This window comes from Larkinella insperata (assembly GCF_026248825.1).
Lineage (GTDB): Bacteria > Bacteroidota > Bacteroidia > Cytophagales > Spirosomataceae > Larkinella > Larkinella insperata.
Window position 1 is genome coordinate 5,714,046 of record NZ_CP110973.1, and the last position, 115,343, is coordinate 5,829,388.

Sequence of the window (115,343 nt, forward strand, 5' to 3'; positions counted from 1 at the left end):
TTGGCGAAAAGAAATCCAGCAGGTTGAACCCCTTCCATTTGGGCAGTTTGTTTTTGGCCGCTGGAGCCGGAGTAGACGCCAAAACCGCGGGACCGGACGCACTAACGGCAGCCGCCAGCAGGCCGGTATGTTGGATAAATGTTCTGCGTTGCATACAGGGACGGGAATTATGAATTCACAAACTTACTCAAAAACCACTTTAGTCCTGTTTTTGCGCAATTGATTCCGGGCCTTTCGCAATTGGCGCATAAGGGGCTCCGATTCTACCCGCCAAGCCCGCAATTTTGCAGGACCCGATCACCGTTTCGGGCTTAAAACAACAAATACGCAAGAACCAAGATGAAGTCCGTACACCGTTTGCTGTCGAAAGCAGCCTTGCTGGCCCTGGTGGTCAGTGCATTGACCAGTTGCAACAAAGAACCCGTAACGCCCGAACCCGGCGAAGGGGGCGAATCACCGGTAGAGGTTCCCAACACACCGTTTTCCTCCATCCCCGACGAACTGGTTGGCACCTGGTACGCCAGCCACAACGAAGGTCCGCTGACGGAAAACTGGAAAAACGGGACGTTTCAGGGGGAGCAGGGTTTCCGCGAATTCCGCACCATGATTTTTACCAAAGACGGCAGAAACGCGGTTGAGTACACGTCGGAGGTGTATAACCTGAGTGCTGGGGAAGAAAAGCGGTATCTCTACAAAATAACGGGGACGCTCGAATACAAGTCCAATCCGGCGCAGTTGACCTTTCACGCCCAGTCTGGCGTCATGCGGGTTTACAGCAACCTGACAACGGGTTACAAGGAATCGCCCATCAAGGCAGACGATCTGAAAAGCTACTACAGTGTTTTGCGGAATCCGCACGGCACCACGTTTCCCAACGAAACCAACTATCTGAAAGCCCAGCGGTTTGACGGCGGCAACCAGTTTTCGGTGGAATACACCAAAGTAGGCAACGACGTTCCTACCACGCCGGGCGGTGACGGAAGCTACTCCAAGCCACCGACCTCCGGCACCTACGTTCAGATTGGCAAACAATATTACCCGACCGTCACCATCGGCTCCCAGGAATGGATGTCGGTCAATTACGATGGGGGCGCGGGCGGCCTGAAAGACAACAACAAACCGCAGTACGGCACTTATTATAAATACGCGGATCTCCCCAATGTAATCAAGATTCCGGCGGGCTGGCGGCTGCCCTCGCGGGAAGATTTTGTTCAACTGCTCAAATCGCAGGGTCTGGAACTAAACGAATGGGGCTCAACCGACGGTGAAGATCTGGCTTCAAAGAAAAAGCTGGGTCAGCTGATGGCGGCAAAGGGCTGGACCAAACAGGATGGCTACGCCAACAACCGGTCGGGTTTTAACGCCGTTCCCGGCAACCTCCGGGTGTTGAACGGCAACCCCCACGGCGAAGGCACCAATTGCCTGCTCTGGACCTCGGACCTGAACGAAGAAGAGATTCCGCTTGCCTTCCAACTCATCCAGTTGCCGAGTGATACCTACGCTAAATTTGGCGGTTATCCGGTCGGCTACAACCCGCCCTACCTTCCCATCCGGCTGGTACGCGATAAGTAACCTAACCGCAGAAACGGTTTTGCCAGGACGGCTTTCGGGATCATACGCCCGAAAACCGTCCTGCTCTTTTATTCCGGGTTATGCCCCCAATTTTTGAGGGAGTATTCCCAGTTGCTGCCTTTCACTTCTTTGGGCCGCTGGGCGCTGTGGCGTTTGATGTAGCCCACCACTTTGCGCATGTGTTCAAAATCGCGGTCGGTCAGGTCAGCCTGTTTCTTGCGCTTGATATCAATGATTTTCTCGCCCGACTTGTGGCCGACAGATTCGCCATCGCCACTGTCCCAGCCCACAGACTTCGACTCTTCCGTGTCCAGCCATTTTTCCAGTTCCGACGGGCTCATGTTCACCAGGTCGTTAAATTCGTTGAGCACGTCTTTTTTTTCTTCCTCGTTCATAACGTTTGCTTATTTTCCTACTTTTTCTACTTCACTTTCCAGTTTCAAAACCAGATCCTTGTCCTCCTGCTCAATCACCAGCGCCGGATCTTCCTTTGAACCGTTTCGTTTTATCTTGGACCCTTTGATGGTCTTTTCCACTTCTTCCTTGTGCACTTCTATCACCTTTCCTTCAGCGTGACCGCTGGCGTATTTCCAGCGCACCGAATCTCCTTTCTTAACCATAACGTTGTGTGATTTAGTTGAAAAGCGCTTAACGGCGTGTGGAGAAAAAATGTTTTCAAAGCCGTCCCTCTCACGGTATTAGCCGGTTTCCCGGCGGACCGTCTTTATCCCGTAGCCTAAGACGGGCAAACCTCTCCCCCGGCTAACCGGTTTATCCAAAAGGCGATGCCCCACCGGGGTGTTGATTCGTACGAGACCGTTAAACAACGCAACGTTATGTCATCAAAAAACTTCTCGTTTCCCCTGCGCATCGGGAAACAACGCATCGGCAAGGCCGCCGTCGGGCAACTCGCTGTGGGCGGATTGGCCCTGGGTCGGCTGGGTCTGGGCGCACTGGCCATTGGTGCCTTTGCTGCGGGTGCGCTGGCGGTGGGTGCCCTCGCCATCGGGCGGCTGAGCGTCGGACGGGGATCGATCCGGAAGTTACACATCGGCGAACTGGAAGTAGATCGACTTATTATCCGGAATAGCGAACCAGCCGGGACGAAATGAAAACAAACGCAACGCCAAACCATGCCCGTTCCGCCTATTGCAGCCGGCCGGTTCCCATTTTTTCGGCTCTCGCGCAACTCACTTCATGCTGAAACCTATTTACTAAAACACTCATCTTATGAAAGCTGCCATTATTCATCAATACGGCTCAAGTCACGAATTACACGCAGAAGAAGTGCCCAAACCACTCGTCGACCGCATCGACGACCCGCACAAAGTCCTGATCCGCGTCTACGCGGCTGGTATCAATCCAATGGACACCAAAGTCCGCAGTGGTGCCATGAACCCCCTGTTATCGGATAATTTTCCGAAGATTCTGGGGGGCGAGTGCGCGGGAATCGTGGAAGAAGTGGGCCTGATGGTGAAAGACATACAACCCGGCGACCGTGTGGTGGCTTCTCTGGGAGCCGAAGGGGGCGGTTATGCCGAATACGCCGTTGCCAAAGACACCAACATAGTTAAACTGCCCGATGGCGTAACGTTCGTTCAGGCGGCCGCCCTGCCCATTGCGGCCGGAACCGCGTTGCAGGCCCTGCTCAACAAAGGCCAGCTCCGGCCGAATGATCGCGTGCTCATCAACGGAGCTACGGGGGGCGTCGGTACGTTTGCCATCCAGATTGCCAAAATTCTGGGCGCCTACGTGACGGCAGTTTGCAGCGCGGAAGGAGCCGCCCTGGCTCGCCAGTTGGGCGCCGATCAGGTGATCGATTACACGACCAGCGACTTTACCAACGGACTTGAGAAATACGACGTGGTTTTCGACGCCATCGGCAACAGCTCGTTCGACGATTCGCAGAACATCCTCAAAGAAGACGGGGTGTACATCACGACCCTGCCGTCGGCCAAACAGGTTTTGAACCAGGCCATCACCACGTTTACCGGCAAAAAAGCGGAGTCGCTGATTTTCACGTTCAACCATGATGACATGAACTGGTTGCTGAAGCAGGTCACGGACGGCAACCTGGTTCCGGTCATTGAACGGACCTACCGCCTGGAGGAACTGGCCCTGGCCCATGCCGCCAGCGAAGCCGAACACGTTAAGGGCAAACTGGTGGTGGAAGTCCAGAGCGAACCCGTTGCCGAAAAATCATGAAAGCGCTCGTTGTTGGCTTGCTGCTGGCAGGACTGTCAGCAGCGGCCCAGACCAAACCCGCAGCAACCACACCTCCGGCGGTGGTCTCGGCCATTGAGGGCATTACAAACAAAAATTTTCAGCCGGATACGGTCTACGCGGCTTTGTCGGCGGAAGATCAGCGGGTGCTGGCCAAAGAGCCAATTGCCAACTGGGGGGTGGCGCAGGCATCCGGCGCGATGACGTATTACAATCTGGTTGTAGGCACGCGTTCGTACCAGTTGCTGATCACCAAAGCCCCCAAAGACGAATTTTCAACGGCGACGCTGCTCCGGTATGCGGACCCGAAAGCCAAACCGGAACCCATTGCCCGCGGCATGCTCAAACCCAAAGAAGACAAACCCAAATGATCCTGTCTGCCCATCTTAGACAGGCACCCGGTTAGGGTTAATTTTCTTCAAAATACCGCAAGCTCTGGTGGAGCGTCCTGGATGATTTTCGAGGACACTCCGCCGGAGCTTGCGTCTTTTTCGGCCCTTCCCGGGCCAGGCTTCGGTTTATTCTATTAATTTACGTCCCGATTTTCACCTTTGCGTTCCTAATGAACCTGGTTTTCCGTTTTACCCTGATTTTAACGTTCCTGAGCCTGTATACCGTATGCGGCTTTTCCAAACCGGGTCGTCCCGGCAAGAAACGGGTCGATCCCAATGCCACGGAAGAGACCGTTGCACTTCACAAGAATTTAAGGAAACTCGCCAGAAAACACACCCTGTTCGGCCACCAGCACGCAACGGAGTACGGCCACGGCTGGGCGGGTGACGCCGACCGCTCGGACGTTAAATCCGTAACGGGTTCGCATCCGGCCGTCATTGGCGTCGATTTCAGCGGTTTGTCGGGTCGCCCACAGGAAGCCATCGAGAAAACCAAGATTGCACTCCGCCAAAACCTTGCCGACACCTACAACCGGGGCGGGGTGACAACGGTGGCCTGGCATTTTTCGAACCCGGTTTCAAAAGGCGGTTTTTACTGGGTGGATTCGGTCTCGGCGCCGGCGGTTTCGATGATTATTCCGGGCGGTTCGCACCACGAAACCTACAAGCAGATTCTGCGCACGGTGGGCGAGTTTGCCCAGTCCGTCCGCGGCAACGACGGCAAACTGGTACCGATGATTTTCCGGCCCTACCACGAGTTCGACGGCGGCTGGTTCTGGTGGGGCAAACCGCACTGCACCCGCGAAGAGTTCATTCAGCTCTGGCAGTTTACGGTGTCGTACCTGCGCGACAGTGTGGGCGTTCACAATTTCCTCTACGCTTACTCGCCCGACTGTTTATTTAAAACCGAAGCCGAGTTTCTGGAACGGTATCCGGGCGACGAATGGGTGGATCTGGTTGGCATGGACAATTACGCCGATTTTGGCCGCAACGGTCGGTACAACGTCGAAGCCGGAATTCAGAAGCTCAAAATCGTTTCCGATTACGCCAAAAAAGCCGGGAAGCTGGCGGCCTTTACGGAAACCGGTCTGGAATCCATTCCCGATACCACCTGGTGGACCGCCACGCTGCTGCGGGCCCTGCGGGCCGAAAAAATGCGACTCTGCTACGTGCTCGTCTGGCGCAACGACACCCGCTCCCCGACGCATTACTACGCGCCGTTTCCGGGCCAGGCCAGCGCCCCCGACTTTCTGAAATTCTACCAGGACCCGTACACGCTCTTCGAAAACGATCTGCCAAAACTGTATCGGTAATGCCCAAAAAGTTATCATTCTGTTAAATTGAGCGGCATTTTGTAGCATCGGGCTGAAAAACGGAGTAACTTTACTAAGTACTCCCTATTCAGCCCGACATGTTAGATACCCGCAGAGAATTCCTCAAGAAAGCCGCCCTGCTCGCCGGTGGCACGAGCCTTTTTCAGGTCTTTCCTGAATCGATCCAGAAAGCCCTCGCCATTGACCCCCAGCCGGGCAGTACGGTTTTTGACGCCGAGCACGTGGTGATTCTGATGCAGGAAAACCGGTCCTTCGACCACTGCTACGGGATGCTACAGGGCGTTCGGGGTTTCAACGATCCACGGGCTATGACGCTGCCCAACCAGCATCCGGTCTGGCTCCAGACCAACGGCCTTGGCGAAACCTACGCGCCGTTTCGGCTGAATCTGAAAGATACCAAAGCGACCTGGATGAGTTCGCTGCCCCACTCCTGGACCAACCAGGTGGACGCCCGCAACAACGGTAAGTACGACAAATGGCTGGACTCCAAGCGCTCCGGCAACAAAGAGTACGCCAAAATGCCCTTGACGATGGGCTATTACAACCGCGACGACATTCCGTTTTACTACGCCCTGGCCGACGCCTTTACGGTTTGCGACCAGAATTTCTGTTCCTCGCTGACCGGTACGACGCCCAACCGGCTCTACCTCTGGACCGGCACCATCCGGGAAAAACCTGACCGCTCGGCCAAGGCCAACGTCCGCAACGAAGACGTGGATTACGGCGATACGGCCCGCTGGACCACCTTCCCCGAACGGCTGGAAGACCACGGTATTTCGTGGAAAATTTACCAGAACGAACTGAGCCTGCCCGTTGGCTTTGAGGGCGAACAGGAAGGCTGGCTGGCCAATTTTACGGACAACCCGATTGAATGGTTTGAGCAATACAACGTCGGTTTTTCGGAAGCCTACCAGAAGCACCTGGTCAAACGCATCGATGCCCTGCCGGGTGAAATTCAGGCGCTGACCGATAAACTCAAAACCCTGCCCGAAACCGGCGCAGAAACCGAAAAGATCAAAAAAGACCTGGCTCGCAAGGAAGCGGAGCTGAAAATGGGCCGCGAACACCGGGAGAAATACAGCCGCGAGAAGTTCGAGCAACTCCCGCAGCGGGGGAAAAACCTGCACGAAAAAGCATTTACGACGAACAAAAACGACCCGGATTATCACGCCCTGACGAAGCTGACCTACCACGACGGCAGCACGGAGCGGGAAGTTGAAATTCCGAAAGGTGACGTGCTGCACCAGTTTCGGGCGGACGTAAAAAACAAAACCCTGCCGACGGTTTCGTGGGTCGTAGCGCCCGAAAACTTCTCGGATCACCCCAGCGCAGCCTGGTACGGCGCGTGGTACATCTCGGAAATGCTCGACATTCTGACGCAGAACCCGGACGTCTGGAAGAAAACGGTTTTCATTCTGTGCTACGACGAAAACGACGGTTATTTCGATCACGTGCCGCCTTTCGTGGCCCCGCATCCCGACAAACCCGAAACTGGTCTGGTGTCCAAAGGCATCGACACGAGCGTGGAGCACGTTTATATGGAGCACGAATTGCAGCGCAAGAGCTCCAATGCCCAAAAGGAAGCCCGCGCAAGCGCGATTGGGCTGGGGTACCGCGTGCCACTCGTCATTGCCTCGCCCTGGAGCCGGGGCGGTATGGTATCGTCGGAGGTGTTTGATCACACGTCCATCCTGCAATTTCTGGAGGTATTTCTGAGCCAGAAAACCGGCAAAAAAGTGGAAGAGCCCAACATCACCGCCTGGCGCCGGACGGTTTGCGGGGACCTCACCTCGGTCTTCCGGCCCTATAACGGCGAAAAAATACCGCTGCCCGCGTTTGTAGCCAAAAATGAATTTGTCGAGAGCATCCACAAAGCGCAGTTTAAAGATCTGCCGTCGGGCTACAAAAAACTAACGACAGACGACATTGAACAGGCAAAACGGGGCGCTTCAGCGGTGGTTCCGCGGCAGGAAAAAGGCATTCGGGCGGCTTGTGCGCTTCCCTATCAGTTGTACGCCGATGGCCAACTGAGCGCCGACAAAAAATCGTTTGGCATCACCATGCAGGCTAAAAACGAGGTTTTTGGCAACCAGTCCGCCGGTTCGCCGTTCACGGTTTACGCCCTTGACAACTACGCATCGGCGGCTGAAAAACCGGAGCGCGGCCTCGCTGTCCGGGATTATGCCGTATCCGCCGGGGACAGCCTGACCGACCGCTGGAACCTCACCGATTTTGAAAAGGGAACCTACCAGTTCCGGGTCAACGGTCCCAACGGTTTTTTCCGGGAATTCATCGGTAACGCCAACGATCCCCACCTCGACATCCAGTGCGACTACCAGCGCAAAACGTCCCAGTCGAAAACGCTGACCGGTTCGGTGGAGCTGAAAATCACCAATCTGGACAAAGCCAATCCGATCACCATCGAAGTCAAAGACAATGCGTACAAAGCCCCGACCAGAACCAAAACCGTTCCGAAGGGCGGACAGGCGAGTCTGGTGCTGGAGTTGAATAAGAGCTTCGGCTGGTATGATTTCAGCGTCCGGGTGGCCGGAAATTCGGTGTTTGAGAAGCGATACGCCGGACGCGTCGAAACCGGCAAAGCGAGCTTCACCGATCCGGCGATGGGCGGAGAAATCGTATAATTGCCATTATTTCGTCGAATCTATGGTTAAAACCGTGGCCCGAACTGCTTATTTACCCAACACGGTTCTATACCGTCAACGGTCGATAAGTATATGAGAATGGAGCATTCCGGTTCTTCGAAAAGCCTGACGTCGCTGAAAAGAACGGCGTTGGGCATTCTTTTTCTTTTCATCACCCAGTCCGTCGGGGCCGTCTCTCCCCCGGCGGACGATCCCGGTGCCCAGGAACGACAGTATCTGGTCCAGACGCTGGTGCGCATCGCCGACCCGGTTCTGGTTTCGCTCAGCCAGAACAAGCTGCACCAGAACATGCCCGTGGAAGGCAAAACGGCCGACCGCAAGGACTACTCCCACCTGGAAGCGTTTGGCCGACTGCTGGCCGGTATCGCCCCCTGGCTTGAACTGGGTCCGGATGAAACGCCCGAAGGTAAGCTGCGCAAAAAATACATTGACCTGACGGTATTGTCGCTGCGCAACGCCACCGATCCGAAGTCACCTGATTTTATGAATTTCAACAAGGGTGGTCAGACGCTGGTTGATGCGGCTTTTCTGGCACAGGGCCTGCTGCGGGCGCCCACTCAGCTCTGGAACCGGCTGGATGCCGTCACCAAGGCCAACATCATAACCGCCCTCAAATCGACCCGGGTGGTTACGCCCGGCTACAACAACTGGCTGCTTTTCAGCGCCGAAGTGGAAGCCGCTCTGCTGAAATTCGACGGTTCCTGTGACCGGATGCGGATTGATTACGCCCTGAAATCCCACCAGCTTTGGTATAAAGGCGACGGCACCTACGGCGATGGCCCGAGCTACCACTGGGATTACTACAACAGCTTTGTTATTCAGCCGATGATGCTCGACGTACTGAAAACGCTGGTCGAAGCCGCTCCAAGCCAATACCTAAAAAAGGAATACGAGACGGTTTTGGGGCGAGCCCAGCGGTACGCGGAAGTGCAGGAAACGCTCATTTCTCCGGAGGGCACTTATCCGCCCATCGGCCGATCGCTGGCCTACCGCTTCGGGGCGTTTCAACTGCTCTCGCAGATTGCTTACCTGAAGGCGTTGCCCGAGGGTCTGGAACCGCAGCAGGTTCGGGCGGCCCTGTACACGCTCATCAAACGGCAGGTGGAAGCGCCCGGCACCTTCGACAAAAATGGCTGGTTGCAGATCGGGCTGTACGGTCACCAGCCGCTGATCGGCGAAAATTACATCTCTACGGGCAGCCTGTACCTCTGCGCGGAAGCGTTTCTGATGCTGGGTTTACCGCCCAACGACGCCTTCTGGACCGGGCCGGACAAAGCCTGGACGACCAAACGAATCTGGCAGGGAGAAAACATGCCGGTGAAACACGCCCGCGATTGACACCCGCCGGTTTCAGGCCGGTTTTTGTTCGCTGGCCCTCAGCGCCCGGACCAGCGCGGGCAAACTCAGGCCCTGGACCACCAGCGTGATCAGCACCACCACGACGGAGACAAAAATCAGCGTATTGCGCTGCGGAAAAGCCCCTTCGTCGGCCAGTGTGAGCGGCAGCGCCAGGGCCGTTGCCAGCGAGACGATCCCCCGCATGCCCGCCCAACCAATGACCAGCGCATCGCGCCAATCAATTTTCTCGTCTGAATAAAACTGAAACCGTCGTTGGTTCGGAAACAGGTTGCGCCGGGCGATGGCTTTTTCCAGGTTGTTGTTGTGCCCAAAAATCCAGAGAATTCGAATGACCAGCATGATCAAGCTGATCAGGAAGCTGTAGCCAATCAGCGGCAGAATTTCGGTTCGATCAATGCTTTTGACGACTTGTGGAAACTGCAAGCCGATCAGGATAAACACCAGACCGTTGAGCAGGAAAATAAAGACTTCCCAAAACGCCTTGTTTTGATTTTTAACGGTTGTTGGAAAAAGCCTGCTGGTGTATTTCGACAAGCCAATACCCAGCACCACCACCGCCAGAACGCCCGAAACGTGCAGTTCTTCGGCCAGCAGGTACACCACAAACGGAGCCAGCACCATTGCGCTGATCGCCAACGCACTGTTGCCGTAGACCCGCTTCAGAAAATAGATCAGCACCTTGCCGAACAGGATTCCAACCCCAACTCCACCGGCCGCTACGATCAGAAATTGTCCGTAGGCATTAAAGAATTTAAACCCATCACCGGCAATGGCCGCCACCGCCAGCCGGTAGGCAATGAGCCCGGAGGCATCGTTGACCAGGCTCTCCCCTTCCAGAATCGTCAGAGTCCGGTGCGACAGGCCCAGCCCTTTCGTCACGTTGGTAGCCGCAACGGCATCGGGCGGGGAAAGGATGGCCCCTAGTGCAAACGCCATTGGCCAGTTCAGGCCGGGAATCAGAAAATAAGTGGTTACGGCAATGGCTGTCGTGGTCAGAAAAACCAGCGAAATCGCCAGGGAACTGACCGTGGCCCAGTTGCTTTTCAGTTCCCGAAACGAAATATTGAACGATGCATCGTAAAGCAGGGGCGGCAGAAAAATCAGGAAAATCACCTCCGGACTCAGCGTAATGGACGGAATGCCGGGCAGGTAGCCAATGCCGATTCCCGCCAGCACCAGCAGAATGGGATACGGTAATTTGATGCGGTTGGCGACGGCCGATAGCACGAGCATGATCGCCATGATGAATAAAACAATACTGTAATGTTCCACGCCAGATTGCCGGTTAATGCACAAATTGGATCGCAACAGATCCCCAAATATACCAATGGCCCGTATTCCCATACGAGCCATTGGTACCTTAAAAATTAAAAACCGTCTTATCTCAGGCTTTTTTCGTCACGGTTGCAACCGCTTTTTTAGCCGGAATCGACTTCTTGGTGCCCGAGCCGGCCGGTTTACTTTTCGTAGCGCCGGGGTTCTTTTGGGTCATCGTCACCGGGTCCCAATGCACCACTTTGTTTTCGAAGTAGCTTTCGTTGCAGGCCAGTACCGGAGCAGCCGCGCGGAACCCGAACACGGGGTCTTCGATGGTGCCCTGGCTGCCGTTCCGAACATTTGTGAAGAAGTCGCCAAAATGTTTGGCGTGTGCATCATCGTCTTTCGACGCTTCAAACTTCACTTCCTTCACCGGTTCCGCCGTGCGGGTTTCGGGCGGATATTTGGCGTCGTACTCTTCCACAAACTTCTTCTGAACGTCTTCCGTAAACGTAAAGAAGCTATCGTAGTTGCCGTAACCCGGGGCGATGGGCAGTTTTTTCTTGGTCAGAATCAGGTTATTTTCCGAGAACTCGACGGTTCCTTCGTTGCCGATGATCCGGGTGACGTTGCTGATTTTACCGGCATTGGCGAAGTTCACCCGCAACACCATCTGGAAGGCGTCGTGCTGCTCGGTTTTGGGGTAATCCATGATGCTGGTCATCACGTCGGGCACATCGCGGTGCTCTTTCCAGTAAGCCAGGTTGCCCGACGAATAAATCCGGGTTGGGCCCAGCGTATTGGTGACGAAATGCACGCCCGTAATCAGGTGGACGAACAAGTCACCGGCCACGCCCGTACCGTAGTCTTTAAAGTTCCGCCAGCGGAAAAACCGGACCGGATCGAAGGGGCGCTTGGGCGCATCGCCCAGGAAGCGGTCCCAGTCAACGGTTTGGGGCGTGGCATCCGGTGGCACGGAATAGTTCCAGGCCCCGATGGCATTGAACCGGTCGTTGTTGGACTCAATGTAATTGATGGCGCCGATTTCACCGGCCTGAATCAGCCGTTTGGCCTCCTGGAAAGCCGCGCTGCTGATGCGCTGGCTACCCACCTGCATGGTTTTTCCCGACTTTTTCCAGGCATCGATCACGGCTTTGCCTTCGTTCAGGTGCTGCACCATCGGTTTTTCGCAGTACACGTGCTTACCGGCTTTCAGGGCCGCAATGGTGATGTGGTCGTGCCAGTGGTCGGGTGTTACCACCAGCACGGCATCCACGTCCGAACGGTTCAGAATTTCACGGTAATCGCGGGTTGTAAACAGTTGCTGTCCGAAAGCCGTCCGGGCGTGTTCCAAACGACCGGAATACAGATCGGCCACGGCCACCAGTTCCACATCAGGGTTGCGCAGGGCCGCCTGGGTGTCGTAGTTCCCCTGAATCCCCATCCCGATGGTGGCAATCCGGATTTTGTCGTTGGGGCTAATTTTCTTCAGATCCTTAATAATATTGAAAGGTCGGGCCACGAAAGGCTCGGCGACGCTCTGGGTAGCCACCAGCGCCGAAGCGGCTGTCAGTCCCTTGATAAAGTCGCGACGATTGGAATGCATAAGGTTAATTTTGGGTAAGTTAAAACGGAAGATTAAGTCTGTAAAGTTAGAATTTTACGGGATAAATCCCACCTCCTGCCGCGCATGTTATTTGGCGAATGCCGGGGTTGACCTGGCAAAAATTAGGCAGAGCCGTGCAGAATAAACACTTTACGCTCTCTTAAACCCACCCGGCATTTTTCATATATTTTATACTATTCCGGTGTAGCGGCTTTTCTCCGCCCTCAACCCACCTCCTTGATTGACGAGGCCGGATTTGCGTTTTCTGCATCACGCAAAAGCGCTGAAACAAAAAGCTCCTTTACACCACTTGGTGTAAAGGAGCCGCCTATTCAAACCTGGATTTACCCTTACCGTGTATATAACGCTCCCTTGGCAATGGTCGATTCGTATTCTCCGCTAATGGTTTCCAGAAACTTGCCCGTCACCCAGCCGATGTCGGAGTTACGGATAAACACGAACCGTTTCGGCGCAGTAGGGGTCGAGTATGTTTTCATGATGGCTTCCAGCCACAACGCCCCGGCAATCAATTGTTTTTCGCTCACCTGATCACGCACCGTGCGAATCTCCTGCTCGGCTTTTGCCCGGATAGCCGCATCCGCAATGCCCTTTACGTCCGGATGAGTCAGCGTCTGGTACTCATCCATCACTAGTTTCTTGAACCGTTCGACATCGTCCATCGAGATGGCAACGGCTGTGGTACCGCTTTTTTCGGGGTGCAGGTACGTGACGAGCGCCCAGGCCACATCGCCCCCCAGCCCGACCGTCCGACGGTTTTGCAGCCCCGTACTGCTGGTTTTGAAACGAGGAGTCAGCGCCGTATCAGCGACGGTTTTGACGACCCGCTGCGCTTCCCGTTTGAACGCTTCGGTATTCAGCGACCGCTTGCTTTCAATCTGACTCACCAGCGATTGAACGCCCACGGGTAACTCAACGGGGTGGAAAGTCTTGTTTGATTCAAAATACCCCCCGACGGTTGCATCGCTACCGATGTTGAGCGAAGAAGTTGTCGGCCAGACTTTGCGGGGAATTGAGCCAACGGTAAAAAGTTCGGCTTCGCGGTCAGTCGAGAGCGTGGTATCGATGCGCAGGTTGCTGCTCGGCAAAGCCCGCGAAAGCTGGTCATACAGCATTTTTTTGGTCGCCGGGGTTTTGGCGAGCCCTTCCTTCATCTCGTTGCTGAACACGATGAAAATCCGTTCGGCCGGGATGTTGTAATGACTGATCGAATCCAGACATACCTTCAGCGCATCCTGCCCGGCTTTCAGTGAGTTGGAGGCATCAGCCACAAAGCTAACGTTTGGAACCTGAATGCGGGTTTTTATATCTTTTTCGTAGAAATCACTTTCGTAGCGGGTTTTGAAAATCGCCAGTTTAACATCCGACGCGCCAAACTGAATCCCGGCGTACAGGTTCTTACCGGACAGCTCCCGAATCAACTCGTTAACGCCCCAGGCACTGGCAACGTACCGCAACTTCTCGTACCGGCCCCGGGCCAGTTTCAGGTAATAATCGGCGTTGTCGTTGCTGTTGTTTTCGTAGTAGGCCAGTCCCAGCAGTTCGTACGTCACGGCTTCCCAGTACCGGTCTTTTCCCCTCACCGCCGGCAGGGCCCGTTCCAGCAGGTTGATGGCATCCTGCGGTTTATCCAGTGCCCGTAAGGTGTTGGCCAGTTTGATGTACTGAATTGCCTGGGCCGTGCTGGTCGCTTTCTGAGCCAGCACGGGACCAAGCACTAAGAGTAAAAGAACGGACAGAGATAAAAAGCGTTTCATTCGGATGGGGAGGACAGTGTCACCGATGCCATCGCTTCGGTGACCATACATACGAGCAAAGACACGCTTGAGATTTCGGCTTATCGAGAAAATCGAATTTTTTTGGGGACTCGCCTACCCCAGCACCCAACTCAGGGCCAGCACACCCAGCAACCCCGTCACCGAAACCAGCGTTTCCATTACCGACCAGGTTTTGAGCGTATCGACCATGGATAACTGGAAGTACTCCCGAAACAGCCAGAAACCCGTGTCATTAACGTGCGAGAACATCATGCTGCCGGCGCCGATGCTCAGCACCATCAGGTTGGGCTCCACGCCCGTCGTGGCCAGCATCGGTGCAACAAACCCGGCGGTGGTGATTCCCGAAACCGTTGATGAGCCCGTGCAGACCCGAATGAGCGCGGCCATGCCCCAGGCCAGCACGTAGGGATGCAAGGTCGAATCCTCCATCATCCCGGCAATGGACTCGCTGACCCCGCCATCGGTCAGCACCTGCTTCAGCGCCCCGGCCCCGCCGAAAATCAGAAACAGCATGGCCACATCCTTGACCGCGTCGCCGAACAGGACCGTTACCTCGGGCACGGTTTTTCCCCGCCGGATGCCCAGCGTGTAGGTAGCAACCAGAACCGACAGAAACATGCTCACCACGGGTTCCCCCGCAAAAACAAGGATCTGCTGCCCGGTTGATCCAGCCGGTAAAAACGGCCCCAGAAAGGTGCTGAGACCGATGAGCAGAATGGGGAGCAAAACCGTCAGGAAACTGTTGACCGCGGAGGGCATCTGGTCTTCGCGCAGATCGGGCGCAATAAACGCCGGATTTGCCAGCGTTGTGTAGCGTTTCACGGTTGCGCCAAACAGGGCCCCGGAAATCAGGATGGCCGGAATGGAAACGATGATTCCGTAGAAGAGCGTCAGTCCCATGTTGGCGTTAAACTGCTTCAGAATCGCCAGCGGAGCCGGGTGGGGCGGCAAATAGCCCTGCGTAACCGACAGCGACGCCAGCATGGGCAGCCCTAAATACAAGGCAGGTAGTTTGTACCGGTAGGAAACCGTAATGACCAGCGGAGCCAGCAGCAGAAAACCAACTGAATAAAACAGCGGCAAACCGACGATGAATCCGGTTACCAGAAATGCCCATCGGGCGTGGTGTGTACCCACCAAATCCATGAGTTGGGTAGCGATGCGCTGAGCGGCTCCGCTCTGGGCCACGAGTTTACCGAGCATGGCCCCCAGCGCAATGATGGCCGTAATGGACCCGAGCGTTCCTCCGATACCCTTCTGAATCGAATCCAGGATCGCCAGCGGCTGAAGACCCAGGGCCAGCCCCGCCCCGAGGGAGACCGCCAGAAAAGCCAGGAAGGTGTGTAAACGAACAACGGAAATTAACCCGATCAGGGCCAGAATAGCGAGGAAGGTGATGGTTAGGAGCATCACCAAACATAAAAATTATTACAATTTAATCGAAGAATCAGAACAAAGATTTGACGCTGCGGCCACCCGTTGCGCCTGCAGAATATGCCGCTGCTCGTGGGCAATCAAAAACCGCAAGGTGTCGCCCACCGACAACCGGATGAACCTGGCGATGGAAATGGGCACCCGAAGCTTTTGCATATCCACCCGCCGGGCTCGTTCCAGCAGACTCAACAGTTCGCGCTGCTGGCCCTGAAAGACGGCCATTACCGCTTTCGCATCCAGTTCGGCAGCGGGGGTATGTTCTTTCACGGCCTTGGCTTTCAGCCCGATGGAACCGTCGGCTTTGGGGCGCATGGAATTGGCGAAGTAGTTGCCCAGCCAGCCGCTGCGGAACCTTTCGGTCGCCGGGATAGGCTCCTGCTCACCCCGCTCAATCGCCCTTTTGAGCTTTGGAAGGTAATACTGTCCGTAGCTGTTCAGGTGTTCCAGACACTGCGCGATGCTCCAGCGCTCGGGGGCGGGCGGCCAGTTCAAGGCATCGTTTGGCAACGTACTAAACTCGTTCTCAACAATCTGGATTAACGCATGGGTCTCGGCGGTCAATTGATCGAGCAGGGCGCTGGGGGTGAACGTTGGCATGGCGGTAGCGATTGGGTCAGCAAACCTAAGGCGGTTTTTGAAAAACAATCTTGGTCTGGCCCAAGATTTTAGCAAGCGCTACAACCGGACGGACGCCAGCAGTTTGCTAAAGGTTGTCGGGTCCAGCCCCAGGTACGACGCCAGGTATTTGTGCGGAATCAGTTGCAAAACGTGCGGACTGCGCGTTAGCAAAATCCGAAATTTCTCTTCGGCGCTGAACGTCATCAGTTCAATGTACCGCTCCATCAGGCCCGACAGGGCGGCCGCCGTGCCGATGCGTCCCCAGCGCTCCAGTGCCGGATAGGTAGCCAGCAACCGGTCGAAGTCGGTAAACGAAAGGCGGAGTAACTGGCTGGCGGTCAGCGTTTCGAGGTAGTATCGCGAAGGCTGCTGCAACTGAAACGAGTCGATAATGCCCGACATCGAGCCGGCGTACGAAAAGATCAGCGTGGCATCCCGTTTTTTTTCGCCCAGGTAATACGCCCGCTGAACCCCGTCGACGACAAAGTAGAGGTAGCGCTCCACTTCACCCGCCGACGTCAGAATGGTTTTGCGTTTGTACTCGACCAGATGCCAGCAGGCCGCGAACGCGTTCCACTCCCCTTCGGTGAGGTCGGCGACCGGCAATACGACCTGCTTGAGCCGCTCCAGCGCCGTTGCCCGTTTATTCATACCCGTGTCCAACCGGCCGAGCCGTCTGCGTTTGTGGTAGGTTGATTAAGACCAGGATCACCTGAAACCAGCCGTCGGCTTCGCCAACCAGGGGCGTGGGCTGGTTCAGCAACCGGTATTTTGTGTCGATGTTGGAGAGCCCTACCCCGTTGGATTCAATCCGCAGGTTTTTGCGTTGCAGGTTATTTTCAACAATCAACAAATCCTGGCTGCTGGTGCGAATCCGGATTCGGAGCGGCTGATCGGGCAACACCACGTTGTGTTTGACGGCATTCTCGACCAGCAGTTGCAGCGTCAGCGGAGGAAGCAGGGCCTTTTGGTACTCCTCGGTTACCGACACCTGCAAGTCGACGCTTGTACCGAAACGGGTTTGCAGCAGGTGGAAATACGAACGGATAAAGCGCAGTTCGTCGCTGAGCGTCACCAGTTCGTTTTCGTTACTTCGCAGCAGATACCGGTACACATTGGAAAGTTCATCCACAAACTTGCTGGCCTGCCCGGGGCTTTCGTCGATCAGTGAGGAGAGGGTGTTCAGGCCGTTGAACAGAAAATGCGGGTTCACCTGGCTCTGCAACGCCCGCATCTGCACTTCGGTTTTTTCGTGCTGCATCCGCTGGATCGCCAGGTCGGCTTCCAGGTTTTCGCGGTGGCGCTGCTCGCGTTCGCGCTCCAGGTCTTTTTCTACCACGGCTTTCCGAACGGCCTCCCGCCGGTGCCGGTACGAAATTCCCAGCGAAAAAAAGATCAGGTCCAGCACCACGCCAACCTGGAGAAACAAATCCGGGTGTTGCCAGAAGGGCAGCGACAGGCTAAGGTTCGGTGAGTGAATCAGCAGGGCCGCCGTAATGGCGTGGTTGATGAGCAGCGAAGCCGTTCCGGCCACAAAAAACCGGGCCACCACGTCCTTGGACCGAAAAAAAGAAAAGACAATGTAACCGCCCACGGCCAGCATGGCAAACCGGATGGGTTGCAGCAAAATGGTGTGCATCGTCGACTGCCAGAAATCCGTGAACAGGTAAACGTAGGTTTTAACGGCACAATAGAAAACGAGCATCCACTGCACGACCACCACCGAGCGCAAAAACCGGGGCCGCTCGCGCAGGTTCAGGAAAATCTTGGCCAGCTCCAGGTAAAAGATGTAACCGAGGTAGGAAGAGAGCTTAAAAAAACTACCCAGATTGGTCGGTAAACCCAGGTGGTTGATGACAAAATAGAAAGCCCAGATCAGGGTGTAAATCGTGTACAGCCCATAGATCCGCTCACGGTACATAAACCACTGGATGGAATTGGCCAGAAACATGGCCACCACCATACCCCAGAAGAACGGCGACAGGGCTTCGTACGTCATTTGAATGGGAAAAATCAACTACGCGCTAACGATCAATGCTACGCTGTAAATGTACAAAAAAGCATTCAAAGACGTGAGTTTCTGATCGCCAGACTCAAAAACGAAGCGTTAAGTGGACCGGGTGGAAGCCCGAATGACCAGTTCGCCGTCCAGATTGGTTTGGGTGATGGCGTTGTTTTTGGGGATGCTTTCCAGCAGAATCCGGGTGGCCAGCTGCCCCATCTCGGGTAACGGTTGACGGATGTACGTCACTGGGGTGTGAAACAGGTCATAAGCGTCGGCCTGATCGAGGGTGATGATGGCAACGTCGTCCGGCACGCGCTTCTGGAGTTCTTTGATGGGCTTCAAGCCGAAGAGGGCCAGGGTGTTGGAAGCAAACAGAATGGCCTCAACGGGATTTTTGCCCCCCAACAACTCCCGGACGGCTTTTTCAATATCGGTTTTGTAGGTAGCGCGCCGGACTTCTTTCAGCCAGCTTTTCGAGAAAGTAATGTTGTTGGCTTTCAGAGCCTCCAGATACCCCCGCTTCCGCTCGGTGATGGTATACAGCGTGGTTTGAAATGTGATCATTCCAATGCGCCGGTAGCCCGAGTCGATCAGGTGCTGGGTGGCTTTGTAAATGGCGCCGTAATTGTCCAGCGCAACGTAATTGGTTTTCAGATCGGGAAAATACCGGTCGATCAGGACAAACGGAACGCCTTGCTTTTGCAGGTCGGCCAGTTGTTTTTCCATGCCCTCCGTGGGTACAATCAGCAGCCCGTCGACCTGCCGGTTCAGGAGCGTCTCGATGAGTTTTCGGGCTTTCTGCGGCTGCTCGTCCGAGCTGCCCACCAGAACCGTATACTGCTGCTGATCGGCTTCGTCTTCGATGATGCGGGTGAGCGAGGAAGAAAAAGGATTGGAGATATCCGCAACGACCAGCCCGAGGGTGAACGTCTTGTTGGTCTTCAGGCTTTTGGCGATCTGGTTGGGCCGGTAATTCAGTGCTTTGGCCACCGCCCTGATCTTCTGAGCGACCTGCTTACTGATCTTGTTTTCCTTTTTATTATTCAGCACGTAGGATACCAACGCCGTTGAAACCCCCACTTCCTGCGCAATATCCTTTAACGAAGTCTTCTTTGCCATACCGGGCAAATATAGGAAAAAGTCAATTATTGATTTAAACGTTTAAATTAATTAGTTCCGGTATTTAATTTTTCAAATAGCACACTTCGACATTTCTATATAAATAATACTATTTACATGGTACTATTTGAACATTAATAAGATAATTTCTAAAGAAATTCAACTTAATTGCACTTTTTTAATTTAAACGTTTAAACCAATTTCTGTACTTTTGTGTTCGAATAGAACAGCTACTGGCGTGGTAAAATGCCGTAGCTAACCGGAGAGCAGGCTAACCGCCCCACCAGGCTCTTTGGAAATTCAAAAAATAACAACAGACAATGACACAGAATCTGAATACTAAAAACAAGTCATCCAAAACGCCCTTTTTCGCTTCGCTGCTGTCCTTCATCGACCGGCACGACGGGGTGTTTGAATCGCTGAGCCGGCAGGCAACGCCTTTTGGCGGCAACTGGCTACCGGAAAACCGCCGGGCACTCAATGCCCAGGCGACGCAGGAACAACTGACTACACTGCAACAGCAGGTTGACGGACTAACCAAGGAAATTACCCGGCTGAGAGCCCAGAACAACGCGCTTGCTGCGCAATCCGAAAATCGCAAAACCGAGATTGGCATCAACCGCTTCCGGGCGTTGCGGGCAAATTCTTAACGATTTATCTGGCGTATCAACCACTCTAAAAGCATCAAATTATGAACCGTTTTTCAGTTTTATATCAATTCAAAGGTCAGTATCACCACATCGGGCGGGACACCCAGGCCGAAGCCCGCACCACCTTGCAGATCCTGGCCAACGACGCGCGCCGGACGCCCATCGGTATTTTTGACTCCAAAACCGAATTATTCGAGTGGACGCCCAGCTACCAGCAGCACATGGACCAGGCTTCGATCAGCGAACAGGGCAGTCAGGGGAACGAAATCATCTCGATTGCCCAGGCCCTGCGCCGTCGTGACGCCAGCTGGCACCCAGCCGACCGTTTTCGGCGCCCCAGCTTTTTTGCCTGACAACCCGAAAGTCAGCCAACGGCCTGAACCAAATCAGAATTCAAATCCTTATGGAAGTACCAACACGAACGCGGCAAACGGACGACGTTTGTCCGTTGGTTGGGCTGAATCCCGATTTTTGGAAAAAGACCGTACAAAAATGAAAGTTGAAATCTGGTCGGACGTGATGTGTCCGTTTTGCTACATCGGCAAGCGTAAATTCGAAGCTGCCTTGGAGCAGTTTCCCCACAAAGACGCCATCGAGGTCGTCTGGAAAAGCTTCCAGCTCAATCCGGCCATGGAAACGCAGCCGGACAAGAATATTTCTGAATACTTGGCTGAAACCAAAGGCTGGACCATTGGCTACGCCCGGCAGATGAACGACTATGTGACGAACATGGCCGCGGAAGTGGGCCTGCACTACGACTTCGACAAAGCCGTGGTGGCCAATTCGTTCAACGCCCACCGGCTCGTGCAGCTGGCCAAAAAGCACGGTAAAGGCGACGCGATGGAAGAGCAGCTTTTTAAAGCCTATTTCACGGAAGGGCTCAACACCGCCGACCACCAAACGCTGCTGAAGCTGGGTACCGACATTGGCCTGGATGCCGACGACGTGCAGCAGGTGCTCGCCAGCGATCAGTACACCGCCGACGTGAAACGGGACATCAGCGAATCCCGCCAGATCGGGGTTACGGGCGTGCCGTTTTTTGTATTCAACCAGAAGTATGCCGTTTCCGGGGCGCAGGCACCCGAAACCTTCCTCGGTGCGCTGAACAAATCCTTCGGCGAATGGGAAGATGCCGCCGTACCCGTCACGAATGAGGGACCGGCCTGCACACCGGACGGCGATTGCGCGTAATTTTGGACTGTAAAAGAAGAAAGAAGCGAGACTATTGACAAGAGAGAAAGATTGCTCACGAGCGTATCTAAGCACCTCTTTTCTATTGCCTCTTGTCCCTTGTCTCCCTTCTTTACTCTCGAAAAACTTGAACGTTCGACTGACTACCTCCACCAAGTCACCCGGAAAAACCCGGCTGTCAGTGGCCGGATTTTTCTTTATTTCCGGCTTTGGCTTTGCCACCTGGGCTTCGCGCATTCCGTCGCTGCAACACCAGTTACGGCTGAACGAGGCCGAATTGGGTGCGGTTTTGTTTGCCCTGCCGATGGGCCTCATCCTAACGCTCCCGCTGACCGGTGCGCTCATTGGCCGGTTCAGCAGCCGCATCATGATGCTGGTCGGGGCGGTGTTGCTGAACGTGATTCTGGTGGTACTGGGGCAGGTCCATCAAACCTGGCAACTGGCGGTGGTGTTGTTCTGCTTTGGGGCCGCCCGCAACCAGCTGAGCATTTCCGTCAATGCCCAGTCGATTGGCGTGCAGGCGCTGTACGAGCGGTCGATTCTCACTTCATTTCACGGCATCTGGAGCATCGCGGGCTTTGCGGGGGCGGCTCTGGGATCGGTAATGATTTCGGCCAACATTTTACCAGCCTGGCATTTTGTCATCGTCAGCGTTGCCCTGACGGCCCTCGCCCTCGTCTTGTTTCCCAACTCCATTGCCGAACCTGCCACGCCATCAACGGCCCGCACCGGCTTCGTGCTGCCGGACCGGTCGCTGCTCAAATTCGGGATGATGTCGTTTACGTCGATGGCTTTTGAGGGCATTCTATACGACTGGAGCGGTATTTACTTTCAGAAAGTGGTCCACGCTCCCAAAGAACTCATTGCCGCCGGTTTTGTGGTTTTCATGGTCGCCATGACCCTCGGACGGTTTTCCGGCGACTGGCTGGTCAACCGGTTCAGCAAGAAAACGGTTCTGACTTTCAGCGGCCTTTTCATGACCACCGGCCTTTTGCTGGCGGTCGGGGTGCCGACGGTTTTCGGGGCCGGTTTGGGCTTTGTTCTGGTCGGCCTGGGTTCGTCCTGCGTCGTTCCGCTCGTGATGAGTCTGGCCAGTCAGTCAAAGTTGGCGGGCACGGGCTCGGTCATTGCCGCCGTTTCTACGATTGCCTATTTCGGTTTTCTGATTGTGCCGCCGGTGGTGGGCTTCATTGCCGAATCGTTCAACCTGCGGTGGTCGTTCGGCCTGATGTCGCTGCTGGGCGTGATGATGGTCTGGCTCGTCAGCCGCCTGCCCGACGAGCCAAACTAACTCCTTAAAACCGTTAGCGCAACGGCTGAGCCTTCACGCCTTCCACGGTTATTTTCACCGGCTTGATCAAGCCTTTTTCGTCGAATTCCATCCGGTCGATGCAGGTTTCGCGGTGGTTGCCGTCGGTTTCTGTCAACGGACGGCGGTGGTACACAATGTACCACTGATCTTTGCCCGGCACCTGGATAACCGAATGGTGGCCCGCGCCCCTTGCTACGGTGGGGTCCTGCTGCAGAATTTTATCGATGCGCTTAAACGGTCCAAACGGCGAGTCGGCCACGGCGTAGGCGACGGAGTAATTCGGGCCGGTCCAGCCCCCCTCCGACCACATGAAGTAATATTTGCCGTTGCGGATAAACATAATTGGCCCTTCAACGTAGCCCTCGGGCGTTATTTCCTTGAAGGTCGTTCCGTCCGGAAACGGCACAAAACCCGTAAAGTCATCCTTCAGTTTGGCGATGTTGCAGTGCCGCCAGCCGCCGTAGATCAGGTAATACTGGCCGTCTTTGTCCTTGAAAACATACTGGTCGATGGGCTGCGCACCGTTGATGATCTTGTCCACCAGCGGCTTGCCCAGGTAATCTTTGAACGGTCCGGCGGGGCTGTCGGCCACGCCGATGCCGATGCCGCCCACGTCTTTTTTATCGTCCTGAATGTCATTAGCGCCGAAGAACAGGTAATACTTGCCCTCTTTCTCGACGATGGCCGGTGCCCACATGGCCCGCCAGGCCCACTTGATCGCCGTCGTGTCGATGATGCGCGGGTGTTTGGTCCAGTTCACCAGGTCGGGCGACGAAAAGGCGTCCATAAACACCTGTTGGTTGTAAGGAGCGGAATAGGTTGGGTAAATCCAGTATTTCTTGTCGAAAATCACGGCCTCAGGGTCGGCGTACCAGCCCGGAAAAACGGGGTTACCGGATAGGGTTTTCTGGCTCGATTTTTTAGTCGTTTGTGAAAAAGCCGTTAGCGTTGAACTCAGCAGCACTGCAATCAGAAGCGTTTTTTTCATGAAGGTCGTTTTTACTACGATTAACACCGCTAAGTTAGGCATTGATCCCTTATTTCACGCTTACGGGCACTTTCCACAAACTCGAAAATCAGAAGCCTCATCCAGCGCCCACCGATTTGTCTCTCTCCCGCAGGAACCCTACTCAGGTAACGCGGATTGGTTTAGACTGACCGACAGGTTGTTGTAAGACAAGATGCCTATCCATTTGCCTTTCAGGGAATACCGCTGACCCGTAGTTTTGTTTACTATAATTCCGGTGAAGGAACAATTCAGGTGGTGCGCATCAATTTGCCGGTCAATAACAATTTTAGATTTAGGCGGAATTTTAATATCCATTACCTCCTTTTTATACACCCCGTACGGTTTTTGCTGCTCGCCGGAACTGAGAGAAAACGGTTCGGAAAAATACCCGTAGGTGTCATCCGGATACCATCGTTCCGGTACGCGTACCTCTATTTTGTCCAGCTTTACGTCTTGGGGAAGCGTGCTCCGGTCCACCTCAAACCGGGAGGTTTTCACCAGTTCATCATACTGACCCTCAAACGGCTGGGTCGTGAGCGTAGGCGTGGGATTCTGAAGACTAACGCCTTTCAACTGCACAATCACCGTATCCAACCGATCGCCAGCTTCCAGAAAATACCGTACGTCTTTCAGCTCGTATTCGGCAGGAGGCACAACAACTTCGGGTTCAACTTTTGCTGGTTTGGAGCAGGAAAAAAAGATCGCTACGGACAGGCCCAGACCGAACAGATTGGCCAGACCAACTTTAGTGAACTGGTGCAGCATTTTTCTCAAGTTTAAGAGCAACACAAGATCCTACGGCAACTGATAATATGAACATGAATATAACCCTTAAAGCCGACAAACTCCTTTTACTACTCTGCTTTACGTTAGGCCCGTTATGCTCTTCTTTTCCCAGCCCGGCCGAACCTCAGTGGGCCGGCTGCCCCGCCGGCAGAAACACCTTCACCTCCGGGTGCATGGTGTAGAGACGGTATTGGCCGCCGTCCGGCACCACAACTCCGCTCGACGTATTATTGCCCAGGATGGGGTTGTTTTCGTACTTCTTCCAGTGAATCAGGTCGTTGGAAACCGCAATGTTGGTCGACCATTCCCGCCAGTCCTTGAATGCCGATGCGTGGTAATACATATAATACCGCCCCTTGTGCCGGATGATCTGGTTGGTGGCAACGGCAAACTGGTCGTACGTTTCCGGACCGCATTTCAGCACGGGTTCATCCTGCACGTTTGTCCAGGTTTTGAGGTCTTTTGACGTTGCCAGCCAGACGGCGGCATCGTTCCGTTCGTAAAACAGGTACCAGGTTGCGCCTTCTTTCCAGATCGCCGGGGTGCCGTACGGTCCCTGGCTAAGCGGTTTGCCGTTGGTGTAGTGAATGACAATTGGCCCCTGCTCCTGCCAGTTGACGCGGTCGGTCGAGGTGAGCAGGTGGGCGATATCGTCTTTGCCTTCCGCAAACATGTAGTACGTTTTGCCGACCTTCAGCACCGATACATCCTCCACCCAGTGCGCTTTGTGAATCGGGTTGTGTTCGTACCGTTTCCAGGTTAAGCCGTCCGTTGAGGTGGCGTATCCGAGGTATTTGGTGTTGTCCTCGCCCTTCTGATACCCCGTATACCACATAAACCACTCTTTCCCTTCCTTCAGAATATAGCCCCGCTCCCGAATGCGCTGGTCCCAGGTGGCGGCTCCGGTTCCCGCAAAAACCGGGTTGCCTGCGTACGGTTTGAACTGGGTGAGTTCCGCCGGAAACTCCGGATCAGAATCGTTTTTCCCGGAGCCTGTTCCGGCGAAAAAAAAGGGGATACTCAAGAGGGTTAGGAGGGCTTTTTTCATAAGGGTTTTTGTTCGGACTTTTATCGTTCTGAACCACCAGTCAGGGCGTTATTTTGCGATGGTTCGTAGGTACAGTTCTTCCACTTTCTGACGTGCCCAGGGCGTTTTTCGCAGGAACGTCAGGCTCGACTTGATGCTCGGATCGTAGGTAAAACAGCGGATAGGAATGCGTTGCCCGAGCTTTTCCCATCCGTATCGGTCCACCAGTTCCGTCAGGATGTTCTCCAGGGTTTTCCCGTGCAGCGGGTTATTGGGCTGGGGTGTGTTCATGGCTATGGTCTTGATCGGGCATAAATAGAATAGGTCGCGTTGCGGGCGGGGCCGTTTCTGCCAAGACCCTACTTTTAATGCCAGGTTTTATTCTTTATCTCATTTATAAGCGGTAACTTACTTCCTAACCATAACCCGTATTATCATGGCTCAGCAGAAAGCACCCACAAAAGGCAGCGCAAAAAAAGAGGCAGCGAAGACGCTGAAGGAGAAACGGGCCGATAAGCAGGCCAAACGCGACAGTAAAAAAGATTACTGATTTTAGACGATCAGCAGCCCGTTCTGCCGCAAACTGTGCCAGGTTGCCGACTGCATAAACGTTCCGAAACTCCCCAAACCGGCGGCTTCGAAGTCCTCTTTGAAGCTGCCGAGGGAGTACGGTTCGTGCCTGCCGATGATCAGTTTCGGCATTACGTTTTCCAGCCACTCCCCCACCGGCAAACTGGTTTCCAGCGCCCATTCGCTTTTTTTCGAATAAAAAACCAGCTCGGCTACCTCACTAACTTTTTTACCCTTCCTCACTTCCAGCACCGAAACCGTCGGCCGGCTTCCCAGCCAGATCGCAACGGCGTTGGGTCGAAAGTCAGCCTCCGATGTTTGGCGGATGCTTTTCTCGATGTAGTTCGGTGGAATGCTCGTCGGGGGCGTCCGGAAATTAAACCAGCTTTTGAGCGGAAACTCAAACCCCACCCCGTGCATGTAATTAAACAGCGACTTGCGCAAGCCTTCCGAAAACTGCCCGTGATCGCAGCCCAGCGGATCGTCGTGATCCAGGTCATTGTCGGCAAACAAGCCCGTTTCGGGACCAATGCGCATGACATCAAAACCCGCCGGATGCATTCCTACGGGGCTGTGGGCGGTCATGGCAAACCGGTGCCAGAAACCCGACTGCACCACCCCGGTTTCAAACAGTTGCCGCACCATTTCCAGCGAATCAATCGTTTCCTGGGCCGTCTGGGTCGGAAAACCGTACATCAGGTAGGCATGAACCATGATACCGGCCTGCGTAAATCCGTCGGCCACGCGGGCCACCTGCGCCACGGTCACTCCTTTTTTCATGCGCTCGAGCAGCCGGTCCGATGCCACCTCCAGACCGCCCGACACCGCAATGCAACCCGATGCCTTCAACAACTGGCAGAGGTCGGGCGTAAAGTTTTTCTCAAACCGGATGTTGGTCCACCAGGTCACCGTCAGCTTCCGCCGGATGATTTCCAGCGCCAGATCGCGCATCAGGGCGGGCGGGGCCGCTTCGTCCACGAAATGGAAACCGTTCTGGCCGGTCTGCTCAATGATTTCCTCGATGCGGTCGCAGAGCAGAGCCGCCGTCAGCGGTTCGTAACGCTTGATGTAATCCAGCGAAATATCGCAAAACGAGCATTTCCCCCAATAGCAGCCGTGCGCCAGGGTCAGCTTGTTCCAGCGGCCGTCGCTCCAAAGCCGGTGCATCGGATTGACCAGCTCAATTACCGACAAATACTCGTCCAGCCGCAGATCGCGGTAGTCGGGCGTGCCGGTATCGCGTTGGGCAATATCGCGCTCGCGGTTCTGGTTATGGTACGTCACCACACCTTCAATACGGGAATAAACCCGTTTGAGGCCATCGCGCCCGCGCTTTCCGGCTAAAAAATCCAGCAGCGACAGCAAAGGCGCTTCGCCGTCGTCGAGGCAAATGTAATCGACGTAGTCAAACACCCGGGGTTCTTTCAGGGAACGCAGCTCCGTATTGGCGTAACCTCCGCCCATGATGATGGCCACGTCCGGATGGTGTTTTTTCAGGTATTGCCCGCACTTGAGCGCCCCGTACAGGTTGCCCGGGAAGGGCACCGTCAGGCACACGACCGACGGTTTCCACTGCTGAATCCGTTGTTCAAGCTGGCGGGTCAAAATCCGCGAAATTCGGGTGTCGGGGACCAGCAGAGCCGCGTGCAGCTCGTCGAAGTGCGTGGCCGAGCGCCCCAGCCGTTCGGCGTAACGGCTGAATCCAAAATGCGGATCGACGGCTTCGGTGATCAGGTCGCCCAGGTCTTCGAGGTACAGCGTGGCCAGGTGCCGGGCTTTATCGTGGATGCCCATCGTGCCGAATGCCCACTCCAGGTCGTCGAGTTCGGCAAAACGACCGGCTTCGGGCAGATACGAACGGTCGCAAATGCTGTGGGCCAGTGTCGGGTTCTTGTTTTGGAGAAACCGGATGACCGGGTCGATGGTGCTGCTATACTCGTCACGGAGCGAGAAAATCCGGAAACTGTTTTCGGTCAATTCAGCATCGGAAGCGTCGAGTTCGGCAAACAGCTCGCGCAGCCCCTTCCGGGAAAACAGCTCCAGAATCACGTCAATGCCCAGGTCGGCCTGGTACGAGCGGAATCCCTTCGTATTGAGGAACCCTTTCAGGTAAGCCGTGGCCGGATACGGCGTGTTGAGCTGCGTGAAAGGCGGAGTAATAAAAAGAATCGTTGGTTCCAAAAGTCGGCCGGAGCTTTGTTTTCTACAAAGGTACTTCTTGTTTGGCAGAAATAGCTCTTTTCAGAAATGCGCTCTATTTTAGCGTAACTGAATACAGCCATGAAGAAACCTCTCCTACCCCTCGCCCTCCTTCTTGCCCTGGCGGCCCACGGTCAGCCCAAACCCGCAGCGGACGACCGCCTGCCGGTGACCTACTCGACAACTTACCAAGCCCCGGCTTTTACCGACCCGCAGCGGCCGGAAAAAATCAGGCAGGTTTTCCCGATCATCGACAGCCTGTACCGCAACCACGCCCTCAAAAACAACTTTCCGGGCCTGGCGTTTGGCGTGGTGGTCGACGGGCAACTAGTTCATGCCGGCGGGTTTGGCTACACGGATGTCGCCAAGAAAACCGCCGTGACGCCGAAATCAGGGTTCCGGATTGCGTCGATGACCAAGAGTGTAACGACGATGGCCGTTCTGAAACTGCGCGACGAAGGCAAACTGCGGCTCGATGACCCGGCACACCTCTACATCCCGGAACTCAAAAAACTTCGGTACCTGACGGCCGATTCCCCGCTCATCACCGTTCGTCACCTGATGACGCATTCCGCCGGATTTCCGGAAGACAACCCCTGGGGTGACCGGCAACTGGCCGACAGCCCCGCCGACCTGACGAAGCTCATCGCGGGCGGTCTTTCGCTGTCCAACGCTCCGGGCGTAACGTACGAATACAGCAACCTGGCTTTTGCGATGCTCGGTGCCATCATTACCAAAGTTTCCGGAAAACCGTACCAGCAATACATCAACGAAGCCATTTTCAAACCGCTGGGCATGACGCACACGGTTTGGGAGTACACCAAGGTTCCGGCCAACGAGCTGGCGCACGGGTACCGGTGGCTGGACAACAGCTGGGTGGAAGAACCGCTGCTGCACGACGGTTCGCACGGTGCGATGGGCGGATTGATTACGTCGATTGAAGATTTTAGCAAGTACATGGCTTTTCACGAGTCGGCCTGGCCACCCCGCAGCGACGCCGAAACCGGGCCGGTTAAACGGAGCTCGGTCCGCGAGATGCAACAACCCTGGACGTTTCACAACCTGACGGCCAGCTTCAAATACCCGAGTGGCCGGGCCTGTCCGACGGCCAGCGGTTACGGCTACGGCCTGCGCTGGACCCGCGATTGTGAAGGTCGGGTGTATGTCGGGCATACCGGTGGATTGCCCGGTTTTGGCAGCCAGTGGTGGATCATGCCCGAATACGGAATTGGGGTGGTGGCCTACGGCAACCTGACCTACGCGGGCATGGCGCCGGTCAACTGGGCGGTGCTCGACACCCTGATTCGTACGGCAGGCTTAAAACCGCGCGCCCTGCCCGTTTCCGGCATCCTGGCGCAACGCAAGGCGGAGCTGGTCCAATTGCTGCCGAACTGGACGAACGCGGAACAAAGCACGATTTTTGCGGAGAACTTCTTCCCGGATCAATCCCTCGAAAACCGCCGGAAAGGGATCCAGGCCCTGTACGCCAAGGCCGGAACCATTGTGCGCATTGGCGAACTGGTACCCGAGAATCAGTTGCGGGGTCATTTTCTGCTGGAAGGCGAAAAAGCCAACATCGACGTGTTCTTTACGCTGACGCCCGAGGTGCCGGCGCTGATTCAGCAACTCGATTTTAAAGAAATCAGTAAATAAGTCGGGGGACGTTTTCGCCAGCAGGGTTCGATCATTTAATTACAATTCCATAGCGCGTATACGTACATGAGTTTCCTGGATCGAGCAGTACCTGTCTTTCTTTCCGGTGGCGGTGAAGTCGGCAAATTGATGCGGGCCTACGACTGGTCATCGACCCCGCTTGGTCCGCCCGAGCAATGGCCCCAAAGTTTAAAAACCGCCGTCAGCATCGTGCTTCGGTCCAGCTATCCCATGTTTATCTGGTGGGGTCCGGAGTTGATTACCGTCTACAACGACGCCTACGTACCGCTGATGGGCAACAAACACCCGGCGTTTCTGGGCAAACCGGCCAACGAGCTCTGGTCTGAAATCTGGGAGAGCAGTTTGTTACCCATGAAGAATCAGGTTTTTGATCAGCAGGAATCGATTTACGGCCAGGATTTGATGCTGCTGCTGGAACGCAAAGCATTTCCGGAAGAAGGCTATTTCAATTTTTCGTACAGCCCGATTATCGACGAAAATGGTCAGGTCGGCGGCTTGTTCTGCGCCTGTCACGAAGAAACCGCCCGGGTTTTGCAGCAACGGCGTTTGCAAACGATCAACGAACTCAACAGTGGTTTACTGCTTGAAAATACGGTTCAGATGGCGGGTCAGGTAGCTGTCGATCTTCTGGGTAAAAACTTTAAAGATATCCCTTTTGCGGCTTTTTATCTGCTTGATTCCACGGGGGAAAAAGCCCATTTGATCAACCAGTCGGGCATTGTGCCGGGCGATCAGCCGTTTGAAAAAACCGTTCCGTTGGCCCACGACACCGCCGGAAATTTCTGGCAACTGCACACCGTTACCGAAACCCGGCAGCCGCTGGTCGTGGAAGGCGTGGCAAAACGGATTACGGGTTTAGTTCAATCGCTGACCAACCGGCTGCCCGACCGGGCGTATGTTCTGCCGGTCCAGAAAACCGGACCGGATAAACCCGTGGGAATCTTGATCGTCGGCCTGAGTCCGCACCGGGACTTTGACGACGCCTACCGCAATTTTCTGGACCTGGCCGGTGTTCAGATTGGCACTGCGATTGGCACCCTTGACGCCTACGAATCCGAGCTCAAACGGGCCATCGAGGTGGCAGAGATTGACCGGAAGGCCCAGCTTCAGGTTGCCCAAAGCCGGCAGCAGGCCGAAGAGCACGTTCGCAGCATCATCGAACAGGCTCCCGTCGGTATTGCCGTTTTGCAGGGGGAGCAGTTTGTTTTCGAAGCCGCCAACGCAACTTACCTGTTGTTGGTTGATAAAAGTCAGCAGGAGGTAGTTGGGAAGCCCATTCTGGAGGCTTTGCCGGAGTTACAGAATCAGGGTATTTTTGAGCTCCTGAAGCATGTCGTGGAAACCAACGAAGCTTTTTCCGGCAATGAATTTCCGGTTACCCTCCACCGGTTCGGCAAAGAAGAGATTGTTTATTTCAATTTTGTTTACCAGCCGCTTCGGGAAGCCGATCAATCAGTCAGCGGCATTATCGTGATCGCCACCGAAGTCACTTCCCTGGTAAAATCCCGACACGCTATTGAGGAAAGCGAACGTCAGTTCCGAAATCTGGTTATTAAGTCGCCCATTTCAATGGCTATTTTCCGGGGGCCGGAGCACATCATTGAAGTTGCCAATGAGACGCTGCTTAAAACAATCTGGAAGCGCGAATTATCTGAAGTACAGGGCAAAAAGCTGCTGACCATTTTTCCGGAACTGAACGATCAGCAATACCCCAAACTGCTGGCTTCTGTTCTGCAGACAGGTATTGCCTACAGCGAAAAAGAGGCACTGGCCTACGTCAACTCGAAGGAGGGTATGAACACGTTTTACCTGGATGTTGAGTACTCGCCCTTGTTTGAAACCGACGGCAGCGTGTCCGGGATCATGGTTACGATCAGTAATGTTACCGAAAAAGTAACGGCCCGAATTCTAATCAACGAAGCCGAGCAGCGGTCGCGGCTGGCCATTGAAGCCGCCGAAATGGGAACGTACGACTGGAATCTGGCCACGCAGGTGTTTATTCACAACGAACGGCTGTCCACTATTTTCGGGCTGGCTCCCGGCCAGCCGCACCCGCAAAAAGAGTTTAGCGGTGTTATCCATCCCGACGATAAATCCATTCGAGCCACGGCCCACGAAGCCATGCTGATCACGGGCCGCCTGCTGTACGAAGCCCGGCTGCTCTGGCCCGACGAGTCGGTTCATTGGATTCGGGTGGTGGGTAAGATGATCTTCGATGCCAATCAGAAACCAGCGCGGTTACTGGGCACGGCCCTTGACATTACCCAGCAGGTGGAAGCCCGAAAGAATCTGGAGGACACCGCTGAGGAACTGGAAAAACGGGTTGCCGAACGGACCCTGGAACTTCAGAACACCAACCGGGAGCTGATGCGCACCAACCACGAGCTGGAGCAGTTCGCGTACATCGCCAGCCATGATTTACAGGAGCCACTTCGCAAGATTCAGACCTTTACCGAATTGCTCCAGGACAGTACGATGGATAGAGAAAAAACAACCATTCTGCTGCAGAAGGTTAATTCATCGGCCCAGCGGATGTCGACGTTAATCCGGGATGTGCTGAATTATTCGCGCCTATCCCGAACCGACGAACAATTCGTTGAAACGGATTTAGGTCAGATTATCGAAAACATTAAAACGGACTTTGAACTTTTGATTGAGCAGAAAGGAGCCCTCATTATTTACCCTGAATTACCGGTTATTAAGGCCATTCCACTTCAGTTGAATCAATTGTTTTCTAATCTGATTGGAAACTCACTTAAATTTTCAGAGCGGGCACCTATCATCCAACTATTTTCAGAAATACTGCCCCCGGAAAGTGCGAAAATGCACCCCGAATTAAATCCGGACAGGACTTATCTTAAAGTAGTTTTCAAAGACAACGGCATTGGCTTTGAGCAACAGTACGCGGCCCAGATATTTACGATCTTCCACCGTTTAAATGGGCAGAAATCATACAGCGGAACCGGTATTGGACTGGCCTTATGCAAGAAAATTGTTGAAAACCATAAAGGTCACATTTACGCCCAGAGCGCTCCCGGCCAGGGTGCTTCTTTTACAATTTATCTACCTGTCTGAGCGGCTAAATGGCGCACATCCTGTTGAATTTAAGCTTGAACCACCGTATTTCACGATCAATATGCACACTAAATTCACCTTTGCTCAAACGATCTAATCTTAAATATGCTTTACTTTATTAAAAATAAATTCCTTCTCAACTTTTTCACCCTCTTTCTACTGGCTTTCAGTAGCCAGTCCCAACATCGAGCGGGTCATTTTAACGTAATTGCGTTTTATACGGGAAAGAACGACAAAGCCCACATCAGTTACGTTCACGAAGCGAACCGGTGGTTTCCAAAAATGGCCGACCAGCATAACTTCACGTACGATTCTACTTCCGACTGGAGCAAGCTCAACGCTGCGTTTCTTAAAAACTATCAGGTAGTTATCTTTCTGGATACCCGGCCCGAAGCCTCCGAACAACGGGATGCTTTTCAGCACTATATGGAGCATGGAGGGGCCTGGATGGGCTTCCACTTTGCGGCTTTTGCGCTGACACCATCCGCCTATCCGCAGAATTGGGACTGGTATCACAACCAGTTTTTGGGAGCTGGCTCCTATAAAAGCAACACCTGGCGACCTACATCCGCCATTCTTCGGGTAGAAGACCGTTCGCATCCCGCGACAAAGCACCTGCCCGTTACATTTAAATCATCACCCAATGAATGGTACCGCTGGACGTACGATCTGAAGGCGAATCCGGATATAAAAATTCTTTTATCTATCGATTCGACCAGCTTTCCGCTCGGAACCGGGCCGAAGCTACACGAGATCTGGCACAGCGGTTATTATCCAGTTGTCTGGACCAATAAAAAGTACCGGATGCTCTATATCAACATGGGTCATAACGATATAGATTACGACAATAAAACAAACAAAGAATTATCGTTTACCTTCGATAACGAAACGCAGAATAAGCTTATCCTGGAAGGACTTTTGTGGCTGGGCCGCGGAAAAAACTAGCCGTTCCATAAAGATAGAAACCATAAAGTAACAATAGCTGGAAATTTGATTTATCAATTTCTATTTTGCCGTCAACGGAACTACACGAGATGGCACGTCAAGGAAAAGAAATTTATAACCCAAAAACCGGGCAACTTATTCAATTTATAAAAACCAAGGAAGATACAAAAGGGGAGCTCCTTGAATTGATTACCACGTATGAACCCGGTTCAAAAGAACCATTTCCGCATTATCATCCCCACCAGGATGAATTTTTTGACGTGTTACAAGGCGAATTGTCCGTACGCTCAAACGGCAAGTTACAGATTTTTAAGCCCGGCGATCTAATCCATATTACGAAGAATACCGTCCACGCCATGTGGAACGCCACCAAGGATAAAACAGTGGTTTGCTGGCGTACCATACCGGCCCTCGACACCGAACATTTGCTGGAATTAAACGCCGGGCTGGTCAACGACGGCAAGACGAATAAAGACGGGATTCCGAACCTGCTGCAGGTAGCGTTGATGATGACGCATTACAATCATGTATTCCGGCTCGCCCAACCACCCTACCCGGTTCAACGGGTCATTTTTTTCTTTCTGACACCGGTGGCCCGTCTGATGGGCTACAAACCGTATTATAGGAAGTACCTGGATTAACAAAAAAAGCCCCGGCGGGGCTTTTTTTGTTTTCTGTGCTAGGTGTTACACCAACTGCACCGTTTCCAGCTGCTGGTTGATAAACGTCATTTCTTCAGCCGTTAGCCGAACGTCAATGGCTTTGGCATTCTGCACCGCCTGCTCGGCGTTGCGGGCGCCCACCAGAGCAACGGTGATGCCGGGCTGGTCGATGGTCCAGCGGATGACCAGTTGCCCCAGCGAAACCTGCTTTTGCTCGGCGATCGGCTTAATTTTTTCCAGGAAGGCCCACACCCGCTCAATATTACCGTCCTTGAAGGCTTTGTATGTCGCCCGGTGGTCCCCTTCGGCAAACTGGTGACCGGGTTTGATTTTTCCCGTCAGCAAACCGCGCTCCATCGGGCTATACGCCAGAATGGATTTATGGTTTTCGAGACAATAAGGTACCAGATCCGCTTCAATGTCGCGCTTAACCATGCTGTACGGAACCTGATTCGATGCCAGTTTCAGCGTTTGCTCGGCTTCTTTTACCTGTTCCAGGCTGTAATTGGATACCCCAGCCGCCCGCACTTTCCCCTGCGCTATCAAGCGTTCCACGGCTTCCATCGTCTCCGAAATCGGCGTGGTTACGTCCGGCCAGTGAATCTGATAAAGGTCGATGTAGTCGGTTCCCAGGCGCTTCAGACTGTCTTCGCACTCCTGAATGATGCTTTCCTTACCGGCGTATTTATAAACGTCAATGGCATTGCCCGCGTTGTCCTTGCTGGGGAAGGCCAGCGTTCCTTTCGCCAGATCCCAGCGCATACCGTACTTGGTCAGAATCTGCACCCGGTCGCGCGGCAGGTCTTTGATGGCTTCTCCCACAATTTCTTCGCTGGTTCCCTGCCCGTAAATCGGGGCGGTGTCAATCGAGGTTACGCCCTGGTCGTACGACGCCCGGATGGCTTCTACGGCATCTTTGCGCTCGGTTCCGCCCCACATCCAGCCCCCGGCTGCCCACGCGCCAAACGCAATGGCCGAAACCGTTACCTCCGACTCTCCTAGTTTGCGATAGTCCATTTTTACTCTGTTAGGTATGGTTATACAGTCACTTTAAACCGCTGAACCTGACTGCCCGACCAATCAATGCGTTTTTCGGCTTCGACCAGATCAACGAACTCATAATCCAGCAGCAATTGCTTCAACTTCCCCCAGCAGCCGCCCAGACCGTAGTACGATTTGAACTGACGCACCCGGCTTAATCCCGGCACCATCGGCTGACCAGGGTCGAAATCCCGGGGGTGAAAATACGTCATCACGTAGGGCGATTTCTGCATGAAATACCGCAGTACCGGCAAGGGAAAGAGCCGAAAATAGCCCCCACCCGAAAAAATCATGTCTTTGCCCAGCATCCCGACGGTATTGATCGGAAATTCTTTCAACAATGTCCCGTTTACGTCGATGTAACAGGGCTCGGCAATTCCGAATGACGAATCGCCCCCGTGCGCCCGCCGGGCCGGAAACATGGAGCAGTCGATTTCAACCCCTAACTCTACTAACGTGGGAAACACCCAACGGTTTTGTTCTTTGATCGAAAAGCCCGGGGCGCGGTACGACCGGACTTTTTTACCCGTCACGTCCTGCAACGATTTGATTGACCGTTCCAGATCGGCGCGGTATTCGGACGGGGATTGCTCGTAGGCGAGTTGGTGCAGATCCGAGTGCGTGGCTACTTCGTACCCGGCTTCGTCGATCCGCCGAATTACCTCGGGGTATTTCCGGGCCACCCAACCCAGGCAGAAGAACGTAGCGCGGGAGTTGGTTTCGTCCAGCAACTGGAAAATCCGGTCCATGTTGTGGTGAATGCGGGATTCGTACTTCCCCCAGTCCTGCTCGGTTTTGGTCGACGGATTGTCGAGCAGGTGAAACCACTCTTCAATATCAAATGTTAGAATATTCATCAATAGAAGCGCTTTCCGGCGGCCAGAAAGGCTTTCACATCCTCGCGCGTCGGAAATGAGAAGTACGTCATCTGCGACGCATCGTTTTCAATTAGTTCGTAATTACCGGCGTGGATTTTCTCGATGCATTCGATGATGCAATCCATGCCGAGTTGTTTGGTATACTCGATCAGTTCCGCCTGCGAACGGTTGCCGATTTCCACTTTCTTCTGCACCAGAATCGGGCCGCTGTCGATCCCCTCATCAACAAAAAACACCGAAACGCCCGTGTATTTTTCGTTGTAGCGCATTACCCAGAACGACGGCATCAGTCCGCGGTATTTGGGCAGCAAGGCCGTGTGCAGGTTCAGGCAGCCCAGCGGAGCCAGGTCAAGCAGGGGCCGCTTGAAAATCTGGTTTCCGGCAATGGAAATCAGTAAATCGGGCTTATAGGCCCGAATCTTGTCTAAACTATCCGGTTTGTTAATGTTGCTTTCCAGATGAATCAGTGGAATTTGATGCTGTTCCAGCACATATTTTACACTGTTCTGTTTACTCATTTTCGAAGTGACGAACTTCAGACCGTAGCGTATGAAAAAAGGCAAGCCAAAGATGTCGTAGGTTTTTTTGGCTTTCTCGGTCATCGTTTCCTTTTTCCCAAACGGCGATACATCCGCCACGACGGTTCCTACTACCTTGGCATAGGGCGGCATTTTCTTTAGTAAGTAATCCAGATTTTTTGCCAGATAAAAAGGATCGTCCTGCGTAATAAATACAATTCTCATGCTGATTTTGCTTGCGGGTTCAATATTACTAATTTTTACGGTTCTCGGTACGGATGTACTTTTCAGGTTGCTTATGCCCTTTTATAGTACCTGCGAAGATGAGTATCTACTTCAATCATTCGCATCCAAAGAAGCGCTTCGGCCCTGCAAACCGCCCGTATGAACGGCAACAACGGTGGCATCGGGCCGAAAAAAGCCGTGCCGGGCTAGGTCATAAATGCCGTATAGCATCTTGCCGGTATAGACCTGCTCGATCCGGACGCCGGTTCGCTGCTCAAAAGTACGGATGAAAGTCAATAAGTCGGGGGTTGTTTTGGCATAACCGCCAAAATGGTAGTCGGTTATGAGTTGAGCGCCCGGGTGGTCACTGGAAATAAACCGTTTCAGGGCCGGAAAGCCCAGCACGCTGACGCCCTCCGGTGCCGCACGTTCCAGACCGGCCAGCGTACCGCCCGTGCCGACGGGGCAACAAACCGCATCCGGTCGTCGACCCAGTTGCTCCAGAATTTCAGGAATGATTTCGGCCGTTCCCCGAATGGCCAGTTCGTTGGTGCCCCCTTCCGGCAATTCATAATAAATGCCAAACCGGTGCTGAAGTTCCTGCTGAAAAACCGGGTCTGTCCGGTTTCGGTATTGCTGCCGGGTAATAAAATGAAGGTGCATCCCCTGCTGGCGGGCAAATGCCAGCGTTGGGGTGTCGCGCTCGCGGTGATCTTCCCCCCGGATGACGCCAATGGTCGAAAAGCCAAACTCTTTTCCGGCGGCCGCCACGGCGTAAATGTGGTTCGACCAGGCTCCCCCGTACGTCAGCAGGCTCTGCTGGTGCAAACGCCGGGCTTCGGCCAGATTATACTTGAGTTTCCGCCACTTGTTACCGGAAATGGCCGGGTGCAGTTCGTCATCCCGTTTCAGATACAACCGAATCGGTACGGGCTCTGGAAACGGATCGGGCAAAAACTGGAGTGAAGAGGGTGTTGAAACCGTCAGCAAGTGCGTCACAATGCGTTATTTCCCACTCATCTGATTAGTACCAGCTACCTGCTTTTTGGCGTAAACGGCTCCGTTGTATCCGTTATAGCCCTTAATTTTGTAGTGCAGCGTCAGCACGTTGTCCACGATTTTACCATCGCCCAAGATGGTGTATCGCGCCCCGAGGGTGTTGGTGAAGGTCTGCTCGCCAATGATCAATCGGTTGCCGGACGTTCTGGCTTCGAGCGGGCTTTTTACCAGATTTGCCAGATTTTCAATCAGCAGTGTATTAGACTTATCTTCCTTCTTGTGCAGAATCAGCAGGTAGTTGTCATCGGATTTAGCTTCCTGGACCGTATACGTGCCGTCGAAATCCACGAGTATCGGCTTTGCGATCTGCTCGGTTTCGCAACTACTCAGGGACAGCAGCAGGGCGGATACAAGAAAACTCTTTTTGACATGGGCAGCCTTCCCCGGCCACCGGCTTGGTAGGATATAGTTTTTCATACTTTCAGGTAGTACAGTTACAGAGGTCATTTTACTATACAAAAATAAGCATGATCTACCAATATTTTGACAAAAACGGGTGACCGTTCGCTAAAAACCTCCAATTCTTGGTACTTTTGCAAGATGTTACCACCTGAGCATATGGATCTGCCAGACGAGGAACCCGTGCTGGCGGACCCGGATGAAGACGAACTTTACGAACATTACCGCATCAGCGTTGATCCCGGTCAAAATCTGATGCGCATCGACCGCTTTCTGACCGAACGGTTACCGAACGCAACGCGCACGAAGGTTCAGAACGCCATTGATACGGAATCCGTTAAGGTAAACGGAAAGCCCGTCAAGGCCAGTTACAAAATCAAACCGCGGGATATCATCTCGGTTTCGCTCCCCCACCCGCCCCGCGAAACCGATATTTTGCCGGAAAATATTCCGCTTAACATTGTTTACGAAGACGATGAACTGCTGGTGTTGAACAAACCGGCGGGCATGGTGGTGCATCCGGCCTACAGCAACTGGTCGGGTACGCTGGTCAACGCGCTGGTGTATCACTTCCAGAACCTGCCCACCTCGCGCAACGGCGCCATTCGCCCGGGTCTGGTGCACCGCATTGATAAAGACACCTCGGGTCTGATGGTGATCGCCAAAACGGAATTCGCCATGACGCACCTGGCCCGGCAGTTTTTCGAACACACCATCGAGCGAACTTACAACGCGCTCGTCTGGGGAGAACCCAAGGAAGCTGCCGGAACCATCCGGGGCAACATTGGCCGCAGCCTCCGCGACCGTAAGGTACAGGCGGTTTTTCCCGATGGCAGCCAGGGTAAACACGCCGTTACGCATTACACGGTGTTAAAGCCGCTTCACTACGTTTCACTGGTGGAATGCAAGCTCGAAACCGGCCGGACGCACCAGATCCGGGCGCACATGCAGTACCTGGGTCACCCGCTTTTCAACGACGCCACGTATGGCGGTGACCGTATCCTGCGCGGCAATTCCGTGGGCTCCTACAAGTCTTTTGTCCAGAATTGTTTTGCCCTCATTCCCCGTCAGGCGCTGCACGCCAAGTCGCTCGGCTTCGAGCACCCGCGCACCCGGCAGTGGCTCCAGTTCGACTCGGAATTTCCGGACGATTTCCGGGCGGTTTTGACGAAATGGGAAAACTACCTGGATAACCGGTAAACCAATTACCAAAAACGATAAATAGCGTACCCATGATCATCCGTAAAGGTGTCCCTACCGATGTTCCGCAGTTGTTTGAACTGGTTCAGGAACTGGCTTTATACGAAAAAGCGCCCCACGAAGTCACCAATACCCCCGAGCAGATGCTGAAAGACGGTTTCGGCGAGCAGCCACTTTACGGCGTACTCGTGGCCGAACTCGAAAACAAGATCGTAGCCATGTCGTTATATTATTTCCGGTATTCGACCTGGAAAGGCAAGCGGCTGTATCTGGAGGACATTATCGTGAAGGAGGCCTATCGGGGTCGGGGATTGGGAAAGGCATTGTTTAATGCCACCATTGAAGAAGCTCACCAAACCAACTGTACCGGGATGATGTGGCAGGTGCTCGACTGGAACGAGCCCGCCATCAACTTTTACAAACAGTTTGGTACCCGCTTCGATACGGAATGGTGGAATTGCCACCTGGATTTTGATAAATAGCCTTAAATTCGCACCTCACTACGAAAGTGCCGGTTTTTCGGACACTTTATGGGATACAATCAATGCAAGTCGACAAAAAACGAATACTGATTATTGCAGGCTGGGTCTTACTGGGAATCGTGGTGCTGGGTGGCATCGGTGCCGGTATTGCTTATACCAAACGGGAAGCCCTGTTGAAAGAAGGTCTCGAACGAGCCATCCGCAAAGCCAAACGGGACTACGGCCTGACTGTTACCATCGGAAACGCCCGGTTTACCGGCCTGTCGACAGTTGCTTTTTCCGACGTTGCGATCGTGCCACAAGACCGGGACAGCCTGTTTCGGGTTGAAAAAACGGAGGTCGGCGTCAGCATCTGGCCCCTGTTTGTGGGCCGGGTGGCGGTTTCGTCGCTCACCTTGCAAAACGGCCTGGCCCACGTAGTCCGGCGCGACAGCACCACGAACGTCGATTTTCTCACGAAATCGCAGAAAAAAGATTCCACCGCTGCCTCCGAACCAACCGAAAGCAGCAGCCGGCGGGTGGACCTGTCGGTGGTGGCCGAAAATCTGGTTGATAACCTGCTGGCGAAGATTCCGGACAACATGAATATCCAGAACCTGGAACTTCGCCTGACCGACAACGAACGGCAACTTCGCTTCCTGACCGAAACCGCCATCATCGACGACGAAGAACTGACTTCGACCATCCTCGTGAACGGCGACGAGTCGGTCTGGCACCTGACGGGTACAGTGGATGCCTCCGATCAGGAAGCCAACGTTTCGCTGTACGCCGACGGTAAGCCGCTCGAATTACCGTATCTGGAAGATCGTTTTAAGCTTAAACTTCAGGCCGATACCCTCCGCGCCGAACTGCGGGACGTTGCCAGTTCGGGGGGAGAATTCAAGATTGAAGGAACCGGAGCTGTCCGGAACCTGCGCATCAATCACCCGGCGGTGGCCCTGAGCGAGGTGCTGGTGCCCAACGCGGCCATGGATGCCAACGTGTTTGTGGGCGAAAATTACGTCGGTATCGATAGCTCCTCGACAATTTATCTGGGCAAAGTTAAGGCGCGGCCGTTTGTCAAATACACGCTTTCACCCGACAAAATTTACGAGGTTCAGCTGCATACCGATCCACTCGTGGCCCAGGATCTGTTCGATTCGTTTCCGCAGGGGCTGTTCGAGTCGCTGGAGGGCATGAAAGTGGCTGGAACACTGAAATATGATATGGGGCTGCACCTGGACAGTTCCCTGCCCGATTCGGTACGGTTTTATTCGGGATTGACCCCCGATGGATTCAAAATTCTGAAATTTGGCAAGGAAGATTTCAGCCGGGTCAATCAGCCGTTTGAACACGAGGTGTACGAGAAAGATAAGCTGGTACGCAAGTTCATGGTTGGCCCGGCGAATCCGGATTTCACTCCGCTCAACTCAATCTCCTCCAACCTGCGCAACGCCGTGCTGACGGCCGAAGATTACAACTTTTTCACGCACCACGGCTTTAACGAAAAAGCGTTTCGAATGTCAATCGCGACCAATTTCAAAACCAAGAAATTTACGCGGGGGGCCAGTACCATCTCAATGCAGTTTGTAAAGAATGCCTTCCTGAACCGGAATAAAACATTATCCCGGAAAGTGGAAGAAATCCTGATTGTGTGGTTGATTGAAAACCAGCGCATCATCAGCAAAGAACGGATGTACGAGATCTACCTCAACTTCATCGAATGGGGTCGCAATATTTACGGAATCGGGGAAGCCTCCCGGTATTATTTTGCCAAAAGACCGTCCAACCTGTCCATTGGTGAGAGTATTCTGCTTTCATACGTTGTTCCGTCGCCGAAACTAACGCTCAGCCGTTTTTACCCCGATGGGTCAGTGAAAACGTATGTGCGCGGTTATTTCAGGCTGATTGGCCGCATCATGGCCTCCCGCGGTTTAACGCCTTACGACACGACGGCTTACGGTTTTTACGGGGTCCGGCTTCGTGAGGGCCTGCGGCAGGAAATTGCGCCGGTGGATTCCATCGAGATCGATTCGCTGATGGCGCCAGATGGTGATCAAACGGAAGACGGGGTCAACGGCATCAATGATTTCTTCCGGCGCGTCTTTGGGCGGGATCGGGGAGAACCGGAGGTGGTATCGCCCCAGCAGGAACCCGCCAACGGCGCGGTCATTCAAACCGATTCGGTGCCCAAGAGCCGCCGTCAATTGCGCCGGGAACGACGCGAGCAACGCCGTCGTGAGCGGGAGCAGCAGGAAGAAAGTTCCACTCAATAAGCCGAAACGAACCCGTCAGGGCAGCAAATCCGGCCGTCGCTGGCGGGTTCGTTCCAGTGCCTTCTCAAATCGCCATTCGTTGATTTTGGCTTCGTGGCCCGACAAAAGGATTTCGGGCACAGTGTGCCCTTCGAATTCTGCCGGACGGGTATAGACCGGTGGAGCCAGCAGATCGTCCTGAAAAGAATCCGTTAAGGCGGAAGTTTCGTCGTTCAGCACACCCGGTAACAACCGAATGATGGCGTCGGATATAATGGCCGCGGGCAACTCGCCCCCGGATAAAACGTAGTCGCCCACGCTGATTTCTTTTGTAACGAAGATTTCCCGCACCCGCTCATCAACGCCTTTGTAGTGGCCGCAGAGAATAATCAGGTTCTGAGCCAGCGAAAGCCGGTTGGCCGTTCGCTGATTAAACTGTTCGCCGTCCGGGGTAACATAAATCACCTCATCGTAGGTCCGTTCGGCTTGCAACGCGCGAATACACCGGGCGATCGGCTCGATGGACATGACCATCCCGGCCCCACCGCCAAACGCGTAATCATCCACCCGGCGGTGTTTGTCGAGCGAATAATCGCGCAAATCGTGAACAACCACCTCCACAAAACCGCCCTGCTGCGCCCGTTGTAAAATGGAATGCCCAAAAAAGCTGTCCAGCAGCCGGGGCAGGCAGGTTAAAATATCAATCCTCATCAAGTGCTTCGTCGTCTTCGTCCGTATCCTTCCCGGACTTGGCCGATGGTTCGTTCAGGTAAACATCGATCAGACCATCCGGCAGCCGAACGTGCAGAATTCGCTGTTCTTTATCCGCTGAGGGGGTCAGCTCGTCATTGATCGGAATCAGGATCTCCTTACCCTGATAATCCATCGCAATCAGGTCCTGGGGCGGAACATTGTAAACCGTCCGGACCGTTCCCAGATCGCCGAGGTTTTCATCCCGCACCTGATAGCCGACAATGTCGTGAAAGTAAAATTGGCCTTCTTCCAGTTCGTCCAGGTTATCCAGCGGCAGATACAAGTCGCAATTGACCAGCTTCTGCGCTTCTTCAATCGTTTCAACGCCTTCCAGCGCCACAATGCCCCGATTACGGTTAACGGAGATGGATTCAATAAAATAAGGCACCAGATCGCCTTTTACCTCGATCAGAACCGAGTCCATCGTTTCGTACAGCTCCGGCGAATCGACATCTAGGAAGAAAACCAATTCCCCCTGTACGCCGTGCGTTTTCGTTATTTTTCCAAGCTGGAAGCAGTCGTCTTTCGTCACGATTCTCTCTTTTTACATCCCGCAGTTTCTTCGGGACAGATCCGTATAAAAGAACAACTGACAGTAATCTGTTTCGAGAAACAAACCCCCATCAGTTGTTCATTCAAGCCGTTACAAACGGATTACTCCTGCGCTTCGCCTTCTTCAGTAGCTGGGGCTTCTGGCGCTTCAGCCGCTTCTTCGGCGGGTGCTTCAGCAACAGGTTCTTCAACCGTGTTTTTCTTCGCAATCGCCTGAGCACGCGCTTCGTTTACTTTCTTCTCAGCATCCAGACGGGCTTGTTTGGCCGCGGTCTGTTGCTGCGTTTTAGCATCGGCAGTTCCCTGCTTACGGCCTTCTTTACCTTGTTTCCAGTCTTCAAACTTGGTATCGGCCTGCTCCTGCGTGATGGCACCTTTGAGAACACCTACCTGCAGGTGTTTTTTCAGCATGATACCTTCGTGCGACAGGATTGAGCGGGCCGTATCAGTCGGTTGTGCTCCATTCAACAGCCACTCCACAGCGCGGTCGTTTTTCAGCACCACCGTTGAGGGATCCGTGTTTGGGTTGTACGAACCGATCTTTTCAATAAAGCGACCATCCCGTGGTGCTCTGGCATCGGCTATTACGATGTCGTAAATAGCCAGTTTTTTGCGTCCCCGACGCGATAAACGGATTTTAACTGCCATTTTATTGGTTTGTTTTACGTGAAGGCCCCGGCCTACGGTGTTGTAAACCGCCCTTCAATGGAATTAGGGGGCAAAGGTACAAATATTTTTAGAAAGAATCGTCATCATACCCCAAGTAAAACCGCTTTCAGGACGTTTTTTATCGGCTTTCAGTAACCTTCCGACCCCGTACCCATAAAACAACAAAACCCCGACGTAGGCCGGGGTTTTGAGCAGGAAGGTCTTCCTTATCGGTCGAAACGCTGACCAGACTGGTACGGCGACCGGAGCATGTTCATCGGAACGATTTTGATTTCTACCCGACGGTTTCGCTGTAGATTGTCGCCGGTGGTGTTCGGCGCAATTGGCCGGTACTCACCGTAGTATTCAACCGTTACCCGACTCGGGTCAGTTAAACCAGCGCGGGTCAGGAAGCGTTTAGCGGCATCCACCCGACGTTTCGACAACTGTAGGTTGTAACCGTAGGAGGCCCGGTGGTCGGCGTGACCAACCAGGATGATACCGCAGTTGGTTTTTACGTTCAACAGTTCAATCACTTTCCGCATGATTTCCTGAGAAGCCGGACGAATCGTTGCTTTGTCGGTATCAAATTCGATATTGCTGAACAGGGCTTCGCACTCAGGAGCGAATTTGCCGCGCAGAATCGAGCTGATGATGCTGTCGAGGTTCATGGCGACCCCGGCACCCGAAACTACACTACCCGCAGGGGTGTTGGCTTCTTTATCAAACAGGTCAGCAACACCGTCGTTGTCCGAGTCGGTGTACAGACGAGGATCAACCGGCTTCGGCATGTTCGCTTTGGCGATTGAATCCGCATCGTTCATCGTCGGGTTATACGGTTCTTTGATCAGATCTTTCGGATCGGCCCAACGCAGGTGGTAGCGGCCTTTCGCCGGATCGTAAACACCGTCTTTGCCGACTTTCACCGCGCTCTTGCCGATTTTGTAGGTAATCGACAGACCAAGCCGTGACCACTTATCCAGCCCTGAATTTCCGCGTCTCCAACCGTATACGTTGTTGGCTTTCGAGTTGTCAACTCCACCGACCGTCATATCCAATTTCTCGGTGTTGACATTGTAGAGGGTAACATCAAGACCCAGATCCAGACGGGGCGTCAGTTCGTAGTGCAGCGCCGTACCAATTGGGAACACAAATTCGCGGGTGTACACCGATCCGTCGGCTTCCCAGCGTCCCTGCGTAACCGAGCTGTAGTCGCGCCGGTCATTGGAGTAACGAATCATCTGGTCGGTCGTCAGGTCATACACCCGGGTATCAAACCACATCAGACCAGCTCCTGCCTGAATATCCCATTTCCAGCGTTTCAGCTTGCGGGTTCCGAACAGAAGAGATTTCATGTTAACATTGGCGTTCAATGTTCCCTGCAGGAAGTTAGAACGGAACCAGGCATTGTAAAGCGCCTGTTTCGAGCCACGCAGCGAACCGATGTTAAACTCCGCTGAAGCACCAAAAAGGTGAGTTAATTGTTTATTGATGGACACGCCCACGGCGCCAGTTACCTTTGAACGGGGCCCTCTTTCCGGAAAAGCTTTGTAGATACCGTAATTATCCAGGTCGCCAAAGAAACGCGTAAGCGCGGGTGTGACGGTCACTGACCAGGTGTTCATCTTGTAGTCGCCCTCGTAAGACCGGTTACGGGTCGATGTTCCAGACGAGGAACTAGTGGTGGTGGTGGTGTCAGTTTGGGCATACCCGACGGCCTGCGTTAGTAACAGAAGCGTCAGAGAAGCGAAAATGGAAATTTTCTTCATGAGAACTCAGGTTTAATTCATAAGCCTTTTACGTTGAACAATCGCCCGGTCGGCCGCCGGTTCGGCAAACCGTTTTTAAACTATTCCTTTAGCGGCAGCCTCCGCGAAGTAAATCTATAAGCCGGATTCTGTTTCCGATCCGATGGCCGAAGCCAGCTTTTCAGACTCTTATCATTTATCTCGATTCCGGATCACTCCGAAACTCTATCGATCTACCCGCACCGGCGTCGTTGCGGCTTTCGCCGAAACTACAGGAACGAGTCGCCCCCATTCCGATGCCTATTTGATCTTTCAGCCCATAAGGTTTACCCTGCCCCGTCTGTCACCAGCCGGGCGGTAGGCTCTTACCCTACCTTTTCACCCTTACCGCAAACTGTTTATCCAACGGCCTGCGGCGGTATATTTTCTGCGGCACTTTCTGTCAGCGGGTCGTACGACGCCGGGCGTCTCCTCTTCGCTGCCTTCCCGTTAGGAAGTATGGTACTCTACGCTGTCCGGACTTTCCTCCCCGGTTCGATTATCCGTTCCGGAGCGATAAGACAATTTACTTCGCTTTGGTTGCCATTCCGTGATTACCGCAAATCTATAAATACTTAGGTTCTTTAAAAACCTGGTACCGAAAAACTGCAAATTTTTCGAGCCTGTTGTCTAAAAAAATAGGTAAACGGGGGCTAACTACAATCCTTCGACCTTTAAATTGATTTTTCCGGACGCATAAACCACCGCCAGCATCGACTCCCGTGTCAAGTAAACCTGATCGGGCGTAACTTGTTCAAGTTTGCCGTTGATAACAACTCCTTTTGTTATCTGATTGTTCGTTAATCGTTCCTGAAGCGATTTTCGCGCTTCGTCGATCTGATCCCCCACCGGAATTGTTAGCTGTTTCTCCAACGTGCGCGCAAAACTACCTTGCAATAACCAATTCGCCGTTCGATACAGAATATTTTTTGTGTCCAGATCATAATGCAAATCCCGCAGCGAAATGGTCCGGGCCTGAGCGTCGTAATACGGCTGTCCCCGCAGGTAAACCGTTCCGTTCAGGCTACCTTTCAGATCGGCTTTGACAATCAGGGTGTTGTTCTGTCCGTACAGATCAATTCCGGCGATGGTAATCTTGTAGCGACCGTCACGAAACTCGTACGATTGGCCCACAAACTCTTCGGCAACAAGTCGGGCGGCTTCCCCGTACGTGGCTTCGCTCAGCAAACCAATGCGGAACTGATCGGGAATGGACCTGGAGACGACCAGCTCCGGAACGGCAACCGCCGGCTTCACCTCGGGTTTGGCCCCGGTTTGGGTCAGCGTGTAGGCTTCGATTCCAATTGTGGAGCGGATGGCCCCTTTTTCAAACCGAAAGGGGGTAATCAGAATCCGTTTGGGCACCACCAGCAGCCAGGTACGGTATTTTTCGGAAACCAGATACGGCTGCCGAATGGTGTTCCAGGCTTTCAGGACCGGCGTTCGCAGGTCGACCTGCTTTTGAACCTGCTCATCCAGCGCCTTGCTGATTTTACCCAGATTTTTGTCGATCTGACGGCCCACAATACTCGCCACCGGAATTTCGATACCGGCAATCCTCAGGGCGGGTTTCTTCACCCATTCGTACCCTTCAGCGGTGGTCTGGGTCTGGGCCGTCCAGTCTTTAGCGATGGAAAAACGCGTGGCAAACCGCAGGTTCATTTCGAATTCCGTCTCCTGAAACTGCGTAAAGCCCAGCACTTTCACACCGGCTTTGGCCCAGATTTTCAGGGGAACCTGAAAGTGAAAAAGACTGTCCTGAGCGGTAACATGGATGGGAGCCCGTTTCCAAACCTTGGTCATAAACAGATCGTTGTCATTGTCGGTCAGGCTGTTGTCTTCGTAAATCAGCCCGTTTACCTGACTATTGATCTGACGCTCGACATCGGCCAGCGCAATGGATAGAGGAACGTTTACTGTGGATAAGAATTTGTCGTTCTGTACTTCCATCTTAGTTACCTGATAGGCCGCTTTCGGGGCCTTCGGATTGGTCGTGGCCGTGGGTTTACATGCCTGAACCAGCAGCAGGGCCAGCAACAGGCATCGGAATGGGGTCAATGTAGTGAAAATATTTTTATTTGATCTTAACCTTGGTCGCGCCATAACCAAATTTTTCCTTCTGGGCATCTTCAAAATAAGCAACGTTCGGATTTTTGCCCAGCCGCCGGTGCAGTTCATTGCGCAAAACCCCGTTGCCCACCCCGTGGATAAAGGTGATGTCGTCCATTCCGCTGGCAATGGCATTTTCCAGATTTTTCTCAAACGCCTGAAGTTGAATCTGAAGCAGATCTGCGCTGGTCCGACCTCCAAAGCCGGTGGGCAAAAGTTTCTCGATGTGCAGATCCACCTCCGCCGACGGCCGCTCAACCGGGGTTGGCTGCGTTTTATCGGTCATACCCATTAAGCTTTCCCGAAGTGCCGTGGCATTCACGGGTTTCTCCGCTTTGGGCTTGGCGGGCTCTTCCCGAACGGTGTCCTCCACGTCCAGTTGATACAGGTGCCCCGGCTGGTTCACCACCGGAACCGGACCGCTGTGGGACTGAAACGTCTGCGCCCGGCACTTGATCCGTTTCACCAGCGGTGGCCGCAAGGTCATTGCACCCCGCCGGTGCCAGATTGCCTGAATTAGAAAAGTCGGCCAGTTTTCGAAGGTCGACAGCGAATACCGTTGGCCCAGACGCGTGAAAGACCGCGCTTTCAGCACTTCCGAATGCAGGCCGGTATAGCGCGCTTCCCGTTCTTCACCGATCGTAAACGGAAGGTCCCAATCCGTGTTGTTCACCAGGAAAACCTCCAGTTCTTTGACACTCCCGCGTTCGCTCAGCGGGACAAACGCCAGGTAAAAACCGACATGACCGACAATTTCGGGTTTGGCCGGTTTTTTTGGATCAACGATCGGTTCGGGCTTGAAGCGGGTGGCCTCCATTGGCGACACCACCACGATCTCCGAACGCAGGACGGGTATCCGAAACCCGTCTTCAATTTCAATTTCTACTTGATTACCGGGCAGAAACCGGGTTACGATTCCCTGTTCCTTCGCCCGCAGCATTCGTACTTTATCTCCGATATTCATATGTAATGATGATGTCCTACCACGCCGTTACGGAGCAAGGTCCGCAAGTACGTTCTAGGTACGTTAATAATATAACGTGTGAAAACGAAAACCGTTCCGGCCGTTGTACTCCAGCGTCGGCGCGGGCATTTTCAGCGTATTCAACAGAAAGAACACGGTTTTCAACGTCTTTTTCCGGGTTTTTATCCGGGTAAAATCCACATCGAGTGAGAGGTAATACTGCCGGTACGGTCGAAACCCGCGCTCCATGCTCCCGGCCACCTCGGCCGATACCATGTCGTGAATTCCGTACCCAACGGCCACGTTCAGCCACTTGGGAAGCCGGGTGTCGCGCCCGGCAAACGACGAGGGATTGACCGATAACCAGTACGTCTGCCCGTTGTAGTCTTTCAGCCAGCGATCGTTCCAGTGTTTTCCCAGCAGGTTCGGGCGCTCTCTGGCCAGCGCCGTGTAGTGAAACGAGAATTTGGGCTGAATCCGCAATTCACCCCAGGTCAGGTATTGTGCGGTATACAGCGCCGGACCGGCGACGTTTGCGATCATATCGCCCACCGAAAAACCGTATTCCGGCGAAAAACCGTCCAGAATCTCAATTGGGGTTTGGAAGATGACCCCGGTCAGACCGGCGTAGAGCGCGGCTTTGCGTTCTGAAAGACCCGCCCATTCATACGCCTGCGCCGAAACCCGGGCAATCTGGTAGGCCGTTACCATGTGACCCACTTTGTCGATTTGAAGCCACTCCCGGTTGTCGTTAAAAAACTTGAAGTTTGTCAGCGGATTGTTGTACCAGGCCCGGCTCAACCCGTACAGCGTACCGGCATAAACGACGGATTCACCGATGAGCAAACCCCGAAGCCGGCAGCGGTAACAGGGTTCGGTGGCCCGGCTGGTGGTATCCTGCGCAACGGCGGAGGGGACGAGGGAGTGAAGCAGAAAAAAAAGCAAAACGGCTTTCAGTACAGCAATTCCCTTCACGCTACTTCCTTTCCTTTGTTTAATACGCTCCATGGTATTTTCGCAGACCCCACTCGGCGCTGATTAACAGGAGGATCAGGAAGAAGATCCACCGCAGGTTAATCAATTCGTTGAGGGCTTCGTTGCTGCTCAGGCGTCCGGCGGGTTTGCGACTGACCAGATCGTCGGCCAGCGCGGCCAGCGTGGCGGCATTGTAGAACCGGCCACCGGTTTGCTGGGCCAGTTGCCGCAGCATCAGGTGATCGGCGGTGGTGTTGATGGCTTCCAGTTGCTGCTCCCGAACAATAAACTCGCCCGTAGCCGTCTCGGTCCGGCCGTTCAGTGAAGCCGTCGCCCGGAACCGGTACACCCCTTCGGGCAGGCTGCTGACTTCGAAACGGGAGTTGCTGGCGGTCGGTGTGTAATTAAAACTCCGGGGCACGTCCCGTTCGTTGGTGATTTCCAGCCGCACCGGGCGGTCGTACAGCTTCTCGTAAATGTCGTTGTACATCTCCGTCTCGAACACCACTTTTTCTCCCGCCAGAAATTCGTTGCGGATTGGGTACACCCGTAGCTTCCGACGGTCTTCCTTGATCGACACCAGCTGCATCACCTTCTGAAGCAACTCATCCACGACGGCCTGATTGTCGGTCAGGGCGAATTCTTCCAGACGCCACTCCCACAGCCCTTCGCCCGCCAGCACGGCGGCTTTGCGCTGGGAAGAAATGTTGAGCGCCAGCAACGGTTTGTTCGTCCGTACGCTCCCGACCTGCTGCCACAGCACCACTTCGCTGCCCGGCGACAGTTTGAAATCACCGAACGGCACGAGCATGGGCGGCAAACGGTCCAGCAGGGTCAGTTTTTGCGCGTCCAGATTCAGCTGGCGGAAATCGGGGTTAAACCGTCCCGTCACTTTGTCAGTCTGCCCGCCCCCGGCCACGATCTGCATCACCGGATTCAGGCCGTTGAACGACTGCAAGCCCGACTGGTTGCCCAGCACGAAAAGCACGGGCGTATTTTTTTGCAGCGCTTTCTGAACAACCGCGGCCCCGGCATTCTGGTTATCGGGCAGCTGGTGGAGAATTACCAGATCGTAGACCTTGTCCGGAATATCGGCGGTGCCTCCGTTCAGGATGCGGATATCAAGTTCGTAATTCTGATTTTTCTCGATGATGTTGCGAAAGGCCTTGATGTCGGGATGCGGGCTCAGGGCCAGCAGCAGAATTTTTTCCTTTCCGTCAATGATGTCAATGTAAACATCCCGGCGGTTGTTTCGGGGGGAAAATTCACCACTTAGCGGCAGCACTTCCACCACGTAGTGCTGCATTCCTTTCTGGTTGGAGGAAGTCTGAAACGTCAGTTGCTGAAAGGTTTCGGGCCGGTTGAAATTCACGGTTTGCCGACTCAGTTCCCGGCCGTTCTGCCGCAAAACCACCGTTCCCGTCTGGCCCTGAAAGCCAAAGCTGGCCACGTCGGCCTGAATGGGAAACTGATTCCCCAGGTACGCAATCTTGTTGGCAACGGCATCCTTCAACTGCACATCCCGCTTCGGGATGGTGTCGCCCACCCCGACGGTATGCACCGCGAAGTTGTAGCGCCCGAACGTCGGTGACAGGCCCTGGTTGGCAATACCGTCCGAGATCAGCACCACGTCGGTCAGGTTGCGCCCCTCGTAGGCCGTCCGGATGCCGCCCAGCAGGTTTGACAAGTCCGTGGTTCGCCGGTTGAAGGCAACGGTTTTCAGATCCCCCGCAACCAGGCTATCGCCCAGGGTTTGCACCGACACATCAATATCTTCGCCCGTCAGCCGTTCGCGTAGCTGGCTGGCGGCTTCGAGCGCCCGGTCGAGCTGCGCCCGTCCACCCGCCGTCATCGACTCTGAGTTATCAATCGCCAATACCACCTTGGGCTTTTCAGTGACGGTCTGGATGCTGCGAATCAGCGGATTGAGCAGCAGGAAGCACACCATACTGACGACCAGAAACCGGAATGCCGCCAGCGCCAGATTCATCCGCTGGCTCCATCCGGCATTTGATTGGTACAGGGCAAATGCATAAACCGCCCCGACCGCCAGACAAACCAGCAGCCACCAGGGCGACGATTGAAAATACAGTTCGGAGCGCATCTTTTTCAGTTAAGAGTTTGGCGTGAAGAATGAAGAGTTAACGGCGTCAGGCAACTCTTCATTCTTCACGCCAAACTCATCATTATTACGTAAGCATTCCCCCGTCGACCTGCAGCACTTGGCCGGTGATGTAGCGCGACAGGTCGGAAGCCAGGAACAGGGCACAATCGGCCACCTCTTCCGGTTGTCCACCACGCTTAAGTGGGATGGACTGCTTCCATTCTTCCATGGCTTTCTCGTTGATTTCGCCGGTCATTTCGGTTTCGATGAAACCCGGAGCAATGGCGTTTGAACGGATGTTGCGCGAGCCCAGCTCCAGCGCCACCGACTTGGTAAAGCCGATGATGCCCGCTTTGGAAGCCGCGTAATTGGCCTGCCCGGCGTTACCCCGCAAACCGACTACCGACGTCAGGTTGATGATCGAACCACTTTTGGCTTTCATCATCGGTTTGATTACGGCTTTGGTCAGGTTAAAGACCGACTTTAGATTAACGTTGATCACGGCATCCCATTGTTCTTCGCTCATCCGCATCAGCAGACCGTCGCGGGTAATACCAGCGTTGTTGATCACCGTGTCAATGGTACCAAAATCAGCGATGACCTGATTCACCAGTTCTTCGGCGGCTTTAAAGTCCGAAGCGTCAGACCGGTAGCCTTTGACTTTACCCCCGAAAGCCGCTAGTTCGGCTTCCAGCGCCTGTCCTTTTTCAACACTTGAGAGGTAGGTGAATGCAATGGCAGCGCCTTCCTGAGCGAAACGGGTGGCAATGGCCCGGCCGATGCCGCGTGAGGCTCCGGTAATCAGCGCAACTTTTCCTTGAAGTAAACTCATGAAGTAGATTTGAGAATAACGAAGGTTTATAAGATTGGCCGCAAAAATAGTAGTATATATTCGATCATCCGACTACTTTTGCTCGAAACCTGATAAAGAGTTGCGCGACTTTTTGCGTCGTTCTTTCTCCGAAACGCGTAGTTCCCAACGCATCGTGTGAAGATTGGCGAAAGTTTTGGTTGCCAAACAATCTTTGATTTTATCATCGTAACTCCGTCTATACTCATGATACGTTTTGCACTGACGTGCCTGACCATCTGTTCCAGCTTGCAGAGTATCGCCCAGCAAATTCACGCCCACAACGATTACGAGAAGTCAGAGCCGCTCACAAACGCCGTTCGTCACCGCGCCGGGTCTATCGAAGCGGACGTGTACGTGGTTGACGGTAAATTACTAGTTGCCCATGAGAAATCCCAAATAAAACCTGGCCGTACGCTGGATTCCCTGTATTTAAAGCCGATTGCCGATCTGTTCGCCAGGCACAAAAACCGGTACTCATCCGGGTCCGTCAGTGACGACCGGAAGTATACTTTTCAGTTGATGATTGACATGAAGGACAACGGCGTGGAAGGCATTAAACTGCTGGAAAAAGCCGTAGCCCCTTACCGCACCTGCTTCGACCGGTCCATGAACCCGATGGCTATTCAACTGGTGATCAGCGGTAACCGTCCGCCCATTGCCGACTGGATTGATTATCCGGCCTACATTCTGTTCGACGGTCGGCCCAGCGAGTTGTACGACGACGAGACGATCAAGCACGTAGCGCTCTTCAGCGATTCTTTTCGGAACTATTCCCGCTGGAACGGCGAGGGCGAGATGCCGGAAAAAGACCGCGAAACACTGAAACGGTTTATCAAACGGGCGCACAGCCAGGAGAAGCCCATCCGGTTCTGGGCCGCCCCCGACAACGCCAACACCTGGAAACAACTCGACAAAATCGGCGTCGATTTCATCAATACCGACAGCGTAGAGGAATGCGCGAAGGTGATCAAGTGATCTCAGTCGAACACGTAATTGATCGTAAAGCCGGGTTGTAATGTAGCTGACAGACCGCCATTCCAGGATTTGTAGTCGGAATTTTCCGGATAGAATTGTTTGTTAAAATATACGCTTCCCAATGTTGCTTCTACAATAAATCGCTCGCCAAGCAAATACGCTAAACCGGCACCGACAGCAACACCCGCCTGGTGGTTTGTGGTCTTGGTGTCATTGACGCTGGACTTGTTTCGAGTAGCTGCGTATAATAAATCGCCGGAAACATAAGGCCGCAACCGGTTATCCGAAATATACTTTTTTACGTAAGGATTAATACCGTAAACAAAAGCAGAACCGTCATCCGAGCTGCTTAAACCTAACGGCACCGAAACACCCAGGAGAAGATTCTTTTGAACAAACCATCCAATCGACGGTGAGATTGTAAACGTATTGGATCGTTCTTCTTGTGCTCCTGGTTGGTTATCCCTGCCTCCCGTTGTAATGAAGCTGAAACCACCACCGACTATCCATCGTCCTTTTGCCGTCTGGGGAGCCTCATATGACTCTGCACTGCTGGACGAATTAACGCCCGTTAAAATGACTAACCCAACTCCAACGCCACTCAGTGAGAAGGGATAAGAACCCGTGTTTGTCGATGCTTCCAGGCCAATGCGGTCGGTTAGGTAGTAATTAGCGCCAACTTGGAAAATGGGTGAAGCGGTAAAGCTGTTTCCATCGGGGCTTTGTACATTTTCACCTTCGTGATTGATCGTGTTATAGTTTAATGTCAAACCACCACCCAGGAATACCCGCCATCTATCCCGTCCCCAATACCGCCGGATATACCCATTTAGCCCAGTAGAAAGTTCTGTAGTTTTATCTTTTTCTCGTTGGTTTAAATAGGCCCGACTCGAACGGTTTGCATTTAAACCGGCACTTACTCCCACACCTATTAGCCAGTTATCTTTAAAAAAAGCACCCCGATTCAAGGCTAAACCGCTTTGGATTGAGTGACTTCTGTACGTATTTGGAGTTATGTCATTCTTTTGGGATGAATACTCAACAGACAAGTTTCCGGTCCAGATGCCCTGGCCTTTTTCGGTTTGTGCCTGAGCAAGGGTGGAGACCGCAGCCAGGCCGGCTAAGAGTAGGAGGTTTCTCATGATGTAGATAGTTAATCCGTTAAAAATATAGCGGATGCTATCCACATATGTATGCTAATTCTTGTTAAAATTCCTTAAGTAGCCTTAAAAACCATCGATAACTTATTAGAAGGAAAAGACCGGTCAGCCAGTTACCCGGAAATGTCAACTATAAAAGAGAACGGGGCAAACCGGTAGATATGGGTCCGGTTTTCGCCAGGAACGCTCGTTCTGGGCCGTGTACACTTCCTGCCGAAGCTGATCCAGACGGCCCCCAAGGCCGCCCCCGACAAAAACCCGCCAGTTGCTGTTACCCCAATATTTGCGTGTAAAAACCGACAAACCGCCCTGCCAGTACTGCCGATCGAGAGCAATCCCGCTGGTATTCCGCTGCTTGTAATACGAACCGCTGACCGCTAGTCCCATCAGCCAGTTATTCGGCAAAAACACCCCGTGGTTGATGGAGCCGTTGAGCTGCGGGCTGCGCCGGATGTAGCCATTGGGATATTCACCCGTCAGTTGGGTAGTGTTGATTTGCAGAGTTCCACTCCACAGCGCCCGTCCCGCTTCAGTTTGGGCAAGGGCGCAGCCGGTCGATAGAAAAAGAAGGCTTAGGGTAGTTGTGATTTTCATCGTCGTTGAGTTGATGCAGTGGCGGAGAATTTTGCTAGACTGCTTTTGACTCCCCTAAGTAAAAAAATAGGCTGAACTTTCGTCCAGCCTATCGGTATTCTATTTAGTCAGAAGTTATTCTGATTCGGTTACCGGCTCCGGTTTCTTCACCGTGATGATCAGGTTTTCACCGTTATCATCGTAGTCGGCCTGAATCACATCGCCTTCTTTCAGATCACCTTTCAGGATTTCTTCCGCCACGGGATCCTCCAGGTATTTCTGGATAGCCCGGCTTAGCGGACGAGCACCGTATTGTGGATCGTAGCCTTTGTCTGACAGGAAATCTTTCGCTTTTTCGGTCAGTTCGACTTTGTAGCCCAGGCTCGTTACCCGACCCAGCAGTTTGCCCAGCATCAGGTCAATGATCTTGTGGATGTCTTCGCGTTGCAGCGAATTGAACACGATCACATCGTCCAGACGGTTCAGGAACTCCGGAGAGAAGGCTTTCCGCAACGCGTTCTGAATCGTACTCTTCATGATCTCGTCCTGGTTCTCCGTTTTGCCACGGGTGGCGAAACCAATACCGGTACCGAAATCTTTCAGGTCACGAACCCCGATGTTCGAGGTCATGATGATGATGGTGTTCCGGAAGTCAACCCGGCGACCCAGACCGTCGGTCAGGATACCATCGTCAAGCACTTGCAGCAGGATGTTGAACACATCCGGGTGGGCTTTCTCGATCTCATCCAACAGAACGACAGAGTAGGGTTTCCGGCGGATTTTTTCCGTCAACTGCCCCCCTTCTTCGTAACCGACGTAGCCCGGAGGAGCTCCGACCAGACGGCTTACGCTGAATTTCTCCATGTATTCCGACATATCAATCCGCACCAGCGCATCTTCTTTGTCGAACAGATACGAAGCCAAAACCTTCGCCAACTCGGTTTTACCAACCCCGGTCGGGCCGAGGAAGATAAACGAACCGATTGGTTTTTTGGGATCTTTCAAACCAACACGGGTCCGTTGAATGGCTTTCACCAGTTTCTGTACGGCTTTGTCCTGACCAATCACGCGACCGGTCAATTGGTCTGACATGTTCAGCAGCTTAGCGCCTTCGTTGGTGGCTACGCGGTTGGTCGGGATGCCCGTCATCATGGCAACGACTTCGGCCACATTTTCTTCCGTTACCGTGTAGCGTTTTTTCTTGGTTTCTTCTTCCCAGGCCAGTTTCGCACGGTCCAACTGATCGATCAGACGTTTTTCCTTGTCGCGCAGTTGAGCGGCTTCTTCGTATTTCTGGCTTTTCACCACCTGGTTTTTCTCCTTCTTAATGTTCTCGATGCTTTCTTCCAGCTTCAAGATATCTTCCGGAACCGAGATGTTGGAGATGTGTACGCGGGCACCTACTTCATCCAGAACATCGATGGCTTTGTCGGGCAGGAACCGGTCAGAGATGTAACGCTCCGAAAGTTTCACGGCCGCTTCTACCGCTTCGGGCGTGTAGTTGACGTGGTGGTGATCTTCGTACTTATCTTTAATGTTATTCAGGATTTCGATGGTTTCTTCCACTGACGTAGCGTCGACCATCACTACCTGGAACCGACGGGCCAGTGCGCCGTCTTTTTCGATATATTGCCGGTATTCATCCAGCGTCGTGGCACCAATGCATTGGATATCGCCCCGGGCCAGTGCTGGTTTGAACATGTTGGAGGCATCGAGCGAACCCGAAGCGCCACCCGCACCCACAATGGTGTGCAACTCGTCAATGAACAGAATCACTTCCGGTGACTTTTCCAGCTCGTTCATGACCGCTTTCATGCGTTCTTCAAACTGACCGCGGTATTTGGTACCGGCCACCAACGAAGCCAGGTCCAGCGTCACCACGCGTTTGCCAAACAGCACCCGCGATACTTTTTTCTGAACGATCCGCAGCGCCAGACCTTCCGCAATGGCGGTTTTACCAACGCCCGGTTCACCAATCAGGATCGGGTTGTTCTTTTTCCGGCGGCTCAGGATCTGGGCCACGCGCTCAATTTCTTTTTCACGACCAACAATCGGGTCGAGTTTGCCTAATTCGGCCAGCTTAGTCAGGTCACGTCCGAAGTTGTCCAAAACCGGCGTCCGCGACTTCTCAGAACCTTTCGGATCTTTGCCCGAGCCGGAGCTGCTGCTACCAAACATGCCGCGGTCGTTGTCGTCGTCGTCAGTTTCGGGGCCCATGTGCGGACGTGTACCAGAAGATTGATATTCCAGCATCTCCTTGATTACCTCGTAGTTGACGTTAAATTTGTTTAGGATCTGGGTGGCCACATTATCTTCATCGCGCAGAATCGACAACAGCAGGTGCTCGGTGCCAATCAGCGGACTTTTGAAGATTTTAGCCTCCAGGTACGTAATTTTCAGGACTTTCTCAGACTGGCGGGTCAGTGGAATATTGGCCAGATTTTTGACATTGTTGGTTGCTGTTCCCTTGGTCGCCTGTTCGATTGTTACACGGAGTTCGTCCAATGAAATGCCCAATTTTTTCAATAACCCAACGGCTACCCCTTCGCCTTCCCGAATCATACCCAGCAGCAGATGCTCTGTACCTATGTAATCATGACCCAGACGCAGGGCTTCCTCTCTGCTGAGCGAGATAACTTCTTTAACTCGGTTCGAAAATTTAGCTTCCATTCGCTTAGGGTTGTATTGTAATTGCGTCTTATCTAACTAACGAAAATTTTTTCGGTATTGTTCACTGTATTAACGACTGCTGTAAAACATTAGAGGCTTCGGTCCCTTGGCAGAAAATTAAATCCAGAATGCTTAAATCTGGTACAAATACATTGCCAAAGTTTTGTTGATACGCGACCGGACGATAAAACCTGCCATTTTGTGTATCTCCCCGGGCATTAATTTGGGAACGAGCGTCCAGAACCTGACTAACTACCTGCCTTTCAAATATTTCCGTCAAAGCAATGTTTTTTTTCCAGCCCAGCCACTTCAGACATAATGTCAGCAGTTCAAGGTTTAGCTCAAACAGATACACCCACTTCCGGCGAAATACCGTCTCTAAATCATCAGCGTAGAACTCAAAAAAAGGAGCTTTGCTGTAAGCCGTTACCAAACACCGCCAGTGACGGTCGGTCCAGGCTTGCCGGTCGTCGATCCGAACATCGCGGATTAACTGCTTATGCGTACCATTCAGTACCGGAACCGTCAGCCGGTCGGGGCCATTTGCCGTCAGGACATAACACCGATTTCTGTAACTTTGCTTTCCATAATGCTCGGCTGCTTCCAGCCAAACGGTATCGAAGGGTAAAAGTGCGGTGAAATAAGTCAGGCTCGGCAGATAGTGCAATTCAATCCGAATACCCTGATTTACACGGTCAACGTGGTACTTTTCCAATATACTCGACATGTTGATGGGACCAAATAAATGAATTTCGATTTGAACAAGCAAACGGTTTAGCAAAATTTTAATTTGCGGTATGGTTTTGCCGACCAGTTTCTCAATTTTCCGATGACACTTTACTTTTTTCGCATTCTCTCCCGATTACCGATTACCGTATTTTACGCCATTGCCGACTTCCTGTACTACTTGCTGGCGCATGTGATTGGTTACCGAAAAGAAGTTATCCTTACGAATTTAAAACGATCTTTTCCGGAAAAATCGGATGCTGAGCGTCGCCGGATCGCTAAAAAATTTTACCGCAACTTCGCCGACGTACTCGTCGAAACCGTCAAACTGCCGGGATTGTCGACGGAAGCGCTGCAAGAACGGGTGCAGTTCACCAACAAGGAGTTGGTGCTGGACAAACTGGCTACCGGTCAGCCGGTGCTGATTATGGCGTCTCACCAGTGCAACTGGGAGTGGGCTCCTTCCGCGTCGGTCGTGAACGGGATGCCCGCCGATGCCGTCTATAAAAAGTTAAACAATGAGCTTTCGGAGCATGTGGTCCGTTACATCCGTTCCCGGTTCGGGGCCAAACCGGTGCCCATGAAGTCTTTGCTGCGCGAAATGGCCAGCCGACGCCACGAACCCCGCCTGATTGCCCTGGTGGCCGACCAGATTCCCGATCAGCCGGAATACGGTTACTGGACGTCCTTTCTGCACCAGGAAACCCCCTTCTACCCGGGTACGGAGCGGCTGGCCCGTACCTTTAAAATTCCGGTTTTCTACATCGAGATGGAACGGGTTCGGCGGGGTCATTATTCAATGACCTTCTACCCCATCGCCGAACCGCCCTACGACCAACTTCCGAATGGGGAACTGTTAAACCGGTACCGGGATTTGCTGGAAAAAACCATCCGGAAAGCTCCCTCGGACTGGCTTTGGTCCCACAAACGCTGGAAGCATAAACGCTCCCAGTACGAAAGAACGCAGGTAAAATGGTAAAAACGCCCCTGACCCTGCAAGCCCAACAGGGCTTGACACTGGATAACCCCGGGTGCGATCTGGGGCTGATGGGGCTGGTAGCGAGGAGATCGCTCGTCTGACGCCAGCCCGCAGGAGTTACGGACTCTGCGGGCTGGCAGTGATGGTCTGCACTGCCAGTCCCGGGTTGCATCCGGGACTGGCAGTGCGACAAGCCTGGCGGGCTTGGTTGGCGGGCAACTTGCGATTATGCTTATTGATACTGAATATACAACGGCTTGGGGTCGAGCGCCAGCACTTCTTCGGGTTCCATCAGGTGCGGAACCTTGTGCTTGGAGCGTTTGTCAACCTTCTTCAGATCGTTTTTATAAAACAGCTTGAAACCCGTGTACTGAACCGGTTCTTTCACGATGTAATCCCGGTACGAGTCGATTTTCAGGGAAGGGGGTCCCCAGCCATCCATGTCCATCACGACGGCCACCCGCGGGTCGAGTTTGATGTTCTGGTAGTTGGTTACCATTCGCTGGGTAAACCGGTGGACAACGAGCACTTTGGGCGGCAGGTTATTCTCCTTCACAACCCGGCTTAAAAACTGAATCGCTTTGTTGACATCAGCCGCATCGTAGGTTCCGATCTTGGTACCCGGTTTGGCCCCCGTTTTCATCGAAAACTCCGGATCAATACCGAGGTGTACGTAGGGCAGTTTCAGATACTTTTCAAGAAACTCCAGTTCTCCTTCCAGATTGGCCAGCCCCACCTGAATATCCAGAAACACAACGGCGCCGTGTTGCGCTCCCCAGCTAATGACTTTCCGGATGGTTTTATCGCTCATCCGCAGCCGGTATTTACCGTCTTTCTGAGGAGTTCCCTGCGCCGAAATAGCCACCAGATGAAGTGCTTTCAAAACCGGTTTCGACGGATCGGCCTTCTGCCACCGGGCCGCTTCCTGATCAAGCCGCCGGAGCATTTCCTTGCGGGGGTACTCGCCCAATATTCCCATACGGGTGGAATGCGGATTGCCGTAATACGCCAAAATCCGGTGTTTGGGTAGCAGGGTGTCGGGCAGGTTGCCCGTAAATTTCAGGGAGTCGGCTTTCAGCGGGTCCGTTTCCGTGGTTGTGTCGGCCGCTGCGGTCGACACTGGAGTCGTTTTCCGGGCGGAGTCGGCTACCGGGGTTGCGGCCTGAGCGGCTGAACTGTCGGTGGCGGTGCTGGCCTTGCTGTCTCCGTTGCTGGACGAGCAACCGGTTAACGCGTTGAATTGAATGAGAATTGAAGCAACTGCAACCATTTTCCATGCCGTTAGGCACGACTTACTCCCTCCGTTTACCACAGTGTTTTTGTTCTTTTGTTGAATGTGAATAGAATCGACTCGTACCCGCAACGGGGGTACGTTCTGCCAAAAATAGAAACTCTCCTGTAAATCAAAACAGGATTTGAGAAATAATGAGCGGGTGGATTTCTAAATTGACGGCCGCCCGTTTGTTCCCTTATTCTTCAAAGACGCCCAATCCCTGACGGACAATTTCAAAATCGTCGGATGTGGCATTGATGATCGTAGAGGGTACATTCCCCCCCATACCGCCGTCGATTACGAGATCTACCTGATGTTGAAACCGTTCGAAAATAACCTCCGGGTCGGTAATATACGGGTCGAAATCGTCTTCGATGTCCTTGATGGTCGTCGTGATAATCGGGTTGCCCAGTTCCTTCACAATCTCGCGGGGAATGGCGTGATCAGGAATCCGGATGCCGACCGTTCGCTTGTTCGTGTGCAGAATTTTCGGCACCCGGTGGCTGACGTCCAGAATAAACGTGTACGGCCCGGGCAACAGCCGCTTCATGGTTTTAAACGCCTGATTGCCCACCCGGGCGTAATCAGCAATGTGGCTGAGGTCGTGGCAGATAAATGAAAAATCATTTTTCTGCGGCTTGATGCCCTTCAAGCGGGCAATTCGCTCAATGGCCCGCGTGTTGTGAATATCGCAACCCAGACCGTAAATGGTGTCGGTTGGGTAGATGATGACCCCGCCGTCGCGCAGGACACTGACAACGTGCTGGATCTTCCGCTCCTCGGGCGTATCGGGATGAATTCGCAAAAATTCGGCTGGCATAGGCTTCGGTTAATTAGTTAAGGTAACTAACCTGCGGCCATTTGGTTCCAACCTGCGGCCTCCGTATAAACGGGTAACAAGGCTCTTCTGCCTTCCAAGAGTTTAAACCACCGGCCGAACCTCACCCTGGCGGAGCTGCCGGTTTTGCTGCCACTGCGCATACCGTCGGTACAGCCCGTTGACCGGAAGACGCCATTTACAAAGCCGTAAAACCAGGGCGGTCGGCCAGTCGGGCTTTTCCATAAATTCCAGCAATTCCCCAAACTGAAAGGCCAGTTCAAATTGCTCGGTATAAAAACATTGCCGGATAAACCAGCGAATACGGCCCGCCAACGCCCGGTATTCTTCCGCCGTCTGACATTGGTCGAAGGCTTTGTAACAAACTTTCAGGGTTGAACCGAGCAACGCACTGTTGCGGTCCTGAAACTGGGAGGAAAGGGATTTTTGAACGACCCGTTTGCTGGTCAGCACTTCGTCCTGATAGTAATACCGGTAATTCCGCGCCGACCGGACCCAGAAGTCAAAATCTTCGTAACTCAGCGATTCGTCGTAGCCGCCCAGGCTCTCGAGTACATCTTTTCGCATCATCATCGTGGGTGTAGACACAAAATAAGAAGCCAGGATTTCCTTAAAGACCCAGCCCGACGGCACGGGCCGGGTGGTCATTCCGTTCGGGCTGACGGGGAAGTGATAGCCGGTCAGGTGATCATTTTCATCGATAAAGGCGGCATTGCTGAAGATGACGGCGTAATCGCCCGCCAGCCGTTCAAAACCGGCCACCTGCCGGGCAATCCGCTCCCGGTGCATCACGTCGTCGGCCGATAGATCGATTACGTACCGCCCCTGCGCCAGCTTCAACCCCTGATTGAACGCCCGGCAGATGCCGACGTTTTCGCAGTTTCGGATCAGCTGAATTTTCGGGTGTTGCTGCATCAGGGTCTCTACCCGCGCCACGGAGCTGTCGGTGCTGTTGTTGTCAATAACCAGTAGTTCAACCGCCGGGTAGGTTTGATCCAGTACGGATTGCAGCGCAGCGGTGATAAAACGCTCGTGGTTGTAACTGATACAGATTACGGATACCAGGGGCCTGATCGACGACAGGTAATCTGCCAGCAGGCCGGACGGTATGGTTCCAAGAGTTTCAGCCATACAAATGATAAAAACAGGCGGTTATCGGACAAGAGACTGCAACTCTTTCGTAGACAATACTAAAAATTAATCAACAGATAAGCGCCATAGTATTTAGCAAACGGTGAGCATAAATCAGACCAAACCTAAAAATCACATTCCAGGCCACTTTTATTTTTGGCACGGTTTTTATTACTATTCTTAAGCAAGAAACAGTCTAAGCCTCTGCCGAGAGCTAGGCTTGTGATTTTTTGGGTTAGGGTTATCATAAATGCTCTCTAAGCGGTTTGGGGAGCATTTATTGTTTTATCAGCAACCTGCGGATTTTTGTCGCCTTCGAGTTTGTACAGCGCAACGTTCATATCAAACCCGAGAATCAGTAATAAACAGACCAGATTAATCCAGATCATCAGGACAATCAACGTACCGATGGAGCCGTAAAGTTTGTTGTAGGAGCCAAAATTGGAAACGTAATAGGAGAAGCCAAAGGTCGTTACGACTACCAGTACCGAAGCGATGATCCCACCCGGATTGACAAATTTCCACTTCATGTCCATGTCCGGGCCGAATTTATAAATCACCGAAATGGCCGCCACAAACACCGCGAAAACCACCAGATAACGGCCAATGTTCAGGAGCGTCGCCACTACCACATTGTCCAGAATCTGGATCTGCTGAAGGTAATCCGTAATAACCCCTCCAATGACCAGCACCGCAATGGCCAGAAACAGCGCAAAGGCCAGCATAATCGTCAGGCCAAAGGCAATAAGCCGGGTTTTGAGAAAACCCCGCCCCTCGTCGGTTTTGTGGGAGGAATTAAACGCCATCATCAACGACAGGATTCCGTTCGTAGCCGCGTATAACGCCAGCAAAAAACCGAACGACAGGACATTCCCCCGCGGGCGGCTGATGATATCGTAGATGGTTGCTTTGACGGTATCGTAGGTCGACGCGGGCAAGACCTGCGCGAAAAAATCCATCACCTGATTCTCCATGTTTGGAATCGGAATCAGCGGAATGAGGGTAAACAGGAAGATGATGGCCGGAAAGACCGCCAGAATCAGGCTGTAGGCCACGGAAGCGGCCCGTTCACTGGTGTCGTTGTCGGTTACTTTCGGCAAGAAATGCCGGAGGAAGTCAAACCAGTTCTGTTTCGAATCAAAAGCCCGGCGTTTTTGCAGGAAGATAATAGCGCGCTGAACCGCGTTATACTGCATCAATTTCTCCAACATACAGGATACGGATCATTTTCTGGACAGAAATTAAACCGCTGGCTCGAAAAAAGGTTTGAGCAGAGCCCTCAGATCGGCGGGCGCTTTCGTAATCCGCCCCGTGCCCGACTGCATGAACACCAGCGTGGTTTCGCCCGTGTTCAGGTGTTCACCGTGCTGGTTGTAGATGTCGTAATGAAACACAATCCGGACGCTGGGCAGCTCCCGAATCGTCACCCGGATCGTCAGCAGGTCGTCGTAGCGGGCCGGGCGCAGGTAGCGCGAACGGTTTTCGTACACCGGCATCATCACCCCCGACGCTTCCATGTCCTTGTAATGAAACCCCAGGCTTCGCAGGGCCTCAACCCGCCCAATTTCGTAGTAGCGGGCGTAATTGCCGTAATAAACGTACCCCATCTGATCGGTATCGGCGTAGCGGACCCGGATGGGCGGAACATCGTAGATAAACATCTGCTTTGGACAGTAGACAACAGCCAATAGACTCAAGACAACCCACGACCGAAAGAACGAGCACCAGCGATTTTGTCTTTTCGCTCGCGGGCATCACGGGCCTTTTTATTTCATGATTCCGCGTTTGGTCAACTCGGCGTGGTAAATCCGGGCGTTGTTCAGGTGCTCTGCGTACGTTTTGGCGAACGTGTGGTAACCGGAGAAGTCGGCGCGGGCCACAAAGTACAGGTAGTCGTGGTTTTCGTGGTTCAGCACCGCATCAATCGAACTCAGCGTTGGCAGGTTGATCGGGCCGGGCGGCAGGCCCTTAAACCGGTACGTGTTGTAGGGCGAGTCGATGAGTTTGTGAACGTTCAGCACCCGGCGGATGGTAAAATCGCGGTGGGCAAACACCAGCGTCGGGTCGGCTTCCAGCAACATGCCCCGTTGCAGGCGGTTCAGGTAAACCCCCGCCACGCGCGGTTTTTCGTCATTTTTCTTACTTTCCGATTCCACAATGGACGCCAGCGTCTGCACCTGCGTTTGGGTCAGGCCCAGCTCCCGGGCTTTCTGCTGGCGCTCGGGGGTCCAGAATTTCTTGTATTCCTTGCCCATGCGGTCCAGAAAATTGTCGGCGCTGGTGGTCCAGAAAAACTCGTACGTGTTCGGCAGAAACATGCACATGATGGTGGTGGTGTCGAAACCGTAGCGTTGGCAAACTGCCGGATTTTTCAGCAGCGAATCCAGCGTCTGCGGACCGAATTCAAATTTGCTGCCGAGTTTGGCAATCAGTTCGTCTTTCAACCGGATGTTGTTGAAAGTCAGCTTCATGGGATCCTGCGCTCCCGACCGTAGTTTGCGAATGGCCTCCTGGTTCGTCATTTCCTTCTCGATAACGTACCGGCCGTGCTTCACGTGATCAGTGTAGTTCATGAAACGGGCCAGAAACCGGAACGACATTTTGTCATTCACCACGTCATGCTTCTGGAGCGAATCCATGACGGTTTCGAAGGTGGCCCCGCGCGGAATCAGCAAGGCAAAGTCTTTGTCACCGTCCCCCACCTGGAGATTCGGCGTTTTAAAAATTTGCCACGCGTAAAACGACAGCGTAGCCAATAACACAGAAATGGTAATCAGAATACCAGCAACAACCTTACGAGACATAGAATAAGTGAGTCCGTTCACGGGATACGGTCCGGGTTGAGTCGTCCCGATCGCACAAACGATTACCTTTTAGATGAATTAGGACTGCAAAGGTAGCAACCGCAGCGGTTCTCTGCCAACAAATTAACCGGTTGCCTCCGACGGCTTTGGTACCACCCGGTATTTTGGCAAATTGACCAGCAGCACCCCCGCCAGAATCACCACCAACGCCAGCAACTGCCGCCCGGAAAGCGATTCGTTGGCAAACAGCCACCCCAGCAAAACCGCAATCACCGGATTAACGTACGCGTAGGTGCTGACAATGGCCGGCGGACGAACTTTCAGCAGCCACAAATAAGCCAGATACGTAACGATGGACCCCATCACAATCATGTACACCAGAGCCAGCCAGGATGTCGGCGTTACGGCAGCCGGCTGGAAGGTAGCCAGTTCGCCGGAAATCAGGCTGGCCAAACCGCTGAAACTCCCCGCTGCCAGCAACTGCAGGCTGCCGTTGAAGGTGTTGGAGGCCGTCGACGGTTTGTATTTGGCAAATAACGAACCCACCGTCCAGAAAATACCCCCCGCGAGCAAAACGACGATGCTCAATCCGTAGTGTCCGTCCGGCGACCGCACCGGCGCCGTCTGCTCCGGTTGCGCCAGCAGCAACACCACCCCCACAAACCCAATGACCAGACCGCCGGGAATCAGCCAGCTGGCGAAATAGGTAGCCCACTGCCGCCGGTCGAGCAGCACAAACCAGAACGGCATGGTCGTCACCAGGATGGCCGCCAGACCCGAGGGAATGTACTGCTCGGCCCAGATCACCGAAACCGTTCCGCCAAACAGCATCAAAATACCGCTCAGGGCATTGCGGCTCACCGTCTGCGCCGTCAGCCGGGCTTCTCCTTTCACCAGACACCAGCCGTACAGCAGCAATCCGGCAATCAGAAACCGCAACGACGCCATCAGAAACGGCGGAATGCTCTCCAGACCCAGCAAAGCCGCCAGGTAAGTAGAGCCCCAGATGATGTAAATAGCCGTAAAAGCCAGCAGGACCGGCAACGGTTTCGGTGGGGTTTGGCTCATTTGTTTGTCGCGTTCAGCTTATTTTACGCCCACGTCAGGTCAAACCGCTCGGCCAGTTCGCGCAGGCTTTGCACAACCGGTTCGATCAGCGGCAAGCCGTTCTGTTCGCGTTCGGCTTCCATTGCGCGCTCCGGATCGCCGGGAATCAGAACCTGTTGCCCCTCCACGGCGCGGGCGTTGCGGAAGGCCCCAATCCAGGTGTCCATGTGCCGCTTGAACTCGTCGGCGGGCCGGAATGCATCGATGCGCATGGCCCCGAAAAAGTGGCCCGTTCCGGCCCCGACGCCTTCCTGCGCGGCCATGAAACCAGCCGTGGCAAAGGGCGGCACCCACGGCCCGTAGTTGGCCCCCGACAACACGCCGGAGAAAATATCGACGATGGCCCCCAGACCGTACCCCTTATGACTGCCGTGCTCGCGGTCGGAGCCCAGCGGCAGCAGGGCCCCGCCGTTCCGGATTGGATTCGAATCGGTCGACGGCTGGCCCTCAGCATCCTGCGCCCAGCCCAGCGGAGCGGCCAGCCCCTTGCGCTGCAAAATTTCCATCTTGCCGTAAGCTACCGCTGTAGAGGCAAAATCGGCCACAAAAGGCGGTTGGGTCAGCGCGGGAACGGCCACGGCAATCGGATTGGTGCCCAGCAATTTGTCAAGTGAAAAAGTCGGAGCCACGAGCGGAGCCGCGTTGGTCATCGTCATCCCGATCATATCGTGTTCGAGGGCCAGCATGGCGTGGTATCCGGCAATTCCGAAGTGGTTGGAATTACGGACGGCGACCCAGCCCGTTCCGGCGACCTGCGCCTTTTCGATGGCTATCTGCATGGCTTGCGGCCCCACAACCAGCCCGACACCCCGGTCGCCATCGATCACCGCCGTCGACGGGGTTTCGTGAACGACCTGAATGCTCGGCGTCGGATTCAGACGCCCGTGGTCGTACAGACGAACATACCCCGCCAGCCGGGCCACCCCGTGCGAATCAACCCCGCGCAGGTCGGCCTGGACCAGCACCGTCGTGGCTACTTCGGCATCCGCTTCGGAAAAGCCGATTTTAAGGAAAACTTGTTTGGTAAACGCTTTAACTTGCTGAACTGAAATCATTTGCTTGGGGCTACAGACCGGACATTGACGCCCAGCCCGACGGTTTTCACGGAAAACTCAGGAATCGAACCCGAAAAGGACTTCGATTTTTTCTGCAAAAATAGGGGTCAGATTAAACGAAACCGCCCCCGATCGTATCTATATTCTCGATGTATCATTTTCCACCACTGCTTTCATGAAAACAATCCACATCTTTATAGCTGCCTGCCTGTCGTTTTCGGCCACCTTGGCGCAGGATGATGAACTACGGGTTAACTCCACCATTCAGCACGTAACGGTTTTTCTGAACCGCGCCCAGATCAACGCCCAGGCCCGGACTACCATCGGCCCCGGCGTCACACGGCTGATTATCGACAACGCATCGGCCCAGACCGACCCGCAGAGCATTCAGGTCAGCGGCAAGGGCGACGCCACCATTCAGGGCATTCAGTTTCGCACTAATTTCCTGACCAAAATACCCAAACCCGTTTCCCTGCAACGGCTGGAAGATTCGCTGCGGCTGGCCCGCGAGACGTTCGACGCGTTGAACCTCCAGAAAGACGTGCTGGAGAACGAAAAGAAGATGGTGCTGGCCAACCAGAAAGTCGGCTCGGAAAAAGGCACTTCCGTGAAGGAGGTGTCCGACATGGCCGATTTTTTCCGTCAGCGCCTGACCGATGTGGGTAAAAAGCTGCTGGCACTGGAAAAAGACCTTCAGGAACAGAAAAAGAAAGTAGACCGGCTGGAGGGGCAGGTTAAAGAACAGAACGCCAAACGCGAACGGCCCGTGGGCGAAATTGAGGTGACGCTGACGGCCAAAAACCGCACCGCCGTTGATCTGGCGCTGAGCTACGTGGTGAACGACGCGGGCTGGACGCCCTTTTACGACATTCGGGTAAAGAATACCAAAAACCCGGCCACGCTGGCCTACAAAGCCAACGTGTACCAGAACACCGGTTTCGACTGGCAGAACGTCCGTCTGACGCTTTCGACCTCCAACCCCGCTCTGCCCGGTACTCAACCGCAACTGGAAACGCAGTTTGTGGGCTTTTACGAACCGCGCCCGGTTCCATCGATGGAATCTTTGCGATCAAATTTGCAAGGAAAAGTAATGGGCATGCAGGTTTTAAAGAAAGAAGCTACTCCCTCCGCACCAGCCGCCGATATGGCCACGACCGCCAATTTTACGCAGGTCGTTGAGCAGCCCACCAGTGTTGTTTTTGACATTTCGGTTCCCTACACGGTTCTGTCCAACAACCGCCCGCAGGTGGTCGACATTCAGACTGGTGAGCTACCGGCCACCTACCGCTACACCGCCACGCCCAAACTGGACACGGATGCGTTTCTAGTGGCAACCCTGAGCGGCTGGGAAAAGCTCAACCTGCTGAACGGCACGGCCCGCACGTATTTTGAAGAGACTTACGTCGGCGAATCGCAGGTAAATTTGCAACAGGCCGGCGACACGCTGGCGCTCGGGCTTGGCCGGGATAAGAAGATTGTGGTGAAACGGGAGAAAACCCAGGATTTTAGCAGCCGCAAAAGCCTGAGTTCGTCCGTCCGTGACAGCTACAGCTATAAAATTACGGTTCGCAATACGAAGCCGGAAGCCGTCGATCTGATGCTTTTCGACCAGATTCCGATCTCGACCGACAGCCGGATTGAGGTAGAACTGGACGAACGCTCGGGGGCCGAACATAATGCCGAAACCGGTCGCCTGACCTGGAACCTGGCCCTCAAACCGGGCGAAAGCCGGGATCTGGTGTTTCGATACACGGTCAAATACCCGAAAGGCAAACAACTCGTGAATGCGCAGTAAGTCGCCAACCCCGGTCAGCGGTAGAAAACTGGCCGGGGTTAACATTATTTACGTAAAAAACGGCATACCCAACTGGCTATTTTTTGGTTATTACCTTGATTTGGTTTTTGCTGCAAAGCAAAAAATCAGGATTCCATCAAAAGTATATTTGTTCTATTTGCCGTTTTATAGAGTATGATGCACCGCCTGTTTGCTACGGTTTTTCTGCTGTTTATCACCCAAACCCTTTGGGCTCAGAGCGATACCCTCTCGGTTGATTCGCTGATGATCAAGCAGAGATCCCCCTACGCAGCCATGATTAAACCGGGCCAAAAATACCTGGCCCTGGACGTAATGGGGCGGTTTGGTGGATTTCACCGGCACCGTTTTTTTCCCAACGAAGAAATCAAGTTCCGGTACGAAGGCCGCAAATACCGGGAAAAGATTTATCAGGTGACGGATTCGTCGCTCGTGCTGATCCTGGAAGATCCAAATACGTTTCTGGATGAAGCCGTTCATTTCCGGATTGACCGCATTGAAAAAATCTACATTAACCGTCAAATCCCGTTTGTCACCCAGGGCACTTACCTGTTTCCCATCGCCGGAACGGTTTTCTTTATTGCCGACGTGATCAATACGTCTCGCCGGGAGCAACAACTCACTGCCGACACCCGCGCCCTGAAAGCCCCCGCCGTTATGTTTGGGCTGGCAGCCATTTGCTACAAATTAAGCTTTCCGCGCTACCGAATCAACCAGAATCACCAGCTTAAAGTCTTGGAAACCTATTAATTATCAGGAAATTATAGATAATAAAAATCGGCCGATGAAGAGGGTTACTAGCTGTAACCAGGTAAATGACCGTTTTTAACTCCTCACTCATAATTCTCAACTCCTGATTCACTTATTCGTTTCTCTCCGTAGTTTTGCGGAAAAATTAACTAATTCGTTTCCGATTTGAACGCTGTACGTCTGACCCCTCCTGCCGGGCCTATCCGGGCTACCATCCCGTTGGCTTCTTCCAAAAGTGAAAGCAACCGCGCCCTGATCATCAACGCGCTGACCGGGTTTCGCGGTACGCTGCACAATGTTTCGGCCGCCCGCGACTCACAGACCATGATCCGGTTGCTGAAATCGGAAGACCCCGTGGCCGATGTCCTGGATGCCGGAACGACCATGCGGTTTCTGACGGCTTACTTTGCCGCAACGGGTCAGCACAAAACCCTCACCGGAACGCCCCGCATGTGCGAGCGACCCATCGGCATCCTGGTCGATGCGCTGCGGACCCTGGGTGCGGACATTGAATACCTGAAAAACGAAGGCTTTCCGCCCCTGAAAACCAACGGCTTTGCCGCCAACGGCACCAACCGGCTGGCCATCCGGGGCGACGTGAGCAGCCAGTATATTTCGGCCCTGCTGATGATTGCCCCCACCCTGCCCGACGGCCTGACGCTCGAGCTAACCGGCGAGGTGGGTTCCCGCCCGTACATCGAAATGACGCTGCGGCAGATGGAGCACTTTGGAGTCACGAGCGTGGCCGACTGGACCCATAAAACCATTACCGTTCCCCCAACACCGTACACCCCGACCGATTACGCCGTCGAATCCGACTGGTCGGGGGCGAGCTACTGGTTTAGTATGCTGGCGCTGGCGGAAGACGAATCCTCGGAAATCGAACTGCTCGGGTTGAAAGAAGACTCGTTGCAGGGCGACAGTGCCATCGTCGACATCATGCGGCCACTGGGTGTGGAAAGCACCTTCACCAGCCAGGGGGTCCAGCTGACGAAAATTCCGGCCCAGTCCTCCCTGGCGTGGGACTTTACGGACTGCCCGGATCTGGCCCAGACCGTGGCTGTTTGCTGCGCCGTTAAAAATATTCCGCTGACGCTGACGGGCATCGAAAGCCTGAAAATCAAGGAAACCGACCGCGTTCTGGCCCTGCAGACCGAGTTGAAAAAGGTCGGCGCCGAACTGGTGGAGGTCGAGAAAAACACCCGCTACGAAGTCCGTCAAATTGTCGAAGTGTCCGATACCCCGACGTTTGCAACTTACGACGATCACCGTATGGCGATGGCGTTTGCCCCAGTTGCCATGCGCCGGGAAGTTGTCATCGAAGAACCGGGTGTGGTAGCCAAATCGTATCCCTCCTTCTGGGACGATATGGCGAAGGTCGCCGACGTACAATTCGCCGGTTGACCCTCCAACCCCGCCAGGGGTTGACGCTGGATAACCCCGTACGTAGTGCGGGGAGGACGCAGTGTCGGAGAGGATGCCATCACGCGGAGGGAATCCAGCCTGGCCTCGGACAGCCGGGTGACGAGGGAGGCATCTCATACTGCTCCGCGGGGCACCACCCCTCCCATGCCGCCCCGGGGTTATCCGGGTATCAGGGACGGTTTTTCGCGTTTCGTCATTTTTATTTTCATTTCCGGTCATATCCCCGCCGGTGCCCGGTACCGACCTTTGTGCTGTACCTAACAAAATCAGCACATGCAAACGATTTTGGGCGCCGGCGGAACCATCGGCAGCGATTTAGCGAAAGAACTTCTCCCCTATACCGACCGCATCCGGCTCGTCAGCCGTTCCCCCAAACAAGTCAACCCAACCGACGAACTCTTCCCTGCCGACCTAACCGACCGCGACCAGGTGTTTAAAGCCGTCGAAGGCTCTGAGGTGGTCTACCTGACCGTTGGTTTTGAATACAGCATCAAAATCTGGCGAAAAAACTGGCCGTCTCTGATGCAAAACGTCATGGATGCCTGCAAGCAGTACGGGGCAAAACTGGTGTTTTTCGACAATGTGTACCTGTATGATGCCCACTCCGTGGGACACATGACCGAGGAGAATCCCGTCAATCCGATCAGCCAGAAAGGGAAAGTCCGGGCGTCCGTCGCCGAAATGCTGATGGAGGAAGTGAAGCGGGGCACCCTGACCGCCCTGATTGCCCGGGCCGCCGACTTCTACGGGCCGCACAACGACAAGAGCCTGATGGTGCAAACCGTTGTGCAGAACTTCCAGAAAGGCAAAGCCGCCAACTGGTTTGCCCGGACCGACAAGGTCCACTCGTTTACCTACACGCCCGATGCCGCCAAAGCCACGGCCCTGCTCGGCAACACCGCCAGCGCCTACAACCAGGTCTGGCACCTACCCACCGATCACAGTCGCCTGACCGGCCAACAATGGATCGAATTGGTTGCCCGGGAAATGAATGTAAAGCCCAAAATCATGGCGCTGCCCACCTGGATGATTCGCCTGATTGGAATTTTTGTGCCCATCATGAGCGAGTTTCCGGAAATGGCGTATCAATACGACCGCGACTACTTTTTTGACAGCAGTAAATTCGAGAAAGCGTTTGATTTCCGGCCCACCAGCCCGGCCGAAGGGGTAAAGCGCATGGTGGAAGCGAATTAAACGCTTTCAGGGTAGTGGCCAACAACCGTTCCGTCAATTCTTAGTGGTCTAAAGCCGTAGCAATTAGTAACTTACCGCTACCTTAGGATACGGCGTCCTGCTGGCTGGTTAGTATTCGTTTCGTCGGCAGATTCGCCCTGATTTTATCCTGTTCTGGGAATTAATCCGGTTTGCCTTTTCATTCGAAACACAACGGACGAACACCATGAAAAGAACCCGTTTTATGGCAGCCCTGCTGAGTATGTCAACGGTACCTACGCTGGCCGTTACCCACCTAAAAAAAACGTTCCAGCGGAGCAAAGGCTTCAAAATCAACGCCGGGGAAGGTCGCAAGCACGGCCACCTTCGGCTCAAAGGCGTCAATTCGAACGTGCTGGACGTCAAGATTTCGGGTAGTGATACCGACGGCGATCTGGCGATTTTTGAACAGACCTCGCTGTCGCCGGGCCGGGGAACGCCCCTGCACGTCCACCCGGCGCAGGACGAGATTTTTTACGTGCTGGAGGGAGCGTATTCTTTTCAGGTCGGTGACGAAAAATACCGTCTGAACGTAGGTGACAGCATTTTTCTGCCCCGGAAGGTGCCCCACGCCTGGACGCAGGTCGCCCAAACCGGCAAGATGCTTGTGATCCTTCAACCAGCGGGCAAGCTGGAGGATTTCTTCGTCACCATGGCTGCGATGGATCATGACCCCACGCCGGCCGAGGTGGCCAAAACCTTCAGCGACAACGAGATGCAGGTGGTGGGGCCACCGTTGAAAATTGATTGAAAGTAGCGGTAAGCGGTCTTGGTTCACTCGTAAAAGTGAGACGGGTTCTTTTATTTAGCTTCTTTCATCGTTTTCATCTACGCACATTTCGCTGACTCTATGCCCAAAATCTACGTCCCGTTCCTGCTTTGCCTGACGCCCTTATTCGCCAGCGCCCAAGTTCTTACCGATCAGTCGGTCCGCATCAAAAGCATCTCCGAACGGTGGGAACTGGCCGATTCGACCCGGCGCGGCACGTTTCTACTCACTTCGTACAAACCTTTTTATGTGACGCTGGGCCGGTGGTCGAGCCACCCGAACCAGCAACCGCGCAGCGAGAATCCGGCTTATACCGTAGCCACACCGGTGGCCTACAACAACAACGAAGCAAAGTTTCACCTTAGCTTTAAAACGAAAGTGTTGCAGGGCATTTTCGGGGGCGTGGGCGACCTATGGGTTGGATATACCCAAAAAGCGCATTGGCAGATTTACAACACCGAAATTTCCAGACCGTTTCGGGAATTGAATTACGAACCGGAGCTGATTTTCAACGTCCCGATTACGTACAAGTTCCTCGGATTTGAAAGCCGTACGATTGGCGTCGCCTTTAATCACCAGTCGAACGGTCAGGAATTGCCCCGATCGCGGAGTTGGAACCGAATCATGTTTCACACTTCATTCGAACGAAAAAACTGGCAGGTCACGCTGCGCCCCTGGATTCGGCTGAAAGATGCCGACGATGAGAATCCGGAAATTATGAATTACATTGGACGAGGAGAAATAACCGTCGTCTACGGCAGCAAACGGCACCAGTTTTATCTGGTCGGTACGCACCCCTTTACGGCTCAGCACCTTAACCGGGGCAGCGCCCAGTTAAACTGGGTTTTCCAGATTCACGGGCACATCAAAGGCCAGGTGCAACTATCAAGCGGCTATGGTGAGACACTGCTTGATTACAACCACGCCCAAAACACGTTTGGCCTCGGTGTTTCCTTCATCGATTGGTAACCCGCTTTTTTCGCAAACTGTCCTGACTATGAGAATAAGCGTTGCCCAAACCCGGCCTGTGAAAGGTGATATTTCGAGGAATATCGACCATCACCAACGATTCATTGACTTGGCTGCTGCCCACGGCGCCGATGTCCTTGTCTTCCCCGAGCTATCCATTACCGGCTACGAACCAACCCTGGCCGGTGAGCTGGCCACGACGCCGGACGACCCCCGGTTTGCGGTTTTTCAGCAACGGAGCGACGCCCATAACCTGACGCTTGGCATCGGCGTTCCAACCCGCAACGAAGCGGGCGTCTGCATCACGATGGTGCTTTTTCACCCCAACCAACCCTGGCAAACGTACGCCAAAAAATACCTGCACGCCGATGAGGAACCGTTTTTTGTCAGCGGTCGGAACGCGTCGGTTGTCCTGCGTAACAAACCGGAGGTGGCCCTCGCCATCTGCTACGAACTATCGGTTCCCGAACACGCGGCAGACGCCCACCAGACCGGTGCGACCCTCTACCTTGCCAGCATTGCCAAAACCGCCAGCGGGGTCCAGAAAGCCGCGCAAATCCTGTCGGATATTGCAAAAACGTACGCCATGACGGTATTAATGGCCAACAGCGTCGGGCCGAGCGATGATTTTGTTTCGGGCGGCAAAACGGCCATCTGGAGCACCCGGGGCGACTTGCTGGCTCAACTCAGCGACACCGGCGAGGGTATGCTGCTGTTCGATACCGAGACCCAGAAAGTGAGTAGCCTGTTGCTGTAATCCAAACGCCCTTCACCATGAAACTATCGGCCCGCATCCAAAGTACACTGAATCAGCACGATGTCGTTGTGCAGACCAACGGCGCGGCCAAGACCGTCCAGATTGCCCCCAAACCATCGGGCTATGGCTCGGCGGTCAACGGCGGAGAACTGTTGCTGCTGGCGCTGGCAACCTGCTTCTGCAACGACATTTACCGGGAAGCCGCCAAACGGAACCTGACGGTTTCGGGCGTGGAAGTCGAAGTGACCGGCGAATTCGGGGCCGACGGCGAACCCGGCTCCAACTTTACGTACAAAACCCGCGTCACTTCCGACGAACCCGCCGACGACATTGCCGAGTTGATCCGGCATACCGACCAAATTGCTGAAGTTCATAACACCCTGCGCAAGGGGTTGAGCGTTACGCTGACGGACTGAATGCCCAGCGGTTCGGGGTTAGGCTACGGAGAACAGGCCGATTCCAATTTTCACGGGCAATCTCAGCATCCCTCACCCGTTTATCACCGGCCCAACGGCGCGGGTTGATCAGGGTACGGTTTATTTGTTCACGGGCCACGACGAAGCCCCGTTGGACTGGAAGTATACTGAACGACGGGCTGCGTTCCCTACAACGGCGATGACACATCCGGCGCGGTATTATGAAAGGTGTGCAGATCGTCTACTAATTCGTTTTTGGTCACTGCGGTTTTCACATTTGGTCACCTCGGCTCCGGCATTTTCGGCGGACCTTTGTAATACACAAACACTCAAATACTGCCATGAAATTGCTTTTGAAACTCGAGGAAGCCGCCCAGTTTGCCCTTGCCCTCGTTCTGTTCAACCAACTGCCCTTTGCCTGGTGGTGGTTTCCGGCCCTGCTGCTCCTGCCCGATCTGAGTATGCTCGGCTACTTGGTCAACCCGCGAATCGGGGCTTATGCGTACAATTTCTTCCACCACAAAGCCGTGGCCGTAGTTGTTGGAGCTACCGGTTTTTTGCTGGTCAGTCCGGTGTTGATGCTGACCGGCGTGCTGCTGTTCGGGCATTCGGCGATGGACCGACTGTTCGGCTACGGGTTGAAATACGCCGACGGATTTGACCACACGCACCTGGGCCGCATTGGCAAAAATGCCGTCAGGCCGACTGGCGAAGAACTTCCGTCCGGTAAGCCCCGGGTGTCGAACCCGTCCATTTCTTGAAGGTACGGTAAAACACGCTGGGTTCGGAGAAGCCCAGCAGGTAGGCAATGTCGGTGGTGCTGAAATGCGGTTCGCGAAGGTGCCGGACAGCCAGATCGTGCCGTACTTCGTCCAGCAACTGCTGATACGTGACGCCCTCTTCTTTCAGATGCAGTTGCAGGGTCCGGACGCCCATGGCCAATCGGTCGGCCACGGTCGCCAGCGTAGGTTCTTCCCCCTTCAGCAGGGCCACAATTTCCCCTTTCACCCGCCCCACCAGCGCCTGTTCCTGAAGTTTCCGGAGCAGTTCGGCCGCGTGCTGTTCAAAGAGCGGAAACAAACCGGGGTTGGCGTTCAGCACCGGCGCATCCAGCCAGGCTACATCCAGCGCCAAAGCCGTTTCTTCGGCATCGAACACGGGTTTGACCGGCGCAAATACCCGCTCGTGTTCGGTGGTGTCGATCGGACGCGGATAGGCAAACGAAACCGCAGTAGGCGTCAGATGATGCCCCGTCAGCGCCCGCATAGCCGCCAGATACATGACCAGCTCGGAGTTCAGCGCGTGCTCGGGGTAGATAATGTCATCGCAGGTGATGTGCAGCGAAAACCGAAAGCGATCTCCTTCCCGCTGCCCCACGGTTTTGACTCCTTCGCAGACAATAGCCTGATACTGACACAATTTCTCGAGGGCTTCCCCCAGCGTCGGGCAGTGCATCATCACGTAGGCCAGCACCCCTACTGCCGTCGGATTGATCATTTCGCCGATGCGCAGAGAAAGATAAGGGTCGTTGGTTACGGCAATAACTTCGCGCCAGAGCGCCTGCACCGTCCGAATCGGTATGCGTCCGTCGGGGTTACGGAGCACGGCCGGATCGACGCCCACCGCACGGCACAAGGCCGTAACATCGGCGCCTTTTTGCTGAGCCGCAAACAAAACCAGATTAAAGGAACCCGCCGAGAGTGTGTTATTCGTCGCCATCTGCCACGAAGATACAGGTAAAACCGTCTTCCCCAAAAGCTGAAAAGACCTGCTAGTGGATAAGATCGGGACAACCCGGGGCTAGGCGATATACGGCCTGCTCTACCCTCATTCCTCCGGGTTTGAGCGATCGGCAGGAGTTCGGGCCGCATCCCCCGGGTTGCACCTGGAATTATCCAAAGTCAAGTCCGCTGGACTTGCGGGGTTAGCGGCTTTGCTTTGGGGTGATTTTCAGGTTGGCAAAATCGCCCCCGGACGAAGCGCCGACCCATAAACCGATGTTTCCCTCCTGGCGGTCGCTCAGCTTTTTGACGGTCAGGCTGGGCGTGGGATTACCGTTCACAAACACCTGAATGGTTTCGTTGGCTACCACAATCCGGGCGTGAAACCAGTCGTTCGGATCGGGGGCCGGGTCGATGCCTTTCTCGTAGTGATCCGGAAATTCCTTGCGCAGAACGGGCCAGTCGTGCTTCGGAAGCGAAATGTACTGCACGGCATGAACCCGCCGAACCGGATCAGCCGACCGGAAATTGAACGGCCGGAAGTAGATGGCGTCGTAGTTTCGTTCGCTGGAACCGTGAAAGGCAATCCCGACAAAACTCCGCTGCAACACATCCTTGCCCCGCATGTCGACCTCGATGGTTCCCTGACTAAATACCGTGTTGGGCAACCACGCAACGCCCTCGTTTGCATTCGGTTTCTCGTCCAGCCGAACCCCGGAGCGGCTACCATCCGTCAGTACCTGCACCGTCCGGTTTTCGAGTCGGAATCCGTTTTGGTTGGCAACCTGGACCAGATCAAGGGCCGCTTTTTCATCCTGAGCCAGGACGGATGACGCCTGAAGGAGGACCATCAGCAGCAAAACGAGGTGAAATTTGTCCTTACCGTGTTTCATTTTTGGTGGATAAAGGGGTGAATAATGTCGTACATCAACTGCGGCTTCGTGTTCAAAACAACATGCCCCGAACCGGGAATAATGGCCAGCTGAGCGTTGGACAGTGACTTGTAAATATCCAAAAACCGCTGCGTCGAACCGTCACGATCCCCGGCCGCGATCAGCACCGGGCATTTAATGGTTTTCAGGGCCGCTTTGTCGAGGTAGGTTGATTGCCCCCAGGCTTTTTGCAGCTCGCTCAGAAACCGGCTCCACTGCTGCGGCTGGGGCATCAGTTTCTTGCGTTGCTCCATAAACCCCGGGACGGCTTTGTCCAGCTTTTCATCCGTTAGCCGTAGCCAAAAATCCCGTTGTTCGTCGGTGTAATCACCAATGCCCAGAACTCCTCCACCAATAGCGACATTTTTCCGCACCCGTTCCGGGTGTTCAACCGCCAGAATGTAGGACGCAATGGCCCCGTCGCTGAACCCGACTACAATTACACTGTCCTGCGTGACGGCCCGGATCACCGCGTGAGCGTCTTCCGCAAAAAGCCGGTACGAATACGGTTTGGTGCCCACCTCGGATTTGCCGTGGCCCCGCGTCGCCACGGCAATGACCTGAAACTCCTTGCTTAAACGCGGAATCAGATCGCTGTATTCGTCGATGTACCCGAGCAGCCCACCGTGCAGCAACACCACCGGCCGGCCCTGTCCGTAGACCTCGTAATAGATTTTGGCGTCGTCAACCTGCAGATACCGGCCCGCCTGGGGGTTGGAACCGTACGGAATCTTGCCGACCGACTGGCTTTTGGTAATCCCCGCAACGTGCAGAAACAGCCAGAACAGAATGTACCGCATGGTTTACTGCACGTTAAAATGGACGCTCGTATCAGCCCAGGCCAGCGAAACAACGCCTTTTGGGGTGATATCAATGGTGAATTTTTCCTGGAAGGCCGGTGCTTTTCGGGCCGGAACCGTCACGCGCAGAACGTCCTCCTCCGGTTTGTAACTGAACGCGCCCCATTTGATGGTTTTGTTGAGAATAATCGTCCAGTCTTTTTCGCCCGGAATGGTGAACAGGGCGTATTTACCTTTCGGAACCGCCTTGCCTTCCAGTTTTACATTCTGGGAAAACTCGATGGACGTCGTCTCGTTCGCACCGGTTCGCCATACCTGCCCGGCTGGGGCTACCTTCCCTGCCGGGTCCCAGACGTTCCGGCCTTTCACCGACGGCTGGCTGTAGTCGATCGTGATGGTTTTGCCGCCCACGGTTTGCCGGGCCTGCGCGGGCGGACTGGGCCGTTTGGCCTTGTCTTCCTGCGCAAACGTCCCTTGAGCGATCATCAGTAATGTTGTGAAAATGAGCAATTTTTTCATGATGGTTTACGTAACTTTGGTTGAAGGAATATTGAACCGGACAAAGGTGCCGAATGCCGCTAAAAGTTGAAAACACGAGCCTTGTTCAAATCTGTTCAAGTTGATTCACCCTGACTATCAATGCACTCCGACGACGACAGTTTGCAACGGTGCCGGTTCCTGATCGAAGAAAAAGTCGGTTGGGGCGACGGCCAACAGTGGCAGAACGGGGATTTTGAAGCCCTGAGCGAGCGCATTTTTGCCGAAACCGGCGTTTCGCTCAGCGTCAGTACCCTGAAACGAATCTGGGGCAAAGTTCGCTACGACAGCGCCCCCACGGCCACGACGCTCAACACGCTGGCGCAGTTTGTGGGCCACGAAAACTGGCGGGCCTTTCGGCAACCACCCGTGGCGGTCCAGACCGCCGAACCGATTCGCCCCCTGCCCGAACCACCTGCTTCGGCAACCCCCGAACGCCGGGGCGCCCGGCGCTGGCCGTGGGTCGTTGGCCTTTTGCTGGTGACGGGTCTGGCCGGCATCTGGGCGTTCGAGGACCGGGTTAAACCGCTGCAGTACGGCGCGGTATCGTTCACCAGCCGCCCGGTGGCGAAGGGGTTGCCCAATACGGTTTTGTTCCGTTACGATGCCAGTAATTCCAACGCCGACAGCGTCTTTATTCAGCAGAGCTGGAATCCGAAGCTCCGATTTCGGGTCGACAAGGCCGGTCATCAGTACGCCAGCACCTACTACTACCCCGGTTATTTCCGCGCCAAACTGGTGCTGAATGATTCCATCGTTCGCGAACACGACCTTTACATCACCACCGACGGCTGGCTTGGAACCGTCAACTACGACTCCATTCCGGTTTATTTCCCGCATGGCCAGATTTACCGGGGCCAAACCGTCTCCCTGACCGAAGCCGATCTGCGCGGGCAGGGCGTTAGTCTTCAGCGGACCGTTCCCACGGTCAGTCTGCACTACGTTCAGCCGCTGGGCGATTTGTCGGGCAGCAACTTCGAGTTTGAAACCGAACTGAAAAGTACCTACAGCCGCAATGAGGCCGTGTGCCAGCAGACGGGCATTATGATCTTGTGTTCCAACGGGATGCACCTGATTCCGCTATCGGTCAAAGGTTGCGTGGGGCAATTGTATCTTTCGTTTGCCGAGAAAGGGATTTCGGGCCAAACCACCGACCTCTCCGGCTTCGGCGTCGACTTTTCGGACTGGGCGACGGTGCGCTGCGCGGTCAACGACAAACAAGTGACGGTCTGGGTGAACGGCCAACGGGTCTATACCGGGCAGTTTAGCCGCGATCCGGGCAAGATCGTGGGCCTACGGTATTATTTTCAGGGAACGGGTGCCGTCAAATCCGCCCGCTTTTCCGACGGCAGGACCAAGACGGTATTACTCTAAGCCCAGTTCCTGCCGCAGCTGCTGGATGTATTCGGCCGCTTGCAGCATCCGGCTGCCGTACCAGCTAAACATCTCCCCGTCCACGAGCAGCACCCGCGCCGTGGGGCAGATCCGCTGTAGTTCAATCCGGTGTTTCTCCGCAAAAGGATACGGTTCCGACGACAGAAAAATCAGGTCGGGCCGGGCCAATTGCAGGTCGGCTACGGTCAGTTCGGGATAGCGGGTCTGGTCGGCCAAGGCGTTCCGAAAACCGGCCATTTCCAGCATGGAATGAATAAACGTTCCATGAGCCGCCACCATATACGGTTTCCGCCAGATGAAATAAGCCACCAAGGGCCCCGAATCCCGGACAGCCGCACGAAGACGCTGAAACGACGCAGCAATCCGTTCCGCCATTTGCCCGGCCTGTGGTCCGCGACCGACCAGCGCTCCCACCTCCCGAATCATCGCCAGCGCGTCGGCCACGGTATGCATATCCGTCACGTGAACGGGGTAGTGTCGCTGTAATTCTTCGATTTGTTCGCGGGTATTTTCTTCTTTGTTAGCCAGAATCAAATCGGGCTTTAGGTCGTGAATCCGGTCGAGATGCAGCGTTTTGGTGCCGCCCACCACGGTCTTGCCTTTTACCTTCTCTGCCGGATGAATACAAAATTTGGTAACGCCCACAATCGCCTGATCCAGGCCCAGATCGAAGAGCAATTCGGTTTGGGAAGGGACGACGGAAACGATGCGCTGGGGGACGGTTTCTGATTTTGTTTGCACTTCCTGACCTAGTTAAAAAGGATGAAAACTATATTCGCGGAGTTGCGTCTGCGGTCGTTGTCGCTGCCAATTATGGTTTTTACGGCTGCTTTCCTCAAATCGCGCCCGACAGGAACGCCTATCGTTAAAATCATTGCTTTAATTAATACAACAAATGATTTTTAATTCATAAAAAGCAAAAGTAAACTTAAAAAAGACAACGAGTATTCTATTTTCCACGCCCTGTAGTAAGCACCCGTGAGCCATCCGACCGATCCCATTTACGAACCAGATTATATAAAATCGTTATTCGATAAAATGTCCAAAACCTACGGTTTGGCCAATTACGTTTCATCTTTTGGTTTCACGGAACGCTGGCGGGCCGCCTGCCTAAAAAACCTGCCCGCTGTTCGTCCGGAAGCAACGGGGTATGATTTGATGACGGGAATGGGCGAAGCCTGGGGGCATATTCTTCCCAAACTAACTGCCGACGGGCGATTGATTGCCGTTGACATTTCTCCGGTAATGGTCCAAAAAGCCGTTGCGCACCGCCAGAAAATCCGAAACCGGACGGTAGACCTTGTTCAGTGCGATGTTTTGAACAACCCCTTTGAACCCAATACCGCTGATTTCATCGTCTCTACGTTTGGTTTAAAAACGTTTAACGACTCCCAAACCGCAGCGCTTGCGCGGGAAGTCAATCGGTTGTTAAAACCCGGCGGGTCGTTTTCGTTTGTAGAAATATCGGCCCCTAAGGGCTGGCTTTTTTACGGTTTATATCTCTTTTATCTAAAAACCGTCATTCCTTTAATTGGCAAATTATTCCTCAACAGCGCCGATGAATACCGGATGCTGGGTGTTTATTGTCAGAAGTTTGGAAACTGTAAAAAGTTTGCCGATTGTCTGCAACAGCAGGGGCTTGAAGTAACGTATAAAGATTATTTTTTCGGCTGTGCATCCGGCGTAACGGGCCGGAAAAAGAAGTAGTGAGTGAGAACCTGCGGTAAAAGAAGCACGGCTTTCAGTATGACTCGCAGGACCTCTACCGAAACAGACCTCAATCAGCGGCAAACGGGTTGCCAATCCGCCGGAAAGACAGACTGCCTCCGAACAGGCCAGGTTCCGTTTTTACATGAGGTTTCCTTGGGTCGGAATGCCTATATTTGTCCATAGAATCGAATGTAAACAACTAGATGCGTATTCAATCGGACAACACCCCATCGCGGCAATCAGCGCTGACGGAACTCGGGCGAATTGCCGTGGGCGAAAGAGTAGAACGGTCGGGCCAGGTTGTTCCCAGCAGCATCGACAGCTTTCGGATTCGGGGCGACCATGCCGAAGTGGTTCATAAAGTATACGGCGAAACCATTACCGAGCTGCCTATCCTGTTCTATTCCGATCAGGAAGAGATTGTCTGCAACGAACGGCTTGAAATCCGTACCATCGACGGCAAACTGTTTGGCTACGGCGACAACCACACATTTCACATCTGGAACGACGAGCTGAAAAAATACGCCGTCACCACCACCGACCGGCGGCCCCAGATCATGGACGAAACCGTGGCGTTTCTGCAGAAGAACCTGCATCCGTCCAAAGCCAGGCTCATCCGCTGGCTGCCGGTTCTGACGCTCCGGTTTGTGATTCGGGACATCCCGCTGCTGGGCTACTGGCAGTTCAGCACCCGCGCCGTACAGACCACCATTCCGAACCTGCGCAACAAATTTGACGAGTACATCAAGCTATTTGGTAGCGTACAATACCTGCCGTTTTTGCTGAAAGTCAAGAAGGTGAAGTCCAATAAACCGGGGATGGTCTACCAGTATCCGATTGTCGATCTGGTGCCGCAATTTTCCTTCGAAACCGCCCACCGCCTGGCCCGCTACCTCCGCGAAAACCCGAACGCCGACGCCAGCCACTGGCTAAACGAGCAGGGCGACAAACCCCAGCAGTTATCGTCGGCGGAGGAATAATTTAGTAGCTAAAAGTGAATCAACATGAATAGAAGTATACTATTATTAGCATTTATCTCACTAATAATTGCTTCTTTATTTATCTCTTATGTTTCATTCATTAGTAGAGAATGGGAAACATTAACGGCCTTTATATCTTTAACAATTGCAATTATTTCTGCTTGGGTCGCCTATGAAACCTTCTATATTCAAAACCAATCTAAAAGGCCACAAATTGTTCTTACTATAGACTCCCAGAGCCGCCATAGCTTACTTCAACTTGTTTGTCAAAATTTAGGCGAAAAACCAGCATTCAACATTGACATTTCATGGAATAGGCCATTAAAAGACTCAAATGAAACCCTTATAACATTTAAGCCAAGCCCGGAAATAGTTGATTGTGAAATTCCTGTTTTAAATTCAAAAGAAAAAGTTTCAGTTATGATCGATGAGATAAATAGGTTTTACAAGCACTTCAAAGACAATAGTATGTATTACTCTGGAATAATTTCTTTTCAAGAATCCTTAACTAGTAATAAGAAAACATCTTACAATTTTCAATTTTCGTTTGAACAATACTCCAAGACCTTAATTTCGGAAAGCGAACTCCCTAAAACTCTTTTTGAACTACAAAAACTCCCAAAAGAACTTGATAGTATAAAAAAAGAACTAAAACTTTTAAGAAATATATTCGAAAATAAATAGCTGCCTCAAACAATCAGCTTATACCCCACACCCCGCACGTTCACAATCTGCACCTGCGGGTCGTCTTTCAGGTACCGGCGCAACCGGGTGATGAACACATCCAGGCTCCGGCCGTTGAAAAAACTGTCGTTGCCCCACAGATCGAGCAACACGGCGGAGCGTTCCAGCACCTGGTTGCGCTGCTCATACAGCCTTTTCAGCAATTCGGCTTCGCGGTGCGACATGGCTATTTCCTGGCCGTTTAACGCCAGCTTCTGCTTGGGATAATCGAAGTAATAACGGCCAATCGGCAAGCGATCTGGCGCAGCAGTGCGAACCGCCCGGTTGCGGGTCAGAAGGGCTTTAATGCGTACAATCAGCTCGTCGATGCTGAACGGTTTTTTGAGGTAATCGTTGCCGCCCAGCTCAAACCCGCGCACCACATCGGCGGTTTGCGAACGGGCCGTCAGAAAAATAATGGGCACATCAGGATCGGTCTGCCGGATGCGCTCGGCTAGCGTAAACCCGTCGAGCTTGGGCATCATCACATCGGCCACCACCGCATCCGGCGGCTGCTTCCGGAACATGGCATACCCTTCCTCGCCGTCGGCGGCATACAAAACCGTAAAACCCCGTACTTCCAGGCTGTCGCGGACGATCATGCCCAGGGCGAGTTCATCTTCAATGAGTAGTATGGTTGGCATGTTATCAGGAAAGTTGTTTCGCGGAGTGTGGCCGAGGCTTTTGGAGAGAAGCGGAGCCTCGGCTACACTCTTTTACGCTCCGATCAACTCTGCGAAATAGCCTTAATCAGCAAGTTGGAATCCAGATTGTAAATTCGCTCCCCTGCCCCAGCTCACTCGCCACGTGGATGCGGCCACCGTGTTTCTCCACCACCTGCCGGACGTACGACAACCCCAGCCCAAAGCCTTTCACCGGGTGCAGATTACCCGTCGGTACCCGGAAAAACCGCTCGAAAATGGCTTCGTGGTAGGCCTTCGGAATACCGTGGCCGTTGTCCAGCACCGTTAGTTGCCAGCCCTGCTCATCAATCCGGCTGTAAACCCGAATCCGTACCGAATCCGACGAGTACTTGATGGCGTTGTCAATCAGGTTGTTGATCGCGTTTTCCATGTGCAACCGGTCGGCCTGCACCGGCGCGTTTCCCGGTTCGTGTACGACTTCGATCTCGACCGACCGGGCCGGAGCGCCAGCCTGCGCTTTCAACTGCTGGTTTTCCACCACTTCACGGATCAGTCCGGCGGGCCGGAGCCATTCGCGGTGCAGTTCCAGCTCTTTTTTTTCATCAACCGCCATGTTCAGCACCTTTTCGACCAGGTCCGAAAGCCGTTGCAGTTCATTCTTGGAAATGCCCAGATACGTCTGCGTTTTCTGCGGATCGTTCAGCGCGCCAAAATGCTGGAGGGCTTCCACGGCCGCCGACACCGTGGCAATGGGCGTTTTCAACTCGTGGGTCATATTATTAATGAAATCGTTCTTGATTTCCGACAGCTTTTTCTGCTTCAGAATGGTCGACATCGTGTAAAGAAAACACCAGGTCGTCAGGACCAGCAGCAGCGCCGATCCCGCCAGCGTCCCGCTCATCTTCCGCAGAATATAACCCGTCGGGCTTCCGAAAGACGCCTGCAGAAACTGGTTTTTCACCGGGTTAATTGGCATCGGCGCGGTTTTAATGGGCCACTCGGCGGGGTCCTGGCTGTCCATCAGTGTCCGGAACAACTCCGGCTTCAACTGAATTGTGTCCAGTTGGTATACGGCGTACACATCGCGCAGCTGCAATTCCGCCTGGTAGGTTGAATCAAACTTTTTGAGGTTGAAACGGTGTCCGCCCGCCCAATCGACAATCAACCGGTCGGAAATTTTACGGGCCAGGGTGTCGATCAGAATTCGGTGGCGGGGTTGTCGCAGTACGCGCACGTTGATGCGCGGCCCATCGGTCCGGATGAAAATACTGTCATTCAGGTGGTTGACAATCATTCGCTCTGTCGAAGCATCGTCGGACTCCATTTCCCGAAAACGGCGCTGTCCGCGCTTTTTGTCGACGGTAGCTTCGGCCCGAAACAACTGTCGGGCATCGTTGAACTGCTGCTTTTCCACCGCCGAGATGAACGCCCCCCGCACCGTCCGCCGAAACTGCTGCTCGTTGATTTGGTAGCTGGTAAAGAGCCAATACCCCTGAAACGCCACGACGCCCAGGATGCAAACCGTCATCAGGATAAAGATCGACCGAATGCGCTGTTTCATAGGGCTCAAAAATACCCGTTTTTCGGCTGGCTTCCCAAGCTCGTTAACACTGTTTAACACTAAATAACAGTGCTTTACAAGCCCGATCCGCATCTTTGCTCCGTTCTTTTTAATCCATTTTCCGTATGAAGACCTTCCCATTGATCGCCGTTGGGATTTTGGCCGCCCAGACGGCTTTTGCTCAGCCCAAATCCGGCAAAATCACGTATGAAGTCATGCAAAAAGTCGACCTTTCGCAGATGCGGATCGTCATCAACGGGCAGGAAGTCCGGCCGGGCAGCCCCGATGCGCCCGCTGTCGATCTTCCCGAGACCCGGTCTTTCCTCCAGTATTTTGTTTTTGCCGGAAACCACGGCAAGGAAGAACAGGACGGCAGCACGGGCGGTATCACCATCCGGCAGTTTTCTCCAGATAGCGGACCCGAGTCAGGTCCGGGTGGTCCGGAAGGACGGAGAAGCCGGAATTTCAGTGGCCGCCCGTTTGAGCGGAGCGTCTTCATCGATCTCGCGGCCCAAAAAACCGTTGAAGTCGTAACCATTAAAAAAGATTCGGTGACGAAACACTACCAGACCGAGCTACCCCTAAACCGGGCAACGGGTTGGCAGGAATCCGGCAAATCGAAAAAAATTGCGGGTTTCACCTGTCAGAAAGCAACGGTTGCGTACCGAAATGTGACTTATACGGTATGGTACACCACCGACCTGCCTTTTACGTATTCGCCCGTGCCGAGCCTGACGCCCGAAAAAGGCGTGGTACTGCAAATCGAAAGCGATCAGGAAGCGTACAAAGCGACGAAAATTGCGGAGCAAAACGTAGCCGAAAGCGACGTGATGCCGCCCAAAACCGCGCAGATGGTGACGCCCGACGAACTGGCCTTGATCCGGCAGAAAGCAATGGCCGACATGCGTCAGAAAGTAATGAACGACTTCCAGAACCGGAACTAGATTACCGAAACCAAGCCCCCGTATGCGCCAACTTTTCCTTTTCTCCCTGCTTCTGATCAGCGGCACAACCGCAGTGGCTCAATCGCAGGTGCGGGGCCTCGTGGTTGATTCGACCACGCGAAAACCGCTCATGGAAGCCACCGTTTCGCTGCTGTCGGCGCGGGATTCATCGGTGGTTACGTTCATGATCACCAACGGCGAGGGGGCGTTTGCGTTCAATAAAGTGACGGCTGGTAACTACCGCATTCTGATTACGTATGTTGGCTACCGCAACAAATCGAAGCGAATTTCGGTCAGCCCCGACAAGCCGACGCTCGATGCCGGCACGTTTGAACTGATGACTCAGGCCGTTGATCTGCATGAAGTGGTGGTGAAGCAGGAAGCGCCCCCCATCACGATCAAACAGGATACCGTCGAGTTCAACGCCAACTCGTTTAAAACGCAACCCAACGCGATGGTGGAAAGCATGTTGAAGAAACTGCCGGGCGTGGAAGTCGACCGCGACGGCACCATCAAGGCGCAGGGGCAGGAAGTGAAAAAGGTGCTGGTGGACGGCAAACCGTTTTTCGGCGACGACCCGAAAATGGCGACCCGCAACCTCCCCGCCGACATCATCGACAAGGTTCAACTTGTTGATCAGCAATCCGACCAGGCGCAATTTACCGGTATTGATGACGGCAACCGGAACAAAGCCATCAACCTGGTTACGAAGAAAGAAAAGCGCAAAGGCTATTTTGGCCAGCAAACTATCGGCGCTGGCCCCAACGAAACAGACGACATGCGCTATGCCGCCCGGCTGAATCTCAACCGCTTCAACGGTGAGCAGCAGATTTCGATCATCGGTCAGGCCAACAACGTAAATTCGCAGGGTTTTACGGGGCAGAGCATTTTTGGCGGGGGGGCCGGACTGGGCGCCAACTTCGGCGGGGGCGGTATCATCGTTGCGGATGGACGCGGTGGAAGAAGTGGGGGCGGCTTCGGGGGCAGCTCGAACGCCATCACCCGGACGCTCGCCGGGGGGCTGAATTACCGTAATGCCTGGGGCAAGAAAGCGGATCTTTCCGCCAGTTATTTCCTGAACGACCTCCATACCATTACCGATCAGCAAAGCCGTCGGCAGTACGCCCTGCCCGATACTTCTTACCAGGTCAATCAGAACAGCACGTCGCGCAACCAGACCTCCAGCCACCGGTTCAACGTGCGGTTCACTTACCAGCTCGACTCGCTGACGACGCTGCGGATTGAGCCGGGTTTCACGGTGCAAAACTCCTTATTTCAGAGCCTCAACCAGTCGCAGACGCTGACCAGTGACGCCGTTGGTACGGGTGGCCCCGTAGATTCCACCAACCTGATCAACACCAGCCTTACGCGGTACAACTCAACCGGAAACGGGATTTCGGGCAATAATAACGCCCTGCTGATGCGGAAGTTTAAGCGCAAAGGTCGCACGCTTTCGCTCAACTGGAACACGGCCGTCAACAACCAGCGTACGGATGGTATCAACCAATCGACCAACGAATTTTTCGGGCAAACCGGCGGGCGCAATCAAAACATCAACCAACGGAATGAGCAGACCAGTAAGTCGGTCACCAATACCGTTAATCTGGCCTACACCGAGCCGTTGTCGCTGAGCAAATCGCTGGAATTTCATTACAATTATTCCCTGAACCGCAACACCTCCGACCGAACTGTAAACAACTACGATGAATCCACCGGTACCTACTCGGCGTTCAATCCGGCCCTGAGCAACAACTTCGTCAATACCTACCAGACCAACCGCGTGGGGTCGACGCTGCAAACCAAGCGCTTGAAATATACTTACGCCCTTGGTTTCGACGTACAGCAGGCCAGCCTGCGCAGCGACAACCGGACGACAGACACCGAACTGCGGAAGAATTTCACCAACGTGCTGCCGAATGCGGTATTCACGTATACGTTCAGCAAAAGCCGTACTCTGCGACTGAATTACCGCAGCCAGACCCACGCCCCTTCGGTTTCGCAGTTGCAACCCGTGCCCGACAACACCAATCCGCTGAACATCCGGCTGGGAAATCCAAACCTGAAACAGGAGTTTACCCATACCGTCTCACTGAATTACAACAACTTCCAGCAAACGACCTTCCGCTCGGTGTTTGCGATGCTGAACGCCAGCCAGACAAGCAACAAAATCGTCAACGCCACATCATTCAACAAGCAGGGAGCGCAGACTACCCAACCCGTTAACACCAATGGGTATTACAACATGAACGGGTTTCTGACAATCGGTCGGCGGATTCAGCCGTTGAAAGCGAATGTCAACCTGACGAGTCACGTGAATTTTAACCGGGGCGTCAGTCTGGTGAACAGCCAGACCAACCGCTCACAGAACTGGACGCTCAGCCAGGGTGCCCGCATGAATTCGAACTTCAACGAGAAACTGGAGTTTGGCCTGAGCGGAAACATCAGCTACCAGACGGCCCTGTACTCGCTTCAGTCGTCGCAGAACACGGAGTTTTTCAACAAATCGCTCAGCGGGGATCTGTATTATCAATTACCGTTCCGGCTGGTGGTTACGACCGATATCACCTACAACAACTATTCGGGAAAATCGGCGGGGTCGGTGCAGAACTTCGCGCTCTGGAACGTGGCGCTGGCGCGGCAGTTTTTCCGGAATAAACAGGGCGAGTTACGGTTACAGGTATACGACCTGCTGAATCAGAACCGGAGCATCAACCGAAACGTCACCGAAACGTACACGGAAGAAACCACCAGCCGGGTCCTGAACCGGTATTTTCTCTTGACGTTTACCTACAACCTGCGCCGATTTGGCAGCGGCCCGCAAGCCCGTCCGGATCGGGGTCCTTCGTACCAGCCCCGGGATCTGCAACGACCGGGAAGACTGAATTGATTAGTCAGCCTGCGACGGCAGTTTGTTGGACGAACCGGCGTTTTTGCCCTGCCCGATCCTATAGGTCAGCGACAGCAGAATGTTGTTTTTCCCAGTGGCAGACTGGGGTGTAAAAATCCCTTTTTCAAAACTTGCCGGGCTGTAGTTGGTTTGATTGACCCATCCCATTTGTACAATCCAGTGTTTGTCGACCTGGTAGCCAACCCCGCCGTACACCCGGTTTCGCTCGAAGGTGGGGCCTTTGGGGTTGATGAAAATTTCGTCAAAAAGAGACAGAAAAGCCGTCTTGGCCGTAATCGTCGGTTTGTTGAGCGGTATAAACGCGTTCAGCCTGTACCGAATCCGGTTACGGAACGGCGTGGAACCGTCGCGGTTATTGAACCAGCGCTGTTCAATGCGGTACCGTTGTTCGAACTTGATCCGGGAAAGATGCTGGTTGATTACCAATTGCTGCCAGAACCGTTTTTCGGTATTCAGCGGACCGTCCGACAGTTCGCGGAAATCGTACGTGGCGTAGTGACCACCCGCCAGCGTAAAGGTAAAGTGCTGACTTAAATCATAACTGATACCGCCTTTTAATTCCCGGTAGAAAAACTGCTGCATGACGGCATTTCCGCGCGCCTGTACTTCGGCAAAACCACCCCATTTATCACTACCACCCGGTAACTGGACCGTGCCGATAAACCAGGTGCCCCAGGGCGTTGACGGCGTGAGTGACGTTTGAGCGAACGATGTCGAACAAAGAACTAAAAATAAGCTGAGTGTTAAACCAATAACGACTAAGAGCCGCTTCATAGAAGAGATTGAATTGAGTCTTCAAATTTACAATGGCGTAATGAAACCGCTGTAACGTTTACACAATCTTAACAATTTGATAATAATGAAGTAACGATTGAAGCAGTTCGGAAAAACTCAGCGGGAAATCAGGATAAAAATTTGGCAATATCTTTCCGGGACCGTCCAATCATTTATCCGGTCGGAACGGAGTCGTTTTAGACCATTCCTTCAAAATCTCCCGGGCTTATCGTAATTTTGCCTTCAGATGCAGACGACGCCCGTTAAATTTTTGATTCTCCGGTTTTCTTCCATTGGTGACATTGTGTTGACAACGCCGGTTGTTCGGTGCCTGAAACAACAGGTGCCGGGGGCGGAAATCCATTTCTGCACCAAGCGGGCTTACCAGTCGGTTATCGAGTCGAACCCGTACATCGACAAACGGATTTACCTGGGCGACAAGCTGGCCGACCTCATCGGCGACCTGCGGGCCGAGCGCTACGACTACATCATCGACCTGCACAACAACCTCCGTACCCGGATCATCAAGCTCCGGCTGGACCGCCCCTCCTACAGCTTCGACAAGCTGAACTGGGAAAAATGGCTGTACGTGCGCTTCAAGCTCAACACCATGCCGAACGTGCACGTGGTTGACCGGTACATGAAAACCGTTGAAACCTTCGGCGTGGTGAATGACCTAAAAGGGCTGGATTATTTTATACCGTACCGCGACATCGTGGAGCGGGAGTGGCTTCCGGCTTCCCACCGGCGCCAGTTTGTCACCTACGCCATTGGCGGTCAGCACAATACCAAAAAGCTACCCGTAGCCCGGATGATTGAGTTGTGCCGAAAGATAAACTTTCCAATTGTGCTGCTGGGGGGCAAGGAAGACGCGCAGGCGGGGGAAGAAATCCGTCAGGCCCTGGGCGACACGCTGATTTACAACGCCTGCGGCCAATACAACCTCAACCAGTCGGCCTCGCTGCTGGATCAGTCGGCGCTGGTGTTCAGCCACGATACGGGCCTGATGCACATTGCGGCCGCCCTGCGGAAAAAAGTGTACTCGATCTGGGGCAGTACCACGCCCCAACTGGGGATGTACCCCTATAAAACGCAATTTGTTGCCCTCGAAAATAAACCCTTAGGCTGCCGTCCGTGTTCTAAAATTGGGTACGAACGCTGCCCGTTGGGTCATTTCAAATGCATGAACGAACTGCCGTTTGACTTCGATCTGAACGAATTGAAGCGGGGCGCGGGTCCGTCGACACACCGACTGGGTCCGGAACGTTAATTTCTTAATCACATGTCAAAAAAAGTAAACATTGGCCTGGTGCAGATGTCCTGCACGGCCGACCTGGACGCTAATCTCGAAAAAGCCATCAACGGCATCCGGGAAGCAGCCGCCAAAGGAGCGCAGATCGTTTGTTTGCAGGAACTGTTTCGCTCCCTGTATTTTTGTGACGTTGAAGATCACCATAATTTCAGCCTGGCCGAAGCCATCCCCGGTCCCACCACCGACCGGCTGGCCGACGTGGCCCGCGAAACCAATACCGTCATCATTGCGTCGCTGTTCGAGAAACGAACGGCCGGTTTATACCACAACACCACGGCGGTGCTGGATGCCGATGGCACCTACCTGGGCAAATACCGGAAGATGCACATCCCCGACGATCCGGGCTATTACGAGAAGTTTTACTTCACGCCCGGCGATTTAGGCTACAAGGTTTTCGAAACCAAATACGCCAAAATTGGGGTCCTGATTTGCTGGGATCAGTGGTATCCCGAACCCGCCCGGATTACGTCCCTGATGGGTGCCGAAGTTCTTTTTTACCCCACGGCCATTGGCTGGGATACGGAAGAAACCGACCCGAAAGTGAACGAGGAACAATACGGAGCCTGGCAAACCATCCAGCGCAGCCACGCCATTGCCAACGGCATTCACGTGGTTTCGGTCAACCGCGTGGGCACGGAAAACGGACAGCAATTCTGGGGCGGATCGTTCGTGGCCAATCCGCACGGATCACTGCTGTACCTGGCCCCCCACGACCAGGAGGTGGTTCACGTTCAGGAGGTTGATCTGGCCCTGACGGACCGGTACCGGACCACCTGGCCTTATTTCCGGGATCGGCGGATCGATTCGTACCAGCCGATCACCAAACGGTATATTGACGAATGACGAGCCGCATGAAGTTTTTGTTGATTTCATTTGTGGCTGTAACGATGGGCACCGGGTTGTGGTATTTCAAGTACGTGCGCGGCCCGGAACCCATCGTTGTCGTTCATCAGGGCGCCCTCCCTCCTTCTACCGCCCTGACCCCGACGCCCCGACACCCCTTCACGCCCACCACCCGTAAAGGCTTTTGGAATCCGGATGTGGTGGATGATTTCACCCTTCCCGCGACCAAAACCGTTACATTTCATGCCGCCGGCCGGAACCTGCACGTCGATCAGGATTGGTCGAAACTGTTTCGCCGGGGATTTTCGTCCATCGACAAAAGCCGCATGGTACCGGAGGAGTTTCGCAGCCCCTGGAACCCCAAACCGCCCGGCTGGACGAGCCGCCTGAAGCCGTCGCAGCGGGCACTAACCATTGGGCAGGGCTACATGGCCGATCCGCCGTTTAACATTAGCTGGTCGCGGGCGGGCGACAACGCCCCCGGAACCTGGTACATTCGCCCGTGGGGTGACAAGGATTTTAAGAATAGCGTCTCGGTGGCGATGCAGGAACTCAGTGGCGAGTGCGAAAACTTTGGGGACTGCCCGCCCGACAAGCACCTGAACACTTACGGCAAGATTTTCTTCGATATTGAAAACGAAGGACTCAACAACCCCCTAAACCGTCAGGAGCAGGCCAATCTGTACGTCTTTATGATGAAGACGCTCCGGCAGTGGATTAGCCCGTACACCGAGGTAGGGTCCATTGCGCCGGTTCCGCACAACAGTTTCGGTTATTCCCGCGCCCGGGATTACAACGCGTCGCCCGACTGGCTTTGGGACATGCCCGCCCAGCAAACCGACATTTCCCGCCAGCGCGGTATGCCCGACGACATCGTTGGCAAAACTTTCGCGGATTACGCCGATTTCCAGATGCCCGGCACGTATTACCTGTATCCGGAATTTGATTACTCCATTCCGCATACCGACGACGGGGCACGCCACTGGCTGGCAGCTTTGCTGGGCGAACAGGAAGTAAACATGAAGTTGTCGCCTAAAAAACGGATTGCGTGGCACTGGCTGTTCAATACCCAAAGCAGTGATTTTCCGAATAGCGAGAAAGCCAAAAATGCCGCCCCGCCCGCCATTGCCGAAGGAATGGCGGTTTTTTACTGGTTTACGGGGGCCTACGGCGTACTTTTCTGGGATGACGCCAACGATTTGAAACCCGACCAGCCCACGCCCACCGATGTCAACCAGCAGGGGCTGGGCAACGACCGGGTTTATGCCTGCTACGAACACTACCTCCACGGCCTCTGGCGTCTGTTCAAACACCACGGCGACCTGTTCAACGGGCGGGAAAAATACCTGAACGAACAAACCGAGTGTTCCGTCGATGGCGGCAAAACTTGGTACAAATTCAACGCCAATCAGCTCAAAACGGACGAAAAGCCGTTTGTGCGGGCCATCGTCAACGGCAACCAGATTCTGGTGGCGGCTACCCAGCCATACGGCAAAGCGGGTGAGCGCAAGTCGGTGATGCTGCGGTATGTTGAGGACGGTTACCAGTTTTACACAACCATCGACCTGGCCGGTGACGAAATTTTTCTGGGCCGGGCTACCATGCCCAAAGCCGTCGGAGCGCGCAAAAAAGTTTAAAAGAACACGGCTTTTACAGCTCGTTATCGCACAAAAAGCCGGAAAAACCGGCTTTTTGTGCGATAACGCAGTTCGGCCCGGTTTTTATCCTTACAGGCCATCAGGGAACCGTTTGGCTTAAAACAGTTATAGTATCATCGCGCAGCTTTCTAGTATTGTAGCGTCTTTCATCCGCGCGAGCGAACGTTTTAACGAAAACACGATGGCAGAACAAGAAACAAATTCCGGGCTGGAGGGCTTCGGAAAAAAACTTTTAAGTCTCTTTATCAAAGACGCTCCGGAAAATCAGCCGAGACCGATCCCCTCTGCGCCCCAAAACAATCCGGTTACCGCGCCGGTTTCGCAAAATGCGCCGGTTTCGGCACCCGTGACTCCGGTCATGCCGTCGCCAACGCCCCCAGCGGAAGGTTCGGTCGACACCAGGTTTGTCGATCACTTCGCGTCGGTGTTGTCGAAGGCCAACCAGCCGGGACCGGATTACTTTGAGTTTCGGGAAACCCTGAAAAACCTGTCGAATCTCAACCTGAGCGAAGACCAGCAGTACCAGGCGGCCTGGGCCAGCTTCCGGGCCATGGGCGGCTCGGCGGACGTTTCGGCGCTGATCAATTCGGCCAATCAGTACCTGACGGCGCTCAACAACGACCAGCAGGCTTTCTCCCGAACCGTCGATTCGGCGGTGAACGAAAAAGTCGGCGGCCTGTCGAACGAACAGAAACAGTTACAGGCAGAAAACGAGCAGATTGCCAAACAGATTCTGGAGCTTCAGCGCAAGATCGACGCCAACAACGGGCGGCTGGCGCAGATTGGGGGCGAAATTGACGAGCAAAGCCGCAAAATTGCCCAGAACAAAGGCAATTACGAGGCCACGCTGGCCGTGTTCGTCGGGCAGATCAAGCGGGATTTGCTAAAACTCGGAGAATATATTAAGCAATAGTCAACAGTTTATAGTTTTTCGTATACTTGGCGGTTTATAAAAAAATGGCCCTGGAAAAACGAAAGGCGAATTTTATAAAACCTTAAACTTCAACTTACAGCATGGCATCAACACCTGATTTTTCACAAGTGGGTGGCCGAACCGACGACGGCGACAAGCGCTCGTTTTGGAGCCGCCCGGAAGGCCTCACCGGCATGTTTTTTCTGGCCGCCATCGGTGCGCTGGGCTTGGTCTACTTCAATCGGATAGTCGAATTTCTGATTCGGGTGACCGAAAATACGCTGTACCTGGCGGGTTTGCTGGCCGTACTGGGCCTCCTGATCTTTCTGTTTACCAGCAAGGACGTTCGGACGGCGGTTTTCTTCCTGTACAAAACGCTGATGCGTAAGCTGACGGGCGTTGTCATCCAGCTCGACCCCATTGCGATCATGAAGATTTACGTGGACGACCTGAAGGATAAACGGCGGAAGATGCAGGGTCAGATTGACACGCTGGCCGGACAACTGGTGAAGCTGAACCGGAAGATTGCCGAAAACAACGAAAACATCAAGCAGAAATTCGCCGAAGCCAACAAAGCCAACAACATGGCCGACCGCCCCGGTATGCGCGAAGCCGCCCAGCTGGCCACCATCGAAGGCGCCGGTTTGCAGGAAATGAACGAAAAGCTGCAACCCCTCCAGCGGAACATGCGGACGGTGCTGGAGTTTATGGAAAAGGTGAACAAAAGCGCCGACTACATCATCAAGGAAACCGAAATCAAGGTCAAACTGAAGGAAGCCGAATACCAGATTGTCAAGGAAAGCTCCAACGCGCTGCGGACCGCCATCAGCATCTTCAAGGGAAATCCGGACAAGAAGTTTTACTTCGACGAGTCGATGGAGTACATTCAGGATGACATGAGCAAAAAACTGGGCGAAATGAAGCGGGCGATGGATATGTCGATGGACTTCATCAACTCGGTGGACATCCAGAACGGTATTCTGTCGGACAAAGGGCAGGCGCTGCTGGAAGCCTACAACCACGGTGAATTTAAAATCATCCAGACTACCGATACGACTCCGCCCCCGGTGCCCGGCCGTTCCATCAATCCGCCCAAAGACGAAGGCTACCGGAGCCTGCTGGAATAAGTGAGGAATTGTGATTGAGGACTTCATAACCGGATCTGGTTACCTGTTCACGCAATCACAATTCACTTAATAATAAAAATCGCTCATTCACTACTTCACTTAATAAAAATATGCAACGTTTAACCGTAGCCGGAAGGCTCCTGATTACGGCCCTGATTTTAGCCGCGATTTACTTTGGTTTCAAATACATCGGCGGAGTGGACTTACTGAAAAAGCTTTCGCCTAAAAGCAACACGGAGCAGGCTTCCGACTCGCCTTCCATGCCGTCGGCGTCTTCGGAATCGGAAGACCAGGCTTCGTCGGAATCAACGGCAAGTACGGACACGGAGGCCACCGACGAAGCGGGTTCCCGACCGACGTTTAGCTACACCCCGCCCGCCCCGGAAAATGGCAAGCTGAAAGGCGTGGTGGAACTGGGAGCCAGCGGTTTCAACTCGTTTATCATCACAGTTGACCCCAAGAAAAACTGGAAGCTGGAGAAATCCGAATTCGGCAACAGCCTGGTGCTCGAGAACATGGCGACCGATCAGGACATCCGCGAGGGCCTGAAAAAGTACATTGCCCAGATGCTGAACTTTGGCGTCGCCGGGCGGGACATCCACTTTGTGGTTAGTTCGGGGGCTGTGAAAGCCGAGAACACGCAAAAAATCATCCGGGCGCTGAAATCGCTGAATTACGTAGTCAATACCGTTACGCCCGAGCAGGAAGGAAAGCTGGCGCTGCGGTCGGTGCTGCCGAAGGATTTTGAAAGCAACGCATTCGTGGTGGACATTGGCTCGGGGAACACTAAAATTTCGTGGAAAAACGGCGGCCAAACCTCCGCTCTGGAGAGCTACGGAGCCAAGTATTTCCAGAACGGCGACGACGATGCGAAGGTGTACAGCGAAGTAAAAGCCAAAGCGGCTGAGGTCCCGGCTTCGAACCGCAAAACCTGCTTCATCATCGGCGGGGTTCCGTTCGAACTGGCGAAAGAGGTGCGCAACGGCAAAGAACGCTACACGGTTCTGAACACCCCCTCGGCTTACAAATCGACCGAAGCCAAAACCAAAGCCGGGGTCAACATTTACAAAGCCATCGCCGATGGAACAAACTGCAATCAGTTTGTTTTCGACTGGGATGCTAACTTTACCATTGGTTACTTGCTGACGTTGTAATAGAATGGGTTATTTCGCGGAGGTAAGTGGAGTTTTCCGGAGGTAAGCGGAGCCTCTGCTAAGCTCTGAACCCCTCTGCTTACCTCCGCGAAATAACCCCTTGACCTTCTCAATGACTCTACAGGACTTCTTCCAATCGGTTTCTTCCAACCCCGCCCTGCTGACGGTATTGCTGTTGTCCGTTCCGGCGCTGGCCTTTCTTGTCAACCTGTGGTCGGGCGGGCAGGCGGAAGAAATCTGGCGGTGGCGGTTTGTGTATGCAACGCTGGTGTACCTGGCCTGCATCCCCGGCATATTCGCCGTTACGCTCAACATTTATCTGTTTCTCTTCGAGCGGCAAAGCATCTGGCAAATGAACCTGGTCACGCAGGTTCTGCCGGTTATCACGATGATAGCCACCCTGATGCTGATCAAACGCAAGCTTCCCTTCGCCTACATTCCCGGTTTTGGTAAGCTGTCGGGCTTCATGACGCTCATTGCGGCCGTGATCGGTATTCTCTGGTTCATCGACCGCACCCGGATCTACGCTGTCACTTACATTCCGTTTGCTTACATTGCCGTTGGCTTTGTTGGGGTATTGCTGCTCATCCGGTTTGCCTGGAGCAAATTATTCTGACTTATTCCAGTTTGGGCAACCGTCCTTTTGTGAGTTGCGTCAGTTGCTGCAACGCCGTCTGCTGCTCCGGCGGCAATCCCGAGTGGGTCAGCCAGTTTTCGTACAACTCGAAACTCCAGCCATAGATGGGGGCCGCGTGACTGGACACAAAGTTGCTCATCTCCGTCAGAATTTCCACATTGGGCTTTTCGCGCTTCAACACCTGGATACTGCTTTCCAAATATTTTTCCAGTGTGGCAAACCCTTGCCCGAGTTCGCGCTTTTCGATGCGTTGCAGCTCAATCCGGGCCTGGTCGGGCTGCCCAACCATCAGGTTTAATTCAACCACCGTCAGTTTTACGGCGACGTGGGCATGGGAAGCCTTTCCGTATTCCTCAATCGCTTTCCGGTAGCTGGTCTTCGCTTCGGCCACTTTATTTTTCAGCATCAGATACCGTCCCTGTTCCGTCAGCAGGCTGCCACCCAGTTGCGGATCGCCTTTGACGGCCGTAAATCGCTGTACCGCCACAGTTATATCGACTAGTGCAGCATCAATCTGACCTAATTTGGCTTTTGCGTTGGCCCGCCCCCGCAGCGCCAGTTGGAAGGGCTGATCAAATTGTAATTTCTGAAGCGGGTCCTGCGACGGCACGCCCCCGGTTAGTTTATTGTTTAGCTGAATGCTTCGGTTATAATCGGCCACGGCTTCCGGGAAGTTTTGCCGAAAAGCGTGCATATCGGCCCGTTGGGCAAAGAGCACAATCTGCATGGTGTCCGGGGCATACTCAATGGCCTTGTCAAAATTAGCAAACGCTTCGGTCCAGTTCCGCTGCCCGGCCATCCGAAATGCATTCTGAACATACGTGGATGCCACACCCTGGTTAGGCTTGGCAATTTTTTCCATAGGAATCAAACCCGCTTCTGCCATCGCCAGCCGCAGGTGTTCTTTGAAGTGAAAGTTAGTATTCAGCGGTTTAGGCAGTAGGTTATCATTCAGTTCAATTCGGCGTAAATTCGGACTTTCCAACAAGTCGACTGGAAGTTCGGTCAGGCGGTTTTGCCCAAGATTTAGATTATGGACCGGAAAACTCTTCCAGTCAATTGCCGGCAATCGTTCCAGATTGCAATGGAATAGCGTTAAATGGAATAACTTTTTGAGCTGACGCACTTTGGCAAACGTATCGTCGCCGTCGAGACCGGTCTGATTGGCCAGGAATAGGTTTTTGAGGTTCTGGCAATAGACGATGCTATCGGGCAATTGCTGTAGACCGGCATACTCGGTTTCGGATGCATTTTCAAAATCCCCGATCTGCAGCGTGTGCAACTGAGTCAACCGTCCGATGGATTCCGGTAAAGCCAGCAGCCTGGTCCGGCCCAGATACAGGGATTGCAGTTTGGTCAGATTCCCCAGCGACGCGGGCAGAATTGTCAGTTCATTGCCGAAAAGTTCGAGGTTTTGTAATTTAGTAAGTTGCCCCAGTCCGGAAGGCAGGACCTTCAACTTTGTATTTCCGGCGTGAAGAAAGGTAAGCTCCCGGCATTGCCCGATGCTTTCCGGCAAAAGCTCCAGCGGATTCTGGCCGACCAGAAGCGTCTGGAGTTTTGTCAGCTTGCCCAACTCCCGGGGTAAAACCGCTATTCGATTTGAATTTAAGGCCAGGTAAGTCAGTTTGGAAAGCTGACCCAACGCAGCGGGGATGGACGACAGCTTGTTGTTATTCAGGTTCAGTTCCCGCAAACCCGTCATCCGGAACAAAACGCCGGGCACCTCTTCCAACTGGTTCGACGACAAGTCAACCCATTGCAACGAATCCAGCCCGCTCATGGACTCCGGCAGTTGGGTCAATTTATTGGAGCTCAAGGCCAGTTGTTGCAATTTTCGCAGCTGGCCTATCTCGGCGGGAAGTCGCTGCAACTGATTTTCGGCCACATCCAGCCGCCGGAGTTTCTCCAACTTGCCAAGCCGGGCAGGTAAGGCCGTTAACGGATTCAGCTGGAGTGACAAGTTGGTCAAATTCGTCAGATCGCCAATGGTTTCCGGCAATTGCACGAGTTTGTTATTCGACAGATCGAGTTCAACCAAAGCCGTTAGCCGACCGATCGAGGGAGGCAGATACCGCAACTGGTTGCTGTAAATGGTCAGCAGGGTAATTCCGCCCAACTTGTCAAAATCGAAACCGAGTGTATCCAGTTGATTTCCAGCCAACATCAGAGATTTCAACTGGGTTAACTCCCCCAACGATCCGGGTACTTTTCGCAGCTGACACCCGGTTGCCTGTAAGACGTTCAACTGCTTTAATGACCCCAATTGGACGGGCAATTCACCCAGCGGATTGTTATTTAAGATTAACTCTTTGAGACTCTTCCATTCGGTCATCGCGGAAGGCAGTTCCCGGAGCTGGCACTCCGCCAGGTTAAGTTTTTCAAGCGCACTCAGTCCGTTCAGCGTTTCCTTTCCGAAAGTTAGCTGTCGGTTCATCTGGAGATCAACCTCTTTTAGCTTCTTCAACTGCCCTAAATCCGGCACGGTTTGCAGGTTGGTTCCGGCCAGTTTCAGAATTTCCAGTTCGGTTAGCTTGCCCAGAAACGTCCAGTTCTGATCCGGGTTCAGTGGCAGATAATTTAATGTCAATTCCCTAAGCTTCGTTAAGTCGCCCAGTGAGGCTGGCAGCGAAACCGAACTTCTGCCCGTGTGAATGGTCAGGGAAGTTAGCTGCCTTACGTTGCCGAGTTCCGACGGAATAGCGCCCAGGTCACCGTAGCCCGAAAAAATCAACTTGCGGAGCTTGGGCATCCCGGCCAGCGCGGCAAAGGTTTGTTGCCGATCAATTTCCCACAGCGTTACCTCCAGCCGCTCCACTTCGGCGAGTTGCTGCAACGAAGCGGGTAGCGAAATGGCGGGAACGCGGCCCACTTTCCCCGAATTGACCTGGGCAATCGACAGGCGCTGCAACCGCTTCAGCTGACTCACCGCCCGCCATAAAGCCTCGGTAGACGTGAGGGAATCGACCTCCAAACTCAACACCCGCACGTCTTTCAACTCCGCCAGCCGTTCCACATTTCCTGCTTTCAATACGTCGAGGTTGACTTGCAACGACTGAATGGGCTGCCTGTCCGCTTTACCGACCAGTTCCGCCAGATTTTTGTAGCTCGTTGGTGATGGGTATTTCTGGTAGAAATCCTCCTCCGGCGCCGTTTTGGGTTTATAAACCGGATTCCAGGTTACCAGGACGTCCAGTTCGGAATCACTCAACAGACGGTCCTGGGCCGAAACCCGTACAACCAGACAATAGAAGGCCAACCCTAAAAAGATTCGCATCCCGCAAGCCGACATATTTTTGTAGTTTTGTGGCGTGATCGAAAAAATTGCATGAATATACAATCTCAACCTCATCCGACAAACACCCAGTTCATTCCCGCCCAGAACGGCTTTTTCTTCCCGGCCGAGTGGCATCCCCACGTAGCCACCTGGCTAAGCTGGCCGCATACCGAAGCCTCGTGGTCCAGCGAACGGCAGGAAAAAATGTTTCCGGCCTACATCGACTTCATCCGGACCATCAGCGAAAGCGAGCAGGTCTGCATTAACGCCCACAACGAAATCGTTATCCAGACGGCCAAAATGCGCCTGCTGATGGCTGGGGTGAACCTGGACAAGGTGACCCTGCTCCCCCACGCGACCAACGATTCGTGGTGCCGCGACCACGGCCCGGCGTTCCTGATCAATCCGGCCTCGAAAGAACGCATGATCGTCAATTGGGAATACAACGCCTGGGGTGGCAAGTATCCACCGTATGACCGGGACGGCCTGATCCCGGTCGAAATTGCGCACTACCGGAAACTCCCATACGTCAACCCCGGCATCGTCATGGAAGGGGGCGCGGTAGAATTCAACGGCAAGGGAACCGTGCTCACCAGCCGGGCCTGTCTGCTGAACCAGAACCGCAACTCGCACCTGACGCAGGCCCAGATCGAGCAGTTTCTCTGCGACTACTACGGCGTTCAGCAGGTGCTGTGGGTGGAAGAAGGCATTGTGGGCGACGACACCGACGGACACATCGACGATACCGTACGGTTTGTCAATGAAGATACCGTGGTGGTGGCTACCGAACCGAACCCCAACGACGACAACTACCCTTTTTTGCAGGAAATCCGCCGGGAACTGAATGAGATGCGGCTGGTCAGTGGCAAGCAGCTCAACATCGTCGAACTACCCATGCCCGACCCCGTGATCAGCGACGGCCAGCGACTACCGGCTTCCTACGCCAATTTTTACATCAGCAACGGCGCGGTTATTGTTCCGACGTTCCGGTGCGCCAAAGACCAGACGGCCATCGACATTCTCGAAAGCTGTTTTCCGGACCGGAAAGTGGTGGGCATCGACGCGACGGATATCGTCTGGGGACTGGGAACATTTCACTGCCTGAGTCAACAAGAACCCGCCATCGAAGCATGAACTACGACAAGAAAATTTTCCGCTCGGTGGCCAATACCGACAACGGCGAAGTAAGCGCAGCCACTACCTTCTGGTACCAGCAGGAGGGCGAAGTGGTCTGGGCCGAATACCGGGGAGGCTCGGTAGTCAAAGGGTTTCTGATTGCCAAAATGCTGCCTGAGGGGGTGCTGGACATGACCTACCAGCACCTGAACACCGACGGACAGTTCCGAACCGGCCTTTGTCATTCAACGCCCGAAGTGCTGGCCGACGGTCGGATTCGTCTGCACGAACGCTGGCGCTGGACCAACGGCGACGGCTCGGAAGGCGCATCCGTTATTGAAGAAGTTGTCTGATTGCGTATGAAACCGTATCTTTTGCTGTTGGTTCTGGCCATTTCGGCCTGCTCAAGCCAGAAACCGCTCACGGCGGTTATGAAACCAGGCAGCCTGAAGGCCATCAATCTGGAAGAAACCATCACCCGCCGGGATGAGCTGATGATGACCTGGTCGCTGACGGCGTTTGATAGCGGCAACAACCTGGTGGGTGTGGCCTCCAGTGCCTGGGGTGTCGAAACGGTGAAGAAGGGGGCGGTTCGGTCGTTCGACCAGCAGACCCCGGTGCAGGTGACCATTCCCAAGGGCGGCAAGGTTGTCGCTTCGCTGGTTCTGATTGAAGTGGATGATTACAGCCAGACGCAGCAGTTGATCAAGCGCATCCGCGACGTGAACGGCTGGATTCAGGTGCCGGTTGGATTCTTCGAACTGGGCGTCGAACTGCTCACGCCGTTGAAGTACATCACCACCGCCCTGACAGCGGCCGGACTGGGAATTCAGTTCACCGATCGGCTGGACAAAGACGACGTGCTGGGCCAGAGCAGTGTGGAATTGCGCGACACTCCCGAAACCCGAAAAAAAGGAGAATCGGTGATGCACATCCCGGCCCGGTTTACGGGGCGCCACCTTCGCGATTCGTTTGAATACGAAGTTCAATACGATATTCAGCTCAAACGAATGAAAATAAAGCCGGTATCCGGTCGTTAAAAACGTAACGTTTTCCGGTAAATATCTGTTTCTGAATAGAATCTTATCCAACTTTTCATGCGTCTGGATCGCCGTAAAAACCATTCACCGCAATTCATACCTGTTTTGACTTCAACGCATTTCATTAAAAAAGCATCGGGTATTTTGGTCGTCAGCGGGCTGCTGGCAGGCTGTAAACCTTCGGCTCCGGTTGTCACCAAAGCCCCCGAACCGGTTATTCTTAAACTGGGAAACAAGTCGTTTACCACGGACGATTTTTTTCAGTCCTTTACCAAAAATCAGATCAACGGCGATTCAACCCGGCGGACGGATCTGCGGGAATACATCGATTTGTTCACGAACCTGAAACTCAAAGTACTGGCTGCCGAACAGGAAGGCCGTGACACGACGGAAGGATTTCGGGAGGAAATTGCCAGTTACCGCAAACAACTGGCTCAGTCGTATCTCAACGACAAAGAGATCATTGAACACCTGACGGCCGAAGCCTACGAACGGCTGAAGGAAGAAATTAACGTTTCCCATATCCTGTTCGCGGTGGCCGAAGATGCGGCTCCGGCCGACACGCTGGCCGCTTACCAGGCGGCACTCGACGCGCGCAAACAACTGCTCGGCGGAACCGACTTTTCAACGGCCGCCCGGCAATACTCCAAAGACCCGACAGCGGCCACGAACGGCGGCAATCTGGGGTATCTGACGGCTTTTCAGGTGGTGTATCCCATCGAAACCGCAGCGTACACCACCCCGGTCGGCAACATCTCCACGCCGGTCCGCTCCCGCTCGGGCTACCACCTGGTTAAAGTGATCGACAAACGACCCAGCCGGGGCAAAGTCCAGGTAGCCCACATTTTGGTGCGGGTGAGCCCCAGCGCGGCCGCTTCGGGGAGTGGCGACGAAGGGCAAAAAGCCGCCAAAGCCCGGATCGACGAAGTGTATGACCGACTGGAAAAAGGGGAATCGTTTGATCTGCTGGCCAAAGAATTCTCCGACGATCGTGAATCGCGCAACGCCGGGGGCGTTTTGCCGGTCTTTGGAGTGGGACAGATGGTTCAGCCGTTTGAGGAAGCCGCCTACAGCCTGACCCGTCCCGGCAGTTATTCGAAGCCGTTCCAGAGCAATTATGGCTGGCACATTGTCCGGCTGATCGAACGCCAGCCACTGGAACCGTTTGAATCCCTGGCGTCCACCTTGCGGCAGAAAGTAGTGACTGACACGCGGGGCGAAATCGTCCGGAAAACCCTGGTGGAACGGCTGCGCAAAACTTATACGGTAACCGAATCGCCGGAGGTGCTGGCTAAAACGCTGGCGCTGGCCGACAGCAGTTTGCTGGCGGGTAAATGGAAAGTATCGGCGACCCTTGATCCGGTAATTGATAAAAAACCGATCGTGCTCGTCAATAAACAGCCCTACACGGCCAACGAATTTCTGGAAACCGTCGTCCGGCGGCAGCAACCGCGTCGGGGCCCGACCTCGTCGGCAGCGGTCCAGATGGAACGGCTGTTCCGGCGGTTTGTCGACGACAAGCTGATTGAGCAGGAAGAAGCCGGTCTGGAGAAGAAATACCCGGAATTCCGGGCGCTCATGAACGACATCCGGGATGGTGTGTTGCTTTCGCAGGTCATGGAAACCAACGTCTGGGAAAAATCGCTGACGGACTCACTCGGCCAACGGGCTCACTACGAAGCCAGCAAGGAAAAATTCCGCTACGATCAGCGGGCGGTAGCCTCGGTACTGGTAACGCCCAACGACGAGATGCTGAAGCAGGCGTCGGAAATGCTGGCCAAAAGCCCGTACCAGCTCCGGCGGTCGGTGGCCGAATTGAATTACGGCGTCAACCAAAGCGCCCTGACGACCCAGCAGCGGGAATCGCTGTTTGATCTGCTGGTGCTGATGATTAAAAACCCGGAATACCTCGTTGAGGTATCGGGTTCGGCGGATGGCACGGAGCGGGACACGGTTTCGGCCAGCCGGGTTCGGACAGTCGTTAATTTCCTGACGACGAACCGCATCCCGATTGTCCGGATTATGGAAAAGGATTATGGCAAGTTCCGGCCCGGAGCCCTGGGTGGCAAAGGCAAAAATGATAAGGCCCGGCGGGTGACTTTTCAACTGTTCTCAACATCTAAACAGGACGTTGAAAAGGTATTGAACTCGAAAGAACCGGGGGCCGTTAAGCTAACGGAAGGCATTTTTGCCAAAGGCACGAATCCGTACCTGGATGCCGTAGAATGGAAGCCGGGTAGCACCACGCTCCGGCGCGACGGGAAGGTGGTGAAGGTCACCATTGACCGGATTGACCCACCCCGGATTAAAACCTTCGAGGAAGCCCGTGGGGCGGTGATTAACGAATACCAGGCCATCCTGGAAAAGCAGTGGCTCGACCGGCTGAGACAACAATATCCGGTGCAGCTGAACGAGGAGGAAGTGCGTAAGCTTGCCAAATAAGCCGCTGATTAACATCATTTAACAGTTTCGCGCGTTGGGCATGTCAATAAATCCTGCCGAAATACGTAATATTGAATAATAAACCTGAATAAAGTTTTTAATGAAATCAACCATTCTCTCCTCCTTTGCGCTGACGGTGTTGCTGGCTCTGGTAACGTCGACCGGTTTCTCGCAGGGAAAAGGGGTCAGTTTGAACAAGATCATTGCGAAAATTGACAACTACTACGTGCTGAAATCGGATCTGGAGCAAACCCGCCAGTCATACGCGCAGCAAAACCAGAAGGCCCCGGCCGACTGCCAGATTCTGGAAAGTCTGGTGGTTCAGAAGGTGCTGCTGGCAAAAGCCGAAATTGACTCCGTAGCCGTCGAAGACAAGATCATCGACAACCAGATGGACAGCCGGATGTCGTACATGATTCAACAGTTCGGTTCGGAGAAAAACCTGGTGGAAGCCTACGGAAAAAGCATCGAAGCCCTCAAAAGCGAATTGCGCTCGGAAGTGAAAGAGCAGATGCTCGGTCAGCGGATGCAGTCCAAAATTACCGATGAAGTAAAGGTAAGCCCGAACGAAGTCCGGAAGTTTTTCAACGGTATCCCGAAAGACAGCCTGCCCTATATCCCGGCGGAAGTTGAAATCGGGCACATTGTCCGCTTGGCGAAAGTCACCAAAGAACAGCGTGAAGACCTGCGCAAACGCCTGCTGGCGCTGAAAGAACGCGTTGAAAAAGGCGAAGACTTTGCCAAGCTGGCCACGGAGTTTTCGGAAGACGTAGGCTCGGCCCAGAAAGGCGGTGACCTCGGGTTTGCCAAACGGGGCCAGATGGTTTCCGAATTTGAAGGAGCCGCCCTGAAGCTGAAACCCAACGAAATGTCGGACATTATCGAGTCGGAATTTGGTCTTCACCTGATCCAGCTTATTGAGGTGCGCGGGGCAGAATACCACGCCCGGCACATCCTGCTGCGGCCCGATTACAACCGGCTCGACCTGACCGAACCCCGGCGGTTTCTGGATAGCCTGCGCACGCTGATTCAGGCCGATACCGTCAAATTCGAAAAAGCCGCCAAGGACTTCTCGGAAGACAAAGCCACGGCCGACGCGGGCGGTATCATCCGCGATCCGCAGTCCAACAGCGCGCTTCAGCCGCTGGATCAAAACATGGACTATACGTTGTACATGACGCTCGACACCATGAAAGTTGGCACCATCAGCCAGCCGATGGACTACCGTCTGGAAGATGGTAAAACGGCGGTGCGGCTGCTGTACTTCAAGCGGAAAGTTCCTCCGCACACGGCCAGTCTAAAAGATGATTACGAAAAAATCGCCAACATCGTCATGGCCAACAAGAAGAATAAAGCCATCGACGAATGGTTCAAGAAAGCCGTCAGCGATGTCTACATCAACGTTGACCCCGAATACCAGAGCTGTCGAATTTTTGGTTCGGATCGAACCGAAGGACCGTAAAAGAAGTAAAAGTTGAAAATTAAAAGCTATGAGTTGGATGAAGCGCGCTAACTCTTACCTTTTAACTCGTAACTCATAACTCTTAACTCCTCTGCTTGTGGTACAGTATAATTCTGACGTTGCGGCTGCTGAAGCGCTGAATGAAGCGTATAAAAAATTAACCGGAGAAATTTCGAAAGTGGTCATTGGACAGGAGGAAACCGTCCGGCTTCTGCTGACGGCCATCTTCTGTCAGGGGCATTGTTTGCTCGTAGGGGTGCCGGGTCTGGCCAAAACCCTGCTGATTCAAACCATCGCCGGGGCGCTCGATCTGAGCTTCAACCGGATTCAGTTTACGCCGGACCTGATGCCGTCCGACATTCTGGGTTCCGAAACGCTCGATCAGGACCGCCGTTTCAAGTTTATTCAGGGGCCGGTTTTTGCCAATATCATTCTGGCCGATGAGATCAACCGGACCCCGCCTAAAACGCAGTCGGCGCTGCTGGAAGCCATGCAGGAATACGCCGTGACCATTGCCGGGCAAAAGTATCCGCTCAGCCGCCCGTTCTTTGTTCTGGCAACTCAGAACCCCATCGAACAGGAAGGAACCTATCCCCTGCCCGAAGCGCAGCTGGACCGGTTTATGTTCAATGTTTTTCTGGATTATCCCTCGTACCAGTCGGAGCTGGATATTGTTAAATCCACGACATCCGACGAACGGTATCAGGTCAAGAAAGTGATTTCCGGCGACGAAATTATGGCCTTCCAGCACCTTGTTCGCCGGGTGCCGGTAGTTGATAATGTGGTCGAGTACGCCGTGAAACTGGTGCACAAAACCCGCCCGAATACCGAACTGGCGTCTCCGGATGCCAATACGTATTTGGAATGGGGAGCGGGTCCGCGGGCGTCGCAGTCGCTGATTCTGGCAGCTAAATGCAATGCCCTGCTAAACGGCAAATATTCGCCCGATATTGAAGACGTGCGGGCGGTGACCTACCCCATTCTTCGTCACCGGGTTGTCCGGAACTTCAAGGCCGAAGCCGAGGGCATTTCCATCGATCAGCTGATCAAACGACTTCTGTAAAACGGGAGCACACCGTGCGCTCTTCTGGTTTACATCCCATTTTTTCATTCTTGCCGGTAGCCGCTGACGGGTCTTTACAAACCACAGCGGCTATCGTTTTTCTAGTCTCTCCTATTTTTTTTGTAAAGCCTGCCTAGGTTCCATGAGAGTCATTTCCGTCTGGTTCTGCTTTGTCCTCGTTTCATTCACCGCCCACGCCCAATCGCCCGGCTCCCTCGAACAAACGGACGCTTATATCAAAATCTGGGGATTGCTCAAGTATTATCACCCCACCGTCTGCGCAGGTTCGCTCAACTGGGATTCGGTTTTCGTCGCCCAGCTTCCACAGGTCACCACCGCGACCTCCCCGGATCAGTTCAACCAGCAAATGACCGACTGGATTCGTTCGCTGGGCGATCTAAGCACCCGCCCGGCTCTCCCGACAGAATACGACCGGCAAATTAACTTTAATCAACCCCACGACTGGTTTGCATCCACGCCGATTCTGTCAACCGCAACCGTTGCGCTCCTGAAGGACGTGGTCCGTTACCGCCATACCGGCCCAAAACAGTACGTTAAAATTCAATCACCAGGGATTGCCGTCGTGCAAAACGAACAGCCTTACGCTGATATCGCCTATCCCACCGAAAGCTACCGTTTACTGGCTCTGGCCCGTTACTGGAACATCATTGCATACTTTTTTCCGTACCGGTACCTGACCGATCAACCCTGGAACGAGGTGCTGACAACCCTGATTCCGCCGATCCGGGACGCTAAAAACGCAACGGCGTACCTGCAAACCCTGCGCGTCCTGGCGGCCAAGGTGAACGACAGCCACTCCCGAATGATTGGCAACCCGCACCGGGTGAAGGTGCTTGAAGAGGCTAATTTCTATCTGCCCATCCAGGCGACGGTCATCGACCGAAAACTGGTTATTACCGGTTTCAGGCATCCGGCGACAGCTGAGTCGCTGGGGTTGCAGCCCGGTGATGCCATTCTGACAATTGATCAGGACTCCATTCCGTCCCGAATTGCCCGGTATGCTCCTTTGCTTGGCGCTTCCAACCAGGCCGTCGTTCACCGGGATGTTGCGGAGTATCTAATCTGGCAGGCCACTGACAGCGCAGTGGTTACTTTCCAGCGGGGCAATCAGCTTCTAAACCGGACCGTTCGGCTGGCCACTCTTGGGGAGTTCCGGGATGAAGGCAATCCGGTTTCCTCCAAACCCGCCTATTCTATTCTAGCAGAAAACGTTGGCTACATCAACATCGGCCAGCTGGAGGCTTCCCAGGTCAAGAAAATTTTCCGCAAACTGAAGAAAACCCAGGGACTGATCATCGACCTGCGCACCTATCCGAAATCGTTCTTGAGTTACCCCAAACTCTGCAACTGCCTGAGTACAGCTTCGACTCGCTTTGTCAAGTACCTCTATCCCAATCTGAGTTACCCGGGCACTTTCCGGGCTTCGGTAAACTACTGCGGACAGCAACGGGATCGTCCGCCCTACGCGGGTAAAATTGCAATTCTCGTTAATGAATACACCCAAAGCATGGGCGAATTTTTCGCGATGGCTTTCCGAACGCTGCCGCGATCAACCATAATCGGCAGCCAAACGGCGGGCGCAGACGGCGATATTACGACCATTCCGCTGCCCGGCGGCTACCGTGTCCTCATGACGGGCTCGGGTATTTATTACCCCGATATGCGGCCGACCCAGCGCATCGGCATTGTTGCGGACCGGGCTGTTGCCCCAACCATCGAAGGCATCCGGCAGGGTAGGGATGAAATCCTTGAGCGCGCCATGCACTACCTGAAAGAACCCTGACAATAAGCTGGTGCACAACCGGTAACTAATTCCTGCTTCGTTTTTGACGACCGGACGACTTTTTTATACTATACTTCGTTCGTGTGACCAAAATTCATTTTCATGAAACAGGCAGAACTAGCGGCATTTGCTAGCCGATATCCGCCCCTTGCGGCCGGTTTCATTGTTTTCTTCGAACTAAGCAATGCCGCAATCGGCCTGATCATGGGCAGTTCGCTGCTGGCCGAACAACCGGGCTGGCGGCTGGCGGCTCTGCTGGCGGGCCTGGTTGCCAGTCGGGCTTTATTCAGCCAGTACGTGGCCTGTCAGCGTCCCGATCTGCCTTCGAGGGCTCGGTTCCGGTTTCAAAAATCGAGTTTTTTCCTTCTTTTCGTCATCAACTTCCTGGTTTATGGTGTTGCCGGTGGCATCAGTGGCCGGGCCGTTATTCACCCTGAGCCGTCGGTTAGCTTGTCGAGTAAAGCGGTTTATTTTTCTGAAAGCAGTCGAAAAGACTCCCTAACAAAAACCAGTTCGGTGGCACCGCTCAGCCAAACGGACCCGACGCCCCGAGAAGCCCCCCACACCGGGACCAAAGTCGTTTACGTCCTCCTGTTTCTGGCGGGTGCTTTTTTAGCCCTCTTGTCCAGCGGGTTGGCCTGTCGTCTAGCCTGCTCAAATCACGGGTTTGCCGCGGTTATGGTTGGTTTGCTGGGAGCAGGAATCCTGGCGGGCGGAATTTATTTTCTAGGTCGGGCTTTCACCAAAAACATGAAACTTTACCGGGAAATGACCCGAACCGAGCGCCAGCGGGAGAAACGACGCCTGGGGCGCACCCTGCTGATAACCCTGGCCGGAACGGTTCTGTTTTTCTTCCTGGGTACCATTTTATAGAGCCGATTTTCGAGCAACAACACGTATGCAATACTTTTACGGTCTGATTTTTTACACCAGTTTCCTCTTCACTTCGTTTGCCCAGACGACTCCCACGCAAACCGTTCGCGGACGGATCATCGACAAAGAATCCAAATACCCGTTGGGCGATGTTACGGTTCAGGTGCTGCAAAACAACGCCACCGCTTCCGGCAGCGGCACGATCACCGACTCGCTGGGCCGTTACCGCATTCCGTCGGTTCTGGTAGGTCGGCGTACCGTCCGGATCAGCCGGATTGGCTACAAAGAAGCCGTATTGAATAACATCATCGTCGATGCGGGCCGCGAAACCATACTGGATGTTGAACTGGAAGAAACCATCACGGAACTAACGACCGTGACCGTCAAGGCGCAGCGGACCGGCGACGCCCGCAACGAAATGGCCGTGGTGTCGGCCCGGCAGTTTACCGTCGATGAAGCCGACCGCTACGCCGGAAGCCGGGGAGAACCCGCCCGGATGGCGTCCAACTTCGCCGGGGTGCAGGGCGCCGACGACTCCCGCAACGACATCGTCATCCGGGGCAATTCGCCCAGCGGGGTTCTCTGGCGGGTGGAAGGCATCACGATTACCAACCCCAACCACTTCGCCATTGCCGGAACAACGGGCGGCCCCGTCAGCATCATCAGCAACAAAATGCTGGCTAATTCCGACTTCTTTACGGGTGCGTTTCCGGCGGAATTCGGCAACGGTATTGCCGGAGTGTTCGACCTGCGGCTGCGCAACGGCAACAACGAAAAACACCAGCGGATGCTCCAATTCGGCTTTTTAGGCACCGAAGGCGCCCTGGAAGGACCGATTTCCCGCAAGGCCGAATCGTCGTATTTTGTTACCTACCGCTACGCCAACCTCTGGCTGTTCAACAAAGCCGGGATCGATATCGGGACGCAGGCTGTTCCGACCTACCAGGATGCGGCATTCCGGCTGAACTTTCCGCTGAAAAACAACGCCCGGATTGCCCTTTGGGGCTTCGGCGGCACCAGCACCATCGACCTACTGATCAGCAAGCAGGAAGTGTCGGACCGCAACATTTTTGGCCAGAACGACCGCGATCAGTACTACACCTCCCGCATGGCCGTTGTCGGTGTCACCTACGAAAAACCGCTCAGCCGCCAGACATTTTTGAAGACCACCCTGGCTGTTTCGGGCAACGCCCAGGACGCCAATCACGATTACCTGTTTTTCCAGTACGATGCGCAGGGCTTGCCGGTTGTCGAGAACAACCGCTACAAAATTCTCAGTAAAGCTTCCATTCTCGACTACCGTTTTGCCGAAACCAGAACTTCGCTGGCCGCTTCGGTCAACCACAAATTCAGTTCGCGCAGCACGCTGAAAGCGGGAGTGAATGCCGATGTGTTCTTTTTCAATTTCCTCGATAGTGCGCGGGTTGTTAGTACCTCTCCCTCCGCTCCGACCCTGCTCGGCCCCTGGCAATACCGCTGGGATTCGCGGCAAACGGCTTTGCTGCTGCAACCTTACGTACAATGGCGCGTCAATCTGTCCGAACGGCTGACACTGAGCGCGGGCCTGACGAGTCTGTATTTCTCCCTGAACAGAAACAGCGTCTCGCCCGTCGAACCCCGCGCCGGTCTGGCCTGGGACATGGGCAACCGCCAGAAACTGAGCGTTGCCGCCGGCCTGCACAGCCAGATTCAGCCGACGTACGTTTACTTCTACGGCGAAGACCTGCGCAACCCCGCCAGCAACCGTTTGCTGTTGAACCGGAGTGTGGGCCTGACCAAAAGCTGGCATTATGTTACCTCCTACGACCGGCTGCTGGGCCGTAACCTGCGGCTGAAAGTGGAAGCCTACTACCAGAAACTATTCAACGTGCCGGTGGAAGAGCAACGCAGTTCGTTTTCGATTCTGAATACCGGCTCCGGCTTTACCCGGGTTTTTCCGGGCAAAATGGTCAACACCGGAACCGGGCGGAATTACGGGGCCGAGCTGACGCTGGAGAAATTTTTCAGCGACGGTTATTATTTCCTGGTGACCGGTTCGCTGTTCGACGCCAAGTACCGGGGTTCCGACGGCGTGCTGCGCAATACGGATTTCAACGGAAAATACGCTTTCAACGCGGTTTTTGCCAAGGAATTTACGTTCCGAAAAACCAGCCTGAACCTGGGTGCGAAGTTTACGGCGGTCGGTGGGCGCTGGTATGGGCCGGTCGACGAAGCCCGGTCGCAGGCTACGCAGGAGATCATTTACCAAAGTGCCGGGCGCAATACCCTCCAGTTTCCCGACTACCGGCGGTTTGACCTGAAAGTCGATTACAAAATCAACCGCAACCGGCTG

The 115,343-nt window shown here is 53.9% G+C and carries 102 protein-coding genes and 1 other RNA gene (2 of these 103 cut by a window edge); 51 read left to right on the forward strand and 52 right to left on the reverse strand.

Features of this window, described 5'->3' with window-relative positions; translation table 11 throughout:
• Positions 1–154 carry the 5' portion of a glycoside hydrolase family 5 protein gene (locus tag OQ371_RS22930; protein WP_265990662.1) on the reverse strand. The gene continues 992 nt to the left of window position 1, outside the view, so only the first 154 of its 1,146 coding nucleotides appear in the window; it begins with the start codon at positions 152–154; its stop codon lies off the left edge, out of view.
• A gap of 185 nt (positions 155–339) precedes the next feature.
• On the opposite strand from OQ371_RS22930, the gene OQ371_RS22935 reads away from it, so the two are divergent.
• Positions 340–1,572 carry an FISUMP domain-containing protein gene (locus OQ371_RS22935; protein ID WP_265990663.1) on the forward strand — a complete coding sequence of 411 codons (1,233 nt, stop codon included), beginning with the start codon at positions 340–342 and terminating at the stop codon, positions 1,570–1,572.
• A 68-nt stretch (positions 1,573–1,640) separates the two neighbouring features.
• Here OQ371_RS22935 and OQ371_RS22940 read toward each other — a convergent pair whose 3' ends face one another.
• Together OQ371_RS22940 and OQ371_RS22945 are read right to left on the reverse strand one after the other, a co-directional pair.
• Entirely contained in the window at positions 1,641–1,967 is a 327-nt protein-coding gene (locus tag OQ371_RS22940) for a DUF3140 domain-containing protein (protein ID WP_265990664.1), read from the reverse strand.
• A 9-nt stretch (positions 1,968–1,976) separates the two neighbouring features.
• Entirely contained in the window at positions 1,977–2,192 is a 216-nt protein-coding gene (locus tag OQ371_RS22945) for a hypervirulence associated TUDOR domain-containing protein (protein WP_265990665.1), read from the reverse strand.
• Positions 2,193–2,408: 216 nt separating this feature from the next.
• Between OQ371_RS22945 and OQ371_RS22950 the strand changes: the two genes are divergently transcribed.
• The 6 genes from OQ371_RS22950 (at position 2,409) to OQ371_RS22975 (ending at position 9,522) form a co-directional block, all read left to right on the forward strand.
• On the forward strand, positions 2,409–2,684 hold the full coding sequence (locus OQ371_RS22950; RefSeq protein WP_265990666.1) for a hypothetical protein: 276 nt from the start codon (positions 2,409–2,411) through the stop codon (positions 2,682–2,684).
• Positions 2,685–2,802: 118 nt separating this feature from the next.
• Positions 2,803–3,777, forward strand: coding sequence for an NAD(P)-dependent alcohol dehydrogenase (locus OQ371_RS22955; protein WP_265990667.1), 975 nt, complete (start codon positions 2,803–2,805; stop codon positions 3,775–3,777).
• Positions 3,774–4,166 carry a hypothetical protein gene (locus OQ371_RS22960; RefSeq protein WP_265990668.1) on the forward strand — a complete coding sequence of 131 codons (393 nt, stop codon included), beginning with the start codon at positions 3,774–3,776 and terminating at the stop codon, positions 4,164–4,166. The genes OQ371_RS22955 and OQ371_RS22960 overlap by 4 nt, the downstream gene beginning before the upstream one ends.
• A gap of 191 nt (positions 4,167–4,357) precedes the next feature.
• On the forward strand, positions 4,358–5,500 hold the full coding sequence (locus tag OQ371_RS22965) for a glycoside hydrolase family 26 protein (protein WP_265990669.1): 1,143 nt from the start codon (positions 4,358–4,360) through the stop codon (positions 5,498–5,500).
• Positions 5,501–5,598: 98 nt separating this feature from the next.
• On the forward strand, positions 5,599–8,163 hold the full coding sequence (locus OQ371_RS22970; RefSeq protein ID WP_265990670.1) for a phosphocholine-specific phospholipase C: 2,565 nt from the start codon (positions 5,599–5,601) through the stop codon (positions 8,161–8,163).
• 93 nt (positions 8,164–8,256) lie between these two features.
• Positions 8,257–9,522: a DUF2264 domain-containing protein gene (locus OQ371_RS22975; RefSeq protein WP_265990671.1), complete on the forward strand. Its 1,266-nt coding sequence runs from the start codon at positions 8,257–8,259 to the stop codon at positions 9,520–9,522.
• A gap of 12 nt (positions 9,523–9,534) precedes the next feature.
• On the opposite strand, the gene OQ371_RS22980 is transcribed toward OQ371_RS22975, so the two are convergent.
• From OQ371_RS22980 to OQ371_RS23015, 8 genes are all read right to left on the reverse strand, one after another.
• Positions 9,535–10,815, reverse strand: a complete 1,281-nt coding sequence (locus tag OQ371_RS22980; RefSeq protein WP_265990672.1) for a Na+/H+ antiporter — start codon at positions 10,813–10,815, stop codon at positions 9,535–9,537.
• 112 nt (positions 10,816–10,927) lie between these two features.
• Complete coding sequence (locus OQ371_RS22985) at positions 10,928–12,406, reverse strand: Gfo/Idh/MocA family protein (protein ID WP_265990673.1); 1,479 nt, start codon at positions 12,404–12,406, stop codon at positions 10,928–10,930.
• 350 nt (positions 12,407–12,756) lie between these two features.
• Positions 12,757–14,181: a tetratricopeptide repeat protein gene (locus OQ371_RS22990; RefSeq protein ID WP_265990674.1), complete on the reverse strand. Its 1,425-nt coding sequence runs from the start codon at positions 14,179–14,181 to the stop codon at positions 12,757–12,759.
• Between the two features lie 114 nt (positions 14,182–14,295).
• The gene (locus OQ371_RS22995) at positions 14,296–15,612 is read right to left on the reverse strand and encodes a gluconate:H+ symporter (RefSeq protein WP_265990675.1); all 1,317 of its coding nucleotides are present in this window, start codon (positions 15,610–15,612) and stop codon (positions 14,296–14,298) included.
• 18 nt (positions 15,613–15,630) lie between these two features.
• On the reverse strand, positions 15,631–16,233 hold the full coding sequence (locus OQ371_RS23000; RefSeq protein WP_265990676.1) for a DinB family protein: 603 nt from the start codon (positions 16,231–16,233) through the stop codon (positions 15,631–15,633).
• Positions 16,234–16,311: 78 nt separating this feature from the next.
• Positions 16,312–16,905 carry a Crp/Fnr family transcriptional regulator gene (locus OQ371_RS23005; protein ID WP_265990677.1) on the reverse strand — a complete coding sequence of 198 codons (594 nt, stop codon included), beginning with the start codon at positions 16,903–16,905 and terminating at the stop codon, positions 16,312–16,314.
• The gene (locus OQ371_RS23010) at positions 16,898–18,253 is read right to left on the reverse strand and encodes a sensor histidine kinase (RefSeq protein WP_265990678.1); all 1,356 of its coding nucleotides are present in this window, start codon (positions 18,251–18,253) and stop codon (positions 16,898–16,900) included. Before OQ371_RS23010 ends, OQ371_RS23005 begins: the two co-directional genes overlap by 8 nt.
• Positions 18,254–18,361: 108 nt before the next feature.
• Positions 18,362–19,378, reverse strand: a complete 1,017-nt coding sequence (locus OQ371_RS23015) for a LacI family DNA-binding transcriptional regulator (RefSeq protein ID WP_265990679.1) — start codon at positions 19,376–19,378, stop codon at positions 18,362–18,364.
• A gap of 320 nt (positions 19,379–19,698) precedes the next feature.
• Here OQ371_RS23015 and OQ371_RS23020 point away from each other — a divergent pair, with 320 nt between their 5' ends.
• The 4 genes from OQ371_RS23020 to OQ371_RS23035 all read left to right on the forward strand — a co-directional run bounded on the left by OQ371_RS23020 (position 19,699) and on the right by OQ371_RS23035 (position 22,510).
• Positions 19,699–20,028: a hypothetical protein gene (locus OQ371_RS23020; RefSeq protein ID WP_265990680.1), complete on the forward strand. Its 330-nt coding sequence runs from the start codon at positions 19,699–19,701 to the stop codon at positions 20,026–20,028.
• 41 nt (positions 20,029–20,069) lie between these two features.
• Complete coding sequence (locus OQ371_RS23025) at positions 20,070–20,381, forward strand: hypothetical protein (RefSeq protein ID WP_265990681.1); 312 nt, start codon at positions 20,070–20,072, stop codon at positions 20,379–20,381.
• A 139-nt stretch (positions 20,382–20,520) separates the two neighbouring features.
• Positions 20,521–21,219, forward strand: a complete 699-nt coding sequence (locus tag OQ371_RS23030; RefSeq protein ID WP_265990682.1) for a DsbA family oxidoreductase — start codon at positions 20,521–20,523, stop codon at positions 21,217–21,219.
• A 127-nt stretch (positions 21,220–21,346) separates the two neighbouring features.
• On the forward strand, positions 21,347–22,510 hold the full coding sequence (locus tag OQ371_RS23035) for an MFS transporter (RefSeq protein WP_265990683.1): 1,164 nt from the start codon (positions 21,347–21,349) through the stop codon (positions 22,508–22,510).
• 13 nt (positions 22,511–22,523) lie between these two features.
• On the opposite strand, the gene OQ371_RS23040 is transcribed toward OQ371_RS23035, so the two are convergent.
• The 5 genes from OQ371_RS23040 to OQ371_RS23060 form a co-directional block, all read right to left on the reverse strand.
• Positions 22,524–23,519 (reverse strand): glycoside hydrolase family 43 protein, encoded by a 996-nt coding sequence (locus OQ371_RS23040; protein ID WP_265990684.1) that lies wholly within the window; start codon positions 23,517–23,519, stop codon positions 22,524–22,526.
• A 138-nt stretch (positions 23,520–23,657) separates the two neighbouring features.
• Positions 23,658–24,305 (reverse strand): hypothetical protein, encoded by a 648-nt coding sequence (locus tag OQ371_RS23045; RefSeq protein ID WP_265990685.1) that lies wholly within the window; start codon positions 24,303–24,305, stop codon positions 23,658–23,660.
• Positions 24,306–24,450: 145 nt separating this feature from the next.
• Positions 24,451–25,374, reverse strand: coding sequence for a glycoside hydrolase family protein (locus OQ371_RS23050; RefSeq protein WP_265990686.1), 924 nt, complete (start codon positions 25,372–25,374; stop codon positions 24,451–24,453).
• A gap of 48 nt (positions 25,375–25,422) precedes the next feature.
• The gene (locus tag OQ371_RS23055; protein WP_265990687.1) at positions 25,423–25,644 is read right to left on the reverse strand and encodes a VF530 family protein; all 222 of its coding nucleotides are present in this window, start codon (positions 25,642–25,644) and stop codon (positions 25,423–25,425) included.
• Between the two features lie 261 nt (positions 25,645–25,905).
• Positions 25,906–28,104 carry a B12-binding domain-containing radical SAM protein gene (locus OQ371_RS23060; RefSeq protein ID WP_265990688.1) on the reverse strand — a complete coding sequence of 733 codons (2,199 nt, stop codon included), beginning with the start codon at positions 28,102–28,104 and terminating at the stop codon, positions 25,906–25,908.
• Positions 28,105–28,203: 99 nt separating this feature from the next.
• Here OQ371_RS23060 and OQ371_RS23065 point away from each other — a divergent pair, with 99 nt between their 5' ends.
• The 4 genes from OQ371_RS23065 (at position 28,204) to OQ371_RS23080 (ending at position 34,457) form a co-directional block, all read left to right on the forward strand.
• Positions 28,204–29,775 (forward strand): serine hydrolase domain-containing protein, encoded by a 1,572-nt coding sequence (locus OQ371_RS23065; RefSeq protein WP_265990689.1) that lies wholly within the window; start codon positions 28,204–28,206, stop codon positions 29,773–29,775.
• 66 nt (positions 29,776–29,841) lie between these two features.
• Positions 29,842–32,871: a PAS domain-containing protein gene (locus OQ371_RS23070; RefSeq protein WP_265990690.1), complete on the forward strand. Its 3,030-nt coding sequence runs from the start codon at positions 29,842–29,844 to the stop codon at positions 32,869–32,871.
• A gap of 105 nt (positions 32,872–32,976) precedes the next feature.
• Complete coding sequence (locus tag OQ371_RS23075) at positions 32,977–33,816, forward strand: ThuA domain-containing protein (protein ID WP_265990691.1); 840 nt, start codon at positions 32,977–32,979, stop codon at positions 33,814–33,816.
• 89 nt (positions 33,817–33,905) lie between these two features.
• Positions 33,906–34,457 (forward strand): cupin domain-containing protein, encoded by a 552-nt coding sequence (locus OQ371_RS23080; RefSeq protein WP_265990692.1) that lies wholly within the window; start codon positions 33,906–33,908, stop codon positions 34,455–34,457.
• A gap of 45 nt (positions 34,458–34,502) precedes the next feature.
• Here OQ371_RS23080 and OQ371_RS23085 read toward each other — a convergent pair whose 3' ends face one another.
• The 5 genes from OQ371_RS23085 to OQ371_RS23105 all read right to left on the reverse strand — a co-directional run bounded on the left by OQ371_RS23085 (position 34,503) and on the right by OQ371_RS23105 (position 38,616).
• On the reverse strand, positions 34,503–35,495 hold the full coding sequence (locus OQ371_RS23085; protein WP_265990693.1) for an aldo/keto reductase: 993 nt from the start codon (positions 35,493–35,495) through the stop codon (positions 34,503–34,505).
• Positions 35,496–35,515: 20 nt separating this feature from the next.
• Positions 35,516–36,376 carry a polysaccharide deacetylase family protein gene (locus OQ371_RS23090; protein ID WP_265990694.1) on the reverse strand — a complete coding sequence of 287 codons (861 nt, stop codon included), beginning with the start codon at positions 36,374–36,376 and terminating at the stop codon, positions 35,516–35,518.
• On the reverse strand, positions 36,376–37,140 hold the full coding sequence (locus OQ371_RS23095) for a methionyl-tRNA formyltransferase (RefSeq protein WP_265990695.1): 765 nt from the start codon (positions 37,138–37,140) through the stop codon (positions 36,376–36,378). Before OQ371_RS23095 ends, OQ371_RS23090 begins: the two co-directional genes overlap by 1 nt.
• A 111-nt stretch (positions 37,141–37,251) precedes the next feature.
• The gene (locus OQ371_RS23100) at positions 37,252–38,139 is read right to left on the reverse strand and encodes a 1-aminocyclopropane-1-carboxylate deaminase/D-cysteine desulfhydrase (protein ID WP_310586594.1); all 888 of its coding nucleotides are present in this window, start codon (positions 38,137–38,139) and stop codon (positions 37,252–37,254) included.
• 6 nt (positions 38,140–38,145) lie between these two features.
• Positions 38,146–38,616 carry a hypothetical protein gene (locus tag OQ371_RS23105; protein ID WP_265990696.1) on the reverse strand — a complete coding sequence of 157 codons (471 nt, stop codon included), beginning with the start codon at positions 38,614–38,616 and terminating at the stop codon, positions 38,146–38,148.
• A 141-nt stretch (positions 38,617–38,757) separates the two neighbouring features.
• On the opposite strand from OQ371_RS23105, the gene OQ371_RS23110 reads away from it, so the two are divergent.
• From OQ371_RS23110 to OQ371_RS23120, 3 genes are all read left to right on the forward strand, one after another.
• A complete protein-coding gene (locus tag OQ371_RS23110) occupies positions 38,758–39,798 on the forward strand; it encodes an RluA family pseudouridine synthase (RefSeq protein WP_265990697.1) in 1,041 nt (346 codons plus the stop codon).
• A gap of 32 nt (positions 39,799–39,830) precedes the next feature.
• A complete protein-coding gene (locus tag OQ371_RS23115) occupies positions 39,831–40,280 on the forward strand; it encodes a GNAT family N-acetyltransferase (protein ID WP_265990699.1) in 450 nt (149 codons plus the stop codon).
• Positions 40,281–40,342: 62 nt separating this feature from the next.
• Positions 40,343–42,535, forward strand: coding sequence for a transglycosylase domain-containing protein (locus tag OQ371_RS23120; RefSeq protein WP_265990700.1), 2,193 nt, complete (start codon positions 40,343–40,345; stop codon positions 42,533–42,535).
• Positions 42,536–42,550: 15 nt separating this feature from the next.
• On the opposite strand, the gene trmD is transcribed toward OQ371_RS23120, so the two are convergent.
• The 10 genes from trmD to fabG form a co-directional block, all read right to left on the reverse strand.
• Positions 42,551–43,225 carry a tRNA (guanosine(37)-N1)-methyltransferase TrmD gene (gene trmD / locus OQ371_RS23125; protein WP_265990701.1) on the reverse strand — a complete coding sequence of 225 codons (675 nt, stop codon included), beginning with the start codon at positions 43,223–43,225 and terminating at the stop codon, positions 42,551–42,553.
• The gene (rimM, locus tag OQ371_RS23130; protein ID WP_265990702.1) at positions 43,215–43,799 is read right to left on the reverse strand and encodes a ribosome maturation factor RimM; all 585 of its coding nucleotides are present in this window, start codon (positions 43,797–43,799) and stop codon (positions 43,215–43,217) included. The genes trmD and rimM overlap by 11 nt, the downstream gene beginning before the upstream one ends.
• Before the next feature lie 122 nt (positions 43,800–43,921).
• Positions 43,922–44,467, reverse strand: a complete 546-nt coding sequence (locus OQ371_RS23135; protein WP_265990704.1) for a 30S ribosomal protein S16 — start codon at positions 44,465–44,467, stop codon at positions 43,922–43,924.
• Between the two features lie 227 nt (positions 44,468–44,694).
• On the reverse strand, positions 44,695–46,236 hold the full coding sequence (locus OQ371_RS23140; RefSeq protein WP_265990705.1) for an OmpA family protein: 1,542 nt from the start codon (positions 46,234–46,236) through the stop codon (positions 44,695–44,697).
• A 101-nt stretch (positions 46,237–46,337) separates the two neighbouring features.
• An RNA gene (gene rnpB, locus OQ371_RS23145) (RNase P RNA component class A) lies at positions 46,338–46,787 on the reverse strand.
• Between the two features lie 124 nt (positions 46,788–46,911).
• The gene (locus tag OQ371_RS23150; RefSeq protein WP_265990706.1) at positions 46,912–48,312 is read right to left on the reverse strand and encodes a DUF4403 family protein; all 1,401 of its coding nucleotides are present in this window, start codon (positions 48,310–48,312) and stop codon (positions 46,912–46,914) included.
• Between the two features lie 16 nt (positions 48,313–48,328).
• Positions 48,329–49,327, reverse strand: a complete 999-nt coding sequence (locus tag OQ371_RS23155) for a Smr/MutS family protein (RefSeq protein ID WP_265990708.1) — start codon at positions 49,325–49,327, stop codon at positions 48,329–48,331.
• A 63-nt stretch (positions 49,328–49,390) separates the two neighbouring features.
• Entirely contained in the window at positions 49,391–50,335 is a 945-nt protein-coding gene (locus tag OQ371_RS23160) for a DUF2279 domain-containing protein (protein ID WP_265990709.1), read from the reverse strand.
• Positions 50,322–52,406 carry a vWA domain-containing protein gene (locus OQ371_RS23165; RefSeq protein WP_265990710.1) on the reverse strand — a complete coding sequence of 695 codons (2,085 nt, stop codon included), beginning with the start codon at positions 52,404–52,406 and terminating at the stop codon, positions 50,322–50,324. The genes OQ371_RS23160 and OQ371_RS23165 overlap by 14 nt, the downstream gene beginning before the upstream one ends.
• An 85-nt stretch (positions 52,407–52,491) precedes the next feature.
• Positions 52,492–53,238 (reverse strand): 3-oxoacyl-[acyl-carrier-protein] reductase, encoded by a 747-nt coding sequence (gene fabG / locus OQ371_RS23170; RefSeq protein WP_265990711.1) that lies wholly within the window; start codon positions 53,236–53,238, stop codon positions 52,492–52,494.
• Positions 53,239–53,463: 225 nt separating this feature from the next.
• Here fabG and OQ371_RS23175 point away from each other — a divergent pair, with 225 nt between their 5' ends.
• Positions 53,464–54,234 (forward strand): phosphatidylinositol-specific phospholipase C/glycerophosphodiester phosphodiesterase family protein, encoded by a 771-nt coding sequence (locus OQ371_RS23175; RefSeq protein WP_265990712.1) that lies wholly within the window; start codon positions 53,464–53,466, stop codon positions 54,232–54,234.
• Positions 54,235–54,236: 2 nt separating this feature from the next.
• Here the strand turns inward: OQ371_RS23175 and OQ371_RS23180 are convergent, their stop codons facing one another.
• From OQ371_RS23180 to OQ371_RS23195, 4 genes are all read right to left on the reverse strand, one after another.
• Positions 54,237–55,376 carry an outer membrane beta-barrel protein gene (locus tag OQ371_RS23180; protein WP_265990713.1) on the reverse strand — a complete coding sequence of 380 codons (1,140 nt, stop codon included), beginning with the start codon at positions 55,374–55,376 and terminating at the stop codon, positions 54,237–54,239.
• Positions 55,377–55,520: 144 nt separating this feature from the next.
• Positions 55,521–55,988, reverse strand: a complete 468-nt coding sequence (locus tag OQ371_RS23185) for a hypothetical protein (protein WP_265990714.1) — start codon at positions 55,986–55,988, stop codon at positions 55,521–55,523.
• Positions 55,989–56,102: 114 nt separating this feature from the next.
• Positions 56,103–58,637, reverse strand: a complete 2,535-nt coding sequence (locus tag OQ371_RS23190) for an ATP-dependent Clp protease ATP-binding subunit (RefSeq protein WP_265990715.1) — start codon at positions 58,635–58,637, stop codon at positions 56,103–56,105.
• Positions 58,638–58,698: 61 nt separating this feature from the next.
• On the reverse strand, positions 58,699–59,406 hold the full coding sequence (locus OQ371_RS23195) for a WbqC family protein (protein WP_265990716.1): 708 nt from the start codon (positions 59,404–59,406) through the stop codon (positions 58,699–58,701).
• A 60-nt stretch (positions 59,407–59,466) separates the two neighbouring features.
• On the opposite strand from OQ371_RS23195, the gene OQ371_RS23200 reads away from it, so the two are divergent.
• Positions 59,467–60,342 (forward strand): lysophospholipid acyltransferase family protein, encoded by an 876-nt coding sequence (locus OQ371_RS23200; RefSeq protein WP_265990717.1) that lies wholly within the window; start codon positions 59,467–59,469, stop codon positions 60,340–60,342.
• Between the two features lie 232 nt (positions 60,343–60,574).
• Here the strand turns inward: OQ371_RS23200 and OQ371_RS23205 are convergent, their stop codons facing one another.
• The 8 genes from OQ371_RS23205 to OQ371_RS23240 all read right to left on the reverse strand — a co-directional run bounded on the left by OQ371_RS23205 (position 60,575) and on the right by OQ371_RS23240 (position 68,550).
• Complete coding sequence (locus tag OQ371_RS23205; RefSeq protein WP_265990718.1) at positions 60,575–61,612, reverse strand: hypothetical protein; 1,038 nt, start codon at positions 61,610–61,612, stop codon at positions 60,575–60,577.
• 199 nt (positions 61,613–61,811) lie between these two features.
• Positions 61,812–62,435, reverse strand: a complete 624-nt coding sequence (locus OQ371_RS23210) for an L-threonylcarbamoyladenylate synthase (RefSeq protein ID WP_265990719.1) — start codon at positions 62,433–62,435, stop codon at positions 61,812–61,814.
• Positions 62,436–62,537: 102 nt separating this feature from the next.
• A complete protein-coding gene (locus tag OQ371_RS23215; protein ID WP_265990720.1) occupies positions 62,538–63,584 on the reverse strand; it encodes a glycosyltransferase family 2 protein in 1,047 nt (348 codons plus the stop codon).
• Between the two features lie 257 nt (positions 63,585–63,841).
• Positions 63,842–64,795, reverse strand: a complete 954-nt coding sequence (locus OQ371_RS23220; RefSeq protein WP_265990721.1) for a YihY/virulence factor BrkB family protein — start codon at positions 64,793–64,795, stop codon at positions 63,842–63,844.
• Between the two features lie 30 nt (positions 64,796–64,825).
• Positions 64,826–65,245, reverse strand: a complete 420-nt coding sequence (locus OQ371_RS23225; RefSeq protein ID WP_265990722.1) for an acyl-CoA thioesterase — start codon at positions 65,243–65,245, stop codon at positions 64,826–64,828.
• 105 nt (positions 65,246–65,350) lie between these two features.
• The gene (gene mltG / locus OQ371_RS23230) at positions 65,351–66,388 is read right to left on the reverse strand and encodes an endolytic transglycosylase MltG (protein WP_265990723.1); all 1,038 of its coding nucleotides are present in this window, start codon (positions 66,386–66,388) and stop codon (positions 65,351–65,353) included.
• Between the two features lie 123 nt (positions 66,389–66,511).
• On the reverse strand, positions 66,512–67,456 hold the full coding sequence (locus OQ371_RS23235) for an EamA family transporter (protein ID WP_265990724.1): 945 nt from the start codon (positions 67,454–67,456) through the stop codon (positions 66,512–66,514).
• Between the two features lie 23 nt (positions 67,457–67,479).
• Positions 67,480–68,550, reverse strand: a complete 1,071-nt coding sequence (locus OQ371_RS23240) for an Ldh family oxidoreductase (RefSeq protein WP_265990725.1) — start codon at positions 68,548–68,550, stop codon at positions 67,480–67,482.
• Between the two features lie 175 nt (positions 68,551–68,725).
• Between OQ371_RS23240 and OQ371_RS23245 the strand changes: the two genes are divergently transcribed.
• From OQ371_RS23245 to OQ371_RS23285, 9 genes are all read left to right on the forward strand, one after another.
• Positions 68,726–70,345, forward strand: coding sequence for a DUF4139 domain-containing protein (locus tag OQ371_RS23245; RefSeq protein ID WP_265990726.1), 1,620 nt, complete (start codon positions 68,726–68,728; stop codon positions 70,343–70,345).
• A 174-nt stretch (positions 70,346–70,519) separates the two neighbouring features.
• Entirely contained in the window at positions 70,520–71,113 is a 594-nt protein-coding gene (locus OQ371_RS23250) for a hypothetical protein (RefSeq protein WP_265990727.1), read from the forward strand.
• Between the two features lie 165 nt (positions 71,114–71,278).
• Positions 71,279–72,517, forward strand: coding sequence for a 3-phosphoshikimate 1-carboxyvinyltransferase (locus OQ371_RS23255; RefSeq protein WP_265990728.1), 1,239 nt, complete (start codon positions 71,279–71,281; stop codon positions 72,515–72,517).
• 294 nt (positions 72,518–72,811) lie between these two features.
• Positions 72,812–73,732: an NAD-dependent epimerase/dehydratase family protein gene (locus OQ371_RS23260; protein ID WP_265990729.1), complete on the forward strand. Its 921-nt coding sequence runs from the start codon at positions 72,812–72,814 to the stop codon at positions 73,730–73,732.
• 205 nt (positions 73,733–73,937) lie between these two features.
• Complete coding sequence (locus tag OQ371_RS23265; protein WP_265990730.1) at positions 73,938–74,501, forward strand: cupin domain-containing protein; 564 nt, start codon at positions 73,938–73,940, stop codon at positions 74,499–74,501.
• A 99-nt stretch (positions 74,502–74,600) separates the two neighbouring features.
• Positions 74,601–75,488, forward strand: coding sequence for a phospholipase A (locus OQ371_RS23270; RefSeq protein ID WP_265990731.1), 888 nt, complete (start codon positions 74,601–74,603; stop codon positions 75,486–75,488).
• Between the two features lie 28 nt (positions 75,489–75,516).
• Complete coding sequence (locus tag OQ371_RS23275) at positions 75,517–76,245, forward strand: carbon-nitrogen hydrolase family protein (protein WP_265990732.1); 729 nt, start codon at positions 75,517–75,519, stop codon at positions 76,243–76,245.
• Between the two features lie 17 nt (positions 76,246–76,262).
• Entirely contained in the window at positions 76,263–76,661 is a 399-nt protein-coding gene (locus OQ371_RS23280) for an OsmC family protein (protein WP_265990734.1), read from the forward strand.
• Between the two features lie 341 nt (positions 76,662–77,002).
• Positions 77,003–77,422: a DUF4260 domain-containing protein gene (locus tag OQ371_RS23285; RefSeq protein WP_265990736.1), complete on the forward strand. Its 420-nt coding sequence runs from the start codon at positions 77,003–77,005 to the stop codon at positions 77,420–77,422.
• Here the strand turns inward: OQ371_RS23285 and OQ371_RS23290 are convergent.
• From OQ371_RS23290 to OQ371_RS23305, 4 genes are all read right to left on the reverse strand, one after another.
• Positions 77,358–78,380 (reverse strand): AraC family transcriptional regulator, encoded by a 1,023-nt coding sequence (locus tag OQ371_RS23290; protein WP_265990738.1) that lies wholly within the window; start codon positions 78,378–78,380, stop codon positions 77,358–77,360. The genes OQ371_RS23285 and OQ371_RS23290 overlap by 65 nt on opposite strands.
• Positions 78,381–78,585: 205 nt before the next feature.
• Complete coding sequence (locus tag OQ371_RS23295) at positions 78,586–79,275, reverse strand: 3-keto-alpha-glucoside-1,2-lyase-like domain-containing protein (RefSeq protein WP_265990740.1); 690 nt, start codon at positions 79,273–79,275, stop codon at positions 78,586–78,588.
• Positions 79,272–80,114 (reverse strand): alpha/beta fold hydrolase, encoded by an 843-nt coding sequence (locus OQ371_RS23300; RefSeq protein WP_265990741.1) that lies wholly within the window; start codon positions 80,112–80,114, stop codon positions 79,272–79,274. Before OQ371_RS23300 ends, OQ371_RS23295 begins: the two co-directional genes overlap by 4 nt.
• Before the next feature lie 3 nt (positions 80,115–80,117).
• Positions 80,118–80,633 (reverse strand): DUF2911 domain-containing protein, encoded by a 516-nt coding sequence (locus OQ371_RS23305; protein WP_265990743.1) that lies wholly within the window; start codon positions 80,631–80,633, stop codon positions 80,118–80,120.
• Positions 80,634–80,753: 120 nt separating this feature from the next.
• Between OQ371_RS23305 and OQ371_RS23310 the strand changes: the two genes are divergently transcribed.
• A complete protein-coding gene (locus OQ371_RS23310) occupies positions 80,754–82,025 on the forward strand; it encodes a hypothetical protein (RefSeq protein ID WP_265990744.1) in 1,272 nt (423 codons plus the stop codon).
• Here OQ371_RS23310 and OQ371_RS23315 read toward each other — a convergent pair.
• Complete coding sequence (locus OQ371_RS23315) at positions 82,017–82,787, reverse strand: ABC transporter substrate-binding protein (protein ID WP_265990746.1); 771 nt, start codon at positions 82,785–82,787, stop codon at positions 82,017–82,019. The two genes, OQ371_RS23310 and OQ371_RS23315, sit on opposite strands and share 9 nt — an antisense overlap.
• Positions 82,788–83,024: 237 nt before the next feature.
• Between OQ371_RS23315 and OQ371_RS23320 the strand changes: the two genes are divergently transcribed.
• The 3 genes from OQ371_RS23320 to OQ371_RS23330 all read left to right on the forward strand — a co-directional run bounded on the left by OQ371_RS23320 (position 83,025) and on the right by OQ371_RS23330 (position 85,420).
• Positions 83,025–83,753: a class I SAM-dependent methyltransferase gene (locus OQ371_RS23320; RefSeq protein ID WP_265990748.1), complete on the forward strand. Its 729-nt coding sequence runs from the start codon at positions 83,025–83,027 to the stop codon at positions 83,751–83,753.
• A gap of 206 nt (positions 83,754–83,959) precedes the next feature.
• A complete protein-coding gene (locus OQ371_RS23325; protein WP_265990749.1) occupies positions 83,960–84,736 on the forward strand; it encodes a recombination directionality factor in 777 nt (258 codons plus the stop codon).
• Positions 84,737–84,760: 24 nt separating this feature from the next.
• On the forward strand, positions 84,761–85,420 hold the full coding sequence (locus OQ371_RS23330; protein WP_265990750.1) for a DUF8453 domain-containing protein: 660 nt from the start codon (positions 84,761–84,763) through the stop codon (positions 85,418–85,420).
• Between the two features lie 5 nt (positions 85,421–85,425).
• On the opposite strand, the gene OQ371_RS23335 is transcribed toward OQ371_RS23330, so the two are convergent.
• On the reverse strand, positions 85,426–86,103 hold the full coding sequence (locus tag OQ371_RS23335) for a response regulator transcription factor (RefSeq protein WP_265990751.1): 678 nt from the start codon (positions 86,101–86,103) through the stop codon (positions 85,426–85,428).
• 106 nt (positions 86,104–86,209) lie between these two features.
• Positions 86,210–87,664: a sensor histidine kinase gene (locus OQ371_RS23340; protein ID WP_265990752.1), complete on the reverse strand. Its 1,455-nt coding sequence runs from the start codon at positions 87,662–87,664 to the stop codon at positions 86,210–86,212.
• Positions 87,665–87,789: 125 nt separating this feature from the next.
• Between OQ371_RS23340 and OQ371_RS23345 the strand changes: the two genes are divergently transcribed.
• Positions 87,790–88,608: a GLPGLI family protein gene (locus OQ371_RS23345; protein ID WP_265990753.1), complete on the forward strand. Its 819-nt coding sequence runs from the start codon at positions 87,790–87,792 to the stop codon at positions 88,606–88,608.
• A gap of 22 nt (positions 88,609–88,630) precedes the next feature.
• Positions 88,631–91,495, forward strand: coding sequence for an outer membrane beta-barrel protein (locus tag OQ371_RS23350; RefSeq protein WP_265990754.1), 2,865 nt, complete (start codon positions 88,631–88,633; stop codon positions 91,493–91,495).
• On the opposite strand, the gene OQ371_RS23355 is transcribed toward OQ371_RS23350, so the two are convergent.
• Positions 91,496–92,290 (reverse strand): DUF2490 domain-containing protein, encoded by a 795-nt coding sequence (locus OQ371_RS23355; protein WP_265990755.1) that lies wholly within the window; start codon positions 92,288–92,290, stop codon positions 91,496–91,498.
• A 247-nt stretch (positions 92,291–92,537) separates the two neighbouring features.
• On the opposite strand from OQ371_RS23355, the gene OQ371_RS23360 reads away from it, so the two are divergent.
• The 7 genes from OQ371_RS23360 (at position 92,538) to OQ371_RS23390 (ending at position 99,913) form a co-directional block, all read left to right on the forward strand.
• Positions 92,538–93,560, forward strand: a complete 1,023-nt coding sequence (locus OQ371_RS23360; RefSeq protein ID WP_265990756.1) for a glycosyltransferase family 9 protein — start codon at positions 92,538–92,540, stop codon at positions 93,558–93,560.
• 12 nt (positions 93,561–93,572) lie between these two features.
• Complete coding sequence (locus OQ371_RS23365) at positions 93,573–94,445, forward strand: carbon-nitrogen hydrolase (protein WP_265990757.1); 873 nt, start codon at positions 93,573–93,575, stop codon at positions 94,443–94,445.
• Between the two features lie 8 nt (positions 94,446–94,453).
• Complete coding sequence (locus OQ371_RS23370; protein ID WP_265990758.1) at positions 94,454–96,082, forward strand: hypothetical protein; 1,629 nt, start codon at positions 94,454–94,456, stop codon at positions 96,080–96,082.
• Between the two features lie 202 nt (positions 96,083–96,284).
• A complete protein-coding gene (locus OQ371_RS23375; protein WP_265990759.1) occupies positions 96,285–97,016 on the forward strand; it encodes a hypothetical protein in 732 nt (243 codons plus the stop codon).
• Positions 97,017–97,117: 101 nt separating this feature from the next.
• Entirely contained in the window at positions 97,118–98,143 is a 1,026-nt protein-coding gene (locus OQ371_RS23380; protein WP_265990760.1) for a hypothetical protein, read from the forward strand.
• Positions 98,144–98,253: 110 nt separating this feature from the next.
• Positions 98,254–99,297 (forward strand): acetate and sugar kinases/Hsc70/actin family protein, encoded by a 1,044-nt coding sequence (locus OQ371_RS23385; RefSeq protein ID WP_265990761.1) that lies wholly within the window; start codon positions 98,254–98,256, stop codon positions 99,295–99,297.
• Between the two features lie 112 nt (positions 99,298–99,409).
• On the forward strand, positions 99,410–99,913 hold the full coding sequence (locus tag OQ371_RS23390) for a hypothetical protein (protein WP_265990762.1): 504 nt from the start codon (positions 99,410–99,412) through the stop codon (positions 99,911–99,913).
• Between the two features lies 1 nt (position 99,914).
• Here OQ371_RS23390 and OQ371_RS23395 read toward each other — a convergent pair whose 3' ends face one another.
• The gene (locus tag OQ371_RS23395; RefSeq protein ID WP_265990765.1) at positions 99,915–103,211 is read right to left on the reverse strand and encodes a leucine-rich repeat domain-containing protein; all 3,297 of its coding nucleotides are present in this window, start codon (positions 103,209–103,211) and stop codon (positions 99,915–99,917) included.
• 51 nt (positions 103,212–103,262) lie between these two features.
• Here OQ371_RS23395 and OQ371_RS23400 point away from each other — a divergent pair, with 51 nt between their 5' ends.
• The 9 genes from OQ371_RS23400 to OQ371_RS23440 form a co-directional block, all read left to right on the forward strand.
• A complete protein-coding gene (locus tag OQ371_RS23400; protein ID WP_265990766.1) occupies positions 103,263–104,345 on the forward strand; it encodes an agmatine deiminase family protein in 1,083 nt (360 codons plus the stop codon).
• A complete protein-coding gene (locus OQ371_RS23405) occupies positions 104,342–104,680 on the forward strand; it encodes an avidin-fold protein (RefSeq protein ID WP_265990768.1) in 339 nt (112 codons plus the stop codon). Before OQ371_RS23400 ends, OQ371_RS23405 begins: the two co-directional genes overlap by 4 nt.
• A 6-nt stretch (positions 104,681–104,686) precedes the next feature.
• On the forward strand, positions 104,687–105,367 hold the full coding sequence (locus OQ371_RS23410) for a hypothetical protein (protein ID WP_265990769.1): 681 nt from the start codon (positions 104,687–104,689) through the stop codon (positions 105,365–105,367).
• Positions 105,368–105,472: 105 nt separating this feature from the next.
• The gene (locus OQ371_RS23415) at positions 105,473–107,809 is read left to right on the forward strand and encodes a peptidylprolyl isomerase (RefSeq protein WP_310586595.1); all 2,337 of its coding nucleotides are present in this window, start codon (positions 105,473–105,475) and stop codon (positions 107,807–107,809) included.
• A 100-nt stretch (positions 107,810–107,909) separates the two neighbouring features.
• Positions 107,910–109,271 (forward strand): peptidylprolyl isomerase, encoded by a 1,362-nt coding sequence (locus OQ371_RS23420; RefSeq protein WP_265990772.1) that lies wholly within the window; start codon positions 107,910–107,912, stop codon positions 109,269–109,271.
• A gap of 97 nt (positions 109,272–109,368) precedes the next feature.
• Positions 109,369–110,334 (forward strand): AAA family ATPase, encoded by a 966-nt coding sequence (locus OQ371_RS23425; RefSeq protein ID WP_265990773.1) that lies wholly within the window; start codon positions 109,369–109,371, stop codon positions 110,332–110,334.
• Between the two features lie 142 nt (positions 110,335–110,476).
• Positions 110,477–112,138: a S41 family peptidase gene (locus tag OQ371_RS23430; protein WP_265990774.1), complete on the forward strand. Its 1,662-nt coding sequence runs from the start codon at positions 110,477–110,479 to the stop codon at positions 112,136–112,138.
• Positions 112,139–112,240: 102 nt separating this feature from the next.
• Entirely contained in the window at positions 112,241–113,011 is a 771-nt protein-coding gene (locus OQ371_RS23435; protein WP_265990775.1) for a hypothetical protein, read from the forward strand.
• Between the two features lie 25 nt (positions 113,012–113,036).
• A protein-coding gene (locus OQ371_RS23440; RefSeq protein WP_265990776.1) for a TonB-dependent receptor crosses the window boundary here: on the forward strand, positions 113,037–115,343 show its 5' portion. It continues 150 nt past the right edge of the window; only the first 2,307 of its 2,457 coding nucleotides appear in the window; the start codon lies at positions 113,037–113,039; the stop codon falls past the right edge of the window.

Coding starts and splice junctions, on each gene's coding strand:
- OQ371_RS22935 (WP_265990663.1), top strand. CDS start 340: ATGAAGTCCGTACACCGTTTGCTGTCGAAAGCAGCCTTGCTGGCCCTG.
- OQ371_RS22940 (WP_265990664.1), bottom strand. CDS start 1,967: ATGAACGAGGAAGAAAAAAAAGACGTGCTCAACGAATTTAACGACCTG.
- OQ371_RS22945 (WP_265990665.1), bottom strand. CDS start 2,192: ATGGTTAAGAAAGGAGATTCGGTGCGCTGGAAATACGCCAGCGGTCAC.
- OQ371_RS22950 (WP_265990666.1), top strand. CDS start 2,409: ATGTCATCAAAAAACTTCTCGTTTCCCCTGCGCATCGGGAAACAACGC.
- OQ371_RS22955 (WP_265990667.1), top strand. CDS start 2,803: ATGAAAGCTGCCATTATTCATCAATACGGCTCAAGTCACGAATTACAC.
- OQ371_RS22960 (WP_265990668.1), top strand. CDS start 3,774: ATGAAAGCGCTCGTTGTTGGCTTGCTGCTGGCAGGACTGTCAGCAGCG.
- OQ371_RS22965 (WP_265990669.1), top strand. CDS start 4,358: ATGAACCTGGTTTTCCGTTTTACCCTGATTTTAACGTTCCTGAGCCTG.
- OQ371_RS22970 (WP_265990670.1), top strand. CDS start 5,599: ATGTTAGATACCCGCAGAGAATTCCTCAAGAAAGCCGCCCTGCTCGCC.
- OQ371_RS22975 (WP_265990671.1), top strand. CDS start 8,257: ATGAGAATGGAGCATTCCGGTTCTTCGAAAAGCCTGACGTCGCTGAAA.
- OQ371_RS22985 (WP_265990673.1), bottom strand. CDS start 12,406: ATGCATTCCAATCGTCGCGACTTTATCAAGGGACTGACAGCCGCTTCG.
- OQ371_RS22990 (WP_265990674.1), bottom strand. CDS start 14,181: ATGAAACGCTTTTTATCTCTGTCCGTTCTTTTACTCTTAGTGCTTGGT.
- OQ371_RS22995 (WP_265990675.1), bottom strand. CDS start 15,612: ATGCTCCTAACCATCACCTTCCTCGCTATTCTGGCCCTGATCGGGTTA.
- OQ371_RS23000 (WP_265990676.1), bottom strand. CDS start 16,233: ATGCCAACGTTCACCCCCAGCGCCCTGCTCGATCAATTGACCGCCGAG.
- OQ371_RS23005 (WP_265990677.1), bottom strand. CDS start 16,905: ATGAATAAACGGGCAACGGCGCTGGAGCGGCTCAAGCAGGTCGTATTG.
- OQ371_RS23010 (WP_265990678.1), bottom strand. CDS start 18,253: ATGACGTACGAAGCCCTGTCGCCGTTCTTCTGGGGTATGGTGGTGGCC.
- OQ371_RS23015 (WP_265990679.1), bottom strand. CDS start 19,378: ATGGCAAAGAAGACTTCGTTAAAGGATATTGCGCAGGAAGTGGGGGTT.
- OQ371_RS23020 (WP_265990680.1), top strand. CDS start 19,699: ATGACACAGAATCTGAATACTAAAAACAAGTCATCCAAAACGCCCTTT.
- OQ371_RS23025 (WP_265990681.1), top strand. CDS start 20,070: ATGAACCGTTTTTCAGTTTTATATCAATTCAAAGGTCAGTATCACCAC.
- OQ371_RS23030 (WP_265990682.1), top strand. CDS start 20,521: ATGAAAGTTGAAATCTGGTCGGACGTGATGTGTCCGTTTTGCTACATC.
- OQ371_RS23040 (WP_265990684.1), bottom strand. CDS start 23,519: ATGAAAAAAACGCTTCTGATTGCAGTGCTGCTGAGTTCAACGCTAACG.
- OQ371_RS23045 (WP_265990685.1), bottom strand. CDS start 24,305: ATGCTGCACCAGTTCACTAAAGTTGGTCTGGCCAATCTGTTCGGTCTG.
- OQ371_RS23050 (WP_265990686.1), bottom strand. CDS start 25,374: ATGAAAAAAGCCCTCCTAACCCTCTTGAGTATCCCCTTTTTTTTCGCC.
- OQ371_RS23055 (WP_265990687.1), bottom strand. CDS start 25,644: ATGAACACACCCCAGCCCAATAACCCGCTGCACGGGAAAACCCTGGAG.
- OQ371_RS23065 (WP_265990689.1), top strand. CDS start 28,204: ATGAAGAAACCTCTCCTACCCCTCGCCCTCCTTCTTGCCCTGGCGGCC.
- OQ371_RS23070 (WP_265990690.1), top strand. CDS start 29,842: ATGAGTTTCCTGGATCGAGCAGTACCTGTCTTTCTTTCCGGTGGCGGT.
- OQ371_RS23075 (WP_265990691.1), top strand. CDS start 32,977: ATGCTTTACTTTATTAAAAATAAATTCCTTCTCAACTTTTTCACCCTC.
- OQ371_RS23080 (WP_265990692.1), top strand. CDS start 33,906: ATGGCACGTCAAGGAAAAGAAATTTATAACCCAAAAACCGGGCAACTT.
- OQ371_RS23085 (WP_265990693.1), bottom strand. CDS start 35,495: ATGGACTATCGCAAACTAGGAGAGTCGGAGGTAACGGTTTCGGCCATT.
- OQ371_RS23090 (WP_265990694.1), bottom strand. CDS start 36,376: ATGAATATTCTAACATTTGATATTGAAGAGTGGTTTCACCTGCTCGAC.
- OQ371_RS23095 (WP_265990695.1), bottom strand. CDS start 37,140: ATGAGAATTGTATTTATTACGCAGGACGATCCTTTTTATCTGGCAAAA.
- OQ371_RS23105 (WP_265990696.1), bottom strand. CDS start 38,616: ATGAAAAACTATATCCTACCAAGCCGGTGGCCGGGGAAGGCTGCCCAT.
- OQ371_RS23110 (WP_265990697.1), top strand. CDS start 38,758: ATGGATCTGCCAGACGAGGAACCCGTGCTGGCGGACCCGGATGAAGAC.
- OQ371_RS23115 (WP_265990699.1), top strand. CDS start 39,831: ATGATCATCCGTAAAGGTGTCCCTACCGATGTTCCGCAGTTGTTTGAA.
- OQ371_RS23120 (WP_265990700.1), top strand. CDS start 40,343: ATGCAAGTCGACAAAAAACGAATACTGATTATTGCAGGCTGGGTCTTA.
- trmD (WP_265990701.1), bottom strand. CDS start 43,225: ATGAGGATTGATATTTTAACCTGCCTGCCCCGGCTGCTGGACAGCTTT.
- OQ371_RS23135 (WP_265990704.1), bottom strand. CDS start 44,467: ATGGCAGTTAAAATCCGTTTATCGCGTCGGGGACGCAAAAAACTGGCT.
- OQ371_RS23140 (WP_265990705.1), bottom strand. CDS start 46,236: ATGAAGAAAATTTCCATTTTCGCTTCTCTGACGCTTCTGTTACTAACG.
- OQ371_RS23155 (WP_265990708.1), bottom strand. CDS start 49,327: ATGAATATCGGAGATAAAGTACGAATGCTGCGGGCGAAGGAACAGGGA.
- OQ371_RS23160 (WP_265990709.1), bottom strand. CDS start 50,335: ATGGAGCGTATTAAACAAAGGAAAGGAAGTAGCGTGAAGGGAATTGCT.
- OQ371_RS23165 (WP_265990710.1), bottom strand. CDS start 52,406: ATGCGCTCCGAACTGTATTTTCAATCGTCGCCCTGGTGGCTGCTGGTT.
- fabG (WP_265990711.1), bottom strand. CDS start 53,238: ATGAGTTTACTTCAAGGAAAAGTTGCGCTGATTACCGGAGCCTCACGC.
- OQ371_RS23175 (WP_265990712.1), top strand. CDS start 53,464: ATGATACGTTTTGCACTGACGTGCCTGACCATCTGTTCCAGCTTGCAG.
- OQ371_RS23180 (WP_265990713.1), bottom strand. CDS start 55,376: ATGAGAAACCTCCTACTCTTAGCCGGCCTGGCTGCGGTCTCCACCCTT.
- OQ371_RS23185 (WP_265990714.1), bottom strand. CDS start 55,988: ATGAAAATCACAACTACCCTAAGCCTTCTTTTTCTATCGACCGGCTGC.
- OQ371_RS23190 (WP_265990715.1), bottom strand. CDS start 58,637: ATGGAAGCTAAATTTTCGAACCGAGTTAAAGAAGTTATCTCGCTCAGC.
- OQ371_RS23200 (WP_265990717.1), top strand. CDS start 59,467: ATGACACTTTACTTTTTTCGCATTCTCTCCCGATTACCGATTACCGTA.
- OQ371_RS23205 (WP_265990718.1), bottom strand. CDS start 61,612: ATGGTTGCAGTTGCTTCAATTCTCATTCAATTCAACGCGTTAACCGGT.
- OQ371_RS23210 (WP_265990719.1), bottom strand. CDS start 62,435: ATGCCAGCCGAATTTTTGCGAATTCATCCCGATACGCCCGAGGAGCGG.
- OQ371_RS23215 (WP_265990720.1), bottom strand. CDS start 63,584: ATGGCTGAAACTCTTGGAACCATACCGTCCGGCCTGCTGGCAGATTAC.
- OQ371_RS23220 (WP_265990721.1), bottom strand. CDS start 64,795: ATGTTGGAGAAATTGATGCAGTATAACGCGGTTCAGCGCGCTATTATC.
- OQ371_RS23225 (WP_265990722.1), bottom strand. CDS start 65,245: ATGTTTATCTACGATGTTCCGCCCATCCGGGTCCGCTACGCCGATACC.
- mltG (WP_265990723.1), bottom strand. CDS start 66,388: ATGTCTCGTAAGGTTGTTGCTGGTATTCTGATTACCATTTCTGTGTTA.
- OQ371_RS23235 (WP_265990724.1), bottom strand. CDS start 67,456: ATGAGCCAAACCCCACCGAAACCGTTGCCGGTCCTGCTGGCTTTTACG.
- OQ371_RS23240 (WP_265990725.1), bottom strand. CDS start 68,550: ATGATTTCAGTTCAGCAAGTTAAAGCGTTTACCAAACAAGTTTTCCTT.
- OQ371_RS23245 (WP_265990726.1), top strand. CDS start 68,726: ATGAAAACAATCCACATCTTTATAGCTGCCTGCCTGTCGTTTTCGGCC.
- OQ371_RS23250 (WP_265990727.1), top strand. CDS start 70,520: ATGATGCACCGCCTGTTTGCTACGGTTTTTCTGCTGTTTATCACCCAA.
- OQ371_RS23260 (WP_265990729.1), top strand. CDS start 72,812: ATGCAAACGATTTTGGGCGCCGGCGGAACCATCGGCAGCGATTTAGCG.
- OQ371_RS23265 (WP_265990730.1), top strand. CDS start 73,938: ATGAAAAGAACCCGTTTTATGGCAGCCCTGCTGAGTATGTCAACGGTA.
- OQ371_RS23270 (WP_265990731.1), top strand. CDS start 74,601: ATGCCCAAAATCTACGTCCCGTTCCTGCTTTGCCTGACGCCCTTATTC.
- OQ371_RS23275 (WP_265990732.1), top strand. CDS start 75,517: ATGAGAATAAGCGTTGCCCAAACCCGGCCTGTGAAAGGTGATATTTCG.
- OQ371_RS23280 (WP_265990734.1), top strand. CDS start 76,263: ATGAAACTATCGGCCCGCATCCAAAGTACACTGAATCAGCACGATGTC.
- OQ371_RS23285 (WP_265990736.1), top strand. CDS start 77,003: ATGAAATTGCTTTTGAAACTCGAGGAAGCCGCCCAGTTTGCCCTTGCC.
- OQ371_RS23290 (WP_265990738.1), bottom strand. CDS start 78,380: ATGGCGACGAATAACACACTCTCGGCGGGTTCCTTTAATCTGGTTTTG.
- OQ371_RS23295 (WP_265990740.1), bottom strand. CDS start 79,275: ATGAAACACGGTAAGGACAAATTTCACCTCGTTTTGCTGCTGATGGTC.
- OQ371_RS23300 (WP_265990741.1), bottom strand. CDS start 80,114: ATGCGGTACATTCTGTTCTGGCTGTTTCTGCACGTTGCGGGGATTACC.
- OQ371_RS23305 (WP_265990743.1), bottom strand. CDS start 80,633: ATGAAAAAATTGCTCATTTTCACAACATTACTGATGATCGCTCAAGGG.
- OQ371_RS23310 (WP_265990744.1), top strand. CDS start 80,754: ATGCACTCCGACGACGACAGTTTGCAACGGTGCCGGTTCCTGATCGAA.
- OQ371_RS23325 (WP_265990749.1), top strand. CDS start 83,960: ATGCGTATTCAATCGGACAACACCCCATCGCGGCAATCAGCGCTGACG.
- OQ371_RS23330 (WP_265990750.1), top strand. CDS start 84,761: ATGAATAGAAGTATACTATTATTAGCATTTATCTCACTAATAATTGCT.
- OQ371_RS23335 (WP_265990751.1), bottom strand. CDS start 86,103: ATGCCAACCATACTACTCATTGAAGATGAACTCGCCCTGGGCATGATC.
- OQ371_RS23340 (WP_265990752.1), bottom strand. CDS start 87,664: ATGAAACAGCGCATTCGGTCGATCTTTATCCTGATGACGGTTTGCATC.
- OQ371_RS23345 (WP_265990753.1), top strand. CDS start 87,790: ATGAAGACCTTCCCATTGATCGCCGTTGGGATTTTGGCCGCCCAGACG.
- OQ371_RS23350 (WP_265990754.1), top strand. CDS start 88,631: ATGCGCCAACTTTTCCTTTTCTCCCTGCTTCTGATCAGCGGCACAACC.
- OQ371_RS23355 (WP_265990755.1), bottom strand. CDS start 92,290: ATGAAGCGGCTCTTAGTCGTTATTGGTTTAACACTCAGCTTATTTTTA.
- OQ371_RS23360 (WP_265990756.1), top strand. CDS start 92,538: ATGCAGACGACGCCCGTTAAATTTTTGATTCTCCGGTTTTCTTCCATT.
- OQ371_RS23365 (WP_265990757.1), top strand. CDS start 93,573: ATGTCAAAAAAAGTAAACATTGGCCTGGTGCAGATGTCCTGCACGGCC.
- OQ371_RS23370 (WP_265990758.1), top strand. CDS start 94,454: ATGAAGTTTTTGTTGATTTCATTTGTGGCTGTAACGATGGGCACCGGG.
- OQ371_RS23375 (WP_265990759.1), top strand. CDS start 96,285: ATGGCAGAACAAGAAACAAATTCCGGGCTGGAGGGCTTCGGAAAAAAA.
- OQ371_RS23380 (WP_265990760.1), top strand. CDS start 97,118: ATGGCATCAACACCTGATTTTTCACAAGTGGGTGGCCGAACCGACGAC.
- OQ371_RS23385 (WP_265990761.1), top strand. CDS start 98,254: ATGCAACGTTTAACCGTAGCCGGAAGGCTCCTGATTACGGCCCTGATT.
- OQ371_RS23390 (WP_265990762.1), top strand. CDS start 99,410: ATGACTCTACAGGACTTCTTCCAATCGGTTTCTTCCAACCCCGCCCTG.
- OQ371_RS23395 (WP_265990765.1), bottom strand. CDS start 103,211: ATGCGAATCTTTTTAGGGTTGGCCTTCTATTGTCTGGTTGTACGGGTT.
- OQ371_RS23400 (WP_265990766.1), top strand. CDS start 103,263: ATGAATATACAATCTCAACCTCATCCGACAAACACCCAGTTCATTCCC.
- OQ371_RS23405 (WP_265990768.1), top strand. CDS start 104,342: ATGAACTACGACAAGAAAATTTTCCGCTCGGTGGCCAATACCGACAAC.
- OQ371_RS23410 (WP_265990769.1), top strand. CDS start 104,687: ATGAAACCGTATCTTTTGCTGTTGGTTCTGGCCATTTCGGCCTGCTCA.
- OQ371_RS23420 (WP_265990772.1), top strand. CDS start 107,910: ATGAAATCAACCATTCTCTCCTCCTTTGCGCTGACGGTGTTGCTGGCT.
- OQ371_RS23430 (WP_265990774.1), top strand. CDS start 110,477: ATGAGAGTCATTTCCGTCTGGTTCTGCTTTGTCCTCGTTTCATTCACC.
- OQ371_RS23435 (WP_265990775.1), top strand. CDS start 112,241: ATGAAACAGGCAGAACTAGCGGCATTTGCTAGCCGATATCCGCCCCTT.